Genomic DNA, 115,343 nt, shown 5'->3' with positions numbered 1-115,343 from the left:
GTCCACGCCGACCTCGGCCAGCGTCATTGCACGCGACCAGGCGTCCTCGCCGACACCGACAGCCGCGCCGACCAGCAGTCGACCGTCGCGGTCCTTGGTGGCGTTCGGGTACTGCTCGGTCTTGACGAAGTCCTTGACCGTGATGAGCCCGCGCAGCTTGCCGGAGCCGTCGACGATCGGCAGCTTCTCGATCTTGTGGCGGCGCAGCAGGCCCAGCGCGGCCTCGGCGGTCACGCCCTCCTGGGCGGTGATCAGCGGCGCCGGGGTCATCACCTCGGCGACCTTGCGGTCCTGGTCCACCTCGAACCGCATATCGCGGTTGGTGATGATGCCGACCAGCATGCCGCGCTCGTCCACCACCGGCAGACCGGAGATGCGGAAGCGGGCGCACATGGCGTCGACCTCGGCGAGGCTGTCGTCGGGGCGACAGGTGACCGGGTCGGTCACCATGCCAGCCTCGGACCGCTTCACGGTCTCGGCCTGCGCGGCCTGCGCCTCCACCGACAGATTGCGGTGCAGCACGCCCATACCGCCCGCCCGCGCCATGGCGATGGCCATGCGCGCCTCGGTGACGGTGTCCATGGCCGAACTCACCAGCGGGGTCCGCAGCGAGATGTCGCGGGTCAGCTTGCTGGAAGTGTCGACCGAACTCGGGATCAGATCGGAGGCCGCGGGAAGCAGCAGCACATCGTCGAAGGTGAGGCCGAGCATGGCGATCTTGTTGGGATCGTCGCCGCCCGTATGGGGGCGGCCTGCGTTACGTTCGCCCGTCACGGGACTGCTCATTCGGATCGACCCCTCCTGGACCTCGGCAACACCCACCGGGCCGGGTCCCGGCGGATGCGTAGATGAATGGCAATGCCGGCGATTGCTACCCGGCCTTTGGTCAACCATGGTATCCGTCCACGATGCTGTGCCAGATTTGCCCTCCGCTTCGCTCCAGGCTCTTCGCGGCCCGCGTTACCCCGGCGGGCCGCGAACATGTAGCGGATGTCATTGGCGCTGCGAATTGTCGACTCTGCCATTAACGTGTCGGCTGTCACTACATCACTGTCCGCCGTACCACCAGCGAAGTGGAGGCAAATCCCCTTCAGCGCTGGCGCACAGGGGGTGGTTCTGCGTACCGTGGGACTGTGCGTGACCATCTACCACCTGGCTTGCCGCCGGATCCATTCGCCGGAGACCCCTCCGACCCGTCGGCCGCGCTCGATGCCATCGAGCCGGGGGAACCGCTGGATCCTCACGAGCGCCTAGCGGTCGAAGAGGATCTCGCCGACCTCGCGGTATATGAGGCACTGCTGGCCCACCGCGGCATCCGCGGTCTCGTGGTCAGCTGCGAGGACTGCCGGCAGGATCACTACCACGACTGGGACATGTTGCGCGCCAACCTCCTCCAGCTACTGGTGGACGGCACGGTGCGACCGCACGAACCCGCCTACGACCCGACGCCCGAGGCCTACGTCACCTGGGACTACTGCCGCGGCTACGCGGACGCTTCCATGAACGAGGCACTGCACGGCGACGGATTCGACGGATTCGACGTCTGATTCATCGGAAAGGGCCTGCATCCCCAGGGGATGCAGGCCCTTTCCGTTTTCGACTGATGAAACACCGATGGCCGCAGGGCTATCGGGAACTGCCTAGTGCGTTCCCGGCACCGCGGGGATTCCGGTCGGCACAGCGAGCGACGAGGGTAGCACCGGCGGAATCGTGATCGGCTGTTGCTGGGTGGGCGGCTGCTGCTGGGTGGGCGGCAGCCCGGCGCCCGGGGTCCCGGGCTCCGGGTTGCTGACGGTCGGCACCACGACCGACGTCGGATTGCCCGCGGTCGGCGGCGCCGTCTGCGGCTGGGTCTCCACCGGCGGCACGGTCGGCACCTGGGTCACCGGCGGCACCACGGGCTGCGTGGAGATGCCACCGCCGGTGGCGGGGTTCGGGTTCGGATTGGTGCCGCCTAGGACCGACGAATCGACCGAGGTCGACGGATTGCCATCCGTCTTGGTCGGCGGATTGACCGGCGACACCGGCACATTCGTGGTGCTCGGCACGACCGGGGCCTTGGTCGTGGCCGGGGCCACCGCCGCCAGTGACTCGGCCACCTTGGGCGCCGTCGCCTGCAGCTGGGTGTAGAGCTGCTGCCAGCGATCGGTCAGGCTGTCCTTCTTGCCCGAGTCGTTGACCTGCGAAGCATTGTCCGCGGCCCGCTCCATCAGCGGCTTGGCCTCGTCGGCCTTGCCCTGCGCGATGAGCTCCTTGGCCTGCTCCAGGTCGCTGTCCGCCCGCGAGACCACGGTGGACTGGGCCTGCTCGCTGAACACGACGGTCTTCATCCGCCAGAGCGGATCACCGGGACTCGCATTGTAGGAGAACGCCGTCAGGCCACCGAAGATGAGCGCCAGGGCCGCCGCGGAACCCAGGATCGGCCGGACGAGCCGTAGTCGCCCGCGGTTGCCCGCGCCGATTCTGGCCTGTCGTGCACCGATCTCCTGATTGACCGCGGCGACGATGGCATCCAGGTCCGGTCCGGCCGGCAAAGGCTCGGCCATGATCTCCGCACGCCAGTCGGCCAAGAGGGCCGCCAGCTGGTATTCCTCCGAAGTACCCGTCTGCACGGGACCGTCACCGGAGATGGCGTCGATCAGCGCATCGTCGCGTCGCACCGCGGCGATATCGACCGGCCCGGTATCACCGGACGCCTCGGCGTAGGGACCGCTGTTCTGCGATCCAGGTCGCGCCTTGAAGTCGCCCCGACCGCGCTCGCCATCCCTAGCCATACATTTCACCTGCCCTCGCCACTTGAGACTTGAGTTTCGCGAGTGCCCGGTGCTGGGCGACTCGTATAGCACCCGCCGTACTGCCCACGGCGACTGCGGTTTCTTCAGCCGACAGACCCATGACCAGGCGAAGGATCAGGATTTCTCGATGCTTCTCCGGCAATGTCGCCAACAGTGCGTTCATCTGTCGGCTCGTTTCGGATTCGAGAGCTCGCTGTTCCGGTCCCTGGTCGGTGGATATGACATCCGGTACTTCGGCCATGGCGTCCGCCTTGTTACGGGCGGAATTTCTGTGGGCGTCCGCGACCTTGTGCGAGGCGATGCCGTAGACGAACGCCATGAACGGTCGACCCTGATCCTGATACCGGGGAAGGGCGGTCATGACGGCCAGACAGACCTCCTGCGCGACGTCGTCAGCGGAGAGCTGGCCGCGTTCGGCCGTTCCGATGCGCGCACGGCAATACCGCACCACGAGGGGGCGGATGCTCACCAGTACCTGGGAAAGGGCCGCCCGGTCGCCCTGCGCTGCGGCAGCGACGACAGCGGGATCCAACTCCTCACCCGTGTTGTTCATCGTCAGAGCTGTTCCTGGCGTTTACGAGAGTGGCACGGCGGCGGGAAGGCGAGCCGGTGCTTCCGCGGAGGGGCGGAACGGTCCAACAATAGCGGCTGGCGTACTGGTGCCAATCGTTACGGGGTCGTTCTCGGGGCAGTCTCAGGGAAGTGCCGGAGATCACTCGAGGACGGCTCGTGGATTACTCAGGGACGTCCGAGAAGCTCGCTCGCCGAACGCAATCGCCCGCCGCGAGCGGCCAGCAACCGCGCGCACTCCGCCGCCACGGCCGCGCCGTCACCACCGGGTTCGATGCCGGAGCGGAGCATGGCGCAGGCCCAGCGCAGCGGGAGCAGCTCATGCTCGGCACAGGCCCGATCGACTTCGGCTGCGAGAGCGCGGGATCGATCGAGGTCGCCGGCGGCGGCGCTGGCGGCGGCCAGCAGTAGCCGGGATTTCACTCGATGCCGCAGCGAGGGCGAGTTTTCCGCGAGCGCGACCGCGGCCTCGGCGTGGGCCAGGGCGGGGTCGGCCGGGATCGGTCGATCGCCCGCGGCGGGATCGGCGGCGGGGGCGGAGATCAATCCGGAGCCGGGAGCCGAGAGCGCCGTCTCGGCACTCACCCAGTGCAGCCGCACCCGCGGCCGCCACGCCGCGTCGGCGGTGGCCAGGTGAACGTCGAGATAATTTCGGCAACGATTCAGCAGCCGGGCGGCAAGCGCCGGGCGGAGGGTGCCCAGGGCATCGGCGGCGAGTCCGGTCAACGCGTCGCAAACGGCTTCCGCGGATCGGATGTCCGCGAGTGTCGCCGCGGGTGCGGGAGCGGCGGCGAGCGCGGGCAGCGCCAGCGCGGCGGCGCGCCCGTCCACGACAGCGGCGTGGTTGTGCCAGCCGAGCTGGCGCAGCAACGACGCCTCGGCGCTGTGGGTGAGCGACAGCAGGGCGGGGTCGGTGGTGCGGCGCCGGGCGTGGCGGAGTTCGGCGCGCGCGGCGGCGTAGTACCCGATTCCACTCAGCGAGACCGCGCGCAGCCAGGATCCGGCGGCGTCGGGCGCGGCGGGCAACCCGGCGGCAGCACGCTCGGGCGTGGAGCCGAAAGCGGCGTCGGCGAGTACGGAGTTCACTTCGAGCACAGGCACAGTCGCACTGTAACCAGTGGCCGGACAAGTGAGGGCAGCCGCCATAGCATAGGTCGCCAGCTATCGGCCAGCATTCACCAGAGCCTTTGTGTTTCCGCTCCGTAAATCTGTCCTCGCTATCGACCAGCACGCCCGTAAGGAATTCGTATAGCGTTTCGCGCTATTAACCCGGCGGCCTCGAGGCGGCCATCTCTACCCTACTCAGCGCAGGATGTCCAATGGCTGAGATCACTCTGATCGAGAGCCTTGCATAGCTCGAGGCATCGGGATTCGGGTCCAAAAAGCCTGTGCTACCTGCGGTTTTACCCAGTCGGATGGGCTATCACAACCAGGTCACAACGCTGGGCAACCGATCAGTATCACCACAGGCACCCCATCTTGTAAATAGCGCGGATGTTAATTCTCTAATGTGCAGGTATTCGGCTCGAGTCGAATGAAGCTATTGACTCGAATTCGTTTCGCGACCTAACGTACGTCATCGCCGTCGTTGGCGTCGTGCTGAATTGCGGCGCCGATGAAGTGCGATCGCCGGGCCACGGCGATGCGGCCACCTGTTTGCCACCAGCACCGCTCGACAATGCCGACGAGCTCGCACCAAGAGGAGTTCACCATGCCGATGCCAACCCACCTCCCCGGGCCGAACGCCGATGTATGGGATTGGCAGATGCGCGGATCCTGCCGCGGCCAGGACTCCGCCGTGTTCTTCCACCCGGACGGCGAGCGCGGCCGGGCACGGGCCCAGCGCGAGCTGCGGGCCAAGGAAATCTGCAAGGCCTGCCCGGTGCTGCTGCAGTGCCGTTCGCACGCGCTGAAGGTCAGTGAGCCCTACGGCATCTGGGGTGGCATGTCGGAGACCGAGCGCGAGCTGCACGCCCGCCGCAATCGCCGCCGCATCGTCGCGTAATCCGGGCGCCCGCAGGCACTCTCGGCAAACGCGCGGGACTGGTGTTCACCAGCGGTGTCCCTGATGTGACAGCGGGCCGGGCTCGAGATTCTTCCCATCCTTTCGGGGTGGCGCGCCGAATAGCTAGCAAACACCCGGCACCGCCCGGCGGGGTCGGCAACCTCCGGCGCGTCACGGCGTGTCTTCGATGTCACGATTGCGACGTTTCGGTCATATCGGAAAATCGCTGTGCCACAGTCGCTTTGCCGAATACCCCCACCCGAGAGGAGGTCATAGCGGCACGCTACCCTCGTGGCCGATGACACAGAACGGAGCGTTGTGACAACGCGGCCGCCTGCCGCAGAGGGCGACTCGTTCCAGAGCTCGAGGGACGGACGAGGGGTGGATGCACCCAGCGTGGACTCTGCGGTGACGGCGCGCGCAGCCGAAAGTCTCGAACTCGCCGCACTTCTCGAGCGTTGCGGGCAGTCCGATCAGCAGGCCTTCGCCGAGCTGTACGACCGCACCAGCGCGCGAGTGTTCGGCCTGGTCCTACGCGTGCTCCACGATCCGGGATACGCGGAGGAGACCACTCAGGAGGTCTATCTCCAGATCTGGCGCACGGCCGCCAATTTCGATCCCAACAAGGGATCGGCTGTCACCTGGTTGATGACGCTGGCCCATCGCCGCGCGGTCGACCGAGTCCGTGCCGAACAGGCCCACGCCCAGCGTGAGGTCGCATACGGCACCAGCACCCTCGGCAACGAGTTCGACGAGGTCACCGAAGAGGTCGGCCGGCGGCTGGAACAGCAGGCGGTGCTCGCCGGGCTGGCCACCCTGACCGAGACACAGCGGGAGGCGATCTCTCTCGCGTACTTCGGCGGTCGGACATACGCCGAGGTGGCGGCCTATCTGGGCGTAGGGTTACCTACCGTTAAGTCCCGTATTCGGGACGGACTGACACGACTCAAGAAAAGTTTGGGAGTGACGTGAGATGAACGAAAGCCAGATCGATCTCGCGCACACTGTCGCGCTCGGATCGATCGGCGACGAAGATCAGCGCGCAGTGGCGGACCTTCTGGATACCGACGACCCCGCACTGCGCGCCGCCTTCACCCTGGAAGTGCAGCAGACCCGAGAAGCGCTCGCGCTGGCCGCGTCCGTGCCGGCCACCCCGCCGCCGCCCGCCCTCCGCGACCGCCTTCTCGCCGCGATAGCCACAGACCCGGCCCCGCCGACCCCGATTCACCATTCGCACACCGCTCTCCGCCACGGAAACGGCCGTTCGTCCTTCCCCGTGAGAGATTGACCAGAGCGCGCCCCGGAACACTCTCCGGGGCAATCTCCCAATTCCGCCCCGCCCGAACCCCGTCAACTGGTAGGGGACCCCGGGTAACACCCGAACCAAATGGGACGATTCGGACCCCGTAACTCCGTGCGCGACATGAGAATTCATGCCGCCCCTCGATCTGCCCCACAGCCCGAAAAGCCGAGGCCCCCGGACGGAATCCGTCCGGGGGCCTCGGTTCACCGATCGATCAGTGGGAGTGGCCGGCGTGGGCGTCGGCCGCTTCCTCGACGGGCTTGTCGACGATGGCGGACTCGGTGGTCAGCACCATGCGGGCCACCGAGGTGGCGTTCTCGACGGCGGAGCGGGTGACCTTGACCGGGTCGATGACGCCCTCGGCGACCAGGTCGCCGTAGGTGAGAGTGGCGGCGTTGAAGCCGTTCTCGCCCTCGGTCACCTTGGAGACGACGACCGCGCCGTCGACACCGGCGTTGCTGGCGATCCAGAACAGCGGGGCCAGCAGGGCCTGGCGCACGACCTCGACGCCGACGGCCTCGTCACCGGTCAGGGTGTCGCGCAGGGCGTTCAGGGTCGCCGCGGCCTGGACCAGGGCGGTGCCGCCGCCGGGGACGATGCCCTCGGCGACCGCCGCCTTGGCGGAGGCGACGGCGTCCTCGACGCGGTACTTGCGCTCCTTGAGCTCGGTCTCGGTGGCCGCGCCGACCTTGATGACGGCGACGCCGCCGGCCAGCTTGGCCAGACGCTCTTCCAGCTTCTCGCGGTCCCAGTCGGAGTCGGTGTTCTCGATCTCCTTGCGCAGCTGCGCGACCCGGGCGTCGATGTCGGACTGCGTGCCCGCGCCCTCGACGATGGTGGTCTCGTCCTTGGTGACCACGACGCGGCGGGCCTTGCCCAGCACGTCCAGGCCGGCCTCACGCAGGGTGATGCCCAGGTCCGGGTTGACCACGGTGCCACCGGTGACGATGCCCAGGTCGTCCAGGAACGCCTTGCGGCGGTCACCGAAGAACGGGGCCTTCACCGCGACCACCTTGAGGGTCTTGCGGATCGCGTTCACCACGAGGGTGGACAGCGCCTCGCCGTCGACGTCCTCGGCGATGATGACGACCGGCTTGCCCGACTCGGCGATCTTCTCCAGCAGCGGGAGCAGGTCCGGCAGCGAGCTGATCTTCTCGCGATTCAGCAGGATCCACGCGTCCTCGTAGACCGCCTGCATGGTCTCCGGGTCGGTGACGAAGTACGGGGACAGGTAGCCCTTGTCGAACTGCACGCCCTCGGTGATGGCGACCTCGGTCTGCAGACCCGAGGACTCCTCGATGGTGACGACGCCGTCCTTGCCGACCTTGGTCAGCGCCTCGGCGACGAGCGCGCCGATCTCCTCGTCCCGCGAGGACACGGTGGCGACCTGCGCGATGGCCTTCTCACCGTTCACCGGGGTGGCGGCGGCGTGCAGGGCGGCGGCGACCGCGTCGGCGGCCTTGCTCATGCCCTTGCCCAGGGTCATCGGGTTGGCGCCGGCGGCGATGTTCTTCAGGCCGCCCTTGATGAGCGCCTGCGCCAGCACGGTGGCGGTGGTGGTGCCGTCGCCGGCGACATCGTTGGTCTTGGTGGCGACGCTCTTGACCAGCTGCGCGCCCAGGTTCTCGAAGGGGTCCTCGAGGTCGATGTCGCGGGCGATGGTCACGCCGTCGTTGGTGACGGTCGGGCCACCGAAGGCCTTGGCCAGCACCACGTGCCGGCCGCGCGGGCCGAGCGTGACCTTGACGGCGTCGGCGAGCTTGTCGACGCCGCGCTCCATAGCGCGACGAGCCTTCTCGTCGAACTCGATCTGCTTTGCCATGTACCTACTCCTGTGAAGGTCGGGGGCGAACGCACTCCGCCCCGGGCCGGTTGCTGTATCGACAGCTGCGACTCCGGGGCGGTGTCTCTCGAAAGGGGTTCAGGGGAAGCCCCCTGGGGCCCCGAGAGTTGGTGCGTCGCTTACTTGGTGACGACGGCCAGCAGGTCGCGGGCCGACAGGATCAGGTACTCCGAGCCGTTGTACTTGATCTCGGTGCCGCCGTACTTGCTGTAGATGACGACGTCGCCTTCCTTGACGTCCAGCGGGATGCGCTTCTCGCCGTCCTCGTCCCAGCGGCCGGGGCCGACGGCGATGACGGTGCCCTCCTGGGGCTTCTCCTTCGCCGTGTCGGGGATGACCAGACCGGAGGCGGTGGTGGTTTCGGCCTCGTTGGCCTGGACGAGGATCTTGTCCTCGAGCGGCTTGATGTTCACGCTCGCCACGTTGAGCCCTCCACTTTCAGGGGATTCTTCTCGTCCGGGGCTGTTCCCCGGACGCACGGTTTCGGTCATGTGCGTGACCCTGGGCAATCAGCCCCGTCGTCGCGGGTGCCGGGACCCCTGCTCAGTAGTCATCAGCTGGCACCTGAGCACAAATACCAGTGCCACCTAGCACTCTATACACGGGAGTGCCAGCGCTCAAGGCAAGGGGCTGCCAATGGAGCCTCCGGACACGACTCGCCGACCCGACGGCCCGGGAATCTGAGGTCTTCCAAAGAAATCCGAAAATCTGTAACGTTCGGATAACGGATTGTGACACCATTGACGGCGGCCACGCGGCGAGACCGAATCGGTCGGGTCACGCGCGCCGTCGACAGTTACACATCTGCTTCACCCCGCTTTCCGTGCGGCAACCCCGCGCACGGGCTCGAGAAGAGAGCAAGACCGCAAGTGATCAGTGGCAGGTCCGGATGCCCCATCGGACGCGAGCCCGCCACGGTCCGTAGCTCGCCGGAATCGTCCGCTACCCGTTGGGCGCGTCCGGAGTCCGTTCGAGATGGTCGTCTCCACCAGGACCATCCGCTCGAAGGGAGGTGAACATGCGAACATCCCTCGGCATCTCGGCCGGGAGCGAAGTGGTGTGCTCGGCGACGGTCGCCACCGCGCCCAACGGCGCCCAGAGCTTCGACTACCGGGTCGTGACGGCCGATACCGCGCACTCCGACCTCGGCGATCTGGTGGCCTCCTCGATCGAGTTGATGACCACCCAGATCCCCCGCGACACCGTGCATCCGGTCGGCGCGGGCGCCCGGAACAACGGCCACCACAAGCCCGACTCCACCCCGCCCGGCGATATCGCGGTCGCCTACCGCGACCGCGAGCAGGCCCAGATCATCCGCTCCGCCATCGGGCGGCAGCGTCACGGCGTGCAGCTGATTCCGGAGACCACCGCAGCCCTCGCCTACCTGCGGCACACCGGCCTGCTGGACCGCTGGGACACGGTGGCGGTCATCGACATCGGGGCCAAGGGCACCACGGTCTCGGTCGCCGATCACGCCGACGACACCGTGCTGCGGTCCGAGCGCATCACCACCATCAGCGGCAACGCCATCGACGAACTGATCCTGCAGCACCTGCTGGACTGCCACCTGTCGCGCCGCGGCATCCGCCCGAACCGCGGCATCCTGCTCAATCGCAGCCGCGCCGCCAAGGAGCACCTGTCGGTGGTCCCGGCGGTGACGATCGACCATGTGGCCGGGCAGCCGCTCAAGCTGACCCGGGTGGATTTCGAGGAGATCGTCGCCGACCTGCTGCACGATCTGGCGGTGTTCGCGCGCGGGGTCTTCACGCGGGCCCCGAAGTTCCCGGAGGCGGTCGCGGTGATCGGCGGCGGCGCGAACGTGCCGATCATGGTGGTGGGGCTGGAACGCCAGCTCGACATTCCGGTGGTCACCGTGCCGGAGCCGGAATCCGCGATCGCGAAAGGCGCGGCGCTGGTGGCGGATTCGACCGTGCCGACCGCCTTCCCGGTGATCGGCCTGGGCTCGGACGCACCGATCGGCACCTTCACCAAGCTGGCGGGCACCCTCGCCGGGGCGATCGTGGTGGTCGGCCTGATCGTCGGATACGGGGTCAAGGAGTTCGTGATCGAGGAACCGCAGCCCGCGCACTACTCGCCGACCTCGACGCAGCAGCCGCCGACCACGCCGCCCGTGCCGGCGACCACCGTTCCGGCGCAGGGTTCGGTCAACCCGACCTCGAACCAGAACCACCGCACCACCGTCGCCGTGCCCCCGGCCCAGACCGGTTCCGCGAACAGCACTCCCACGGTCCCCAGCATCACCTCGCAGCCGCCGCTGCGGCCGGACCCGGATCTACCTCAGATCCCGTTCCCCGCGGATCTGCCGCGCCTGCTGGGCCCCTTGCTGGGCACCACGCTGCCGCCGATCGATCCGGAGCCGCACGTCTCGCCGACGCCGCGCGCCAACGCCTATGCCGCCTCCCTGCGATTCCAGCGGCCGGCAATGAGCCGTTGACCGTTGGGCGCCCGTGCCAGCGGTTGAGTGCCCAACGATCCCGGACGCATCCGACGAGTTACCCCAACCGTCACGAAATCAGTTGTCGCGCTGATTCACGCCCGAATCCACGTGTCCGACCACCGCGGTCCGACTCTCACAGATAGCTGGTGGAGACCGGCAGGCCGGGGTCGGTGGCCACGGTCAGTTCGGAAGGCTGTGCGCCGCCCGCGATCACGTGCGCGCCCAGGGTGGCGATCATGACGCCGTTGTCGGTGCACAGGCGCGGCTTGGGGACGCGCAGGGTGATTCCCGCGGCCGTGCACCGCTCTTCGGCCATCGACCGGATGCGGGAGTTGGCGGTGGCGCCGCCGCCCAGCACGAGGGTGTCGACGCCGACGTCCTGCGCCGCGCGCACCGCCTTCATGGTGAGCACGTCCGCGACGGCCTCCTGGAAGGAGGCGGCGATATCGGGGATGGGCAGGTCGCGGCCTTCCCGTTGCGCCGCTTCGACATAGCGGGCGACGGCCGTCTTGAGGCCGGAGAAGGAGAAGTCGTAGCGGGGGTCGCGGGGTCCGGTCATGCCGCGGGGGAAGGCGATGGCCTTCGGATCACCGTCGGTGGCAATGGAATCCAGGACGGGTCCGCCCGGGTAGCCTAGGCCGAGCAGCCGGGCCACCTTGTCGAAGGCTTCGCCCGCGGCGTCGTCGACGGTGCTGCCGAGTTCGGTGATGGGCTGTCCGAGGTCGGTCACCTGCAGCAGGTGGGTGTGCCCACCGGAGACGAGCAGGGCGACCGCCGGCGGCATCGGCCCGTGCTCGAGGGTGTCGACGGCGACGTGCCCGCCCAGATGGTTGAGCGCGTAGAACGGGATATCCCACGCCGCCGCATAGGCTTTCGCCGCCGCCACGCCGACCAGCAGGGCACCGGCGAGGCCGGGGCCGATGGTGACGGCGAGCGCGTCGGGCTTGCTGATCCCGGCAGTGGCCAGAGCCCGGCGCATGGCGGGCACGATGGCCTCGAGGTGTGCGCGCGAGGCGATCTCGGGCACCACGCCGCCGAAGCGGGCGTGCTGGTCGACGCTGGAGGCGACCTCGTCGGCGAGCAGTTCGCAGCTGCCGTCGGGCAGCCGCCGCACGATGCCGACTCCCGTTTCGTCGCAGGAGCTTTCGATACCCATGACGATCATGACGAGACCTCGGCGTCCTTGGTGAATCCGTCCTGCGGGAATCCGGCCATGGCCGGTCGCCGCATGGTGTACGCGTCGGCTCCGCTGGGCTGGTAGTAGTTCTTGCGCAGCCCGATGATGTGGAAGCCGTGCTTCTCGTAGAGCGTGATCGCGGGCGCGTTGTCGGTGCGGACCTCGAGGAAGACGGGTCCGCCGCGGCGTCCGGCCTCCAGCAGCAGCGCCTCGAGCAGCAGTGTGCCGATGCCGCGCCGGTGATGGTCCGGGTCGACGCCGATGGTGTGGACTTCGGCCTCAGGGTGTTCGGCGGTGCCGAGCAACGCGATTCCGGCGTAGCCCACCATGTCCCCGCCGGCGTCGCGGGCGGTGATGTAGCGGTTGTGCGGTCCGGCCAGTTCCGACAGGAACGACACCTCGTGCCAGGGATCGTCCTCGGGGAACAGCACCTGCTCGAGCTGTGCGCAGCGGGTGACGTCGGCGGGCCGCATCGGTTCGATGCGGATGGTCATCGGCCCACCTGCGCGTAACTCTTCTCGACGGCGTCCGGGCGGCGCAGGTACAGCGGCACCAGCGGGTCGGGGACGGCGCCGGACAGGATGTCGGCGGCGGCGCAGCGCACCAGCCCGGCCGGAGACGGCGTCTCGACCGGCAGCACGGGCAGGTCGAAATAGTCGACGTGCGAGGCGGATCCGGCGATCAGGGTGGCGGCGGCCTGGTCCAGATTGCCGGGCTTGCTCACCTCGGGGCCCTCGCAGCGTTCGAGGACGAGGCTGCCGGGGACGGCGCGGTAGCGCGCCCAGTACACCTCGCGACGGCGGGCGTCGGTGACGACCAGCAGTTCGACCGGGTCGGAGCTCTCGCGCAGATAGCTCTCGGTGTCGGCGGCGATGGCGTCGAGGCTGCACACCCCGTACACGGGGATGCCGAGCGCGTCGCCGAAGGCGGCGGCGGTGGCCAAGCCGACCCGCAGTCCGGTGAACGGCCCCGGCCCGATACCCGCCACGACCGCGGCGATATCCGCCCGCGAGCGGCCCGATTCGGCCAGGCAGGTCAGGATCTGGGGGGTGAGCACCTCGTTGTGCGCGCGTGCGTCCACGGTCACCTCGGCGGTGATCGTGGTGATGCGCGGTGCGTTCGACCCGGGTTGCGCCGGTTCCAGTTCCACCAGTCCCGCTGTGACGGCGGGAGTCGCGGTGTCGACAGCCAATATCAGCATGATTGCCTCAACAATACCGGGTGGTACAGCCCACTCGGCGTGGTGTCTGCCTGCGGGAATCTCGCGCCGGATCAGGTGGCGGCGACCCACTCCCATTCCGCGGTGCGGACATCGGACTCGGGTTCGCGGCGCAGCTGGATCCGCAGGTGGCGGTCGGCCAGGTGTTCGGCCACGCCGAGACCCCATTCCACCACCACGACCGCGTGGTCGAGATCGGTGTCGAGGTCGAGGGCGTCGAGTTCGTCGAGGTCGCCGCCGAGCCGGTAGGCGTCCACGTGCACCAGCGCCACCGCGCCCGGGTGCGCGCCGGCGCGGTGCTGGCGGGCGATGATGAAAGTCGGTGAGCTGACCCGTCCTTGGACGCCCAGCCCGGCGGCGATGCCGCGGGTGAGCGCGGTCTTGCCCGCGCCCAGCGGGCCGTCGAGGATGACCAGGTCCCCGGCCTGCAGCTGTTCGGCGAGCTCACGGCCCAGCGCCTCGGTGTCCTCGACGGTGGCGAGCATGCGGTGGTCGTTCACCGGTCACCGCCGATGTGGTCGCGCACGACGCGGCCGCGCGGATTGCACACGATCTCGTAGTTGATGGTGCCGAGCGCGTCGGCCCATTCCTGGGCGCGCGGCTGTCCGGGTTCGCCGCCGAACAGCACCGCGGTGTCGCCCGCCTGGACTCCGGCCTCGTTCTCGCCGAGATTCACCACGATCTGATCCATGCACACCCGCCCGATCTGGGTTCGTCGCGCGCCGCCCAGCCACACCGAGAACTTCCCGCCGAGGGTGCGCGGCACGCCGTCGGCGTATCCGGCGGGCAGCAGCGCGACGGTGGTGTCGTGTTCGGCGATCCAGTCGTGGCCGTAGGAGACGCCTTCCCCGGCGGCGACCCGTTTCACCCGCAGCACGCGGGCGCGGAAGGTCATGGCCGGGCGCAGCCCGAAGTCGGACAGTTCCGGAATCGGTGACAGGCCGTAGACGGCGATGCCGGGACGGACCATGTCGAAGGCGAGGTCCGGGCGGGTCAGTGCGGCAGCGGAATTCGCGATGTGCACGAGTTCGGGTTCGAGGCCGTGCTCCTTGGCGGTGGCGATGAACTCGAGGAAGCGTTCCCGCTGCCGGTCGTTGACCGGGTGCTCGGGCTGATCGGCGAGCGCCAGGTGCGAGAAGATCGCGCGCAGCCGGGCGGTCCGGTCGTCGACCAGCCGGCGCAGCAGCTCCAGGACCTCCGGGTATTCGGCGGCGGGAATCCCGTTGCGGTTGAGCCCGGTATCCACTTTCAGGCTGACGGTCGCGGTGCGGCCCAGCCGGTGGGCGGCCGCGGCCACCGCCTCCAGCTGCGCGAGCGCCGACACCCCGATCTCGATATCGGCGGCGATGGCGCTGCCGTAGTCGGCGTCGGAGGTGTTGAGCCAGCACAGGATCGGCGCGGTGATCCCGGCGGTCCGCAAGGCCACCGCCTCGGCGACCGTGGTGGTGCCCAGTTCCCGCGCCCCCGCCGCCAGCGCCGCCCGCGCCACCTCGACCGCACCGTGGTTGTACCCGTCGGCCTTCACCACGACCATGACCGCGGCGTCACCGGCGTGCTCGGCCAGAATGCGCACGTTGTGGGCGATGGCGTCCAGGTCGACGAGGGTTTCCACCTGTGGGTCGGGCTGCTTCACACCACCGATCCTGCCATCCGGGCAGGGGCGATTCGCGTCACACCCGAGTCGGGGCGGCCGTCGCGGGGCCGAATCAGATCGCCGCGGCGAGTGCCGTGGGCACGGCGGCCAGGGCTCCGGCGAGGGCTTCGGGGCTCGCCGGAAGCAGCGGCAGCCGCACGTCCGGGGTGGGGATGCGGCCCTGGGCGGCCAGAACCGCTTTCACCACAATGGGATTGGGTTCGGCGAACAGGGCGTCGGCCACTGGGGCCAGCCGATTGCCGAGGGCGCGGCCGGTATCGAGCGCGCCGGTGCGCCAGGCCGCGACCAGGTCGGCGTAGGCCGCAGGTGCGACATTGGCGCACGCGAGAATCGCTCCGGTCGCGCCCAGGGCGAGCAGCGGGGCGGCGAACAGATCGTCACCCGCCAGCACCGAGACGTGCTCGGGGACGCGGGCCAGGAAGGCCACCGTGGTCTCGTCGATGCCGCCGGCCGTGTACTTGAAGCCCGCCACGTTCGGCAGTTCGGCCAGTCGGCACAGGGTTTCGGCGCTCAGGGTGCGGGAGGTGCGGTAGGGGATGTGGTAGATCAGCACCGGCACCGGGCTGGCGGCGGCGAGGACCCGGAAGTGTTCCACCACACCGTCTTCCGAGGGCCGGTTGTAGTAGGGGACCACGGCGAGCGCGGCGGTCGCGCGCGGGTCGAGGGCGGACAGGGCGCGCGCCGAGTCGAGGGTGGCGTTCGAGCCCGCGCCGACGATCAGGGTGGCGTCGCGTTCGGCGCAGACGCGGGCGCAGACATCGATGACGCGCCGCTGCTCGTCGCGGGTGAGGGTGGTGGGTTCGCCGGTGGTGCCCAGCGCGACGAGGCCCGCCGCGCCGGCGTCGAGGACCTCGTGGGCGAGCGCCTCCAGGGCGTCCGCGGCCAGTTCGTCGTCGGCGGTGAAGGGCGTGACCAGGGGAACGTAGAGGCCGTTGAATGTCATGGCACCAGCCTGGTCGAGCGGATACGTCAGGTCTATTTCACGTTTCTATCCCCGAGCATAAGATCAACTGATGCTGGATGTCCGTCGTCTGCGTCTGCTCCGCGAACTCGCGCACCGGAAGACCATCGCCGCGGTCGCCGAGGCCCTCACCTACACGCCCTCGGCCGTCTCCCAGCAGCTGACCGCCCTCGAACGCGAAGCCGGGCTCCCGCTCCTGGAACGCACCGGCCGCAGCGTCGTCCTCACCCCCGCCGCGTTGCGGCTGGTCGAGCACACCGAAACCATCCTCGCCGTGCTGGAACAGGCGACCGCCGAACTCGCCTCCGCCCGCACCGAACTCACCGGCACCCTGCGTATCGGCGCCTTCCCCACCGCCGTCCACCACATCCTCTCCCCCGCCCTGATCTCCCTCAGCCGAGACCATCCCCTGCTGGAACTCCTGGTCACCGAACTGGATCCGGCCGCCGCCCCCGCCGCCCTGCGCGCCGAAACCCTGGACATCGCCCTGCTCCAGGAATACGACTACGTCCCCCTCACCCCCGAACCCGGCCTCGACACCGAACCCCTCTTCGAGGAGACCATCCACCTCGCCGCCCTCAGCCCCGGCCCACTCACCGCCCACTCCGATTCCCCCTGGATCGCAGGCACCCCCGGCACCCTCTGCTACGAAATGACCGTCCGCGCCTGCCTGGCCGCGGGCTTCACCCCTCGCATCCGCCACCACGCCGACGACTTCGGCACCGTCCTCAACCTGGTCGCCGCCGCCCAGGGCGTAGCCCTCGTCCCCGACCTCGGCACCCATTCCGCCCCCGCCGCGGTCACTCTCACTCCGCTCCCCACCCGCCGCCGCACCCACCTCGCCTACCGCCGCGGCACCGGCGACCACCCCGTCATCGCCGCCGCCCGCACCGCCCTGCACACCGCCGCCACCACTGGTTGACGTGGTTCTCCCGGCGGCCCGTCAGAGTGCGAGTTCCCGCAACGTGCCGATGGCCTCGCGGACGTGGGAGAGCAAGGGGGAAGCGGAGATCGGGGCGCCCGCAGTGGTGGCGGAGTGGGCGGCGAGATTGGCGGCCAGAGCGTGGGCTCGGGCGGCGGAGGCGGCGGCGACGGCGGGATGCAGGCCGCAGGCCAGGAGGGCGCCGATGATGCCGGACAGGACATCGCCGGAACCGGCGGTGGCGGCCCAACTGCCGCCTGCCTCGCTGACCAGGACCGGGCGGCCGGGGCTGGCCACCAGGGTGGCTCGACCCTTCAAAAGTACTGTGACATGCCAGGATTCGGCGAGCTTGCGCACGGCGGCCACTCGGTCGGGTCCCGGTTCGGAGCCGGTGAGGCGGGCGAATTCACCAGCGTGCGGGGTGAGTACCGTCGGGGCGGTACGGCCGGTGATCAGGTCGGGATCCGCGGCGAGCAGGGTGAGGCCGTCGGCGTCCACCACCACGGGGAGGTCGGTGGCGAGGATCTCGGCCAGACGGTCGCGGGCGGCGGAATCGGTGCCCCCACCCGGGCCGAAGACCCAGGATTGCACGCGTCCGGTGGCGGAAATGGATTCCGCGGCAATCACTTCCGGAAAGTGCGTGAGCACCCGTTCGGCGCCGGTGCCCGCGTAGCGCACCATGCCCGACGTGGCCGCGATCGCCCCGCCGGCGCACAGGACGGCCGCGCCCGGATAGGTGGCGCTGCCCGCGCACACGCCGGTGACGCCCTGGGTGTACTTGTCGTCGGCGGGCCCGGGCACCGGCCAGACCGCTCCAACCGTCCGTGGCTCCAGCGCGATCATGTTCGCGTCCGGCAGCCGTAACCCGATGGGCACCAGCACGATTCGCCCACAGGACGGCGCGGCCAGCGCGTGCACCGGCTTGAGCGCGCCGAAGGCGACGGTGACATCCGCGCGAACCGCCGGACCGTTCACGGAGCCCGTGTCGGGATCCACGCCGCTGGGCAGGTCCGCCGCGATGATCGGACATCGCACGCCCGCCACCAGTCCGGCCGCCACCGGACGCAAGGAGCCGCGTCCGGAAATGCCGACGATGCCGTCGACCACCAGGTCCGGCGTGCCGAGCAGGGCGGCTACGCGGCGGGGCGCGGCGGGAACGCCCGGCCGTAATCCGAGCCGCCGCAGCGTGGTCGCGGCGGCGTCGGCTTCCGGCCCCCGCCGCCGCACCGCCTCGTCGACCGCCCCTTCCCCGACGTCGTCGACCGAGCCTTCCCGCAGCTCCCGGACGGTAGCGGGAGCGGCGGCGATGTCCCCGCCCGCGCCGCGCAACGCCGCCAGCCCCTCCGCGTGGGCGCGCTCGGGGACGAGCAGGATCGCACGGACCGCGACCCCGCGCCGGCGCAGGAACGAGCCCGCCCACAGGGCGTCGCCGCCGTTGTCGCCGGAGCCGACGAGCAGGGTGACGGCACGGCCCGCCACACCGCCGGTGCGTTCACGCAGTTCGCGCGCCACCACCTGGGCGAGGCCGAACGCGGCTCGTCGCATGGGCATTCCGGCGGGTACGCGGGTGAAGAGTTCGGCTTCGGCGGCGCGTACCTCGTCGGCCGTGTAGTAGTCGAGCACCGCCGGTGCGGTCATGGGTCGCCTCCCGGATCCGGACTGCCTGCCGTTGTGGAGACTACGCCGGTCGCGGCCCCATGCGGTGCAGGTCAGGGCGATGCCCGCGAATGGTCCGCTATCGGCGGGTACTAGCCTGGCTGACATGCCGATCCGCCAGTCGTCCTCGCGTGCCCTGCTTCTCGTCGCCGTCGTCGCGCTGGCGGCCGCGGGCTGCTCCTCCTCGGACACCTCGAAGCCCGCCGCCACCTCGACGGCCGCGGCTCCGGCGTCCTCGGCGGCGACCTCGACCGGTCCGGCCGCGCCCGCCGCGGTCACCGTGAACGTCGCGGACATGAAGTTCTCCCCGGCCGACATCACCGTCAAGGCCGGGGACACGGTGACCTGGAAGTTCGACGACAAGGCCCCGCACGCGGTGCAGGGCATCGGGGATGTCGCGCTCGGCATCAACAGCCCGATCATCCGCAAGGGCGAGTGGAGCCACACCTTCACCACGCCCGGCACCTATCGCTACCTGTGCCCGCTGCACCCGGACATGAAGGGCACCGTCACCGTCCAGTGAGGGAACCAACTCTCGGGACTTTCAGGGGCTTCGCCCCTGAACCCCGACTGCGGGCGGTCCCTACTCGACGGTGACCGACTTGGCCAGGTTGCGCGGCTTGTCCACGTCGTAGCCGCGCGCCTGCGCCACCTCGGCGGCGAAGATCTGCAGCGGGACCGTGGACAGCAGCGGCTGGTACAGCGTTGGGGCCGATGGGATTTCGATCAGGAAGTCGGCGAACGGCCGCACCGTGTCGTCGCCCTCCTCGGCGATGACGATGGTGCGCGCGCCGCGAGCCTGGATCTCGCGGATATTGCTGAGCAGCTTGGAGTGCAGCACCGCCCGGCCCTTCGGCGACGGCATGACCACGAACACCGGCAGACCGTCCTCGATGAGCGCGATCGGGCCGTGCTTGAGCTCGCCCGCGGCGAAGCCCTCGGCGTGCATGTACGCCAGTTCCTTGAGCTTGAGCGCGCCTTCGAGGGCGACCGGGTAGCCGACGTGACGGCCCAGGAACAGCACCGTCGGCACGTGCGCGAACTGGCGGGCGATCTCACGCACCTTCTCGGCCGATTCCAGCACCTGCGCAACGAGTTTCGGCATGGACTCCAGTTCGGCGAACTCGCGCGCCACCTCGTCCGGGTACTTGGTGCCGCGCGCCTGCGCCAGCGCCAGACCGACCAGATAGTTGGCGGTGATCTGGGCCAGGAACGCCTTGGTCGACGCCACCCCGATCTCCGGGCCGGTGCGGGTGTACAGGACCGCGTCGGCCTCACGGGGGATCTGCGCGCCGTTGGTGTTGCAGATGGCGAGGACCCGCGCCTTCTGCTCCTTGGCGTGGCGCACCGCCTCCAGCGTGTCGGCGGTCTCGCCGGACTGGGAGATGGCGACCACCAGCGTGGAACGGTCCAGAACCGGGTCGCGGTAACGGAATTCGCTGGCCAGCTCCACCTCGACGGGCAGCCGCGTCCAGTGCTCGATGGCGTACTTGGCGAGCAGGCCCGCGTGATACGAACTGCCGCAGGCGACTACGAACACCTTGTCGACCTCGCGCAGCTCCTGGTCGTGCAGCCGCTGCTCGTCGAGCACGATGCGGCCGTTCGCGAAGTGGCCGATGAGGGTGTCGGCGACGCCCGTCGGCTGCTCCTCGATCTCCTTGAGCATGAAGTAGTCGTGGCCGCCCTTCTCGGCGGCGGCCAGGTCCCAGTCGATGGTGAACGGGCGGGTCCGCGCCTCGTCGGCCGTGCCCGCGAAGTCGGTGACCCGGTAGCTGTCGGCGGTGATGACCACGGCCTGGTCCTGGCCGAGTTCGACTGCCTCCCGGGTGTGTTCGATGAACGCGGTGACGTCGGAGGCGATGAACATCTCGCCCCGCCCCACCCCGACCACCAGCGGGGTGGACCGGCGGGCGGCGACGATGGTGCCCGGGTGGTCGGCATGGGTGAAGACCAGGGTGAACGCGCCCTCCAGGCGGCGCACCACGCTCAGCGCGGAAGCGACGAAGTCACCGGCGGTGTCCCCGGCCGCGTAGGCCTGCGACACCAGGTGCACCGCCACCTCGGTGTCGGTGTCGCTGCCCAGCTCGACGCCCGCCTCCTCGAGTTCGCGGCGCAGCGGGGCGAAGTTCTCGATGATGCCGTTGTGCACCACCGCGACCCGGCCGGTGCGGTCGCGGTGCGGGTGGGCATTGCGGTCGGTGGGCGCGCCGTGCGTGGCCCAGCGGGTATGGCCCATGCCGGTGGACCCGGCGTAGCGCTCGGGCCCGCGATCGACCAGCTCGGCCTCCAGGTTGGCCAACCGCCCGGCCTTGCGTTCGACGGCCAGCCCGCCCGACCCGTCCAGAATCGCGACTCCGGCCGAGTCATAACCCCGATACTCCATGCGGCGCAACGCATCGACCACCACGCCGAGCGCGTCCCGGTACCCCACATACCCCACGATTCCGCACATGGCTCACCAGCCTAGCCGCATCCGTTTTGGGTTCCGTGCGTCTCCGCGTGGGTTCGCTCGAGGCATTCGGCCGCCGGACCGACTAAGTTCATCTCCGTGTCGGTGTCTGTGAAATCGCTCCTGAGCACTCTGACCCTGCGTGGCCCGCACGAGGTGCTGCGCGGGAATCTCGGCATCGCCGGGCTGCCCGGGGTGGTGTACACGCCCGGCAAGGGGCTGAACCTGCCCGCGGTGGCCTTCGGGCACGGCTGGCTGACCGGGGTCGGCAACTACCGCCGCCTGCTGGAACACCTCGCTTCCTGGGGTTATGTCGCGGCCGCGCCCGACACCGAACGCGGGCCCATCCCCTCGCATCTGAACCTGGCCACCGACCTGCTCACCACCCTCGACATCTGCGCCGGGGTGCGGCTGGGCACCGGCAATATCAGCGTCCGCCCCGACCGCCTGGCCCTGGTGGGTCACGGCATGGGCGCGGGCGCGGCCGTCATCGCCGCCTCCCAGCGCGAGGTGGCCGCCGTCGGCGCCCTCTTCCCGTCCCCCACCGCGCCCTCCGCCGAGGCCCTGGCCGCCAAGGTCGACGCCCCCGCCCTCATCCTGGCCGGCGCCGCCGACATCGACTCGGTCAGCTCCGACGCCCTCCCCCTGGCCTCCGCCTGGGGCGAAGGAGCGATCCTCCGCTCCCTCGACAAGGCCACCCACAACGGCATGGTCGAAGGCCGCCGCGCCCTCGCCGCCCTCGGCGCGGGCAAGCACGAGCCCAAGACCGAGCGCCTCACCCGCGCCCTCCTGGTCGGCTACCTCAACTACACCCTCCTCGGCGACAAGAAGTACAAGCCCTTCGCCGACCCCGAAGCCCTCATCCCCCACACCCAGGTCGTCGACCCCGACGCCGTCGAGGACGAGCCGGAGCAGCCCCAGAAGCTCCCTGTCCTCCAACTCATCCAGGCCCTCCGCAAGTAACCCGACTGGGGGGCGATGGTCAAGGGATCTCCACGCCTGCCTCCGGAATCTCCAGCGGCACATCGGGACTTCCGAGCACCACGCCCGGATCGGCGGGTGACACAGGCACCGACGGGTCATCGAGCGACACCCCTCCGTCCCGTGGCGACTCGCCGCCCAGCGGTGCGGTCGGCCCCGGGGTTTCGGGCACCGCCGGACACACGGTGGAGCCACCCAGCTTGACTCCGCCCAGCCCGTCGCACCCGGACAGGCCGCCGCCGTCCGGCGACTTTTCGACGTCCAGCTCAGGAGTTCCGGTGCACGTGGGCGGTTCGTGCCCTCCGGAAGGCGCTGCCGGAGTGGGCGATTCAGCTGATGGCGGCGCCACGCAGGGGACCTGAACGGGAGTGAACCCGGTCGGGACCTCCGCGGCGCACGGTGGACCTGTGGGCGTGGCAGCTTCGATCGGTGGCGAATTACCAGGTGGGCGCGGGTCTGGCGCGGCGGTCGCTGGATCGGGGTCACCGGCCGCGGGGACGGACGGGTGTCCGGCTGCGTTGTCCGGGGCGAGTGCCGGTGTGCCGGAGTCGTCGGTGGTCAGGCTCCAGACCTGCGTTCGGCCGGATTCGTCGGTGGCGGAGATGGACATGTCACCCGTTGGTTCGCGGTCGACTACGAAATGCTTTCCGGCGAGGTCGAATTCGAGGTGGCCGGACGGAAGGTTCGATGTCCCTGGGCCGGGCGGCGGTTCGGCAGGCCTGTCCGCCCCCGTTGGCTTGTCCGAGTCGGCGTGCGCATTCGGGTCGGCCGGCTTGTCAGGGTAGGCAGAGTTCTCCCGCCCGGCAGGCGTCTCTCCGTCGCCCGGGGTATCGGATGCGGGGTCGGACAGGGAGCCGAGTTGTTCGAGGACGGCGGATAAGCCCTGCTGCAAACCGGTTTCGAGCTTGCCGATGAGGCCCGCGAGCGCCTGCGCGAACACTTCCGCCTGGGGCTGGGCCTGTTTCGGCACGGCGACGGATCCCGAATCGGCCGGGGTGGGTGTATTGGAGACCGGAGGCTCCACGCCGGCAGCCGGTCCGACAGAGGCGGGTTCGGTGGCCTCGACCGGACGGGTGGGCACAGCCTTCGCACACGCGTGGTCACATGGTTGCCCGGTCGCGGTGCCGACGACGGGCCGACCGGGTCCCTCCTGCGCAGGTCCGGGCGCGCCCGAATCGCCCGGCCCGCAGCAGTCCCGCGACCGCGCTGCCCCGAGGTCGGCTTGTGGGCACTGGCCGGGGCCTACCGTCGGCGGCGAGGAATCCGGCTCGGACGGCGCGGGAGCCACGCTGGGCTGCGCCCCAGCAGGATTGGTCTGCACCCCGGTCGAGTCCGGCTGCGCCCCGACTCTGCTGCCGAGGAGGGCCGCGGAATTCGTCTCCGGTTGGGGCAGCAGGGTTTGGGACGGTTGTGGATAAGTGTGGTCGATGACCTGCTCGAAGGCCGTGATGATGGTCCGGTAGTGGGACTCGACAGTGTCGGCGGTGGCCGCGCAGGTGGCGGTGAAGGCGGCCAGTTGCCGGTCGACCTCGGGCCGGAACGTGGCTGTGAGCCAGGGGTCCGCTGTCCCGAGGGCGCCGATCGCGTCGGGGGTCCTGCCCTCGATGGTGATGTGGGCTTCGCCATCGGGGGTGGGCTCGAGCAGGCCTCGGGTTCGTTCCGCCTTGGTGAGGATGGCGTCGCGGATCGGGTCGAGGGCGGCGACGATCGCCGTGGAGGCGGTGCGGAGGGTGTCGAGATCGTCGCGGGCTTGGCGCAGTTGGGAATTCAGGAGGGCGAGGGCCTCGGTGCCGGTTGGGCCGGTCCAGGCCGCCGGAAGGGAGTTCGCCACCGAGTGGTGGGAGGTGAAGCGGGATTCGGCGTCGGCGAGCGCCTTGTCCAGTTCGCTTCGGGCGGTGTCGAATTCATCGAGGTTCAGACCGCGTTGTTCGTCATAGCGGGCGTAGAGCTCGGTCAGGTTCACACCGGCTGGTTCACCGAATGCCTTGGCGTACAGGGGCAGGAACTGTTCCCAATAGCACAGGCCGGGCGCTCCGTGGTCGAGGATCTGATCGGCGGTCTTGCCGGTGGGGTCGAAGGTCATCGGCCGACCTGGTGGAGAGCGGTGGCGCGATCGTGGTCCAGGCGGGCGTATTCGGAGGCGGCGCGGTCGAAGACGTCGGCGGTGGCGGCGGCCGCGGCAGCCCAATGCCGGAGGCAGCCGGCCGCGCGCTCGAATCCACGATGGATCGCGGCGCCCTGGGCGGAGTAGTCGCGTCCCGCCGCGTCATTGCCGAGACCGAAGGCGTGGTCGCCGATGGCGTGGGCGTGCTGCCGCAGCGCCTCGGCGTTGTCCCGCAGGGTGGTGGCCGCGGTGTGCAGCGCGGTGACGCGCACGCCGAAGTCGCCGGATTCACCCATCGATCCCCCCTCGAATCCCCACGGGCCATGGCCCGTGGCGTGAAACCCCCGTCAGCCCCGGCTAGGTGCCGCCGAGGTGTCCGCCGTCCGTGCGCACCCACGCGGTGGTGCCATCGGAGTTGTGGTGGAATTCCCAGGCGGCGTAGTCACCGCCGCTGTCCACCACGGTCACATGGTCGGCGTAGCCGTCGTGATCCAGATCCGTCCACACCTGCATGGCGTGTGCGGTGCCGGTGGTCACGGTGTCGGCCAGGCCGTCCGCGTCGAGATCCTGTGTGGGATGCGACAACTCGACCGCACCTAGCCCGCCCAGTTCCGAATGCGCGTCCAGTTCCGGCAGATCCAGTCCGGGCAGATCACCCGATGTGACCATGGTGTGCACTCCTCCGCAGTGGCGTGATCACCATCCTGGCACTCGCGATCACCCCTCGCACCACCTTCGATGCCGATTGTGGACAACTCGCGGCCTGGGGATGACTCAGCGCTTCGGGATGATGATCCACAGCGCGATGTAGAGCAGGAACTGCGGTCCGGGCAGCAGGCAGGAGAGGATGAAGAGGAAGCGGACGAGACCGGGGCTCCAGCCGACGTATTCGGCGAGACCGCCGCACACGCCGGCGATCCACTTGTCGTGCTGGGAGCGGGTCAGTCGCTTCGGGGCCGGGGTCGGAAACTCTGTGGTCATGTCTCCACTCTGCCGAGCCGCGGCCGCGCGCACATCGGTCCCTCGCCCGATAACGACCCTGAACTTTCCGAGGCCCGATGTCAGGGTGCCACCCTGAACACGGCAGAATCGCCCTGGTGAGCACCACTCTGCATGCGCGCGGCCTGGCCGCCGGACACGGCGAGCGTCTGCTGTTCTCCGACCTGGACCTGATCCTCGCCCCCGGCGATGTGATCGGCCTGGTCGGGGTGAACGGGGCGGGCAAGTCGACCCTGCTGCGTATGCTCGCCGACGGCGACGCCCACGAGGGCGAGATCGTGCTGAGCCCGCCGGACGCCACCGTCGGCTATCTGGCCCAGGAGCCGGAGCGCATCGAGGGCGAGACGGTGCTGGAGTTCCTGTATCGCCGCACCGGGGTGGCCGCCGCCCAGCAGACCATGGACGCCGCCGCCGAACGCCTCGCCGACGGCGGTGACGACGAGTACTCCCCCGCCCTGGAGCGCTGGCTCGCCCTGGGCGGCGCGGACCTGGAGCAGCGCGCCGAGGAGGTGGCCGCCGATCTGGGCCTCACCGACAGCCTCCCGCACGGTCTGGCCACCCCGATGACCGTGCTCTCCGGCGGTCAGGCGGCCCGCGCCGGTCTGGCTTCGGTCCTGTTGTCCCGCTTCGACATCCTGCTGCTCGACGAGCCCACCAATGACCTCGATCTGGACGGCCTGGCCCGGCTCGAGCAGTTCGTGACCGGGGTCCGTGAGCCGCTCATGGTGATCAGCCACGACCGGGAGTTCCTGGCGCGCACCGTGAATCGCATCGTCGAGCTGGATCTGGCGCAGCAGCGGGTCGGCGTGTACGACGGCGGCTACGACTCGTATCTGGAGGAGCGGGCGATCGCGCGCCGCCACGCCCGCGAGGCCTACGACGAGTTCGCCGACACCAAGGCCGGCCTGGAGGCGCGGGCCACTATGCAGCGCAACTGGATGGAACACGGTGTCCGCAATGCCCGCCGCAAGTCGAAGGCGGATTCGGACAAGATGGGCCGCAAGGCCCGCGCGGAGTCCACCGAGAAGCAGGCGTCCAAGGTCAAGCAGACGCTCAAGCGCATCGAACGCCTGGACGTGGTGGAGGAGCCGCGCAAGGAGTGGGAGCTGCGCATGTCCATCGCGGCCGCCCCCCGCAGCGGCGCCGTGGTGGCCACGCTGTCCGGTGCGACGGTGTCCCGCGGTGAGTTCACGCTGGGACCGGTGACGGTGCAGGTGGATTGGGGCGATCGCATCGTGCTGACCGGCGCGAACGGCGCGGGCAAGTCCACCCTGCTGTCATTGCTGCTGGGAAAGATGAAGCCGGACAACGGTTCCGCGTCGATCGGTTCGGGCGTCGCGATCGGCGAGGTCGATCAGGCGCGCGGCCTGTTCCGCGGAACCGCCACCCTCGCGGACACTTTCAGCGCGCAGATCCCCGACTGGAACGAGTCGGACGTCCGCACCCTGCTCGCGAAGTTCGGTCTTCGCGGCCCGCATGTGCTGCGCCCCAACGACACTCTCTCCCCGGGTGAGCGCACCCGCGCCGCCCTGGCGCTGCTACAAGCCCGCGGCGTAAACCTACTGGTGCTGGACGAGCCCACCAACCACCTGGACCTCCCCGCCATCGAACAGCTGGAACAGGCCGTCGAATCCTTCGAGGGCACAGTCCTCCTGGTAACCCACGACCGCCGCATGCTCGACACCGTCACCGCGACCCGCCGCTGGCACCTGTCCAACGGACACCTCACCGAATCCCACTGACCGTCGAGTGGCACACCCTGGAGGGAAATTCGGACGAATCCCCTCCAGGGTGTGCCACTCGGCGAAGAGTCAGACCGCCTCGACCAGCTTGGCGAGATGGTCGGCGAGGTGATGCGCCTGGTCCGGGTCGGTGGCCTCGACCATGACGCGGACCAGTTGTTCGGTTCCGCTGGGGCGCAGCAGGATTCGACCGTTGTCACCCAGCAGCTGCTCGGCCTGGGCGACGGCTTCCAGCACCGCGGGGGCGGTGGCGACGGCGGCCTTGTCCGTGACCGGGACGTTCACCAGGATCTGCGGGACGACCTGCACGATGCCGGCCAAGTCGGCCAGGCTGCTGCCGGTCTCGGCCATCCTCGCCATCAGCTTGAGGCCGGTGAGCACGCCGTCGCCGGTGGTGCCGTAGCGCGGGAACACCACGTGCCCGGACTGCTCGCCGCCGAGGGTGTAGCCGCCGTTGCGGAGGTCCTCGAGCACGTAGCGGTCACCGACGGCGGTGGTGCGCACCGTGATTCCGGCCTCGCGCATGGCGATGTGCAGGCCGAGGTTGCTCATGACGGTGGCGACCAGCGTGTTCTCCACCAGGTCGCCGGAGTCGCGCATGCCGACGGCGAGCACGGCCATGATGGCGTCGCCGTCCACGACCGCGCCGGTGGCGTCCACGGCCAGGCAGCGGTCGGCGTCGCCGTCGTGGGCGAGGCCGAGGTCGGCGCCGTGCGCGCGCACGGCGGCCTGGACCTGCTCGAGATGCGTGGAGCCGCAGCCGTCGTTGATATTGAGGCCGTCGGGGTCGGCGTTGATGGCGATGACGGTCGCGCCCGCCTCGCGGTAGGCGGCCGGCCCGACCTCGGAGGCCGCGCCGTGCGCGCAGTCCACCACGACGGTGAGCCCGCGCAGGTCACGGCCGGTGGCCTGGACCAGGTGCTCGACATAGCGTTCGTGGGTGCCCTCGAGGCTGTACCGGTCGTTCACGTCGAAGACGTGCCCGCCCAGGCCGGGGCGTCCGAGGATGCGGCCGATCGCCGCGCCGGTGGGCCGGGTGAAGCCACCCTCCGCGACCAGCGCCTCGATCCGGTCCTCGACGGCGTCGTCCAGCTTGTGCCCGCCCGCGGCGAAGATCTTGATGCCGTTGTCCGGCATGGGGTTGTGCGAGGCGGAGATCATGACACCCAGGCACGCGTCGTACACGCCGGTCAGGTACGCGACGGCGGGCGTCGGCAGCACGCCGACCGACAGCACGTCCACGCCCGCGGAGGTGAGGCCCGCGGTGACGGCGGCCTCCAGCATCTCGCCGCTGGCGCGGGGATCGCGTCCGACGACGGCGACGGCGCGCTTCTTCCCGCGGCTCAGGACCTGCGCCGCGGCGGCCGAAACCTGTAGCGCCAGTTCCGGACTCAGCGACCCGTTGGCGAGCCCGCGCACACCGTCGGTACCGAACAAACGTCCCATTACCTCAACACCCCTGCAGTTCGGTGGATACAGCACGAGAGCAGGCTTCCCGCCCTCTCCGGGACTCTCGCACTCCGCCGCGTTCCGCGGCGGAGTGCGTCCAGGAAAGAGGTGGCAACGGTTGTAAACCGTTGTGGGGAGCCTGCTCTCGCACAGGTTGCCGTGTAGACCGTACCGTGCCCGGTCCCCACGGGGGCCGGGCACGGTAGAGCCTGACGGCGCAATATCAGCGCTTCGAGTACTGAGGCGCCTTACGGGCCTTCTTGAGGCCGTACTTCTTACGCTCGGTGGCACGCGGGTCACGGGTCAGGAAGCCGGCACGCTTGAGGGCGGGACGGTCGTCCGGGGTGACCTCGATGAGGGCACGCGCGATGGCCAGGCGCAGAGCGCCGGCCTGACCCGACGGGCCACCACCGACGAGGCGGGCGTGGATGTCGAAGGTCTCGGTGCGCTCGACGGTGACGAGCGGGGACTTCACCAGCTGCTGGTGCACCTTGTTCGGGAAGTAGTCCTCGATGGTGCGGCCGTTCAGCACGAAGTTGCCGGAGCCCGGCACCAGGCGCACGCGGACCACGGCCTCCTTGCGGCGGCCGACGGTCTGCACCGGACGATCGATGATCACCGGAGCGGAGAAGGTCTCGGTGTACTCGGCTTCGGCCTCGTAACCGTCACCCTCCTCGACGACCTCCACGGCGGTGTCCTCGACGACGTAGTCGTCGTTGAATTCCTCAGGAGCGGTCACTGGGCCACCTGCTTGATCTCGAAGGGGATGGGCTGCTGGGCGGCGTGCGGGTGGTTCGGGCCCGCGTAGACCTTCAGCTTGCCGATGATCTTGTTGCCCAGCTTGTTCTTCGGGATCATGCCCTTGACGGCGCGCTCGACCAGACGGTCGGGGCGGGTGTCCAGGATCTGGCCCACGGTACGGCCCTTCAGACCACCCGGGTGACCCGAGTGGGTGTAGAGGACCTTGTCCTGCCGCTTGTTGCCGGAGATGGCGACCTTGTCGGCGTTGATGATGATGACGAAGTCGCCGCCATCAACGTTCGGGGCGTAGGTCGGCTTGTTCTTGCCACGCAGGATGTTCGCAGCCTGCACGGAAAGACGGCCGAGCACTACGTCAGTGGCGTCGATGACGTACCACTTGCGGGTCACGTCACCGCCCTTGGGGCTGTACGTAGGCACAGTGCATCCCTGTCTGTCGTAGGTTTTGCCAGCCAAGTACGCGATCGAGCTGAATCCCGGCGGCCGGTGGAGACCCGGGGCTCGTGTGACAGCCGGAAACCCGGCCGTACCGCACACCAACGAGCAACCATACCAGCGGGGACCGCGGACCCTCGAATCGGTCCCGGGAGCCGTGACCACCGGTCCGATGCGCCCCGCCACCGGGGGGTGCCCCCGGCCGGCGGTCAGATGTGCAACGGCGGGCCGGGGTCGACCCCGCGCACCGGGCCGGGCAGCGTGTAGCGCAGCGTATCGATGCCGGACCGCACGCAGTCCGTCTTGTGCGGGTCGCCGATGGTGGCGACGCCGGAGCCGGGCAGCCCCGAGACGAACGGGGTCACCGCGCAGCTCTCACCGACCGGGATCAGCTCGATATCGGTGGCCCGGGTCACACCGCCGACGGGCGCCGGGGATCCGGCCGTGGGGTCCTGGCGCTGATCCGAGTGCGCGCCCAGGAGCGACAGGGCTGCCGCGCCGACGATGATGGGCGCGCCGAACGGCTTGCGCATCTTGTTCCACAGCTTGCCCTTGCGCTGCTTGCGATCACCCTCGGAGCCGGATCCGGAGTCCGAATCCGACTGCCCAGCGGTATCTTCCGGCGTTTGCGGAGTAGACCCACGCACCCCCGACGACATCGACCCACCGTACATCGCGCCGGGTTGACCAGGAGCGTTTCCGCCGGATCCAGCAAAACTCCCGCGACCCGAACCGGACGTATCCCCCTCGGCCCCATAGGGACCCGCCGGGTAAGCGCCGCCGCCGTAGCCACCTTGGCCGCCGTAACCGCCCGAGCCGTATCCGCCCTGGCCGTACTGGCCAGCGGCGCCCTGCTGGCCGCCGTACTGCCCGCCCTGACCCGGCTGCGCGCCGCCGGGACCGTAACCGCCCTGCGCCGAACCCTCCGAACCCGCAGCGTTCGCCGAACCGTAGCCGGTGCCGTAACCGCCCGCCGAGCCCGGACCGCCTGTGCCGGGCCCGAATTGACCCGCCGCTCCGCCCTGCTGCGGATAGCCGCCCGTGGTCGGGCCACCCGGTCCGAAACCGCCGCCCTGGCCGTAACCGCCGTGCGCCCCCGGACCGGCCTGTGGGCCCTGCCCGCCGGGGCCGTAGCTTCCCGCCGAACCCTGTTGCGCACCCGTGGAACCCGAGCCCTGGCCGCCCTCGGGGGCAGACCCGTAGCCATGACCCGATCCGGCGCCGCCCTGGTCACCCGGACCGAAGACCGTGGTCATCTGGTCATCGGCGGGTGAGCCCGGCGGCCGCGTGAATCGGCCGCCGACGCCTTCCAGACCGGGCGGCAGCGTCCCTCGTCCCCCGACGACGGGCTGCGAGCCGGTAGCCGGGCCCTCGGACCCGCGCGCAACCCTGTGGCCCGCATCGATACTCGGGCCGGTCCCCGCGGCGGCGGTCCGGTTCTCGCCCGCTCCCGCCTGCGCGGTCAGCCGGGCCAATTCCTCGGGCGTCACCCGCTGGGTGATACCGCCGGGTCCGGTGTTACCGGTGGGGCCGCCCTGAGATGCGGCCTCCTGCCCGGTGATTCGCCGCGTGAGTCCTTCGGCGGCCGGATCGGCCACCGGCTGCGTGCCCGGCCCACCCGCCTGCGGTCCCTGCGCCGCGGCGGCCTCCTCCGCCGTCGGACGACGCGTCCGGGCGTCCGGATCGCCGCCGTCGCGGTCACCGTCGACCGCGGGCTGCGGGCCGGTGCGGGGCGCGGAACCCGGGCGCTGCGGCGCGGATTCGGGCGCCGGCGGTGAATCCATGTGCCGGGGAATCAGTTCCGGCTGCTGGGACAGCGGTTCGGGCTGGCGCTGCAGCGCTTGGTCCGCGTCGCGGCCACCGGTGACGTGGCGCGGCCCCTGCTCGACAGGCCGCGCTTCCGCTCCGCCGGCCTGCTGTCCGACGCCGACCGACTGTTGTCCCGCACCGCCCGGCTGTCCCGCCGTGCCCGGCTGCTGCCCGGAACTGTTCGACTGCTGTCCCGCACCGGGCTGGGGCCGGTCGTAGGCCGGGTCGCCTTCGCTGTCGGCGACCAGCAGATGGGTCGCGCCGAGGACGAGGGCGTGCATCGGGTGGTCGGCGACCTGGAAGCGGTGGCCGAGGTGGTTCTGGAAGGCCAGTCGCAAGGCGTCGTTGAAACAGACATTGCCGGTGAGCAGCACCGTGGAGGTGTCGGCATTGATGGCACGCGCCGCGGCCATCACCTCGATGACCACATTGTCGGCGGCATGCGCCTCGTGCAGCGCCTCGGCGGTGATGGCGACGCTGACCGATTCGGTGGGCTGGTCGTCATTGCCGTGCACCGCGACGACGAGGCATTCGCGGCCATCGGAGTAGACGCCGACGGCTCCGACGCCGGGTCCGCGGCCGGGCGCGCGCACCAGGCCGAGGGCGCGCACGTAGCCCGAGAGCGCCACCGACTCGGGCAGCGGTTCGGCGGGTACACCGAGTTGTTCCACCAGCCGCACGAATTCGTCGACCTGCGGGTCGGGCCATTCGTCGGGGAAGGGCAGCGCCAGCACGTCGGGCGTCGCCCCCAAGTGCTCGATCACCGAGGCCAGCGGGTTGTGCATGCGCGCCCGGAACACCAGTTCGGCGGGCCAGGTCGCCCCGGCCACCACGATCTGCGGGTGCCCGATGATGTCGCGCACATCGGAGATGGCGATGCCGACATCCGGCCGCCGGTCCACGCCGGCGGTGTGCAGCCGGCCCGACGAGTCGGCCAGCAGATATGCGGGCGGCGTGTACGAGCCCTCGACCTGGACCGGGCGTATGGGTGAACCGCCGCCACCGGCGGCCACCGACACCACGTCCCAGCCGAGATGCACTGCCCCAACTCGCGCTGTCACAGTCATCAGTCTGCCTGCTCGCTCCGTTGAGCGCGCGACCGAATCACTCTTCGCACCCCTGCGCGAGTGTGTCCCCGGTCACGCCGCAGACTTCTTCAAACGCAGGCGCGACCAGGTGAACAGGGTCAGCAGCGTCGCGATCACGCACAGCATGGCCACATCCAGCGACCACGCGGCGACCGTGTGCTTCCAGAAGCTGTCCTGCTGCGCCGCGGCCGAGATCGACAGCTCGGGCAGATTGACCGTGGACGCTCCGGCGGCATAGCCCCAGCGCGACGGGAACAGCCAGGACAGCTGATCCAGTACGGCGCGACCGGTCACCGGAATCATGCCGCCCGCCATCACCAGCTGGGCCATGATGACCACCACCAGCAGCGGCATCACCTGCTCGTTGGATTTGGCCAGCGAGGACAGCACCAGCCCCAGGATCACGCAGGCCACCGCGGTCAAGGCGACGTCGAGGTAGAGCTCCACGGTGCCGAGCGAGAGCACCGCGCCCGTGGCCGGGGGCTTCTTCACCGCCAGCACGATGCCGATCATCACGGCCGACTGCACCAGCGCCGCCAGGCTGAACACCACGACCTTCGACATCAGATAGGCGCCGGAGCGCAATCCGACCGCGCGTTCGCGGTAGTAGATGGCCCGCTCGCCGACCAGGTCACGCACGGTGAGCGTGGCGCCCATGAAGCACGCGCCGAGGACCAGCACGACCAGCAGCTGTTGCGCCTCACCGTTGTTGGCGCGCACGAAGCTGCCATCGGGTGCCTGCACGAATCCGACGGACTCGAATCCGCTCTTGCCCTGCACGACCAGTGAAAGACCGCCGAGCACGAACGGCAGGATCCCGAGGAACGCCAGATAGCCGCGGTCGGCGAAAATGAGCCGCAACTGCCGCCGGGCCAGGGTCGAGAACTGTTTGAACGGACTGGATTTGGGCGCCTTCGCCCGTTCCACCGGTTTCACCGGCGCGGGCGGCTCCGCGAACGCCTGGCGGGAGCGGAAATTCGCGAAGGCCCCATCCGGATCGGCGGCGACGCGGCCGAAGATCTCTGCCCAGTCGCTGGTGCCCATGGAGTGCCCGACGCTGCCCGGATGCCCGCAGAAGGCGGTCTTGCCGCCCGGGCCCAGCAGCAGCACCTGGTCGCACATGTCCAGGCAGGCCACCGAGTGGGTGACCACGATGACGGTGCGCCCGGCGTCGGCCAGTTCCCGCAGCATGGTCATGACCTGGCGGTCCAGCGCCGGGTCCAAGCCGGAGGTGGGCTCGTCGAGGATGAGCAGCGAGGGGCCGGTGAGCAGCTCCATGGCCACCGAGGCGCGCTTGCGCTGCCCGCCGGAGAGCCGGTCCACGCGGGTGTCGGCGTGCTGGGTGAGCGAAAGCTCCTTCAGCACATCGGCGATCACCTGCTTGCGGTCGGCCTTGCTGGTGTCCGGGGGCAGTCGCAGCTGAGCGGCGAAGTTGAGCGCCTGCTTGACTGTGAGCTGCCGGTGCAGCACGTCGTCCTGCGGCACCATGCCGATGCGGGAGCGCAGCGCCTCGTATTCGGCGTGCAGGTTGCGGCCCTCGAAGGTGACCACGCCCGCGGACGGAAGCGTGGTTCCCGCAATGAGTTTCGACAGGGTGGACTTGCCCGCGCCGGAGGGTCCGATGAGCGCGGTCAGCGATCCGCGCCCGGCCTGCATGTTCACGTCCACGAGCAGCTGCTTGTTGCCCTCGACGGTGAACGAGACGCCGTGCACGTGCAGGCCCTGTTCGGCGACCGGCCGCTGCCGGTGCACGAGCGTGCCTTCCTGCACGACGAAGTCGACGTTACCGATGGTGACGATGTCGCGTTCGCGCAGCAGCGCGCGCTGTTCGCGGCGGCCGTTGACGAAGGTGCCGTTGGCGGAGTTGAGGTCCTCGATGGCGAGGCCCTCACGGTCGGGCACCAGCCGCGCGTGCTTGCGCGAGGCCATCGGATCGTTGACCACGATCTCGTTGTCACTGGTACGACCGATGTGCAGACCGTTGCGCGGAATCCGGTCGGCCCGCGCGATGGCCGCGGTGGAGGCCCGCGCACGGATCGGCGGCAGCGCCGAGGTGTCCGCCTTGGTGGTCATGTTGATGGGATCGCCGCCCTGCGGCGGCTGGTTGACCGGCGGGCGCACCACATTCGGCGTGGCCGCGTTGCCGACGGGCGGAGTCGGCCGCTGCGGCACCGGATTCGGCTGCTGATGCTGCGGACCCGATACCGGCCGGTTCGGATTCCACTGATTCTGGTTGGGCTGAGCCACGTTCGGCGGCTGCCAGGCCTGCTGTGGTCGCTGCTGCACCGGCGGGCGCTGCGCGAACGGCTGCTGCGCCTGCTGCGGCTGTCCCACCTGGGGCAGCGGCCGGGACGGCGGCCGGTTCTGCTGCGGCGCCGGCCGCTGCTGCGGTTGCGGTTGCGGCGCGCCACCGCCGCCGCGCGCGAGCTGCGGCAGCAGGTGCAGCAGCGGGCCACTGATGGCGTCGCCGAGCCGCACCTGGGTGGGCCGGTTGATCACCAGCGGCGTGGTCAGCCGGCGGGCGTCCACGAAAACGCCGTTGGTGCTGCCGTTGTCGCTGAGCATCCACGATCCGGCCTCGTAGCTCAGGATCGCGTGCACGCGGGAGACCAGTGGGCTGTCGACGAACAGCGTCACCTCCGGCGCCCGGCCCATCGTGATCTGCTGAGTCGCGTCGAAGACCCGTTCGGTTCCATCATGACGCACGGTGATCTGCTGCGCCCCCGGTGAAGACATGGTGGGATGATAATTGAAGCCCCCGGAGTCCGGCGTCGCGCTTCTCGGCCGTCCGTCCGATTCCGGGACACGATCGGTATCGGTTGTCGAGGGAGAACACGTGGGGAGACGCCGGGGGGAGGCGGTGCGCACGCGCCGGTCCACGGGAATTCGCCGTGTATTCGTGACGCTGGGCGTGGTGCTCGTGGCGGTCGCGCTCTTGTCCGGATGTACACGAAATGTTCACGGCCGGGCCGTATCGATCTACGACGACCCGTTCAAGGTGGCCGGTCTGCCTACCACCGGCGGTCCCAGCGGCCCCCGCTCCGGGGTCCCGGATTCGACGCTGACCGCGGAGAACTCCGACGGCGGCAGTATCGACAAACTGGTGCTCAACGCGCTCGACGACATCCAGACCTATTGGCAGGGCGAGTTTCCGCGCGAGTTCGGCGGCGCCTTCAGCCCGGTGGACCATTTCATCTCCTGGAACGCCAAGACGCCGCGCTCGCAGGCCGGGCAGTTCTGCGGCGAGACCAGCTACCGGCTCGTGAACGCCGCCTACTGCCGACTGGACGGTTCGGTGGGCTGGGATCGCGGGGTGCTGCTGCCCGCGGTGGCCGACGAGTTCGGGAAGATGTCGGTGGTCATGGTGCTGGCCCACGAGTACGGGCACGCCATCCAGGAGATGGCCAAACTGGTCGGCCGCCGCACCCCGACGATCGTCAAGGAGCAGCAGGCGGATTGCTTCGCGGGCGCGTTCATCCGGAATGTGGCCGAGGGCAAGGCGCCGCACTTCACGATCAACACCTCCGACGGGTTGAACGCGGTGCTGGCCGCCACGGTCGCCTTCCGCGACGCCGACCCCGATGATCCCCAGAGCGTGCACGGTTCCGCGTTCGAGCGGGTGACGGCCGTGCAGATCGGGTTCACCGACGGCGCCAAGGGCTGTAAGACCATCGACCAGAACGAGATCGACCGCCGCCGCGGCGATCTGCCGCAGACCCTCGGCAACGACGCCAATCACGGCCAGTCCGAGGTGACCCAGTCCAGCCTGCAGGAGCTGGCCAAGTCGATGGCGACCATCATGCCGGTGCGCGACGAGCCCGAGTACGGCTACGACACCGCGAAGCTGAACTGCCGCAATGGCGCCGACACCGTGCCGGTCACCTACTGCCCGGTCACCAATCGGATCGGCACCGATGTGCCCGCGCTGCACGACCGCGGCGTCTCCAATGCCGACGACCAGGACGCGTTGCCCGCCAACGTGACCGGCGATTTCACCGCCTACATCGTCTTCATCTCCCGCTACACCCTCGCCGTGCAGCACGCCGCCGGACTGCCCCTGAAGGGTGCGAAGACCGGTCTGCGCGCGGCCTGCCTGTCCGGGGTGATCTCCGGGAAACTGGCCGACCCGAGCCGCAAGGCGTCCGGCGGCATCTCGCTGTCCGCGGGCGATCTGGACGAGGCGGTCTCCGGTCTGCTCACCGACGGACTGGCCGCCAGCGACACCGACGGCAAGACCGTGCCCAGCGGCTTCTCCCGCGTGGACGCCTTCCGCGCGGGCGTGCTCGGCGCCAATCAGGAGATCTGCTACTCCCGATACACCTAGGGGCGCGGGAGTTCTCGCGTCCTACCCGAAGGGCGGCGGCGCGACCGGCTCCAACCGCAGCACCCGGTTGCCGAGCATGACCTCCGCGCCCGGCACCAGCGTGAACGGCTGATTCGGTTGCAGCCGAACCCAATCGCGATACCCGGGCGGGCGCACCCGGGTGCCGTTGGTGGAGCCGCGGTCGACGATGGTGACATCCCAGTTCACCAAGCGGATCTCGGCGTGCGCCCGGGACATGCCGCCGGAGCTGTCGTCGATGCGCAGTGGCAGCAGGCCCCCGCGGGCCGGTTCGGACAGTTCGGGATCGCGGCCCACCACGGCGTCGGCCGCCAGCATGAAGGTCATGCCGTCGTCGAGCACCAGCATGCCCAGCGGCGGCCGGATCACCTCGGACACGTGCTGGGTCTGATCCACCGGCATGCCGCACACGGTGCAGAAGGCGGCCCGCGGGTCGCTGGGATGCGCCCGCGCGCATTTGAATCCGAGCACCTTCGCGGTGAGCGCGGTCGCCTTGGCGGTGGCCTCGAGCCGTCGTTGCAGGTCCGGGTCGGGTTTGGGTGCCGGGTTGGTGCCGCTCAGCTCGCTCGCGCCGCCCATCTCGGTGGGCGCGTGGTGCAGGTCCGGCGCTGCCGGAATGCCCTCGGTGACCGGATCCACCGGGGCGGGATCCAGGTTCGCGGGAATCCGATTGGAGGTGCGGGTCGGGATCAGGTCCGGGTCCACCGGCGGCGGTTCGGGTTCGGGATCGCGTTCGGCGTCGAAGGCGGCCGTGGGCGGCGGCGGTTCCGCGGCCCGGTGCCGCGCCCCCGCCGGACGCGCCGGGGTGCGTGACACCACCGGTTCGCCCTCGAACCACACCACCGCGCCCGACGCGGGCGCGAGTCCCTCGACGAGCGAGCCGATTCCGCGCTCGGGCAGTTCCGGCGCCCGCTGCCGCGGTTCGTCGATGAACAGGGCCGCGGCCCGCGCGGGCGGCGCGGCGACCCGGTCCACGGTGAAGGCGGCGTCGCTGCCGCGGCAGTACTCGACCGCGGTTCCGGCCAGCACGGCCGTCACCGATCCGTGCAGGAAGATGGCCAGCCCGCCGGTGTCGGCGGTGGACAGGATGCCGAATTCGATGGGCTGCCCGGGCGAGATCCGCTCGGCCTCCTTCATCAGCCAGCGGGTGGCCTGCCGCGCGATCTGCCGCCCCGGCCCGTCCGGGACCAGATCGGTGGCGTCGGCGACCAGGTCCCCGAGCGCCCGCACCGCCGTCACGGCCCGCGATTCGGGCGTGATCGGACCCCGCTCCCGATGCGCGACCAGGATCACCGCTCCCGCCACCCGGCTCAGCGCATGGCCGCCCGCGACGACCTCGACCTGCCGATCCATCACGGGAACCGGCCCCCGGGAAGCACGCGACAGGGATCCTTCAGCACAGCCACCAGGTTACGTGCCCGTCCGGCACCGGCTACAGTCGCGGAGAGCAGCGGGGGGAGCCGCTGCGTCCGGCGAGGATCCAGGAGTTGATGCGATGGCACTGAGTCCTGGCACCATCGTCGGCGGATACCGGATCGTTCGCGTGCTCGGCTCGGGCGGCATGGGGACCGTGTATCTGGGCAAGCATCCCGAGTTGCCGCGCATGGACGCGCTCAAGGTGCTCTCCGCCGAGTTGACCAGCAACGAGGAGTTCCGCGGCCGCTTCGAACGCGAGGCCAATGTGGTTGCGGGCCTGGACCACCCGAACATCGTCGCGGTGCACAATCGCGGCGAGGAGAACGGGCAGCTGTGGATCGCCATGCAGTATGTCGAGGGCACCGACGCCTCGGCCGAGCTCAAGCGCGATCCGGCCGCCATTCCGCCACTGCGGGCGCTGTCCATCGTCACCCAGATCGGCCGCGGCCTGGACTACGCGCACCGGCGCGGCCTGCTGCACCGGGACGTGAAGCCCGCCAACTTCCTGCTCTCCACCGCCGCCGGTGAGGACGAGCGGGCACTGCTGGCCGACTTCGGCGTCGCCAAGTCCACCGAGGACACCACCGAGCTCACCCAGACCGGCAGTTTCGTCGCCACCATCGCCTACGCGCCGCCGGAGCAGCTGTCCGGGTTGCCGCTGGACCACCGCGCCGACATCTACAGCCTGGGCTGCTCGTTCTTCAAGCTGCTGACCGGCCGGAACCCGTATCCCGCAACGCAACCGGCGCTGGTCATGATGGGCCACCTGCACGAGCCGCCGCCGCGCGCCACCGATGTCGATCCGTATCTGCCCGCCGCGCTGGATCAGGTCTTCGCACGGGCGATGGCGAAGAATCCGGCGGAGCGCTTCAATTCCTGCCGCGAGTTCACCGAGGCCGCCACGGCCGCGCTGGTGCCGGGCTACAACCCGTTGTCCACCACTACTTCTCCGACCTATCCGATCCAGATCGCGCCGCCGGGCTTGCTGCCGGCCGGTGAGACCCAGAGCGGCATACCGGTTTCCGCGGCCGAGCCCACCGAGCTGGTGCGGCCGTCGCGCAACCGGACCCGGCTCTATCTGGGTGTCGGTGCGGCGACGGTGGCGGCCGCGGTGGCCGTGGGCATCGGCATCGTCGCCAGCGGTGGCAGCGAGACCGGTTCCGCCGCAACGACGTCCGCCGGTGCGGCCCCGGCCGCGAACACCGCCCCGAACTCGGTGGACCAGGCGCGCAAGGACAATCCCGCGTTCCAAGGCAAGTCCGTCACCGTCGTCGACGTGACCGGCGACGACTACAACACCAAATACAGCATCTACCTGACCGGCAGCGATCAGGCGAAATACCTGGAGAGCCTGGGCTTCGTCTACAACGCCCAGTACCAGCCCGCGGCCGGGGAGACCTCCCCGCGACCCTCCTCCGGCTACGGTTCCTTGAAGGTGACCGACGACTCGTACATCATCGCGGTCCGCAGCGACGCGAAGGCGGGCGGCGGCGGCCTGCTCGGCCTGCCCAGCGAGATCACCAGCTCCCGCGCCATCGTGGTGCCGGTCGACGACGCGTCCGCGGTCGCGGCGATCCGCAATTGGACCCCGGAATCCGGTCAGACCCTGCTCACCAAACTGGTTCCGGTCCTGCACAACCGGATCAAGTAGGGTTTTGCCGGTCAGTCAGCTCTGGGGAGGGGAACCCATGCGCCTGCGCGCAGCCATGTCCGCGGCATTCGCCGTCACGGTGATGATGACCGCCACCTGCGGCTCGGATCCGGGGGCCGCCGCCCCGGCCGAGCCGGTCATCGACCTGGCCAAGCTCGACACCGGCAACCTGATCACCCAGCCCAAGAAGTACGACAAGGCCGAGAGCAAGGAGCTGGGCCGTGCCGTGCAGGCCGAGCGGCTGGCCAACTACCTGCCGCTGCCGGCGGAGATCAATCCGGTGGTCAAATATCCTCCGGCCGCGGTAAACGGCGCGATCCGCCCGTTCATCGATCTGGGCTCCAATGCCGTGAAGATCCGCACCAACGCCAAGGCCGCCGACCTGCGGGCCGCCGCGCCCGGCTTCCTGTCCGGCTACGTCACCACCGGCAACTCCGACAAATCACCGGGGCTGTCCTACGAATTCGCGAACACGGTGCTGATCTTCACCGACGACGCCGCGGCGAAGGCGGCCGCGCAGGCCCTGGGCCAGGCCGACTTCGACGCCGCCCCGAGCGACCGCTTGCACCTCGACAAATATCCGGACGCCTTCGTCTACCTGGACAAGTCCTACGACTTCAACGCCACCGTCCGATCCTGGTACGCCACCGGCCGATTCGTCATCTTCGGCTACGTGTGGGACGACGTGATGGCGGAGACCAAGGTCAGCGATCCGGCCGCCCTGCTGGCGCGCGTCCAGCTCGGCATCGACGTGATCCCGGGCGCGCTGGCGAAGTTCCCGGCCGTCGCGCCGGACAAGCTGACCGAGCAGCCCGTCGACCTGGACGGCGTGCTCGGGCGGACGCTGCGCACCGTCGTCGACGATCAGTCCGAGCGCGGCATCCCCGGCGTCTACGACCGGCACGGCGGACTTCAGATCTTCCCCGGCGACGACAACGCCGCACTGTTCGAGAAGGCGGGCGTGGACCGGGTGGCGTTCAACGGCGGCTACGTCTTCCGCGCCCGCGACGCCGCCGGAGCCGCCGCCATCGTCGCCGAGCGCGCCGGCACCTCGCGCACCTTCCGGCCCGCCGACTCCCCCGTGAACCTGCCGAATGCGCAGTGCCGCAAATACACCGGGCCGCAGCGCTTCTCGATCACCTACTACTGCTACGTCACCCACGGTCGCTTCGCCGGTGAGGTGGCGGCGAGCCAGTTGCTCGATGCGCAGCAACGGATCTCGGCGCAGTACGCCCTGTTCGTCAATGCGGAAAAGTGATCGGGAGGGGACGGGAATGATCTCGCGTTTTCGAATGACCGCTCTGCTCGCGATCATCGCGGCGGCGGTGGCGGGCTGCGGTTCGGCCGTCACCGGCACGGCGACCCCGGGTGAAATCGACATCCGCACACTGGATGTCGGCAAGTACTCGACCCTGCCGCTGGACCTGCGCTACGAGTACATCCCGCGCATGCGGCTGGGGATCGAGCTGGCGACACAACGCCTGGCCGGCCACGTGGTGAACGGCGCCGACATCGACCCGGCCCTCACCTTCGGCACCGGCGTGGTGTCGATGACCAATACCGAGACCGCCACCCGGGTGCTGGCCGACGTCACCGCGCCGGTGCTCGACGCGAACAAGATGATGTTCGGGCTCTCGGTGGGCCACACCGACAAACAGCCCGACAAGTCCGGCAAGACCGTCGAGGGCAGTTCCTTCACCACGGTCACCGTGCTCCAGTTCCGTGACGCGGCGGCCGCCGCCAAGGCCGCCACGGAATTGGACGAGACCGACTTCGCGGTCGCCCCGGACGTCAACGAACGGGTGGCGCTGCCGAAATACCCCGACGCCCACACGCATTGGCGGCCCGGGGTCGCCAGCATCGGATCGACGGTCGCGCACGGCAACTACGTCGTCAACGCCTATGTCGGTGTGAAGGATCCGGAACTGCCGAAGTTGACCGCGCTAGCCACGAAGGTCCTCGACGCGCAATTGCCGCTCCTGGATGCCTTGCCGCCCTTGACCCCGGAGGGCGTGCTGCGCCTGCCGTTCGACGCGGATCACATGCTGCGGCGCACCCTCAATCCCGGGGAGAGTTTCCTCCCCGATTTCCAGACGATGGCCGTGGCCGAACCGCGCGGCTTCCTGCATCGGGTCGCCGATCAGGCGTTTTGGCAGCGGATCGTCACCGACGACGGCATCGATCGATACTCGATCGCGGGCGCGAACTACGACGGTCCGTCCATGCTCTTCCGCACCCGGGACGCGCAAGCCGCGAAACAACTCGCCACCGCCGTTCTCGAACACGGCTATTCAGGCGTCGCGGACGCACCGGCCGGATTCCCGGACGGGAAATGCGGACAATCCACCGACGCTCCGGCATCCAGTCTCACCCGCGCCAAACGCTTCCGGTGCACGGTCAGCTATCGCCAGTACACCGCCGTGGTGGACTCCGATCAGATCGCCGACGCCCATCAACGGGCTGCCGCCCAATACGCGTTGTTCGCGAATAGCACCTGGTAGCGGCGGTTCGAGCTTTCCTCTCGCGCGGAGGTGGAACCGGCGGGGCCCGACCTACGTCCAATCACTACGAGGTCGTCCGCCCGCGAATCGGAAGGAGGCACCGTGGCCGGTGCATTCGAAGCCAGTAATGAGCTCATCCAGGCCAAGGCCAAGGAGTTCCAGAAGACCCACGACATGCTCATGCACTCCATCGCCGATCTGAAGCGCGACGAGGACAGCATGGTCGCGGGCTCGAATTGGCGGGGCGGCGCGGCCGACGCGTTCAACGCGTTCATGCAGCGCTACTACTTCCAGGCCGACAAACTCAACGACAAGCTCATGCACACCGCCGAGACGCTGATCAAGGTCGGCTCGAACTACGAAGAGCACGACAAGGATTACGAATCCAAGGTCAACGCCCAGATCTCGAGCCTCGACCTCCCGGCCGTCTAGCCACTCGGCCACCCCTCGTTCTTTCCCGACAACTGGCAAAGGAATTCACCATGGCAGCAGTTGACGGCCAGATCATCTCCGCCCATTTCGAGGGCGTCGCCGACGGCGCGAATTCGATCATCCGCCGCGCGGAGGCCATCCGCGACCAGCTCGAGGCCTTCCACCGCAATGTCGAGGAGTTCGTGCGGAACAACTGGAAAGGTGACGCCAACGACGCGTTCGCCGACCTCCAGCGCCTGTGGAACCAGCACGTCCTCCAGCTCAACACCACTCTCGATGGCGCGGCCACCCTGGTCCGCACCGGCAACGCCGAACTCCAGGCCAAGGACACCGCTCTCGCGGGCCTGTTCTAGAAACCGAAGGCGCACTGCACTTTCCAGAGCACGGGCCCGGGCACCGCACCCGGGCCCGTGCTCTGTCATCACGGCTCCGCTGATGGCAGCCAGCCGGTTTGGACGAGCTCCTCGCCGGAGCGGGTGCCGTAGGTGCCTCGGCCCGGCGGCATGGGGGCGGGACGGGTGTTGCCGAAGAGGACGCCTTCGTCGCGGCCGCAGCTCATCACCAGCGACGCGGCATTGAGTTCCTTGAGGCGGTTGAGGGTGGCCTCGTACATGGCTCGGCCCGCGCCGCCGGAACGACGGGCCAGGATCAGATGGAAGCCGAGGTCGCGGGAGTGGGCGAGGTGGTCGACCAGGGCGTGCAGGGGGTTGCCGCTGGCATTGGCGACGAGGTCGTAGTCGTCGACGATGACGTACAGTTCCGGGCCCTGCCACCAGGAGCGATCCTTGAGCTGCTGCGGGGTCACGTCGGGCCCGGGCATGCGCTGGGCGAGGTAGGCGGCCAGGTCGGCCATGTTCTGGGTGAATTGCGGTGCGGTGGTGCCGTATCCCGCGAGGTAGCCCTGCGGGACGGCGCCGAGCATGGTGCGCCGGTAGTCGCCCATGATGATGCGTGCCTGATCGGTGGTGTTGGCCGCGCACACGGACTGCACCAGCGTTCGCAGCACGGTGGTCTTGCCGCATTCGGAGTCGCCGATGATCACGAAGTGCTGGCTCGCGGCCAGATCGAGGTACACCGGGGCCAGCTGCGCCTCGTCGATGCCGAGCGGGAAGCGCCGGCACGGCCGCGAGCGGTCCACCGTCGCGGGCCAGTCCGCCGCCGCGTGCAGCAACTCCGCGCGTGGCAGCCGCGCGGGCAGCATCCGCACCGCGGGCGCTGGTCGCCCCGGAGTCAGCTGTGCGATCAACGAAACAGCCTGCGCCACACCGATTCCCAGCGAATTCGGGTCCGGGTCGCCGTCGACCCTCGGGAGCGCGGTCAGCATGTGCAGCCCGTCTGCGGTCATGCCGCGCCCCGGACGGCCCACGGGTACCAGCGCCGCGAACCTGCGCCCGAGATCCGAGTCCATCGGATCACCGAGCCGCAGTTCGATGCGCGTTCCGATCTGGTCCTTGAGCGCGGGCCGCGCCTCGGCCCAGCGGTTGAGCGACAGCACGATGTGCACACCGTACGAAAGCCCCTGTACGGCGAGGTTCATGACGGTCTGGTCGAGCAGTTCGAATTCCTGCCGGAACGCGCCGTACCCGTCGATCACCAGGAACACGTCACCGAACGGATCCTCCCGCACGCCCGCCGCACGGTCGGCGTCGGACCCGGCGGCGCGCAGCCGCCGGAACTCGGCCATGGATTCCACGCCCAGCCGCCGGAAACCGGCCTCGCGGCGGCGCACGATGCCCACCATCTCGGCCACGGTGCGCCGCACCTGATCCGCTTCCATCCGGCTGGCGACCGCGCCCACATGCGGCAGCCCGTCCAAACCGGCCATGGTGCCGCCGCCGAAGTCGAGCAGATAGAACTGGACCTGTTCGGCGGTGTGCGTCAACGACATCGTCATCACCAGCGCCCGCAGCGCCGTCGACTTGCCCGATTGCGGACCGCCGACCACGGCCGCGTTGCCGCGCGATCCGGACAGGTCCACCACCATGGGATCGCGGCGCTGATCGTAGGGCCGGTCGACGATGCCGATCGGGGCCCGCAAGGCCGCCAGCGGATTCCAGTCGCCGGTGAGGACAGACCGCGGCAGCAGCTGATCCAGGGTGGGCGCGTCGCCGAGCGGCGGCAGCCAGATCTCGTGGGCGGGCCGCCCATGCCCGCGCACCCGGGACACCAGCATCGCCAGTTCGGAGATCTGGTCCGTCTCGGCGGGTGTGGCCACCGGATCGGGCCGCTCGGGCAGCGGAATTCGGTCCGTGGCACGAAATTCCACGCGCGCCGCGCTGAACGGACGCGCGGCCACGTCGACCTCGCCGGAGCGGGTCACCGTCCCGTCCTCGCGCCGCGCCGCGCCGCCGGTGTACGGCCCGGAGACATAGGCGGACTGGAACCGCTGAATATCCCCGGCGTCGAACTTCAGGTAGCCGCCGCCGGGATTGCCGGGCAGGTTGTAGGCGTCCGGCACCCCCAGCACCTGCCGGGACTCGTTGGCGGAGAAGGTCTTCAGGCCGATCCGGTAGGACAGGTGGCTCTCCAGCCCCTTGAGCCGCCCTTCCTCGAGCCGCTGCGAGGCCAGCAGCAGGTGCACGTGCAGCGAGCGGCCGAGGCGGCCGATCATGGTGAACAGTTCGGCGAAATCCGGGTGCTGCGAGAGCAGTTCGGAGAATTCGTCGAGCACCACGAACAACGCGGGCATCGGGTCGAGGTCGGCTCCCGCGGCCCGGGCCTTCTCGTACTCCGAGACGTTCGCGAAGTTCCCGGCGGCGCGCAGTAGTTCCTGGCGGCGGTTCATCTCCCCGGCGAGCGCGTCGCGCATGCGGTCGACCAGGTCGGCTTCCTCTTCCAGGTTGGTGATGATGGCCGCGACGTGGGCCACCCCTTCCAGCCCGAGGAAGGTCGCGCCGCCCTTGAAGTCCACCAGCACGAACTCGAGCTGATCGGGCGAGTGCGTGGCGATGAGCGAGAGCACCAGTGTGCGAAGGAATTCCGACTTGCCGGACCCGGTCGCGCCGATGCACAGCCCGTGTGGACCCATGCCGCCCTCGGCCGCCTCCTTGATGTCGAGCACCACCGGCAGCCCGTCGGCCCCGACGCCGAACGGCACCCGCAGTCGTTCGCGGCCGTAGCGCGGCCGCCACGCGGTCTCGGGCGTGAAGGTTCCGAGGTCGCCGAGCCCCAGCAGTCGCGCCCAGCCGGAGATCACCTCGCCCGCTTCGCCGCCGGTTTCGGCGGCGCGCGGAGCGGGGGCCCGGTAGGGCGCGAGCCGCCGTGCCGCCTGTTCGGCCTCGCGCGTGGTGATGCGGTCGATGACGGCGAAGCGTTCCATCACCCCGGACGGACCGCGCCCGGCGCACTCGCCGTTCTCCACCACCATCTGGATGCCGCGGGAGGCAGCCAGCCCGGGCGCGTATCCACACAGGTCGACGACGGTGACACCCTCGAACCCGTGCTCGCGCAGCGGATCTTCCTCGGCCTCGAGCAGTCCGCCGTCGACCACCAGCACGATCTGGGTGAGCCCGGGGTCTGCGGGCTGGTTGCGGGAGTACCGAACCCGATTGTGCAGCAGCGGATTCAGATCGGCGTGGGCCTCCCGCATGGACCCGTACACCAGGCGGCCGCTGCCCACCCCGTCCTGGGATTCGGGATGCTGGCTGTGCGGCAGCCATTTGGTCCATTCCCATTCCCGCACAGACTCCGTGGGCCCGCAGACCACGGCGATCAGCAATTGGTCGGGGCCTTGGAACATGGCCAGTTGCAGCAGCATGGCCCGGGTCATGTCGCGGGCCTGGACGCGGTCGCCGGTGAGCTGGACGGCGGCGAAGCCTTTCACCGCCAGAGCGGTCGGCAGGTCGGGGACGGTGGAGTGGGTGCGCACGAAGCGCCGCAGCGAGACCGCGGCGATGGGTTCGAGCTCTTCGACGGGCCCTGTTTCCGGGGCGACCAGTCTCGTAGCAAGTCTCTGGCTACCAAGCCCGATGCGGGCGTGACAGAAGTCCTTGTCGCCCGGCCGGCGCTCCCACATCCGAGCGGTCCCGGCCAGCATCCAGATCAGTCCGGGCTCGGGATGACTCCATTCGACGGCCGCCCGCTGCTGCCCGGCCGTCACCTCCACGTCCCGCCGCACCTGATCGAGATAGCGGAGATAATCCTTGCGATCCTCGTCGGCCTCGGCCGCCTTCTGCCCGTTGCCGCCCTGCCCCGCATACATCCCGACCATGGAGAACACCATCATCATCGGGAACATGAGGCTCATCGGATTGGACGCGATGCCGCTGCCGGAGGTCAACAGCAGCACCACCATGCCGAGCATGCCGACGCCCATCACCACCGGCATCAGCTTCGCGAAAAGGTTGGCGGGCACCGCTCGCGGGATCTCCGGCGGCGGCTGCAGCGTGACTTCGCCGCCGGGCGAACGCGGCATCTCCCGGCGCGGTCGGCGGTGGAACCGTACGGTGCTCATCGCGGAAATTCCCCCGAGGTTCGGCCGGTCAGTGTACGGACGGCAACCATCATGCCGTACAGTGCGGGCGTGACGCACTCGCGGACGGATCACCTCGAGGACTTCCGCGGCACCGTGCGCGCGCCGGATCTGGCGCGAGTCACCATTCTGGCCAAGCACACCCAGGTCGACATGGCCATCCCCGTCGATGTGCCGGTGGCCCTGATCATCCCGAGCGTGGTCGACATGGTCGATCAGCACAACCGCGCCAACGACTTCGACCTCGACGGCGAACAGATCGAGCCACACGAATGGGCGCTCGCTCGCGTCGGGCAGCCGCCCTTCTCCAATTCCCTGAGCCTGGGCGAACAGGGCGTGCGCGACGGGGAACTGCTCATGCTGGAGAGCGCCGAGAACATCGCGCCCGCACCGCTCTTCGACGACATCATGTACAACGTCGCCATCGCCGACGCCGATCACTTCCGCGGCTGGTCGCCGCGCACCGCCCGGCTGACCGGCTCGGTCCTGGCGGTCGCCATCATGCTGACCGGCTGCTTCGGCCTGCTGGCCGCCCCCGACGCCATCGCGTCCTGGATCACCGCCACCGTGGCCACCGCCGTCACCCTGCTGCTGGTCACCGCGAGCACCGTGCTCGCCCGCATGTACCGCGACCGCGCGAGCGCACTGGTGCTGGGCGGCTCCGCGCTGCCGACCGCGTTCACCGCGGGCCTGCTCTACGTCCCGGACCATTACGGCTGGGCCAACGCGCTTCTCGGTTCGGTGCTGGCCGGGGCCACGGCCCTGCTGACCTGGCGAGCGACGGGAGTCGGGCCGGGATTGTTCATCGGCGCCGCGACGCTGGCCGCCTTCACCATCCCGGCCACCCTGGTCGGCCTGCTCACCGACCTACCGCTGCGCGGCGTCGGCGGTGGCCTCGCCGCGGTCGGACTGGCCGGATTATCGTTGGCCCCAAGGCTTTCCATACTGCTCGCCCGGCTGCCGCTGCCGCCGGTGCCCGCGCCCGGCACCCCCATCGATCCCACCGAGGACGATCCCGACGACCACCGCGCCCTGCCCACGCTGGACGCGCTACACGCGAAATCCGAACGGGCACGTGACTATCTGGCCGGTCTCGTCGCGGCCACCACCCTCGTGGTCGTGGCCGGGGCGGTGGCGAGTGTGGATCCGGCTGCCGCCCGGCCGTTCTGGCCCGGTCTGGCCCTGGCCCTGGTGTGCGCGGCGGTCCTGATGTTCCACAGCCGCACCTACGCGGGTGCGGAACAGGCCGTGGTCCTCCTCGCCGGCGGCGCGGCGATCGTGCTGCTCGTACTGATCGGCACGGCCCTCACCCAGCGGCAACCGCTCACCGTCTTCGGCGTGGCGCTGGCGCTTTTCGCGGCCGCGCTGGTGCTCGGCTTCCTGGTGCCGCGGCAGCAGTCGACCCCGCCCGTACTCCGCGCGATCGAGTTGCTGGAGTACGGCTTCGTGGCCGCGGTCGTCCCGCTGGCCTTCTGGGTGACCGGCTTCTACGCCCTCGTGCGTGGACTCTGACGGCGGTCGGCCGTGCGAGGTAGAGCGCTGCGCGCCACTACTTTCCGATTCGCGGCGGCGACTTCGGCACTCGCGCTGGGGGTGTCGTTCGGAACGGGCTCGGAGCCGGGCGTCGCGCATGCCGACCGGCCGCCGCCCATCGACGCGGGCCTGCTGCCACCGGGCGGCCCGGCCACCCCGCCGACCCAGACCGAGCATCCCGCCAACTCTCCCTGCCTCAGCACCCAGGCGGGCGGCGACGGCCCGACCGTCCCGGCGACCCAGCGCACCCTGGATCTGCCCCAGGCATGGCAATTCTCGCGTGGCGCCGGCCAATTGGTGGCGGTCATCGACACCGGGGTGTCCCCGCACCCCCGCTTGCCCGGACTCGTCCCCGAGGGCGACTACGTGGCCGCGGGCGGCGACGGCACCGAGGACTGCGATGCCCACGGCACCATCGTGGCGGGCCTGATCGCCGCCACCCAGGTGGGTGGGCAAGGCTTCTCCGGGGTCGCCCCGGAAGCCCGCGTCATGACCATCCGGCAGACCAGCGCGCTCTACCAGGCCAAGAGCGCGGGCCGGGACAAGGGACCCGACGACATGCCCGACGGCTACGGCAAGATCTCCGCGCTGGCCTCGGCCGTGCGACGGGCGGCCGACGCGGGCGCACGGGTCATCAATATCTCCCTGGTCGCCTGCCCCACCACCGAACCGGCGAGCGCCGAGATGGGTGCGCTGGGCGCGGCCGTGCAGTACGCGGCGGTCCAGAAGGACGTGGTCATCGTGGCCTCGGCCGGCAATACCGACACCTGCAAGGCGAGCAATCCCGGCCCCGATCCGGTGCACCCGGACCGGGATCCGTGGGATCGCGTCACGTCCTACGTGGTCCCGGCCTGGTGGGACTCCTATGTGCTGTCCGTGGGTTCGGTGGACGCGTTCGGCCGGCCGTCGCGGTTCACCGTCCCGGGTCCGTGGGTGGGTGTGGCCGCGCCGGGCGAGAACATCGTCTCGCTCGATCCCCGCACCACCGGGCTCACCACCGCGAAGGTCACCACTCAGGGTCAGGTGCTGCCCTATAGCGGAACGAGTTTCGCCGCACCGCAGGTCGCGGGTGTCGCCGCGCTGGTGCGGGCGCGGTACCCGGAGATGCGGGCCGACAAGGTCATCGAGCGCATCGAGGCCACGGCGCACGCTCCGGGTGAGGGCTGGAATCCGTATATCGGCTACGGCACGGTCGATCCCGTGGCAGCGCTGACGGCCGAGGTGCACAAGGAACTGCGCCCCAAGCACCCCGCCGACGCACGGGATCAACAGCTTCCATTACCCGAACCCGCTCCGGCGCCGGACAACACGGCACGCGATGTGGCCTTGATCGGCAGCGGAGTGGTGGCGCTGCTGCTGGTTCTGGGCTTCCTCGCGTCGTTCCCGCTGCGCCGCAGGTTCGGCAGCCGCGACAGCTGACGTCAGTTCGCGCCGGGCCCTGGGGTTCTCACCGGTTCCTCGGCCGGATTCGGATCGGGGGCGACGCCGTCGTGGGCGACCATCGCACCCGCCCGGCTCAGGGTCGGCCCGGGCGCGAGCAGTCCGAGGATCGGCCACGGCGCGGGCTCGGGCCGCACCGTCGCCGGATCCATCCCGAGGGCCTTGGCGGCATCCAGATCCCGGATGCCGAAGCGAACCCCGTAGTCGGACACGAAGAACAGGCTGTCGTGACGCTGACTGTCCGGCTCGATCCCGGTGGACCGCACGTACACGCCCGCGCCCGGCTTCATATAGACGCTGTCCACATTCGGCCCGGTGCCGTCGGCCTGCGCCAGCGGCACCAGTCGCGCGTCGTCGGGGATCGGGACGGCATGCCCGGTGAGCACGGACAATTCGGCGTGCTTGCTGCCGTCGGAGGTATCGGCGGAACCGACCGGCCGCCAGGACAGGCAGTCGACCGGCTGGTCCTTGCCGTCCACCAGGGTCGGGACCTGCGCCGGATACTTCGACACCCGCAGCGCCGACGACACTGGCGCTCCGGTGCGATCGGCCTGGGCGATAAAGCTGTCGGCGGCGCTGGACCGGTAGGTATTGCGAATGATGTCGGCGGTCAGCGCCGACACCGGCTGCAACCCGTCGGCCAGCACCACGTAGTACCTGCTGTCGGTCCGCACCTGCACCACGTCGCCGATCCGGTGGTCGCCGAGCGCGTAACCCGGTGCGGCCCCGACATTCTCGATCGGCGGCGCAACCAGCGGCAACACCTCGGGGATGGCGTCGAGCAGCCCCTCACTGATCGGCCGCGCCGACTGCCCGCTCAGTTCCAGCGCGTCGACCACGGCACGATCGTCGAGATCGATCCGGGCCCGCTGACCGTCGTAGATCAGATACGTGTGGTCGCGCCCCTGCACCAGCAACGCCCGACCGGACCCCAGCGCGGAAGCCTTGTCCGCCAATGTCAATGCGCCGACCAGCACCGAACTGGTGAGGGTACGGCTGCCGTCGTTGGACAGCGCGTCGCACACGGTCCAGGTGCGGCCGTCCCCGCCGGTGAACCCGAGCGAAGTCGGCGCGCCCGGAATGCCGATCAGCTGGCCACGCGGCTTCTTCGCCAGTTCGGATTCGTTGACGGTGGCCGGTTTGACCGCATCGCCCGCGGCCAGCCGGGCCGAGGCCAGGTTCAGCGCCGGGTGCACCACATTGTCGAGTACGACGTAGACCGCGCCGGTGTCCTTACCGATGACGATCTTGTTGGACCCGATCTTGTCCTGCGGCCGCAGCAGAGCCAATACTCCGCAACCAGCCAGTGCGACGCACGCGAGAATCAGTCCGGCGAGGAAAGCGCGGGACTGGGATCGCATGGGATCGTGCAGCATTCGCACGTCTCGGCGGACCAGGGCGTGCTCCATGCGGCGGACCAGGAAGCGGTAGCCGCTCACCTGCCATCGGGTCGTGGGTTTCGAAGGCATCCAAATCCCCAGTGAGTCGTGGGTTTTCGCCGAACACAGTACAGTGACCTGGACCTTCATTCGCACTCGGCCAGCGCGCGGGGCCGACATCGGGGAGCCGGGGATCGACGATGACGATCGCATCCGGAGAGTCGGCGGGGCGGCCGTCGCGGACCGGTCGCGGCGGGCGGCCGGGCCGGATCTCGGTCACGAATCCGGTCTGGGCGCAGCTCGCCGGACTGGTCGTTCTGCTTGTCGCCATGGCGTGCGGACTGGCCTGGTGGGGTGCGCTCACCCTCGGCATAGTGGTCGGTCTGGTTCTGCTGCTACCACTCGGCAACCGCACCCTCACAGACTGGATCGCCACCCGCTGCCGCTTCCGCGCCCGCCGTGGCCACCCGCCCGCCGACACCATCGACTTCCGCGCCTCCGACGGCCGCCCACTCGGCCTCTACCGCGACGGCAGCCGCGTGGTCGCCGTCGTGGAGGTACTGCCCCCGAAGGGCGGCCTCACCCGGCTGGGCCGCGCCACCGTGCACGCCACCCACCTGCTGCCGCTGCCCGAACTCGCGAAAAGCCTGACCCAGCACGACATTCCGCTGTCCGGCATCGACATCGTCTCGCACGGCTTCCGCAGCCGCTCCGGCACGCCCGCGGGCGCCATCTACGAATCCCTGCTCGGGCCGCTGCCCGCCACCGCGCACCGCACGGTCTGGCTCGCCATCGCCTTCGACCCCGTCACCTGCCCCGCCGCCGCGGCCCGGCGCGGCGGCGGCCTGCCCGGCGCGTGCCGCACGGTCACCATCGCCACCGAACGCGTGGTGCGGGTGCTCGAGGACGGCGGCTGCGCGGCCCGCCTGCTCACCGCCCCCGAGATCCGGCAGGCCGCGCTGCAGGTCACCGCCGGCGTGGACCCCGGGCAGCTGACCCAGCGCTGGCGCTACGCCGAACTCGGCAACAGCGTGAACATCGGTGCCGCCGTGGATCCCCGGCAGCTGGCCTCCGATCTACTCGCCCAGCTCTGGGTCCCCGCCTCGCGCGGCACCACGGTGGCCGTCAAACTGCGCCCGGGCCGCAGTGCCGACACCGTGCGCATCGGCGCGGCCTGGCGGCTCACCGCCCGGGAACTGCCCGAGTTACCGGTGCGGCACATGATCTCCATGCACGGCCGCCACCGCGAGGGCCTGCTCGCCCACCTGCCGTTCGCGGTGCCCGGCCTGGACGACACGGTGCCCGCTGAGCTCCGCGAGATCGACGAGCTCGGCACGCTGCACCTGCCCTCGGCGGGTTGCGGGCAGTTGCTCGGCTCCGACGACGACGGCAACGGCGTCGCCATTCGCCTGGTGGGCCAGGGCATTTCGAGCGTGTATGTGGCGGGCGAGCTGTATCTCGCGCAACAGTTGATCTTCCGCGCCCTCGCCGTCGGCGAACGCGTCCTGATCCGCACCGACCGCCCCGGGGCCTGGCAGCAGCTGGTCAGCGCCATCGGCAATCCGGAACGCCTCACCCTCGCCGTCGAAACCCACCAGTCCGACGCCGATTTCACGGCCACCCTGGTCGACGGTGTCCTCGCGCCCGCCCCGCACGCGGGCCTGACCACCGTCTATCTGACGAGTGACCCGCTCGGCTGGCCTGGCACCGCCCCCGACCTGTCCGTCCATCAGCCGGGTGCGTCCGGGAACCGAATCATCCTGCGCACCGGCGTCACCGAGGTTCCGCTGACCCTGGTGTCCATCCCCCGTGAGTCCACCTACATCGGCCGGCCCCGCGCGGCCGCCGCCGTCACGCCTCAGCTCCCCGGGTAGGGATTGGTGGCGCGGGCGGTGCGCAGAGTCGCCGCCCACCAGGCGAGTTGACGCAGCATACGATCCGCGGCGTCGAGCGCGGCCCCGTCCCGGGTCTCGCCCTCGGCGTCGAATTTGCGTTTGGCCTCATGGAAACTGACGGTCTCGCGCACCGAGACCATGTGGATCTCGGCGACCACCTGCCGCAGCTGCTCCACCGCGCGCAGACCGCCGGACAGCCCGCCGTAGCTCACGAAACCGATGGGCTTGCCCCGCCATTCGCGTTTCACACTGTCGAAGGCGGTCTTCAACGACGCCGGATAGCCGTGGTTGTACTCGGAGGTGACCGCCACGAACGCGTCCGCGGCCTCGACCCGCCGCTGGAACGCTCGCACCCCGTCGGTCTCGGTGAGATCCACCGGCAGCGGGGTGTCCATCAGATCGATGACCCCCACGTCGAACGCGGCGTCCGCCCGCGCCCGGCGCAGGAACCAGTCCGCGACGACCGGCGCGAACCGCTTGGGCCGCACGCTGGCGACGATGACCTCGAGCCGGAGCGGGGTGTCCATGCCGAGAGCCTATCGGGCTCGCTCAACGCCGCCCCGCGCCGCGCTTGGCGTACTCCGCGAGCCCTGTGGCGGGCGCGGTGGGGGCCGTGAAATTCAGGGCGTGCCGGGCTCTTTCCGGATGCGCGACCACATGCCGGACATCGGTGGTCCGGCACTGCCCGGTCACCACCGGCGGCGGCCCGTCGACCGCCTTGGCCATGGTCGAGGCCACCTCCCACAGGGTCAGCGGCCGTCCCGAGGCGATATTCAAGGGCACGAACCCGGGCATCGGGCGCTCCACCGCGGCCACGGTCGCCAGCGCCGCGTCGCGCACGTGCATGAAATCCCGGACCTGCCCGCCGTCCTCGAACACTCGCGGCGGGCGGCCCGCCGCCAGTTCGGCCCGGAACCGCGCCACCACACCAGTTTCAGCGGACCGCACCCGCCGCCCGTCGGCCACCGCGTCGCCGTAGAGATTGTGGTAGCGCAGCACCGCGGCATTGCCCCCGGTATTGGCCACCCACGCCAAGGCGTAGTGCTCCTGCGCGACTTTGCTTGCCGCGTAAGCGCTCCGGGGCCGCAGCGGGGCGTCCTCCCCCATCGGCTCCCAGGTCAGCACCTCCCCCGAACGCGGTGCACGATGATCGAACAGCCCCCGGTCCACATCCCCCCGCCGCCGCAGGCCCGGATAGAACGGCCCGCTGCGCAATCCTCGATACCGGCCCTCGCCGTACACCGCGACCGAGGACCCGAGCACCAGCCGCGGCACGCCCTCCCGTTCCATGGCGGCCAGCAGCACGGCGGTGCCGACGTCATTGTGCGCGGCGTAGAGCGCGGCCCAACGCATCCCTTCCGTCCCCGGCCGCTCGGTGCCGCCCCGCCCCGAGCCGACCGGGGCACGCACACACGGCCCGGCCCCATGCCCGGAATCGTCGCGCCCACGCTGTCCGTCCCCGGCCACCCGCCGGGAATGCCGAATATCCTGCGGGGCAGCCGGATTGGAGGGATCTCCGCGCACCGGCTCGATCGCGCCGCGCACATGGGGCAGCGGCACCGCCGTCGCGAGATGACAGACCGCGTCCACCTCGGCCAACAGGGTTTCGAGCGCACCCTGATCACGGATGTCGATGCGCGAGACATTCTCCGGAACAACGGGATTCGGACCGTGCACGGTCTCGAGCAGGGCGTCGATGGCGATGACCTCGTGCCCCGCGGCCAGCAGGGCGCGATGGACATGGGAGCCCAGGTAACCGGCCGCCCCGGTCACCAGGACACGCAGGGGGTCACGACCGCCCGCCTTCATGAATCCAGCGTAGGGCATGGCCGAACGTAACCCGAAGGCCTATCGATGGATAGACGGTGTGGGGCAGCTGAACGCCACCCGCGGATGCCGCCCCGAGCAGGTGCAATGACGCACCACGGGGTACAACGAAGTACCCCGGCCGCTCGGGCGGCGATCACGCGTGACCGGCCGCTACGGCCGGGACCGCATCAGGGCAGCTCGAACGGGAGCTGCACGCCGGTGCCGGTCAGCACGCGGCACTTGTCGCAGGTGTCGTCGCCCTCGACGGCGGCGACGGCGCGGCGCACCATGGCCTTGAACGGCACCAGGTTGCGCTCGAACTCGGCGAACACGTCGGCGGCGCTGACGCCCTCGCCGGACTCCAGCCCGGCATCCAGATCGGTGACCAGAGCGATTGCGGAGTAGCACATTTCGAGTTCACGGGCGAGCACGGCCTCCGGGTGCCCGGTCATATTGACCAGCTCCCAGCCCTGCCCGGCAAACCAGCGGCTCTCGGCGCGGGTGGAGAAACGCGGGCCCTCCACCACGACCATGGTGCCGTGGTCGTGCGCGGGCAGGTCGTCGCCGATCGAGGCGATGGCGGCGTTGCGCAGTTCGTCGCAGTACGGGTCGGCGAAGGACACGTGCACGCCGCCGGCGTCGTAGAAGGTCTGGGCGCGGCCGGAGGTGCGGTCCACGAGCTGATCCGGCACGGCGATGGTGCCCGGACCCCAGTCGGCGCGCAGGCTGCCGACCGCACAGGGGCCGAAGATGCGGCGCACGCCCAGGGTGCGCAGCGCCCACATATTGGCGCGGTAGGGCACGGTGTGCGGCGAGAACTCGTGCTTGCGGCCGTGCCGGGGCAGGAACGCCACCGAGCGTCCCTCCACCTGACCGATGGTGATGGGCGCGCTGGGCGCGCCGTAGGGGGTCTCGATCTCGACCGTGGTCGCGTCATCGCCGAAGAAGTCGTAGAAGCCGCTGCCTCCGATGATGGCGAGCGTTGCTCGTGCGTCCGAACTCATGCCCCGATTCTTGCGTACGCGGCCGTGAGTGGTGGTAGCAGGGCGAAGCATGTACCCTAGGGGGGTATTTCCCCCGGGAGTGAGGACAGCGCAGGTGACCAACGACAAGATCGCGACCCAGGACGCCGCCGGGCACGACACCGCCGAGTCCTGCCACGACACCGCCTCGCACGGCTACATCACCGCCAAGGACGACTACCTCAAGCGCCTGCGCCGCATCGAAGGCCAGGCCCGCGGCTTGCAGCGCATGGTCGAGGAGGAAAAGTACTGCATCGACATCCTCACCCAGGTGTCGGCCATGACCAAGGCGCTCCAGGCCGTCGCCATGGGGCTGCTCGAGGATCACATCAGCCATTGCGTGGTCGACGCGGCCGTCGCGGGCGGTCCCGAGGCCGAGGCCAAGATCAAGGAAGCCACCGACGCCATCGCGCGCCTCGTGCGGAGCTAGCACCTCTCAGGGGCTTCCCCTGAAACCCTGTCGCTCCGCCGACCCCGCGGGCCCGCCTGACGGAGACCCTGGCAGCCGCTCGTGTCAGCAGGCCGCGGTGCCGCCGGGGTAGGCGCCCAGGGACGTGGGAAGGGCCCAGCGGTCGGGGCCCGACTGCCAGCCCGCGGCGACGCGGCGGGAGCCGCGGCGCGTGGGGGCGCTGTCCTTGCGGGTGTTGTCCTTGCGATCCCGGGTGGTGCGGATGGAGTCGCAGGGCTGGTTGTCGGCGAGCGTCACGGCGATCTCGAGATCGGCGTAGAGGATGCCCTCCTCGCCCTCCGCCAGGGGGGCCACCACTTCGCCGCCGTCGGCGCCGTAGATGCGGGCACATCCGGTGGGGCCGCCATTGTGGCGCTGCGCGGTGCCCACGCCGCCGAACGCGGCGTCCCCGATCACGGCGGTAGGGGCGATCACGTACGCGCCGACCTCGAGCGCGTACATGCGGCTGAGCGTGGTGCTCGACTCCGGTCCGACCGCGTCGCCGTCGGGGCTGCCGGGCCAGGCGGCCACGTGGATCTGCTCCTCGTCGGCGCGCAGCGCGCGGGTGAGCAGTGGCCGCTGGTTCTCCTGACCGGACAACGCGCCGTACTTGCCGATCGGCGTGTGGTGCACCGCGGGCAGATTCGGAGTTCCGGAGGCAAATATCTTGCGTTCCACGCTGTTCAGACCGGCTTTGCGGCGGACCGACAGCAACTGCCCGGAATCATCGATCACGGCCTGCGACATATAGATTCGCCGCTCCTGGCGTTCACCGAATCCGAGTACGACATGAATGTCGTGCGCGGCGGCGGCAGCGGTGATCGCGCGCATTTCCGCACCGTCCCGCGTCATCGAATTCTCGCGGCATCTGGTCGAGTATTCGACATTCCACTGATTGGTATCGATCCAGCGCCACCACGGATAACCCGGGAGAAACGCCTCCGGGAATGCGACCAGCCGCGCCCCCTGTACCGCTGCCGCCCGGATCAGTTCGACGACCTGATCGACGCCGTCGGAGAGCCGCAGCCAGCTGGGTTCGGCCTGGACGGCGGCAACTCGCACCGTAGTCCTCATCGCTTTTCCCTCATGCAAGAGGAGCCTTGCCAAGTTATAGCGATCGAACAATGGCGACGAGTGCCGAATGACCGACTGATCATGCCAGGGTGCGGAATGCCCCCGGAGTTGTGCCCATTTCCAAACGGAAGCTTCGATAGAAGCTACGCTCCGTGAGGAATCCCGCCGCTTTCGCCACCGCCGAAAGCGGCAACTGTGGTGCATTTCTCAACAGGTCGCAAGCGCGTTCGATGCGCATGCGGCGCAACACCGTTCCCGGTCCGCCCTCGAACTCACCGAACACTCGATACAACGTACGCCGAGACATTCTGCAGCCCTCCGCGATTCGATCCACTCCGAGATCGGGATCGGCGCAGTGGTCGCGCATGTAGTTCAGGACCCGTTGCCGATTGAGCGCGTCCGCCGACTGGTCACGCGGCGCGCGGCCGGACGCGGCTATCGCGGCGGCGGCCAGCAGATCCATTCCGGGCGCGGACAATAGCGCGGCGCTATCGGGATCGGTGTGCTGCAATTCGGCCAGCCCGCGAAAGAAACTGCCCACGATTCCAGGCGCGGTGTTTGCCGAAAATACTGTGGCAGTGGGCAATTCGAGATTGTCGATGCCGTAGCGCTCGCGTAGTCGACTGAGCGGGACCTGCACCACGACTTGTTCGAACCGCTCCGGCGCGTCCCAGCGGTAGGGACGGGTGCTGTCGTAGAACACGATTCCGCCCGGACCGACATCGGCGACGCGATCGTCCTGACACAAGCGCGCGGTGCCGACGGTCGGAATACTGGCGAGGAGATATTCGTCGGCACTGCGGCCGATGAGTCCGCCGGTACGGCGAATGACTTGCGGTGTCGATCCGATTACCGACACATCCATCTCGCCGTAGCTCGCGGATTCGATATAACCTACAAAGCGACCACTCGGTATAGGTTCAACCGCCAGCGGTACGTAGGCGGCACTCACCTGCGCCTCCCAGCGCTCGAATGCCTCCGTCGACGTCTGTTCCTGGCCGGACCGAACCTCGATCCGGTTGACCGGTGGTAACCCTTCCACTCCCCATCCCTCGATGACAATGGCGGCCACGTGTACGGCCGAATACTGGGGAGAGTGTGTCAGATCGGACGAATTCCGGCCAATGGGCCGAACTGGTACGAACCAGTAACCGGTGCGGACCGGTTATCGAATCAGGCGGCGGACTCGAAGCTCAGATCGAGTTCCAGATCGGCGTACAGCAAACCCTGTTCGTGCCCGCCCAGAGGCGACGCCAGTTCCTCACCGCCCGGTGCGAAGATCCGCGCGTGCCCGCCCGGCCCCGGCACCAGCTGCTTGGCCGGCTCCGCGCCGCGGCGGCTCTCACTGCCCGCCACGTCCATCACCGAGCACGCCGCGATCACGTTCAGCTGACCGACCACCGCGTACCAGAGCGTGGCCGCGTTGTTCACCCGCACGCCCCAGTCCACGTCCCGCGCCACGATGAAGCCCGGCCAGGACACCACGTGGATCTGCGCCCCGGTGCGCTCCAACTCCCGCCGCGCGGGCAGATGCAACTGCTCGGAGCCGCCCTGCACCGCGATGCGGCCGATGCCGGTGCGGAAGACCTGCGACTCGCCGGGCTCGCCGGAGCGGAAGATCTGGTGCTCCAAAGGCGTCAGCTCGGGCTTGCGGCGGACTCCGAGCAGTACCCCTCGGTCGTCGATCAGACACTGGGACATGTACAGCGCGCTGCCACAGCGTTCACTGAAGCCGAGCAGCACGTGGATGCGATGCCGGCGCGCGGCGTCGGCGAGGCGCCGGAACTCGGTGCGCCCCACCGTCATCGAATTGGTGCGATAGCGCGCGAAGAAGCCCTCGCCCCAGCTCACCGATTCCAGCCACAGCCACCACGGGTAGCCGGGAAGGAAGGTCTCCGGGAAGGCCACCAGCTGTGCACCACCCGCGGCCGCGTCCTCGATCAGCCCGATGGCCTGCCCGACTCCGGCGGGCAGATCCAGCCATCGCGGCTCGGCTTGGACAGCCGCGACTCGCACCTTCGTGGGCACCTCGGCTCCTTCGACGGATCGGATGATGTGCAATCACCCTTCGCCGAACGCCAGCCGGTCACAGCGACATACCGTGCCGAGCTACCGACAGCGCGTGCCTGCGTCCAATTGCGACCGGAATTGTCCCGGCGTCACGCCGGTTTCCTGCCTGAATGCCCGGTAAAAGTGCCGATCCGTGGCGAAACCGGACGCCGCGGCAATCGCCGAGAGCGGCCGGGTCGGGTCGGCTCGCAACAGCCGGCGGGCGTGCTCGACCCGCATCTGCCGCACCAGCGCGGCCGGGCCGCCGATCTCCTCGCAGACCCGGTAGAGGGTGCGCCGCGAGACCAGGCAGGCGTGCGCCACCTCGTCGACGGTCAGGTCCGGATCGGTGTACCGCTTCCGCAGCACCGCGAGCACCTGCTGGCGGGTGAAGACCGAATCGGCGGGCCCGGGCGAGGAGTGCCCGTTGGCCAGCAGCAACGCCGACGAGAGCATCGAGGTGACCTGCGACTCGAGCACGTCCGCCGCACGGCCGGTCTCCTCCGCGCCGAGCCGGGCCATACCCCGGAAGAAGTCGGCCACCACACCCATGGCCCCGGTGGCGGGCAGCGCCTTCGCGATGGGCAGCTCCTCGCGCACCAGGCCGGCGTGGTCGAGCACCGCGTCCATGGGCGCGCGCACGATGGTGGACACCGCGTTCTCGGTGGTCCGGCTCTCGATCGGGCGGGCACTGTCGTAGAAGGCGATGGTCCCGGCGCCGCCCTCGGTGATCCGGCCGCTCTGCTCGGTCCAGTTCGAGCCATCGACCACGATGTTCACCAGCAGGAAATCCCCGGCGGCCTGCTCGAGCTGACGCTTGGTGCGCACCACCCGCTGGGCGCTCGAGGTCATCAGCGTGAGGCTGGACCGATCGAACTGGGTGTAGCGGAGTTTGCCGTGCCAGGGCCCGGCGCCGATCGGTTCGACGATCGAGGGCAGCACGGCATCGGCGACGAGGGCCTCCCACTGCTCGAAGGCCTGCCGCGCGGAAACCTCTGAGGTCGTACGGACTTCGGCGCTGGCCGTGGAAGCGATACCCACACGTGCATCATTCCACTAGCGGCCGCCGGGAGAATGGGAATGAAGCTGACTGATCCGACAAAACAGACCAATCAGCCCGATTGCTCCGTGAACTCGCCGACCCGGTCACCGGCGGCTCGAGGCGGCGACCGGGCGGCGCGTCCCCAGTATGCCGCGCCGACGCGGCCCTGTGACTGCCCAGCCGTGCCAGTTCACTGCCCATTCAGGTCAGCCGTGAAACGCCCCCTGATCAGGCATGATTTGTCCGGAATTCGCCAGGGGTCATACCGGTTTCGCGTCTGAAGGCCCGATAGAACTGCCGCTCGGACACGAAGCCCGCCGACCGCGCCACCGACAGCAGCGGCCGCGTCGGATCGGTGCGGATCAACGACAGCGCCCGCTCCACCCGCATCCGGCGCAACATGGCCGCCACCCCGTCTCCCCCCTGCTCGAACAGGCGGTACAGGGTGCGCCGCGACACCGAACACGCGCCCGCCACCTGATCGATGGTCAGCTCCGGATCGGCGTAATTCCGCTGAATGAACGCCAGCGCACGCTGTTTGGCCAGCGCGTGCGCGGGCTCGTCGCGCGGCAGGTCGCCCGCGGCCAGCTGCACCACCGAGGCCAGCAGGCCCGTACCGTGTTTGGCCAGCACCGCGGCCTGTTCCGGTGCGGTGTACTGCAATTGCGCGATGCCGCAGAAGAAGCGGCCCACGATCCCGGCCGCGCCCTCGGGCGGGAAGCGCACCGCGGTCGGCATCCGGTCCGCCGGCACCCCCGACGCGCAGACCACCTCGGCCAGCGGCACCTGCACCGCCACCACACCCCAGGACTGCTCGAAATGCGCGCTGAAGGGCCGGGAACTGACGTGCAGGGTCAGTCCGCCGTCGGCCAGCTCCCCCACTCGCCCATCCTGCTCCAGCCAGCCGTGGCCGTGCGTGGTGATGCTGGCGAACAGCACTGGTTCCTCGGGATCGTGGATGAGTTGCGGTATTCGGCTCAGATGCTGCCCGCTGGCGGTCACCATCGACACGTCGATGCCGTCGAATCGCGATTGCACGATGCGCGCCCGGAATTCCCCCGACCGCACCGGTGTCACCACCAGCGGAACGTAGGCGGCCGCGACCACGGCCTCCCATTCCTCGAAAGTCTCCTGCTGCGAAACCTCCGGCGTGGAGCGAACCTCCATCACCGAGGGCTCGACGCCGCCCCTCATTGCCCGATTCTCGCATCCCGCGCCCACCCCGATCCCCGAATTCCCTTAACAACATCCAACTTTCACCCAACCGTCCGAATTGGCGCATTGCCCGCAACTCGCACAGCGAATCTTCATCCCGGACTTGCACTTTCATCGGCGCGCCCGATCCGCAATCGCGCGCGCGGCATCACACCCGCGACCTCGGCGGAGGCGTGGTCGCGGGTGCGGAGGAGCGGGGTGGGGCCGGAGGATTCGAACGACGCGCCGGGCGGGCGGCACGCCGGAAAGGGGGGGTCAGTCCCCGCAGCAGCCCTCAGGGTCGCCGGCACCGCCCGCGGGACCGGGAACGGTGCGAACCTCGCGGGTCTGGATATTGCGGGCCGCCAGATCCGCGTCGGCCGGATAGTCGACGGCGATCAGTGACAGCCCGTGGGCCGGGGCCACGGTCACCGCGCTGGCGCGTTCGCGCTCGTTCAGCAGTCCGGCGATCCAGTCGGGCGTACGGCGGCCCTCACCGACGGCCAGCACGCCGCCGACCAGACTGCGGACCATGGACCAGCAGAACGCGTCCGCGCTGACATACGCGGTCAGCAGGTCGCCCTCCGCGACCCAGTCGAAGCGCTGCAGTTCGCGAATCGTGGTCGCGCCCTCGCGGCGGCGGCAGAAGGCCGCGAAATCGTGCAGGCCCAACAGGTTTCGGGAGGCCTCACGCATGGCCTCGAGATCCGGGCCGGGACGGCAGGGCACCACGCCGCGGGCCTGCAGCGGCTCGGCGCCGTAGGGCGCGGTGGTCAGGCGGTAGGCGTAGTGCCGGCGGATCGCCGAGAAGCGGGCGTCGAAGTCCGGCGGGGCGATCCGGGCCTGCTTGACCCGTACGTCCTTGGGCAGGAAACGGGCCAGCCGGTGCACCAGCTTGGGGCCGTCCACCTCGGTGTGGGTATCGAAGTGCGCGACTTGGCCTTCCGCGTGCACCCCGGCGTCGGTGCGCCCGGCCACGGTGAGCTGGATGGGTTCACGCTGCACCTTGGACAGCGCGTCCTCCAGCACGCCCTGCACGGTGCGCAGGCCGGGCTGACGGGCCCAGCCGGTGAAATCGGTGCCGTCGTAACTGATGTCCAGCCGTACCCGAATCGAAATGGGCTCGGGCGTCGGATCCTCCACGGTCACAGCGATCTCCTGGTTAACATGGAGAAAGCCCGCCGACCCGGAGGGGACGGCGGGCTCACTCATGGGATGTCCACCTTCGGGGTTTCAGGGCAGCCCCGGAAACCCCCGGTTGGTCCGAAGGACCCGGAGTATTACTCCGCGGCCTTGTCCTCGGCAGCCTCGGCGGCCGGAGCCTCAGCCTCGGCGGCCTCGTCGGCCTTGGCCTCGGCCGGAGCCTCGGTGGCCTTCTGCGAAGCGGCGACACGACGGGCACGATCGGCCTCGTTGGTCACGGTCTTCTCGCGGACCAGCTCGATGATCGCCATCGGAGCATTGTCACCCTTGCGGGGGATGGTCTTGATGATGCGGGTGTAGCCACCGTCGCGGCCCTCGAACGAGGGACCGATCTCGGCGAAGAGGGCGTGGACGATGTCCTTGCTACGGATCACCTTCATGACCTCGCGACGGTCGGCCAGGGTGCCGCCCTTCGCCTTGGTCACGAGCTTCTCGGCGTAGGGGCGCAGCGCCTTGGCCTTGGCCTCGGTGGTCGTGATACGACCGTGTTCGAAGAGCGCCGTCGCCAGGTTGGCGAAGATCGCCTTCTGGTGCGACGCCGACCCGCCGAAGCGGGCACCCTTCTTGGGCTTGGGCATGGTTGGAATCTCCTGTGTCTAAGGCAGATCCGGGGCGCTGGCCCCGAGCCGCCTAAAGCTGTTCGGTCTCGGCGTAGTCCTGCTCGCCGCTGTCGGTGTCGCTGAACGAGCCGCTGTCGCTCCAGGTGCCGCTCGCCGCGTCGTAGCCGACGACGGAGGACGGATCGAAGGAAGCCGGGGAGTCCTTGAGGGACAGGCCGAGCGAGTGCAGCTTGACCTTGACCTCGTCGATGGACTTCTGACCGAAGTTGCGGATGTCCAGCAGGTCCGACTCGGTGCGGGCGACCAGCTCGCCGACGGTGTGCACGCCCTCACGCTTGAGGCAGTTGTACGACCGAACGGTGAGATCCAGGTCCTCGATCGGCAGGCCGAACGAGGCGATGTGGTCCGCCTCGGCCGGGCTCGGGCCGATCTCGATGCCCTCGGCCTCGATGTTCAGCTCGCGCGCGAGACCGAACAGCTCGACCAGGGTCTTGCCCGCCGACGCCAGCGCATCCCGCGCGGAGATCGAGTTCTTGGTCTCGACATCCAGGATGAGCCGGTCGAAGTCGGTGCGCTGCTCGACACGGGTGGCCTCGACCTTGTACGTCACCTTGAGAACCGGCGAGTAGATCGAGTCCACCGGAATCCGGCCGATTTCCGCACCCGACGCCTTGTTCTGCACGGCCGGGACGTAGCCGCGACCGCGCTCGACCACGAGCTCGATCTCCAGCTTGCCCTTGTCGTTCAGGGTGGCGATGTGCATGTCCGGGTTGTGCACGGTCACGCCCGCCGGGGGGACGATGTCACCGGCGGTGACGGTGCCCGGGCCCTGCTTGCGCACGTACATGGTGACCGGCTCGTCCTCTTCGGACGACACGACCAGGCCCTTGAGGTTCAGGATGATGTCGGTGACATCTTCCTTCACACCGGGGACGGTGGTGAACTCGTGCAGCACGCCGTCGATGCGGATGCTGGTGACCGCGGCACCCGGGATGCTCGAGAGCAGGGTGCGGCGCAGCGAGTTGCCGAGGGTGTAACCGAAACCCGGCTCCAGCGGTTCGATGGTGAACCGCGACCGGTTCTCGGACACGACCTCTTCGGTCAGCGTCGGTCGCTGTGAAATCAGCATTTCTTCCTCCTTCGGACGCCCACTATTTGACGCCCACTCTGTGGGAGCTGTTGCGGCCCTGAGGGACTCAGGGCCACAACCAGCGGCACGCTTACGCGCACCTATTACTTCGAGTAGAACTCGACGATCAGCTGTTCCTGCAGCGGAACATCGATCTGCGCACGCTCGGGGAGCTGGTGCACCAGAATCCGCAGACGGCCGGGAACGACCTGCAGCCAGCCCGGGATCGGGCGATCGCCGACGGTCTCACGCGCCACCTGGAAGGGGTACATGGCCAGCGACTTCGCCTTGACATCGATGATGTCGTACTGCGAGACCTGGAAGCTCGGCACGTCGACCTTCACACCGTTGACGGTGAAGTGGCCGTGCGAGACCAGCTGGCGAGCGCCACGACGGGTACGGGCCAGACCGGCGCGGTACACGACGTTGTCCAGACGGGACTCGAGCAGACGCAGCAGGTTGTCGCCGGTCTTGCCCTTCTGGCGGTTCGCCTCTTCGTAGTACTTGCGGAACTGCTTCTCCATGACGCCGTACGAGAAGCGAGCCTTCTGCTTCTCCTGCAGCTGCATGAGGTACTCGGATTCCTTGATCCGCGCGCGGCCGTGCTGGCCGGGCGGGTAAGGACGACGCTCGAACGCCTGGTCGCCTCCGACGAGGTCGACACGCAGACGACGCGACTTGCGGGTGATAGGGCCGGTATAACGAGCCATTTTTCTACTCTTCCTTTCCCGCTAGACGCGACGCCGCTTGGGCGGACGGCAGCCGTTGTGCGGCTGCGGAGTGACATCGGAGATCGTGCCGACCTCCAGGCCGGCGGCCTGGAGGGAACGGATCGCGGTCTCGCGGCCCGAACCCGGGCCCTTCACGAAGACGTCGACCTTCTTGACACCGTTCTCCTGCGCCTTGCGGGCAGCGTTCTCGGCGGCGAGCTGAGCGGCGAACGGGGTCGACTTACGCGAGCCCTTGAAACCGACGTGGCCGGAGGACGCCCAGGAGATGACGTTGCCCTCGGGGTCGGTGATGGACACGATCGTGTTGTTGAACGTGCTCTTGATGTGAGCGTGGCCGTGCGGGATGTTCTTCTTATCCCGGCGACGCGCTTTCTGAGTCTTCTTCGGGCCCGAGGCCCGGCTCTTCGGAGGCATGCGCTATCCCTACTTCTTCTTGCCGGCGACGGTCTTCTTCGGACCCTTGCGCGTGCGGGCGTTGGTCTTGGTCCGCTGGCCACGCACGGGCAGGCCACGGCGGTGGCGGATGCCCTGGTAGCAGCCGATCTCGATCTTGCGACGGATGTCGGCCTGCACCTCGCGGCGCAGGTCACCCTCGACCTTGAAGTCCTGCGCTTCGATGAAGTCGCGGAGCTTGGTCAGGTCGTCGTCGCTGAGGTCCTTCGACCGCAGGTCCGGGCTGACGCCCGTCTCCGCGAGGATCTCCTTGGCGCGGGTACGGCCGATGCCGAAGATGTAGGTCAGCGCGATCTCCATGCGCTTTTCGCGCGGGAGGTCGACGCCCATCAGACGTGCCATGGTTGGCGTTTCCTTACTTTTGCGGAGGTCTGCTCCCTGGCCGTCCCCTCGTAAGTGGGGCCCCGGCCTCCGTACCGGGGGTAGGCCGCCATCCGTCCCCTGACGGGACTCGGCGACGGCGACTGGCGCTGGGAGTGCTTCTTATTGCCAATCCGAACTGCGTTCGGTGCTTGGCGGAGATCAGCCCTGACGCTGCTTGTGGCGCAGGTTCTCGCAGATCACCATGACCCGACCGTGACGGCGGATCACCTTGCACTTCTCGCAGATCGGCTTGACGGACGGCTGAACCTTCACGTCAGATCCAATCTGGGTTGGTGTTCACTGGCCGTGAACACAGTTTTTCCCCGGTCAGTTCGACCGGGGAAACCCGGGACATATCGTCCCGGAAGTCTTGATGCGCTCCCGCGAGGAGCGACTCACTTGTAGCGGTAGACGATGCGGCCGCGGGTCAAGTCGTAGGGCGAGAGCTCCACGACGACGCGGTCCTCGGGCAGGATGCGGATGTAGTGCTGCCGCATCTTGCCGCTGATGTGGGCCAGAACCTTGTGCCCGTTCTCCAGCTCGATCCGGAACATCGCATTGGGCAACGGCTCGATAACCCGGCCCTCGACCTCGATGGCCCCTTCCTTCTTCGCCATATCCTCCGCGATCCCGGTTAGGCTGAACCTGGTTGGTTCAAGCTCATTACGGCAGGTCGACCATGAGTTTCGCAGGCGCACCGATGGATTGCTGGTGCACTGTGGCCAACCCGGTGACATACTCACTGGAGGCGGCACGAAGACATGCCACAGCCACTATGTAAGTCACCAGCGACCTACTTTACCCGTCGCCCCAGATCCGGCCAAATACGGGTGCCGTGACGTGCCCCTCCCCGGTCACGCGGGCCATGCCCCGGCCGCGGGCGGCCGGTACACGCCGGGCACGCAGTCGCCGGGAATCGCTAAACTACGCCGTGTCCTGCACGATAGATCGAGGCACCCGGGGGTAGATGTGAGTCGCGAGAACGACGGACTCCCGATGCTCCCGCCCTGGCTCTCCGAGAGCGACGTCACCGACACCGGATACGAAGCCCCCGTCGAGAACCTCCCCCAGGACGACCTCATCCCCGAGGAGAAGGGCGGCCGCCGCCTCTTCGGTCGGCGCAAGCCCCGCAAGGATTCGGCCCCCGAACCCGCCGCGCCGCTCCCCCGAACCCCCGGACCCGCGGCCGCTCCCCCGGCCGGTCCCGCCGAGCCGCGCACCCAGCAGCCGACTCCGCCCGCCCCGATGCCGACCCGCGACCCCGGCACCCACTTCAGCCTCCCCCAGAACGGCGCGCAGCCCAACGGCGCCCAGCCGACCCCGCCGACCTCCCCCTCCGGCCGCCACCCCATCGGCCAGCACCCGGCCGCGCAGCACCCCAACGGTCACGCTCCTCAGCACCCCAACGGCCAGGCTCCTTCTAATCAGCCTCCCAACGGCCACTCATCCGGACCGAACGGCCAGGCGCCTTTCACGCCCCCACCCGCCGCTCAGACCCCGCCCCAGCCCAACAACCAGGCACCATTCACACAGCCTCCCGCCGCTCAGTCGCCGCAGTCGTCTCAACCCAACGGCCGGCCGCCCATCGGCCAAGCACCGCAGGCTCCCCAGACCACGGGCCAATCGCCCTTCACACAGCCGCCCGCCGGCGCCGGCCAGACGCCCCAGTCGCCGCAGCCCAATGGCCCGACACCCGTCGGCCAGACGCCCCAGTCGCCGCAGCCCAATGGCCCGACACCCGTCGGCCAGGCACCGCAGACTCCCCAGCCCATGGGCCAGTCGCCCTTCACGCAGCCGCCTGCCGAACGAACGCAGGCCGCGAACTCCACCGGCCAGTCGCCATTTACGCAGCCGTCGGTCGGCCAGACCCCGCTCGCCGAGCCGCCCAACGGGCAGGGCGCAGCCCAGGGGGCAGGCCAGGGCGCCGAGCGACCCGCGAATATCCAAGGCGCGGAATCGGTTTCACCGAACGGCCAGCCCATCGCACCCGGCCTCCCGGATGGTCAGGGCTTCGACGGTTCCCCGGCTCCCGGCCAGCCGCCGAGACTCACCGGCGACCCCACTCAACTGCCCGTCGCGCCCGAACCCGCTCAGCCCGGTCCTTCTTCGGGTCCGCTGACGCCCCCGCAGTTCTCCGCGCCTCCGTCGCCTCCCGCGGCGGCCGCCCCGGCAACGCCGATCGGTGCGCAGCCCGCAGGCGCGTCCCTCGCGGGCACGCCGACTGCGGGAAACCCGGACGCGGCCTCTCCCACCCGTCCTCCGGCGGACCCGACCACGCGGATGCCACTGCCGCCGTCTCCGAGCGAAATGGCCTCAGCAGCAAGTGATCCCGCGGTTCGTGCCGCGCGACCGCCGCTGCCCCCGGCTCCCGGTGAGCTGTCCGACGGCGGCCCGGAGGCAGATCCGCTCGCGGCCGATCCGGCCGAGGTCACCACGAAGATGTCGCAGCCGCCGCTGCCGCCGGCTCCGGGCGATCTGGACGCGACCGGTTCCGGCATCATCGCGCCCGCCGATCCGACGACTCGCCGGCCGCTCCCGCCTGCCCCTGAATCGAGTACCACCGCAAGCGAACCGGAGCCCGTCCCGGCTCCGGGCACGCCGAAGCCGACCTCGGCCGATCGCCCGGGCATCGGCAATGGCGTTCCTCCCGTGCCGAATACGACGGCCGCTGCGCACGACCTGCTCGACGCGAAATTGGCAGAGCTAGGCGCCGGCGAGACCTCGGACCCGGACGCGGACTTCGATCAGGCGATGACGCCGGGCCGCCACCGCGCGGTGGAGGGCACGCCGCCTGCCGATGCGCGCCTCGACATTCCGCCCGCGCCGCCTGGTCTTTCCGCACCGGCGTCGGGCCCGCTGCCGCAGGTCCCGGGTGGCTCGCAGCAGTCCGCCGACGCCGGTCAACAGCTGCCACCGCCCCCGGGACCGTTCCCTGGCGCGCAGCACCTGCCGCCCGCGCCTGGCCCCTTCCCCGACGCTCAGGGCCTGCCGCCCGCCCCGACCTCCGGCGTTCCTCCGATGCCGCCGAACCAGGGCTTCCCGCCCGGACCCGTTCCGCCGCAGTTGAATCCGTGGGCGAACGGCCCGCAGACCGAGGCCGGGCCGCATTCGACCGACCCCACCGCACACGATTCCGATATTTCGGGCATCTCTCCGGGGTTCCCTGCCGGGCAGAACGTCGTGCCACCGGCAGCCTGGGCACCGGACGGCCACCCCTCGATGCCCGGGCAACGCCCCTCGGCGGACGGTCCGGAAACGGCGGAGGCCGAGGACCCGGACGTGAATCCTTGGGCGAACGCACCACTGTCCGAGGCCGCGGCGGCTGGGCTGAGTGGTCGGCATCCGGTCAGCGCGGCGCAGCCCGATTCCGGGATGCCGACTCCGCCGCGGGGTTTCCCGGCGGGGCCGTTCGCGTCCCAGTCGGCTCCGCAGGGTCCCGATGGCGTTGGGGTTGATGCGAACCCGTGGTCGAATGCCGCGATGCCCGAGGCTGCGGCCGCCGGATTCGACGGCCCGCGGACTGACGGGATGATTCCGCCCGGCACGGGTATGCCGGGCGACGGCGCTCCCGCGCAGCCGCAGTGGGGTCCGGGAGCCGATGGCCCGCAGGGTGGGCAGATGCCTTGGGCCGCACCCGGGCCGGAGCAGGGCTACCCGGGTGGGCCCGGCCCGGCCGCAGCGCCTGGCGTTCCGGGGCAGCCCGGTCCCGGTTTCCCGGGGCAGCCCGGTCCGGACGCGCCCGTCTGGGGTGACATGAACGCGCAGCCGGGTGGCCACCTGCCCGGGCAGTACGGGATGAGTTCTGTGCAGCCCGGATTCGGCGCGCCCGGTCAGTACGGCGCTCCGGCCCAAGCCGGTCCCCCGCAGGGCACTCGGGGCCCGGCCGGGTTTGCCGGTGGTCCCGCCCCGTCGCTGGATGATGTTCCGTTGCGCCGGGCGAAGAAGGCTCCGGGTTCGGGGTGGCGGCGGGCTGTGCACCATATGTCCGGTGGCGCGATCAATCCCGGCATGTCGGCGGAGGAGCGCCGCCTGCAGGAGTTGGTGGCGCGGATCCGGCAGCCGGTGCGCGGGGACTATCGGATCGCGGTGCTGTCGTTGAAGGGCGGCGTCGGGAAGACGACGACCACGATGGGTCTGGGTTCGATCTTCTCGTCGATTCGCGGGGACCGGGTGATCGCGGTGGACGCGAATCCGGACTTCGGGACGCTGTCGCAGCGGGTGCCGTTGCAGACCCGGTCGACGGTGCGGGATCTGTTGCTGGACGAGCACATTCAGCGGTATTCGGATGTGCGCCGGCATACCTCGCAGGGCAGCAGCCGCTTGGAGGTGCTGGCCAGTGAGCGGGATCCGGCGGCGTCGGAGGCGTTCAGCGAGGAGGAGTACCGCGCGGTGGCGCGGATCCTGCAGCGCTTCTACAACATCATTCTGACCGACTGCGGTACCGGCCTGATGCACTCGGCGATGGCGGGCGTCCTGGATCTGGCGCATTCGCTGGTGCTGATCTCGTCGTCGGCGATCGACGGCGCGCGCAGTGCGGCGGCGACGCTGGATTGGCTGTCGCTGCACGGTCACGACCATCTGGTCCGCAATGCGGTGGTGGTGATCAACCTGCCCCGCCCGGGCGCCCCGAATGTCGGGATCAATCAGTTGCGCGACTACTTCCTGTCGCGTTGCCGCGCGGTCCACATCATCCCGTACGACGCTCACCTGGGTGAGGGCGCCGAGATCGATCTGCATCGCCTGAGCAAGCCCGTCAAGCGCGCTTATGTGGAGCTGGCGGCCACGGTCGCCGATGATTTCGGCGCCGACCACCGGCACTATCGGGGCTGAGCAGGGACCGCTTCCGAAGCGCTTCGGCGGCAGGGCGTTCGACCCCGCGGTGACGGGGCCGCGGGCGGGTGGCTGCGCATGACACGGCTTCGAACGGGTGCTAGTTTGTGGCTCGATCGCGCTGCCGCCCTGTCCGGCGAATTCCTCGCGGCCGACCCCGAGAACTCGGAGTACACCTGGATGCGTAATGTCCGCGGCCTGTCCGCCGCACCCTGCCCGCTCGCGCCGAACCCGGCGGATCTCCGATGAAGGCGTTGTTGCCCGACGATCCGCGCTGGATCGGCCCGCACCACATGATCGCGGTGGTCGGCACGGGTGAGCTGGGCCGGGTGCTCCTGGGTCGGACGCCGACCGGAAAGCTCGTGGCGGTCAAGCGGATTCACCGCGCGCAGACGGTGGACATGGAGTTCCGGGCCCGCCTGCAGCGGGAGCTGGAGACCGGCAAGCAGCTCACCGGTTCCTGGTTCACGCCGGTGGTGGACAGTGACGCCGATGCCGAACGCCCGTGGCTGGCCACCGAGTATCTGCCCGCGCCGGATCTGGCGACGGTGATCGCGGGCTGTGGCCCGCTGCCGGTGCCGGGACTGCGCATGCTGGCGACGGGGCTGGCGTCCGCGCTGCTGGAGGTGCACCGCGCGGTTCTGGTGCACCGGAATCTGAAGCCCGGCAATGTGCTGCTGACCATCGAGGGCCCGCGCCTGGTGGATTTCGGCATCACGCGCGCCCGCGAGGACGGTTCGGCCACCGCCGACGCTCCCGCGTATCTGGCGCCCGAGCAGGCCGAGGGCCAGCCGGTGACCTCGGCGGTGGACATCTACGCCGTGGGCATGCTGCTGGTGCTGGCCGCGACCGGATCCATGTCGGCGACACCGGATCTGCAGGCGGTCCCACACGCCCTGCGCAAGCTGGTCGAGTCCTGCCTGTCGGCCGATCCGGCGCATCGCCCGTCGGCGCGGCAGCTGCTGGAGCAGGCGGAGCGCATTCCCGGGGAGTCGGCCTGGCCGCAGCCGGTGCTGGATTTCCTGGAGGCGCACCGCACCGACGCCGAATGGTGGGCGTCGAGTGGTGAGCAGGAGACCCGTTACCGGGATCAGCTGGCGCGCTTGGCGGATCGCCGCCGCCGCACCATCGGCTGGGCGGCCGCGGCCGTGACCGGCGCCGTGGTGGTGGGCGGCACGGTGATCGGCTTGGTCCGCGCCTCCGATACCCAGGGTCACGCGCAGGCGCGCACGGATTCGTCACTGGACCTGACGGCCGCCGAACTGCGACTGCTGGACACCTGCGCGGTCCTGGACAAGGCGCTGCCCGGCAAGCTGGGCACCCGCACCGGCGATCCGGAGGCCCAGCCCGGCGGCTGCGCCACCACGGTGCTCGACGCGTCGCAGCGAAAGGTCCACTACACCCTCGACATTCCCGATGCCGCGATCGGCGTGGACCAGTTGAAGCCGACCACGCACACCGCGAGCTGGGGCACGATCCTCAGCGCGGGCGCGGCCGACAACACGTGCGACACGGTCCTGGTCGCCAAGTCGGCCGGTGATGTCCCGTTGCGCATGTCGGCCGCGCAGCTGGATCCCGCGGCCCAGCCGGGTTCCGCCTGCACCGCCGCCGAGCAGGCGCTGGCGGCCGTGGCCGAGCAGCTGACCGAGGTGGTCCCCCAGCGTAAGGCCGCCGCGACGTCGGTCCTGCGCGTGGACCCGTGTTCCCTGCTGCAGGACAGCACGATTCACGACATCACCGGTGAGGTCACCGACCGCCAGCATTCGCCGCACGCGTGCGCGGTGGTCGGCCCCAATGGCTGGGTGCGCGTCGACCTGGTCGACCAGTCCCGCCCCGATCAGGGCGACTGGGCCTACGAGGCCGTGCAGACCGGCGACTACACCACCTATGTGATCGGCGCCCGCACCCCGAACGACTGCAATATCGCCTACCTGGTGCGCCCGACGGACAAGGGCAATGCCGAGCAGCTGAAGTTGCAGGTGTCGGATCAGTCGGCCACTCCGGACGCGTGCGGCAAGGCGGCGAAACTCCTCGCCGACGCGGTCTCGAAGCTGCCGAAGTAGCCGCGCGCTACAGGTATTGCGCCTTGGCGAGCAGCGCGTACTGCGCGGCCGCGCGTTGCTGGGCGTCCGTGAGCTGGGCCCCGGCGACGCGCGCGACGTAGCGGTCGTAGTGCAGGGTGCAGACGTAGCGGTCGGTGGCGTTCCAGGCCTGGGAGAAGCTGGTGCGGTTGGGGCTGGGGTTCTCGGCGCAGGTCGCCCCGGGCACGCCGGGCGGCGCGTCGGTCGCGCCCTGGATGAGCCCGTTGATGCCCGTCCACAGGCTCGCCGCGGCTTTCGCGTCGCGGGCGCGGAACAGCAACGCGCCCTTGACGGTCGTGGCGGTCAGGTCGACGCCGTTGTCGTCGAGCAGGGGCTTCCACGGCCCCTGGTTGTCGACGGTGTGCAGGTAGCCACGCGCCGTGCGCACGGCTTCGTCCTGTCCGGGGCGCGGATAGTCGGCGGGGTGCAGGGTCCGCCGCAGCATGCCCTCGGGGTCGTAGTCGAGGTAGAGGATCTCGCGCGCGGTCAGCGGGGGCGTCTTGTCGAGCAGCGGCAGCTGGGCGTCGATGATCTTCGTGGCCAGTGCTTTCAGCCCGTCGATCTCCGCTGTGGGGGTCCGGACGGAGACATTGATCGCGTACCGGCCGCGGGACAACGTAGTCGACATGGTCGGAATCCCGGGTCTCCAGTGGCCTTTCGCGGCCGGATACCTGTCGAGGCTGACCGGGACGTTCTCGGCGGCCGCGACGGCGAAGTCGGCGGAATCGATGCCCTCGGCGGCCGCCCGCGCCTGCTGTTCGTCGGGGAACTGCATCACCGTCACGTTGAAAGTCGTCGCGGTGGGGTCGTTCTCCCAACCTTCGAAGGGACTCGAATTGCCCGAACTGTGGTCGATGTAGAGGATTTCGAGGCGGGAGTGGTCGCTGACCGTGGTCGAATAGGCCAGCATCAGGTGATTGTCGTCGAGCACCGGCCTGGCGGCCTTCGCGATCACGAACCCGGTCTCGGGCCGGGACAGCGCCGTGTAGCTGAAGCTCGGGTCGACGTCCGCGCCGCTCACCACGGCGTCGCCGAGCCGTGCGACAGCGATGGCGCTGCCGTCACGGGACGAGTGATCGTAGGAAGCGCGGAAGTCCAGGGGCGTGGTCGGGTAGTTGCCGATGGCCAGGTTTCGGATGTCGATCTCGCCTGCCGCGGGAGACCCGGAGACCGTGCCCCCGCACCCGGCGAGGACGAGGCTGAAACTGACAGCGGTAGCGGCGAATACGGCCCTACGCCGATTGATCTTGTTCACGACTACCCCTATTTGTCGTTGGCGAGAATGGCGTACTGCGCCGAGATCCGCTGATACACGTCCTGCGGCTGCTGCGACCACGCCTCGGCCGCGTACCGCCCGTAGGCGACCATGCAGCGGTACGGGAACTGGAACGCGATCGGTCCCTGGTACTTGACGCAGCGGGCGTTGGGCAGCCCCTGCGGGGAGTCGATCCGATGCCAGACGCGGCCAACGGATTCCACGCCGACGAACCCCTCGGCCGCGGCGGCGTCACGGGTGCGGACCAGCCGCCCGGCGCCGAATCCCATGTAGTCCACGCCGAACTTGTCGAACAGCGCGCGTCCCTCGTTCGGGTCGTCCTCCCGGTGCAACGCCGCGTCCCGGCTCAGGGTGCCTTGGAGCGCGAAGGCCGTCTGATCGCCGTCGGGACGGATCAGCGTCAACGCGAGGATGCCCTGCGGATCGAGCGGCAGGTTGGCGAGCTGGTCCACCGGAGTCGGCCGGAAATCCTTCAGCCGTTCCACGGTCACGCCGATCGCCTTGTCCGCCAGAGCGAGCATCACGTTCGGATCGGAGATCTTCAGCTCGACGTTCTCGTGGTGGTTGACCACATCCCCGATCACGTACCGGCCGGTCGCGTACCACGACGAGAGCGCCTGGAACTGCGGGATCCACACCACGCGCGCGCTCGGATACACCGTCGACTGCAACGGATCCGGATTGGTGATGGTGTCGAAGCGCATTCCCGACAGCGCGGTGGCCGCGGCGGTCGCGGCGGCGTCGCTCTCGAAGATCATCACGGAGTGCCGCAGCGTGTACCCGAGGTTCTTGGTGTCGGCGTTGGAGGCCGCCGCGGTTCCGAATCCGGCGATCAGTCCCGGGGTGCTCGCGGTGAAGGCGTCGTTGTCGAACGACGCGAAAGGCGAACTGCTGCCGAAGGCCTTCACGTCGATGAAGGCGTGCACCCCACCCAGATTGTGGGTCAGCGCCGGATCGATCTGCTGCGGCAACGGCACAGCGTCCGCGAGGCGCATGGCTTCCATATTGCGGCTCATGCGGGCCGGGTCCTTGGGGACCAGTTGCTGGGGTTTGGTGGCATAACTGCCGGTGTCGAGCTTGGCCAGGTCGACGGTCGCGGCGGCGGGCGCCGGGTCGGACCCGCATCCCCCGGTGGCCAGTGCCGTAATCGCCACCAGCGCAGCGGCTATCGCACGAACTTGTAGCTTGTCCACAACTCCCCTTGTGGTCGAACTCAATGATCGTGCCAACCGTATAACGGAAACGCAAAGATGGCGGTCCGGGCCACCCTCGGGCCCGGACCGCGCATCGGTCCAGCTGTTACCAGGCCGGCAGCCGGCGACGCCCGGCGAGAACATCTCGCACGAGATCGTCGTAGGCGTCCGACAATTCGGCTAAATGGTGCCAAGCGCCGTGCAGCATTTCATCATTGGCGTCAAGGGTCATCAACGCGTGATGCGCTCTCACTGATGCGTCCGCGAGCCGGTCGATGACCGATCCGACTGTTTCGGTGTGCAGGGTCGCACCCAGGCGATGCTGGGGCACCGAGCGCACGATCCAATCGTCTATGGCCATGACCAATTCGATTCGGCGACGCTTGTTTTCGATGATCGAGGTCGGATCGGTTTCCGGACCGACTCCACCGCGCCCGACCACTCGCCGCTCGTGCAGTACCGCGAGATCGTGGGCGAACCACAGCAGGGGTCCGCCGATGACCCGGTGACCGCGACAAGCGCGCAAGAGTAGGTCGGAGGTCGGCAATAGGCCGGAAGCCAGTGGCTGCGCCTCCAAGTCCACATAGGAACAGGACACGTCGGGCAATGCCACAACGACCGTGTTTGATGTCTCCGAACCTGCCACGTTGCCTCGCGTTCGACGTATAACAACACCGCATTCAGGACGTTCATTACAATAAACCTCAGAATGCTCCTGTCAAGCCTTACACGGCAGTAGAACTACCGGAGTAGACTTCCAACCCTTGAAGCAACAACCGAGGAGCGAGATGGCAGACGGTCCGAGATACCAACGGATCGCAGACCTCCTCCGCGAGGAGATCCGCGCCGGCAAGTGGGAACCGGGCGATCGACTACCGAGTCACAATGAGTTGGCCGATCAGATGCAGGTCTCGATTACGACGGCTCGCAATGCGATTCAACTCCTGGTTGCCGAGAATTTGGTCTATACCGCGACTTCCCGGGGCACCATCGTGCGCAGCCAGGAGGTCCTGGAATCCGTTGTGACCAACCACATTCGGCCTGATCGGCCGCGTGCGGCGCACGACATCTTCTCGGAGATCGCGCGCGCCGCCGGTCGTGAGCCGTCCAAACAGTTCAGCGCGAGAATGGAACCGGCCAGTCAGGAGGTCGCGCACTGGCTGGGCGTGGCGCGCGACGAATGGGTGGTTTCGCGAACTATCATGCAGTATCTGGACAACGAACCGTGGTCATGGGAGGTCAGCTTCTATCCGCGAGATCTGGCCGAGGCCACCGGAATCGACGCGCCGCACGATATCCCCGAGGGGACGACGCGACGCCTCGCCGACCGCGGTTACGCCGAGACGGCGCACCGCGACACGGTCGTTTCCCGCCCCGCCACGGCCGAGGAAGCGGCTTTATTGGGCATCGGTCCAGGCACCATTCTTCTCGATCATTTACGCATCGGGGCCAATCATGATCGCGTCACTCGAGTGACCCGTCATCGTTCCACTGCGGCCCGCAACCGATTGGCATACGAATTGGGCGATGACGAAGGAACGGACATTATTCGTAAAACTCTGGGTGCGCCCTTTCCGACCGGTAATTCCCATTCCTTCGGTAATTCCCTGCTACCCGGTTCGCCATGAAACCGCACCTGCGTCGGGCTCGCGTCGCGGATCTGGGGACCATCACCAGGTTCCGGTTGCAGCGCACCAGTTGGCTGGCGGCGCGCGGCAGTGACCAGTGGACGCGGGCCGGACGCGGTCTCCCCATCGAGACCTTCGTCCGGTCCGTGGCCCACGCGGTCCGGCGCGGTGAAACCTGGATAGCGGAGGTGGACGGCGAACCCGCCGGGACCATCACCGTCAACGACCGCGCCGACGAGAACCTCTGGTCCCCCGGCGAATTGGCCGACGCCGTGATCATCCACTACATGATCGTCGATCTCCGCTTCGCCGGAATCCGCGTCGGCGAGGCGCTGCTGGCGCACGCCGCGCTCCTGGCCCGCCGCCAGCACCGCGGCTGGGTCCGCCTGGACGCCTGGACCACCAATCAGGGTCTGCACGCCTACTACCGGCGCGCGGGCTTCCGCCTCGCGCGCATCGCGGGCCCCGAGGCGACCGGCCCGTCCCGGGCCTTGTTCGAACGCCCGACCTCGGCCTGGTCTCACGACCTGGTCCGCCCGACCCTCACCCTGGCCGCCGGCGAAACCACCCGCTTCACCATCGATCCCGTCTCGGCCCCCACCTGGACCCTCACCCAGCACCCCTTCGTCCGCCCGCACCCGGGCGTGACCGCCGAGCCGGGCTCGGCGGCCACCACCTGAGCTACAGCGCGGGCAGGTCGGCGATCTGGATCATCTCGTCGCCGCGGGAGCGGGACCAGAGGATGCCGCGCCCGGGCGGCAGGCGCATGGGGCGGATATCGCCGATGAGCTTGCCCTCGTCCCGGGAGCCGCTCATGAGCAGCGCGGGGACGGACAGGTTCTTCATCGACCCGAGCACCTGGTCGTAGAGGGCGCGGGAGATGCCGCCCATATTGCGGGAGATGACCACGTGCAGGCCGATGTCGCGGGCCTGCGGGAGCAGTTCGATCAACGCGCCCAGCGGATTTCCGCCCGCCACCACCATGTCGTAGTCGTCGACCACCACGTAGATCTCGGGTCCGGTCCACCAGTCCCGGTCACGCAGCTGCTGCGGGGTGATGTCGGAGCCCGGGATGCGCTTGGACAGGTAGTTGACGACTTCCTTGATCATGCCGCCGCAGGTCTGCGAGGACGTGGAGTACCCGGCGAGCTGGTCGCCCTCCAGGACCCCGAGCAGGGTGCGGCGGTAGTCGATGAGAATGACGCGCGCGGTGTCGGCATCGGAGCTCTCGGCGATGCCGCGAATGATGTTGCGCAGCACCGTGGTCTTGCCGGACTCGACCTCGGAGAACACCATGAAGTGCGGGTCGGCGGCGAAGTCCAGCACGATCGGCTGCAGCTCGGATTCGCCGATGCCGATGACCACCTTGGTCGGGCCCTGCTGAATCCCGTGGCGGCGAGCCAGTTCCAGGATCTGCTCGCGGGGCACGCTGCCGGGCAGGGTGCGCACCTCGGGCGCGCGGCGCTCGCCCCAGATGGCCTGCATCTCGGTGCGCGCGGCGGCCACGCCCTCGGCCAGGTTCTGGGCATTGGTGTCGGAATCCAGGCGCGGCATGGCGATGAGCATGTGCAGCTGGTCGGCGGTGAGACCGCGGCCGGGCCGGTTGAGCGGCACGTTGACCGCGACCCGGCGGCCCATCTCGGAGTCCGAGGGGTCACCCAGGCGCAGTTCGATGCGGGTACCGATCATGTCCTTGACCGAGGCCCGGATCTCGCCCCACCGGTTGGCGCCCAGGATCACGTGAATGCCGTACGAAAGGCCCTGTGCCGCAAGCTGTCCGACCAGCGGCTCCAGGCTGTCGAATTCCTCGCGGACGACCTGCCAGTTGTCGATGACCAGGAACACGTCGCCGAAGCGGTCGGTCAGCACCGGGTCGTCGGACTGCGGCGCGTTCTGCGCGGCGTGCTTGCGCCGCCGGAACTCGGCCATGGATTCGATGCCCAGCCCGGCGAAGCGCTCCTCGCGTTCGCGCAGCAGGGTGGTGAGCTCGGCGATGGTGCGCCGGACCCGGTCGGAGTCGAGCTTGCCCGCGACCGAACCGACGTGCGGCAACCCGACCAGGCCGGCCATGGAGCCACCACCGAAGTCGAGGCAGTAGAACTGCACCTGTTCGGGCGTGTGGGTGGCCGCCGCGGACATGATGATGGTGCGCAGCGTGGTCGACTTGCCGGACTGCGGACCGCCGACGACGGCCACATTGCCCTGCGCGCCCGCGAGATTGATGGTGAGCACGTCGCGGCGCTGCTCGTAGGGCTTGTCGATGATGCCGATCGGCATCCACAGCTGCCCGTGCCGGTTGACCGGCGAACGCCAGTCCGGATCCGGCAGCAGCATGTCCACGGTCGGCGAATCCTCGAGCGGCGGCAGCCACACCTCGTGGGCGGGACGGCCGTGGCCGGTCAAGCGTTTCACCACGGTCTGCAGCAGGCTGTCGGGCAGGCCCTCGTCGCCGGAGGGCGGCGGGGGCGGCAGCAGGTCGAGCGGATCGAACGGGTTCTCCGGTTCGGGCTGCTCGAGGATCTCGACCATGGCGGCGGTGAATTCGCGCGGCGGCGCCTCGACGACGGTGGTGCCGTCGGCGGCCTGGCGGGCCGAGCGGGGCGCGACGTAAGGCCCGGACACGTAGGTCGCGTTGAACCGCAACGGATCCGAGGCGTCGCTCTTGAGGTAACCGGAACCCGGGATACCGGGCAGATGGTAGGCGTCGGTGATGCCCAGCACCGCGCGGGACTCGTTGGCCGAGAAGGTCCGCAGACCGATGCGGTACGACAGATGCGAGTCCAGACCCCGCATCTTGTTCTCCTCGAGCCGCTGCGAGGCGAGCAGCAGGTGCACGTGCAGCGACCGGCCCAGTCGGCCGATCATGACGAACAGGTCCGCGAAATCCGGCTTCTGCGAGAGCAATTCGGAGAACTCGTCGATGACCACGAACAGCGCGGGCAGCGGATCGAGCGGCACCCCGGCCGCGCGCGCCTTCTCGTACTCCACGACATTGGCGAAGTTGCCCGCCGAGCGCAGCAGTTCCTGACGCCGGTTCATCTCACCGGCGAGCGCGTCGCGCATACGGTCGACGAGCTCGAGCTCCTCCTCGAGGTTGGTGATGACCGCCGCCACGTGCGGCAGCGGGTCCATGCCGAGGAAGGTCGCGCCACCCTTGAAGTCGACCAGGATCAGGTTGAGCTGGTCGGGCGAGTGCGTGGTGACCATCGAAAGGATCAGTGTGCGAAGGAATTCCGACTTGCCGGAGCCGGTCGCGCCGATGCACAGGCCGTGCGGGCCCATGCCGTTCTCGGCGGATTCCTTGATGTCGATCTCGACCGGCGTCCCGTCGGGGGTGATGCCGATCGGCACGCGTAGTCGCTCACGCCCGGCGCGCGGCCGCCACACCTTGGCGGGGTCGATCTGCGCGGCGTCGGGGATCTTGAGCAGGTTCATCAGGCCCGGGTCGCTGGCGGTGGTGTTGTCGCCGAGGCTGACGATCTGCGCCGCGGTGGCGATCCGGAAGCGGGCCAGACTCCGCGCGAAGGACTCGACCTCGGCCAATGTCACGGTGTCGGCGTTGGCGAACTTCTCGGTGCCCGCCGCGCTCTTGGCGAACACCTCGCCGCCGGTGGCGACGAGCTGGAGTCCGCGTCGCGCGGCGAGGCTGTTCTCGGCGGAGCTCAGGTCGATGACGGTGACCGCGTCCAGACCGGATTCGCTGATCAAACGTTCACTGCCGCTGACGTATCCGTCGTCGATGATGACGACCAGGTGCAGCCGCCCCTGGGTGGGCTGCGGGTTGCGCATGAACCGGCCGCGCTCGAGCAGGTCGTCGGCGAGCGCGGTCTCCAGCTCGCCGAGCGAGCCGTAGATCATGCGCGACGCGCCCATGCCGTCGCGTTCGCTCGAATGCTGAACGTGCGGCAGCCATTTCGCCCACGCCCAGGCCTCGCAGTCGGGTTCGGCGGTGACGATGGCGACGGCGACGTGGTCGGGTCCGTGGAACGCGGTGAGCTCCATGAGCATCGACCACACCAGCCCGCGCGCGTCCTCGGCCGGGCCCTCCACATTGATGGCGGGGAAGGCGCGCAGCGACACCGCGGTCGGCAGGTGGTGCACCACGGAATGCGTTCGCACGAAACGACGCAACGCCACGGTGGACACCGGCTCCAGGTCCTCGAGCGGTCCGGTCTCCGGCCGCGCCAGTTTGGCGGCGAGCCGGTGGGTGCCGATGCCGACCCGCACGTGCCCGAAGTCGGGGTCGGCGGGCCGACGCTCCCACATGCGGCGCGAGCCCACGATCGAGGGCAGGTCGGCCGGTTCGGGGTGGCTCCAGATCAGCATCTCGAGCTGCTTCTGCCCGGTGCGCCGGACTTCGCGGCGGGTCTGGTCGAGGTAGCGGAAGTAATCCTTGCGTTCCTCGTTCAGTTCGCCGGAGCTCTTGTTGCTGCCGCGCTGGCCCATGAGCATGCCGCCCATGGACATGACCATCATCATCGGCATCATCATCATGTACGGGTTGGTCAGCACGGACCGTCCCATCATGGCGAACATGGCCAGCATGCCGATCATGGCGACGATCATCACGACCGGCATCAGCTTGCTCATCAGTGGCGCGGGCACCGGACGCGGAATCTCCGGCGGGGCCGTCAGCGCCATTTCGCCGCCCGGCGCGCGCGGTGGCGCGATGCGGGGGCGGCGCACGAAACCTTCGGTAGCCATGGGGTAGTTCTCCGGTCGTCGTTAGTCGAGGTCGGGCAGCTCGTCGTCGGTGCGCCGGCGCCGGAACGGAATCGACACGGCGAGACCGATTCCCAGCGCGGACAGGCAGACGATGGTGCCGACGGTGGCCACCAGCCGCGGCAGGCGCGGCGGGCCGGCGGGTTGCACAGGCTTGGGGAAGGCGTGGGACTTGTCGGCGTCGGCGTGGATCGGCAGCTCGGGCGTCTCGGCGGTGAGCACGTCCGCCGGGAACACGGTGGTGAGCGCGGCGACGGGGTCGATGAGACCCGCGCCGATGCGATCGTCGCGGCCGGTGCCGGGCTGGTGCGCGGTCAGCATGATCTGGTTCATGACCTGCCGCGCGGTCCAGTCCGGGTTCTTGGCCCGCACCAACGCCGCCAGGCCCGCCACATAGGGTGCGGCGAAACTGGTTCCGTTGAGCGCCTTCTGGCCGGAGTCGAGGCCGGTGGCGTTGACCAGTCCGGTCCCGCCCGGCTTGTTGTCGAGCGAGACGATATTGGTGCCGATGGCCGCGACCCCCACCCACGGGCCGTAGAGCGAGAAGCTCGACGGGCTGCCGTTGGGGTCGATCGAGGCGACCGGGAGCACGTACTTGTCGAACCAGGCCGGGCTGGCGATGGTCTTGACCTTGCTCCAGCTGGTCCGGCTGTCGGTGTAGGTGTCGTTCTGGGTTCCGCAGCCGCTGTTCTGGTCCACGTTGCCCGCGGCCACCACCACGACCACGTTCTGCTCGAAGGCGAAGCGCACCGCGTCGCCGAGCACCGCGTCGGCGGTGTCGCCGCCCGCGGCGGTGCAGGCGTCCTCGGAGATATTGATGACGGTGGCGCCCATGTTCACCGCGCGCACCACGGCCGCAGCCAGCGTCTGCATATTGCCGTAGCCGGACTTGCTCATGCTGCCGGGCGTGTCCCCGCCCGCCGAGTCCTTGGCCTTGTAGGCGTCGCTGAGCTGGCGGATGGACAGGATCTCCGCGTCCGGCGCGACGCCGACGAAGGCGTCGTCCGGGCCGGGCTGCGCGCCGATGATGCCCGCCACCAAGGTGCCGTGGCCGTCGCAGTCCTCACTGGTGCCGTCTCCGTCGGCGACGTAATCGCCGCCGCCCTGGAGGTTCGCCAGCCGGGGGTGCCGGTTGACGCCGGTGTCGATGACCGCGACCTTCTGCCCCGCGCCCTTGCGGTTCGGGCCGGGATTGGCCCGCCACACCGCGGGCAGGTCGAGCACCTTCTGCGCGACGGGTTCGTCGCGCGGCGCGTCGCCCTTGAGCGACTGTTCCACGCAGACGGCGTTCTTCTGCGTCGGCACCGGCGGCGCGGGCTTACCCGCCAGCCCCTGCGCCTCCCCCAGATGGGACAGGTCGGGATTGGGCCGGCTGACAGCCGCATTCGCGACCGGGGCCTGCGGCCCCAGCAGCGCACCGCCGAGAATCGCTGCCGCACACAGTGTTCGCGCCCAGTTTCCGGGACGCGCGATCATATGTTCCGGGCCGTCGAGTAGACGTCCATGATCCACAGCACCAACGGGACGATCGAGCAGATCAAGCCGTACTCGAAGATCTCGTTGAAGCGCCGGGTGACTGGGGTGACCTCGACGTGCGGGCCGATCACGCCGAATCCGATGGCGCCCACCGCGAAGGCCAGCAGCAGTCCGGCCGAGAGCAGCGGCATGCCGTCGTCGGCGACCGCGAGCAGCACCGCCAGCCCGATGAAGGTGACGCAGCCGCTGACGATCAGGGTGGCGGCCTGGGTGAGATCGGCGAACGAGCGTCCGCGCAGGCAGAGGATGATCGAGACGACCACGGCGAGCGCGATGCCCTGCCAGCGGCCGGAATTCAATGGATCGGCCGTGCCCAGCGCACCGGCGACGGCGCCGATGGCGCTGCCGACCACGATGCCGGTCTGGAACTGATTGGCCGTGCGGGCGCGCTGCCCGAGTCCGTGTGCGGACGGCAGCACGGTGGCGCCGATCGCGCCGATGCCCTCGATGGTGGGGCGGGGTTCGTGGTCGGCCGGGTCGATGGCCGCGCCGGCGGTGGGCACCGGCGGCACGGGTAGTCGGGCCAGCATGGCGGCCAGTCGCGGCACCATCGACAGGACGACGATCGACGCGACCAGTACGCCCGCAGCCACTTTCGGCACTCCGGCGTCCCAGATCATGCGCACGGCGGCGCCGAGTCCGGACAGCAGCACCACGGTCACGACCGCGGACACCACCGCGGCGCCGGCCCCGATGATGCGGTAGCCGACCACGGCGAGCAGCAGGGTCGCGGCCGCGCCGAGCATCAGGTGCGGACTGCCCAGCGAACCGGGCACGGCCAGCGCCGCGCCACCGAAGGTGAGCAGCAGCATGCACAGCGTGAGCACGGTGGCGGTCAGCTCGTCGGCGTACTTGCGCATGGCGATCGCCCCGGCGACGAGGGCCCCGATCGCGCCGAGCAGCAGCAGCGGCGGTGCGACGAACTTGTCGCCGTCCGACCGCGACAGCAGCGCCAGCAGCACCGCGAACAGCACCGCCGACACTCCGGCCACCAGACCGGTCCAGCGGGCCGCGCTCGGCGACCAGCTGCGGAACTCCTCGGCGGTGAGTCTCGACACAGCGTCGATCACGTCGTCGAACAGCGCGGGCGCTTCCTTGGCGGAAACCGCGCGCAGCACCAGCAATTCGCCGTCGTAGATCTCGGCGTCATTGAGGGTCTGACTGGGCGCGATCATGTCGCGGCCCAATTTGGCCAGTGTCCAATGCTGCGATTGGAGTGGCGTGCCACCCTCATCGCCGCCGATCGGATCGGGATTGCGGGATTCGATGAGACGCACCAGATCACCGATGAACGCGGCGATCGGCACGTTGGCCGGCAGACCGACGTCGAGCTGGGTATTCCCCCCGATGACGGACACTCGGCACAATTCGGGTTCAGCCGCCCGCGGGCCGCTGATCGACTGTGCTGTCACTTGCTGAACTGCTCCCCTATAGCTCTCAACAGTTGCCCGCCCAGGGCGGTTAACCATAATGTATCCGACTGTCCGCAGCCGTGCGATTCGCGCGGTGTGGGTGGGGAAAGTGAACGAAAGACCAACCAGGTTCGACGAATTCGGGGTTCGACTAGGATGATCGACACTCGCCAGGCCCAACGCGCCTTCGATGCGGGAGTGCTGTCCTTGGGGTTGAGCATCGAGGGCCAGGAATCGAACCGGGACCTCGACTACGCGAAACTGGCGTTCCAGCGCGCCACCGAGTGGGACCCCACCATGGCCGACGCCTGGCTGGGCCGGGCCGCCGCCGGTGAGGTCACCACGGATGTTCTGAGCAACCTGTACAAGTGCAGCACCGTCTCGCTGGGACGGGAACAGCGCCGGTTGGGCCTGCCGCCGCGGACGCTTGCTGGACGTTTTCTGCCGGGCCTCTACATCGACTATCCGCTGGCCAGTTTCACCGAGACCCACCTGGCGTGGGCGGCGCACCTGATCTCGGAGAAGCAGTACGACGAGGCCGAGCAGGTCCTCGACGAACTCGAGAAGCACCGCCGGGCACGGGCTTCGGAACCGGACTTCGAGATCGACGGCCGGATCGCCAAATACGTGCGCGGCATCCTGCACTACAACACCCAGCGCTGGCCGGACGTGATGACCGTCCTCAACGGCTCCGACAGCTGGGAGGACCCGTATCTGGCCGCGGGCGCGCATGTGATGGTCGGCACGGCCTGCGCGCAGCTGGGCCTGTTCGGTGAGGCGATCCGCCGCATGGAGGCCGCCGAGGCGGGCCCGATTCCGGCGGCCCGCACCGCGGCCATGTTCTGCCGCGGCCTGTGCCTGCGCGAGAACGGCGCGGCCGAGGAGGCGCAGGCGCTGTTCGAGAAGGTGTATTCGCAGGCACCGGATTTCGACGCCAACACCGCGGCCATGCGCGACCGCACCTACCGCATCACCCTCACCACCCGTGAGGTGATCGAGGCCCGCACCGACCGCTGGGATCCGGCATCGGCGCCCTCGCTGGAGGAGAAGCAGGCCGCCGAGCATGAGGATCGGGCCAAGGAGATCCTGGCCCAGGCGCGCGCCGAGCTGGACAAGCAGATCGGCCTGGCGGCGGTGAAAACCCAGGTGGCCAAGCTGCAGTCGAGTGCGCAGCTGGCGAAGATCCGGGCGGAGAAGGGGCTTTCGAGCTCTGCGCGCGGCCAGCACCTGGCTTTCACCGGTCCGCCCGGTACCGGTAAGACCACCATCGCGCGCGTGGTCGCCAAGATCTATTGCGGCCTGGGCATTCTCAAGACCGACAAGGTGGTCGAGACCAAGCGCTCCGACTTCGTCGGCCAGCACCTGGGTTCCACCGCCATCAAGACCGACGCCCTGATCGACACCGCCATGGACGGCGTGCTGTTCATCGACGAGGCGTACACCCTGATCCAGACCGGGCTCTCGGGCGGTGACGCGTTCGGGCGCGAGGCCGTCGACACCCTGCTGGCCCGCATGGAGAACGACCGCGACCGCCTGGTGGTGATCATCGCCGGATACGACGGCGAGATCGACCGCTTCCTGGCCGCCAACGATGGTCTGGCGTCCCGCTTCGCCAAGCGGCTCCAGTTCCCGTCCTACACCGCCGAGGAACTCGGTGCGATCGGCGAAGTCGTTGCGTCCAAACGAGATTCGGACCTGTCCGAGGACGCGCTGGCGGCGCTGATCACCACCTGTCAGAAGCTCTACACGATGGAGAGCACCGATCAGAGCGGGCAACCGCGCCGCGGAGTCGACGTGGCCGGCAACGGCCGCTTCATCCGCAACCTGATCGAGGCGGCCGAGGAGGAACGTGAGTTCCGGCTGGCCAACGACGAATCCATCGATCTGAGCGCCGTGGACGAATCGGTGCTCATGCGCATCGAGGGTCCCGACATGAAGGCCGCGTTGAGCACCCTGCTCACCTCGCTGAATCTGGCGTCGGCCGCCGACTGAGGGGCAACTGAACTGTGAACGACTTTCCGCGGGGAGCGGGCGGCTATCAGCCGGGCGGAAATGGTGGGAGCGAGCGGCAGGGCCGTCCGCCCCAGGGGTATGGCGATCCGGGGCAGCCGTACGGTCCCGGCCAGGCATACGGTGATCCCGGCCAGGGGCACGGTAGTCCTGGCCCGGCGCACGGTCATCCCGGCCAGACGCACGGTCATCCCGGACAAGCGCAGGGTGCTCCCGGCCACTCATCCAGTGCGGGAAGCGGTTTCGGGCGCGAGTTCGACGACTTCCTGAACCGCACGTCGAATGTCGCGGCGCCACCGCGGCCGGTGCCGCCACCGGCTCCACAGCCGCAGGCCCCGCAGGCTGCACCGGCTGCACCGCAATCGTCGGGAGCGCAGCCGGACCGCTCGGCCACCGCGGAGCCCGAGGCCCGGTCTCGCAGGCGTCGCGCGCCGCAGCCCGACGCGACGGCTGCCGCGAATACCGTTGCCTCCGAGCTACGTTCGGACGACGTGTGGCTGCTGCGGAACCTGCCGCTGCGCCTGGTGATTCCGGCCGCCCTGTTGGGCGTCGCGCTCTCCCTGATCGCGGTGGCGTTGAAGGCCCCGTGGTGGGGTGCGCTCCCGGCCGGTCTGATTCCCGCTCTGATCCTGTTGATCCCGGTCGGCGGCGTCCCGATCGGCCTGCGGCTGGGCCGTTGGGCGACCTACCGCTGGCAGCAGGCCCGCCGCGCGAATCTCGACGAGAACGCCGCGGTCGACGTCCCGCTCCCCGACGGCGGCAGCTGCGGCCTGCGCTGGGACGGCACCCTGCTGACCACCATGCTCCGCATCGACCCGCCGCCGGACACCCTGACCCTGCTGCGGCGCGGCTCGCTCAGCACCGATCAGCTGCTGCCGCTCAACGAGATCGCAGCCTGCCTGCGCCAATACGATGTCGAGCTGCATTCGGTCGATGTCATCAGCACCGGCACCCGCACCGCCAGCCCCGAGGCGGTGATCTCCGGCTACGCGGCCAGCATCGCCCCGCTGGGCCGGCTCTACGACGAGATCCTGGGCCCGCTGCCCGCGATCGCGCACCGCACCATGTGGCTGGTGTTGCGCCTGAACCCGCTCGACAACGCCAAGGCGGTCGACAATCGCGGCGGCGGCCCCGAGGGCGCGCTCCGTTCGGCCCTGGTCGCCACCCGCCGGGTCGCGAACCGCCTCGCCGGGCACGGCATCACGGCTTCGGTCCTGACCACCTCCGAAATGTCCACCGCCCTGCGCGAACTCACCCGCGGCATCCCCGTCGCCGAGTTCACCGAGCACCCGGACAACTTGGAGCACAACGGGATTCACCTGACCAGCTACCAGATCGACCCGCAGCTGTTCAATTCCGACGGCCTGGCCAAGATCTGGGCGGTCCGCAGCCTCGCCACCACCGTCACCGTCCGCCTGCAGCCGGTCCCCGAGCCCGGCGCCAAGCCCGGCCAGCCCGCCGCCATCGTCGAGGTGGACGCCCGAGTCCGCTACGACACCCCCTACGAGCACGGCGAACCCCCCGTGGCGGGCCTGAAGGAACTCCCCCGCCGCCAACTCTGGGCCCTCATGGACATCCTGTCCTACGGCACTCAGGAGATCCGCCCCTCCGGCTACCGCGGCCCGGTCGACGTCCTCACCGACATCACCATGCCCACCGCCGGCTGCGGCCAGCTCATCGGCGCCGACGCCACCGGCAGCGGCATCGCTGTCCCCCTCATCGGCGACGGCTCCCGCCGCATCGACATCATCGCCAGCCTCCAACTGGCCCAGCAGGTCATCATCCGAGCCATCGCCCTGGGCGCCGGCGCGGTAGTCCACACCGCCCGCCCCTGGGCCTGGCAGGGCATGGTCACCAATATCGCCGCCCCCCACGCCCTCTCCCTGGCCTCCTCGGTAACCCACAGCTCCCGAGGCACCACGGTCTCCGGCCGCCTCCCCACCCCCGCCGCCACCGTCATCGTCTTCGACGGCGTCCCCGCCACCGCACCCCCCGGCTCCGCCACGGTAGTCACCGTCCACGACGCCATCTCCCCCGACTACCACCCCGACGCCGACGTCACGATCGTCCAACACCCGGACGCCCCCCACACCATCTCCGTCCATACCCCCGCCACCATGACCACCGCCATGATGGTCACCACCCCGGCCGAACAGCACTACCTGACAGGAGCCACCGCCCGCCGCTGACCTCCGAAGCGCGCCTGTGAGATGTCCCCCAGCGGATTCCCATGGCGCGCCTCACATCTAGACCAGCCAGTACACTTCTGCACACCAGAAGCTGGGCACAACAGGCAATTCGGTATCGGGGGGGATGTTTCGACATGCGTCATGGCCATGGCCGACTACGGTCGGCCCGTCTCGGGATGCGCGCGGCAGCAGCGGCAGCGCTGGCGGTTTCGGTGTTGGTGAGCGCGGGGTGCGGGTCGGAATCACATGCGGCCGAGGATAAACCGGCTGAACTCAGCAAGCTCGATACGGGCAGTTACCCGACGAAACCGCAGGACCCGACTGTGCCGGACCCCGCCAAGCAGGCTCGCATCCTCGAAGGAGCCCGACTCGGCAATATTCTGCCGCTAGGTTCGGAGATCGACCCAGCCCTTGGCCGTAATGGGTCCGACATACACATCTTCACCGAACCGAACACATATGACGGAATTCTGAACGTCGATCACTTCGCCGAAGACGCGGCCGGATTCGTCGTCGGATTCGCGACGAGTGCACGTCCCGCCGACGATGTCTTCCTGGGCTATACGCTGACCAATGCGGTCATGATCTTCGATAGCGACGCCGCCGCGGCCAACGCCGCAAATGCACTGGTCCGTCGTGGCTTCTGGCTGTCGCAGGACGGCGCGGCGGTCGATCCGATCCAATCGGCACAACATCCTGCTGCCCAGATCATCTGGGCTCCAACGGAACAGCGGCTCGCATCCTGGTATCCCACCGGGAAGTTCGTCATCTTCACCATGTTCGATCTGATCGAGAATCGATCCGTCGAGCACAGTTTCGGAGTGGCTCCCGAGCCCGCGCCTCTCGCATTGGCCGACAAAGCAATCGATGTGACCACCGCGCGGTTGAAGACGTTCCAGCCGACACCGCCGGACAAACTCGCCAGTCTTCCGCTGGACCCAGATGGCATGCTCCGGCTCACCCTGCCACGTCCGGCCGGAGACCAGACCTCGGCGGCCTTCACCGGGACCCTCGACCGACACGGCATGTTGCACGTCGTCGAGAATCCGGCCAAGTACCGGGATCTCTTCGACAAGACCGGCGTGGATTCCATCAGTGACGGTGCGGGATTTCTGGTTCGGGCCAAGGATTCCGATTCAGCTCAGGCATTCCTCGACAGCGCGTCGGCCTCGAGATATCAACAGCGGATCGACCCCCCGGCCGGGCTTCCGAACGCACATTGCGTGAAGTACCACGGACCCGACGAACACGCGGCCCCTTTCCATTGCTACGTCGCGTACGGACGGTACGCAGCGACGGTGTGGTCACAGCAACAGCAGGATGTGTATCAGCGGATCTCCGCGCAGTACGCCATCCTGGCCAATAACAAGTAGGGGGACTTGTGAAGAAGCTCGGTTCTCACCGTTCGTCCGGCGGATCGATCATCGGTGCCCTCGCGGTTCTTCTGGCCGCCACTTCGGTCGCGGGGTGCGCCAGCACGGTAAAAGGGGCTGCGGCCGCGGGCGAGATCAGCCTGGAGCAACTCACCGTCGGCAACTACCCGACCGAACCGCTCGACGTGCGGTTCTCCTATCAGCACACAGCACTCGACGCCCGGGCTCTAGCTTTGGGGCGACTGGCCGACAATGTCGTGGTCGGCGCCGACGTCGACCCGAAATTCGGTCACAACGTGCTAGCGCTGTCCATGGACAACTTGGCCACTGCGAAGGCTACTCAGGTCTTGGCGGGAGCTGTCCGTCCCGTGCTGGAAAGCAACGGAATGATGTTCGGCTTCTCGACAACCGCAAGCACTCGCGAACTACCCAAATCACGTCAACGCGATCGATCCGGTAACTTCAACCCATTCGACGGCGCCCTGGGCGATCCGGAAGCCACCGCGTTCAATGTGACCGTCTTGCAGTTCCCCGACCGAGAACGTGCTCGAGCGGCCGCCGACCAGATGGAGGCCGCGGACTTCGGGGTCTCGGCCGATCAGAACGTCCACATCACCCTGGACAAACAGCCGGACGCGAAGGCCCACTGGCGCCCAGGCATTCCGTCGATGGCCGCAACGATGGCGTATGGCCAGTACGCCGTGAATGTCTATGTCGCACAGCCCAAACCCGATCTCGATGGGCTGCGGACACTGGCTCAGCAAGTCTTCGCAGCGCAATTGCCGCTGCTCGACAAGGCACCGGCCCTGTCGCCGCACGAGATTCTCCGTCTCGACTACGACCCTGACGAGATGCAGCGCAGAACTCTCCACCCCAAGGAGTACCTCCGTCCTCATCCGGTCAGCGAGGCTACCCACACCCCCCGAGGCCATCTCCACTATGTCGACGACCAGGCCACATGGAAACGACTGCTCGACGACAACGGCGTCGACCGTGTCTCCAACGCCACTATGGGTGGCCAGGTGTTCCGTACGCGGGATGCCCAAGCAGCCGCCACGCTGTGGTCCGGAATCAAGCAAACGGCGAGCGGCTCGGCCGAGGCGTCGGCCAACGTCCCTGATATCTCGTGCAGCGCCGAGCCCAAGGACAAGTTCGAGGAGGCTTGGTACGCCTTCGACCTCCCGGCATCCAGCACCGTCTACGTCTGCGCTCTGCACTACGGCCGGTACGTCGCCCGAGTAGCCAGTCCCCAATTGGTCGACGTACAGCAGCGCGCCGCAGCACAGTACGCCTTGCTGGCCAAAAGCCAGTTCATGTGAGGAATCCGGATGAATATCGGAGCGGGCACCATTATCCGCGGCTACCGCATCGAGCGTCAGCTCGGATCGGGGGGCATGGGCACGGTTTACCTGGCTCGGCATCCCGAGTTGCCGCGATGGGATGCGCTCAAGGTATTGAGCCCGCAATACAGCCAGGATGCGGAGTACCGGGCCCGGTTCGAGCGTGAAGCGAATCTCGCTGCGGCTCTGGATCATCCGAATATCGTCGCAATCTACAACCGCGGCGAGGACAACGGTCAGCTCTGGATCGCGATGCAGTACGTCAATGGCATCGACGCGGCCGCTGCCGCGGAACGAGACCCTCGGTCGATAACCCCGTGGCGAGCACTGCACATCGTGACCGAGGTCGGCCGGGGCCTCGACCATGCACACCGTCGAGGCCTGCTGCATCGGGATGTGAAGCCCGCCAATTTCCTGCTGTCGATGGGCGACGGCGGCGAAGAACGTGTGCTACTGACCGATTTCGGCGTCGCGAAGTCGACCGAGGATGCCAGCGAGCTCACTCAAGCGGGTGGCTTCGTAGCCACGATCGCCTATGCCTCGCCGGAGCAATTGAGTGGAGATCGGCTCGATCACCGTGCCGATATCTACAGTCTCGCTTGCTCCTTCTTTCGTCTGGTCACAGGGCAGAATCCGTATCCGGGCACCCAACCGGCCGTGGTGATGATGGGGCACCTCAGCGAACCACCACCGCGTATCACCGCCGTCGACCCCACGCTGCCGGCTGCGGTGGACGATGTGATCGCCGTGGCCATGGCGAAGAATCCTGCAGATCGCTTCGAGTCCTGCCACGAGTTCACGGCCGCGCTGAAGTCGGCGCTCGAGTATGGGGTTTCCGGTCTCTCGATGCAGACCGTGCCACACGCCCGGAACACTGTTCCGGCGACAGCGTCACGGACAGAATCCGCTGCCTCGACGTCTGTGAAGCAGGATGCCCGTAAACGTCTGTGGCTTGCCGGAGGCGTTGCCGCGACGATCGTCGCGCTGGCCGCAGGCTCAGGAATCTGGGCGATGAGCGACTCGACGTCCAGCGGTGACCGAAGCGCGTTGGCCGAGGCCCGTAGCGACAATCCCGCCTTCAACGGGAAAAGCATTGTTGTAATGGACATCTCGGGCAAGAGCGGCTACTCGGCGGAGATGGATGTTCAGCTGAAGCCCAGCGCTCAGTCGAAGTTCCTCGAAGACCTCGGGTTCAGCTACAACCCGAATTTCCTGAGCAAGGGAGATGAACCGAATCCCCGGCCCATCAAATCGGGATCGGACTCTCAGTACGCCGCGCTGTCGCAGGTGACGTCGGGATACCTGCTCGCCGTCAGGAGTGATACCGACGCGGGCGGTGGCGGATTGGTCAATCTCCCGGCCTCGGTAGCGGGGACCACGGCGTCGGTCATCGTCGTCGACGATCCGACTACGGTTGCCGCCATTCGGCAGTGGTCGGCCAATTCGGAGCAGGTGCTACTCGACAAACTTCTGCCGATCTTACGCAAGCGAGTCAAGTAGCACCGGTCCGGTGATCAACCCACCGGACCTGCTCCTTACTGAGTCGGCAGCGTGTCCCAGTTCTTCAGAGCGTCCTTGTTGGACAGCGTCGGGCCGGGGACAAGCTGGCCGATGATCTCCCACGGGGCCAGGTGCGGTGCACTTCCCAGTCCGAGTGTCTGAGCCGTTGCGAGATCAGGAATGCCGTATCGAATCCCGTTGTCGGCGATGTAGAACAGGCTCTCCCGGCGCTGACTGCCCGGCTCGATGCCGGTGGTTCGCACGAATTCACCAGTGGTCGGCGGCACGTAGACGGCGTCCACCCGGTCACCGGAAGAACCGTCCTTGGTAGCGAGATCGACCGGCTTCCGTGAATCAGGCAATGGCAGACGCGTGCCGACGAGTAGTTGAACCGTGGCCCGGTCCGAGGGCCCCTCGGTCGCATCCGGCTGTTCCTTGCCGAGACCACTCTTCTTGGCCCAGGTGATGCAGGTGACCGGGTTGTCTTCCGCGGTAATGATCTTCGGAGTGGACTCGGGGAAGTCGTCGACGGGCAAGGAATGGACGACCGGGATGCCGTTGAGCACGTCCGGGGTCATCGCCTTGAAGCCGTTCATGCCCTGGGAGTTGTCGGAGCCAATCACCTGTGCGGTGAACGCGGAGATCCGTTGCACGCCGTCCGCCAGCACAATGTACAGATCGGTTCGATCCGATCCATCCAGCGCAGCGACCTTGATGATGCCGCCGACCGGCACGCCGTTCAGCTTGCCGAGGCCGTTCTCGCCGACATGCGGAACCGTGGGAGGAACCAGAGGCGGAACCCTGACCGCCGCACCGATGAGATCGGTCGTCGCCGGGCGCGGCCGCTTGCCACTCACCCCGAGCGCTTGCGCGATCGAATCCTTGGCCCGATCGAACTCCGCGATCTTGCCGTCGTAGATCAGGTAGTCCTTGCCACCCTTGTTCGCCCAGACCGCCGAGCCCTTGTCGGCTACCTTCACCCGGTCGCTGAGCTCCAGACTCCCAGAGATAACAGTCGTTTCCGCCCCCGAGGACGAAGCCGCGCCACCGGAAGCCGACAGCGGCACCTTGTCGCACAGAGTCCATTGGGAGCGCTCACCCTGTCCCGTACCGGGAAGGGCGGCCGGAACACCGGGAATTCCGAGGATCGGTCCACGCGGAACCGAATTCAGCTTGCTGTCCTTGACCGATTTCGGTGACTCGCTGGTACCCGAGATCAACCGCGCCGACGCGAGATTCAGCGTCGGGTACAGGGTCATCTTGGTCTTGTCGTCCTTGTCCCGGACAACGACATACAGTGCGCCACTGTCCTTGCCCATCACGATGTTGGCGTCGCCGATGGAGCCTTGCGGACGAATGAATGCCATGATTGCCGCGCCCGCGACCACGAGCACGGCCAGGACCGTGCCGACCATCAGCGATCGGAACTGCGACCGCATGGGGTCGTGCAGCATGCGGACATCTCGGCGGATCAGTGCGTGGTCGAGGCGGCGCAGTAGAAATCGGTACCCATTGACCTGGGCACGGGTGGTCAATTGGGCTGGCACTAACCAAATCCTTCGTCGAACCCGGAGTTACGGACACGTAGAGTACTGGGCGCCGACCGACGAAAGCGCACCCTCCTTCGCGAAGGGTGCGCTTTCGCAAGTGGCACCGGCGTCTCGCTACATGAAGGAGTTGCCGACCTTGGCGTCCGCGGCGAGCGCATTCGAAAGGGCGCTTTCGACCGCGTGCGCGACGGCGTCCAGGGTCGACAGGCACTTGTCCGCGTAGGCGTTGTCCCAGTCGCTCTTCGCGGCAACCACGGCTTCCAGCGCACCGTTCTCGGCACCGCTGTTCGGGTCCGACCAAGCCTTCTTCAGCCGCTCGACGGCCTGCCCGAGGTCGCTGGAGGTGTCGATCTTGGAGGTGCCGTCACCCGCAATCGCGACCAGGTCGCTGTGGAACTGACGGAGATCCGCCACGAGGGTGGTCATCCCAGCCTTGTCGTAAAGCATTTCTTTTCCTTTGCAAGAGTTGGAGAAGTCGGAGAATTCGTTCAGGCCCTGTGGCCGTCACCCGAGGTTCGTGAGAGCCTTCGCGAAGTCGTCCTTGTTGGTGATGTCGACGTTCTGGAAGACGTCGGTACCGGAGCCGACCTTCTCCTGGAACTCGTCCATCGCCTTGTTCAGCTTCTGAGCCTCGTCGTCCCACGCCACCGCAGCAGAGTTGAACGCGTCGGCCGCCTCACCCGCGAAGTGACCCTTGGACGAGTCGACCCGGTCGGTGATCTTCTTCAGCACGTCCTTGATCGACGCGACCACGTCGGCCATGTGGGACTGCGCGGCCTTCGCGAGTTCCGCTTCGTTTGCAACCATCGTCTGTACCTTGCCTTTTCTTCAGAAATGGATAGGCGATGCGCTGCGGCATCACCGGTTCGGGGCGTCAGCTGCGAAGTCACGGGTGACTCACGACAGCCACCTCCCCCCGGGCAGCGAGTCGATCAGAGCCGAGATCGACTGCGCGATACGGTGATCACTGCCCGGTGTCAGCGTGGACCAGAGTTGCTGGTCCGGGGCGACGCCCGGTGCGGCCACGATGCGGCCTCGTGCGGTGTCGTAGACCGCGACGGCTCCGGGCGATCGGTCGGTGACGCCGTCGGCGTAGGCGTAGGCCACGATTTCGGCGTAGGAGTGGGTGGCGGAGAGGGCGAGGCCGTAGGCGGTGGCGTCGGTGTCGGGGACGCCGAGGGTATAGACGGTGCTCGCGTAGTCTTCGGAAGTTGTTGCGGTGTCGAGGCGTTCGGCCAGGTCGGCGGATTCGGCGCTGAAGGCGGCGAGATCGGCGGGCGGGCAGGGGCCGAGGGCGTCGAGGAGGGGACGGGCGAGGGAGTCGCCGGAGCCGTCGGACCATAGGGGATGTAGGTCGAGGGTGTCGCCGCGGCGGATGGCGACGGCGTGACTGTCGGCGCGGCGGGCGACGCAGACGCGTAGTTGGCCGTCGGCGGTGTGGACCCGCATGGCTAGCTCGCGGTCGGGTTGAGCGAGGGTGAACAGTGTTGTGGCGGTGTCGGTGTCGACGTCACCGTGGGCGTCGACGATGCGGCGGGCGCGTAGGTCGGCGCGGGCCTGTTCCTGGGCGTCCTGCCAGTCCTGGTAGGTCTCCTGGCGCGGCCCGACGGATAGGACGAGCGGCAGGGTCTGCACACCTAGGTGGCCGGCTAGCGCGATGAGGCCGTCGTTGGTGAGGGTGGTCATGTGGCCGACCCCTGACTACCGGCGGATTCTGCTGCGCTGGACGCCTTTTCGGATCCACTGCCCGCATTGAACGCGATGTCGGCGGGCGCGCGCTGGGCGGCCGGGTCGAGGCCGCCGAGGACGGCGGGCGCGACCTGCATGCCGGAGGTGAGGCCCAGTTCGTTGTCGCTGGTGGGCGCGCCGACGAGCCCGGCCCGCGGCGTGTGCTCCTCATCGCTGGACTGACCCGTGTTCCCCATCGGGGTAGGGGCCATGGTGGTCCCGCTCTGCTGCACCGCAACCGGTTGCGTCACAACGCGTTGCGTGGTGGTTTCCTTGGCTTCGACGGTGGTGGCGCGCACCTGCGTCAGCGGCATGGGCGGCAGGTTGAGCGAGCTGAGGTTGAGGTTCGGCATCGACGGCGCCGGAACCGCGGGCGTTTCCGCCTCGACCGGCGCGACCGGTTGTTCGGCAGGCGTCAGTCCGGCGGTGACCTGCGGCGGAGCCTGGTGCTCCCACGGCTTGGCCAGCGATTCGGTGGCCGCCTCGTAGGTCCGCATGACCCGCGCCGCCTGCGCCTTGGCGGCGTCGGCGTCCATGTCGGTCTTGGCGAGCCCGCCCAGTAGAGGCATCCCGCCCGCGAGACCGAGCTGCTGCATCAGCTGTTGCAGATCCTTGAGCTTCTCGACCTCGTCGACGTCGGGCATGGTCAGTTTCGCGAGTTCGTATGCGGCCGCGTGTGTTTCGGCCTGCACCGCATTACCGGCAGCCGCGGAGGCGGAGGCCCCCATCCAGTCACGCAGGGCTTTGATGCGTTCGATGAAGGGCCCGCTGTGCTTGGATTCCCAAGCACTGTCGAGGATTACGAGAATTCTCTCGTACTCCACGGCGGCGGCGGCGAAACCCGCGCTCAGTCGAGTCCACGCGAGTCCGGCTTCGGCGGCGGGGATCGCCCCGGCGCCCGTCACCAGTTCGCGCGCCAGCTCTTCGGGCGGCTTGGACTCCCAAACCGTCTCGGTGAAGCCGGGTTTCGTCGGTTCCAGCATCGAGGAGGGTCTCCGCTCAGCCGGCGAAGCCGAGAACGGACTGTTCCTCGACCTTGCCGAAGGCGTCGAACTGGCTGCGCAGCGTCGAGGCGAGGTTACGCAGTTCGGTGACGCCGTCGCCGCCGGAGGCCACGAAGGACGCGGCGACCGTGTTGAGGGTCTGCGCGGCGCGCTGCGACACCTCGTCGGAGCCGGCGGGCGCGAAGTCGAGCTTCGCCTGCTCCACACCGAGCCCGTTGGCGATGCGGTCGGCGAGCGCGTCCAGCTGGGCCGCGGCGTCGCGGGCGGTCGAGGCGTCGAAGCGCAGACCGTCGAATGCGTTGATGCTCATGCCAATCCTCCTGTGTCCCCTGGCAATTCGAAAATCAGAGTGTGAGGGCCTTGTCCGGTGGCTCCTCGATGGCCTCGATGGCGCCGACGACCGGCAGCACCACGCCTTCGATGACGCCGACCACTTCGTCGCCGTGCGCGCCGGTGACCAAACCCGAGCGGTCCGAGGTGGATTCCTCGTCGGCGGCGCCCGCGCGTCCGGCGGCGCCGGCGCCCGTCATGCCCGGCGAGTTGGTCGCGGTGGTGCGGCCGTTGGCTTCGGTGGTGGTCTTCGGTATTCCGGCGCCGGTGTTGCTGACCTCGCCGGTGGGAATCCGGTTGGCGCCCACCGTGTTGGAGGGCGTCGTGGTGGTGGGCACGCCGCCGCCGAAGATGGTGCTGAGCGGGCTGCCGCCGCCACCGTCGGTCTTGGTGCCGTCCGGGTTCTCGGTCTTCTTGGCCTCGTCGGTCTTGGTGGTGGTCGTCGAGGGCGTCGTGGTGGTGGTCTTGTTGGTGTTGTTGTTCGTATTGGTGTTGTTGTTGCTGGTCAGCGCGGAGCTGAGATCGCTGACGCCGCTGGACAGCACCGTCGCGCCCTTCTCGACCACCTTCTCGGCGACCGTCGGCGCGACACTGGAGATGGGCTGCAACGCGGTGCCGACCATGTTCACCAGGTTCGAGATGTTGGACGCGACGGGCGCGCCCGCGATCATGATCTTCGTCCCGGCCTCGAGGATCTCCGCGGTGCTGCCCGCGAGCTGCACCTTGGTCTTGGCCGCGATGGCCAGACCCGCGTTGATGGTCTCGGTCGCGGTGGCGATCAGCCACGGGATCCCGGCGGGAGTGGCGATCAGCGCGGTCGCCGCGGTCACCTGGGCGATGAATTGCCCGATGAGCGCGGACATTTCGGCGTAACCCTCGGCGACTATGGCTTCGGCGGAGAGCAGGATGGCGTGCTGCTGCGCGCCCTGGGCGGCCACGGTGCCGCTCTGCGCTTCGACCTGGTTGCTGGTCGCCTGCGCCTTGGTCGCGGCCTCACTGTTCCAGGTGTTCATCACCGTGCTGGTCGCCGACTTGCTCGCCGACATGGCCGAAGTCAGCGCACTGACCAGCGAGGTGAGGATGGTCGCCGGGTTGAAGCTGCTGTTGCCGAGGCTCCCCGTCCCGAACGATTGCAGCAGGCTGGTGACCGGCTGGATCAGCGCGGTCGGATCGATGGTCGGCAGCGTAGGCAGCTGCAGCCCCGACAGATCCGGCAGGCTGATTTGCGGGATCTGCGGCAGTTGAGGCAAACCCAGCTGACTCACTACGTCCGTGACCGGCGTGTCGAGGTAAGGACCGATCGGACTGCTGCGGAGCCCGTCCAGCACAGTCGGATTCGACGGGTTGGTCACAGCATCGTCGATAGGAAGCTGGCCGCCGAGGTCACCTCATTGGTTCCGTAGGTGCCGACGGCCGCGTACGCCGCGGTCGCGGTGTTCGCGTGCACGGCGGCGATCTCCGCCGAGGACATCAGGAAGTTGCCCTGCGCGACCGCGAATGCCGCGAGAAACTCCTGACCGATCAACCCGAAGACCGGAACCGCCTGCGCCATAGCGGTACCCACGTCCGCGGCCGCCGCCCCCGCGACCTGCGCCGCGATACCGGCCTTCTCGGTGCCGTACGCCAAGATGGGCGTGAATTCCGCCGCCACGTGATCAGCCATCAGTGTCCCTCCCACTACCTATGATCTTGCTCAGACTACAAGCACGAAATTTCTTGTGCCAGACCGCAAGATGCAAACTCTGGCGCAAAGTTCTGTTAACAGACCGGCCTACTCGGCCATCTCCTCGTTGAACCGGTCGACGATCTCGGCTCGCCGTTCGAACGCCCGCCGCGCCGCCTGCGCGGCCGTCGTCACCACGGCCTGCTCGAACTCCGCGGGCGTCATTCGCGACACCGCACTACTGAACTGCAGGTCCTTGAGCGCCCCGTTCCCGTCGACCTCCGCGGTCACGGCGCCGTCCTCGGACGTCTCCCGTCCTCTGACGGCCGCCATCTGATCCGCCAAGTCCTGAAACCGATACAGCTGCCGCCGCACCTGCTCCTGCAACTCATCCATCGACGAAACCACGAGCCCCCCTCTCACACCGTCCTGAGCCAACTCTGCGGCTCAGTATCGTAGTCCTGCTCCTCGACAATCTCCTGCCGAGCCACATCCGCCTCGGTGGGAAGCCCCGCCCGAGCCAGCCCCGCCGCATCAACCCCGGCCTCCTCCAACTGCTTTCGCAGCGCGAGCCCAGCCCGATTGGCAGCCTTCTGACAAAGCCGCAACACTTCCCCCGCCAACTGCCCCGGATCCCGATGCAACTCAGCCGATTCAACCTTCACGGCCAGCGGCAGACCTTGATTGGTAGTCCGCACCCGAATCGACCCGGTCGTATTGGCGACAACCAGCGAGGCCCAATCCCCCTCACCCGCGCCAGAACCGACCGCCCCCACCTCAGTCACGGCGAACTCCCTCCCAGTTAGCTTGGCGTATGACTACCATAGGCCACTCCGGTGTGACAAGAACATTTCGGTTTCGACGATCGATCAGCCGCGCTCGTCCTTGATCACCTGGATCACAGCCGCGACGTAGCTATTGATGACCGAGATGAATCTGGCCTTGTCCACAGCGAGTGCCCGCTCCGGATTGTCGACGATGGCATAGCGGCCGTCGTCCACAAGATCCCGGAACTGCACCTGGTGGCGGGTGATCCCGCGCGGCCCGAATACCGAACTCCCCTGGACGATGTGGATTTCACCGGCGTTCGAGGCTGTGGCCTCGAGGAATTCACGGGCTCTGGATACCGCGGTGTCCGGCGCCGCAGCAATGGCCGACCGGCCGAAGTCGTGATCGATGTACTGCTCGTCGGTGACCAGCCCGATGTCTCCCCGCCCGCCCCGGTCGCCGGTGGGCATTGCCTCGACAACAGCATCGGCAAGTCGCAGCGGATCACATTCGGCCACCGTATAGCCGCCCCGACGCCAATATGTTGCTCCCGGTAGTTGGCTGATCACATAGCCTTTCGGGCCCTTGCGGGCCGCATGGACGCGCACCATCGAGTCGGTTCCCCACCGATCCTGGTCGTCCCACCCGTATCCGGTCAGGAAGAGATCCGGATTCGTCAGTGCGTCGAATACCGTCGAGAAGTCACCACCGAGCTTGTGGCTCAGACTTTCTCGCGCCTCCCGCATTTCCAGGTCGAACTCGTCCGCAGTCCTCGTCGCCGACGTGAACATGAAGGGCTCGGGCGGCTCGACACCTACCCGATCCATCCAGAGCACATAGAACTCGGCCTCGGTGAACCGCCACCGCACCGTCATTTCTCGGCCACCGGGGTGACCGCTGCGGGCGCCTCACCCAGGACTGCCTCGAGATTCTCCAGGTTGGTGAGGAACTGCGGACGCTTGTGTTCCTTACCCTGCCCCTGCGCACCTGCCGCCCCCATCGGCGAACCACCCATCCCGCCAGACGACCCGGTGGACGAGGACGAAGTCGTCGCGGCGAGTCCCGCGCGCGATGTCGTGGCCACTTCCTTATCCGTCTCGGTCGTAGATGTCGGATTGGCGGAACGCGGAGCCAGCTGGGCCTTAGGCGTCTGGGGCGAGCCTGTGCCTGTAGGCGTGCCCGACGGGCTGCCTCCTGTCGGAGATCCGGACGGAGTGTTGGTGTTCGGAAGCAAGCCCAGATTCTGTAACTGCTGAGTGAGCTGATCGGTCGGCGAGGTTGTCTTGGTCGTTGTCTGCGTTTGTGTCAGAGCCGTCGTAACTGCCGACGCGATCTTCTCGGCGCCCTGTTCGGCGGCGGTGATGCCTGCCTGAATAACCGTACTGGCCTGCGTGATCAGCGTCTGCAGCGTCGTATCGGTAGTCGGATTCTTGTCTGTGGGCGTGGTGGGCGTAGTCGGCGTGGTGGGCGTGGTCGGCTGGGTGGGGTTGTTGTCGAGGTTCGGCGTCTCGATGTTCGGTGTGCCGCTGGGGTTCCCGGTCGGATTTCCACTGGGGTTTCCAGCCGGGTTCGGGTTCGGACCGGGCTGCACCTGCTGGGGCTGCACCGCGATCGCGTCCTTCGGGCTTTTGAGCATGGGAACAGCGCCGCTGGAATCCTTGACACCTTCGACATACCAATTGTCCCAGGCGTGCCTCATCTTATCCATCGCATCATCGATGCTGTACTGGGACATATGGTTGATGGCCTGCTCCACCGCGATGGATTTGTACGGCAAGAAGTTCTGCAGCTTCTTCAACCACCCCTGTGCGAAGGCCAGGTTCAGGGCCATCAGATCCATGCCGTCAGTCAGGGTCTTCACGCTCTTGAGATAGTTGGCAATCCCTGTCTGCGCCAGCTTCGCACCGTCGGAGGCCCAGACCTTGTCCATGGTCGAAGTATCTCCCTGGTAGCCAGTCAGATACTTCTCGTTGGCAGCCTGAAAGGTCGCCGCCTGAGCTTTCAAGTACGCACTCGCCGTATTCCATGCCTGTGCGTGGCTCTCGAGTTTCCCGAGAATCTTCGAATCGTTGACGAACTGCCAATGATTGTGGAAGTCGTCCCATTGGTATTGGTGACCGACTTCCGGTGCGATCGCCTTCGGATCCAACTCCACCCCACTGGCATTCGCGGAGAGGGTCTTCTGCTTATCGGTCCCCAACAACAGATCGTCGTAGTCATCCTCCATGGTTCCCGACCACTTGGTTGGAGACGTGAACCAACCAGTGCTGGATTGCCCCCACCCCGGCATACTGACCGAGTCGATGTGCACCGACGAGACAGCTAGCCCGGGCTGCCCCGGCTTCGGCACCATTCCCTCGAACTTCACGCGGGCGTCATCGCCGGAAAAGGCCGTGGCCGAGGCTTGATCAGTGTCCACGTACAGTCGGGCAGCGCCCACGAAGGACTCACCGATCCTCGTGAGCACCTCCTGATGTTCCTTCAGGGTCGTCTCGACCAGCTTCTTCGCGGCGTCGTTGAACTTCACGGCGAGCGCATGCCCCGAGTCCCGCTGATTCAGCGCGCCCAGGTCAGCCTGTGGAGCGACGCCGATGGCGGCATTCACCATCGCGAGCATCGCCGCGGCCTGATCCGCCATCGTCTGCGCGGCTTCACGGTTGAACAGGACGCCCTTCTTGCTCTCGCCATTGAGTCCGGTGAAGTCGTCGTCGGCCATCGCTCTCCCCTCCCAGGTGGACGTGATCGCAGCCTAACCGGTTGCGTGGAGCCCGATCCAGCCGAGCCGTTCACCAGCGACGTGGGTAGGCTGCCTGCGCAGGTTCGGATTCGACCGCGGGGGCAACGGTGAGCCGCGGTAGTACTGAGGGGGATTCATGGTCATCGCCATTGTCATCGGAGTGATCGTTGTCGTAGCGCTGGTAGCGCTCAATATTTCCGGCAACGCCCGAAACCGTGAGCGGCAAGCGGTAATGGCGGCTGCGATGGGCGGCGCGGTCGGCTGGCCCTCGGAGCAGTGGCGTCAGCAGCACGCGGCAATCGGGCTGTGCCCGTATCCGTCGAAGGCCAAGTACAAGGATCCCATCCACGGCCAGGCGGCCGGCGCTCCCTACACCACCTTCTTGGTGGAGCACGAGACCATTTTCCAGAACATGATCACGACCTGGCGGCACACCGCCGTCGTCATCGAGGGCGTCGACCGATCCGTGGACAGGCTGGACCTGCTCTCGACCCAAGGCGAATGGCTCCTCGAGTTCAACAAGAAGTCGGTCGAACACCGCCGATTCCCCAGCGGCAATGAGGAATTCGACCGCTGGTACCTCGGCCTCACCCCCAACCACCCCGACCAGGCCCGCCCACTCCTGACCCGCCCGGTCATGGCTGCGGCCTACTCCATAATCCAGATCGCCCCCACCGCCCGCATCCGGGTCAACGAGGGCGCAGTCATCTGCTGGATCCGAGGCGTCCACGACCGAGACTCCGCCGGCTATCTCGAAGTCATGCGCCTCACGATTGAGCTCGCCACCGCCATCAATCAGGCTGCGGCACAGTTCAATACGGGAAATCAGCGCCACGGCTGACGCTCTCCAGCTTGGCCTGCAACCACGGGGGCGTGTGTTCCTCGCTCCGAGGAAAGTATTCGAAGTCGAGGGCGTACGCATCGGGTGTGAGTGGTGGAACGAAGTCCGGCTCACTGTCGTAGTCGAACGCCGCCTGGCAATCTCCGTCGCGATCGATCACTACTCGCGCAGTGAACCAGGTGCCGACCTCGGGCACGAACATCGCCGACCTGAGGTCCGAAAGTTGCTCCATAACGGCGAACGGTGCAGAGATTCGGGCGACCAGCCCCTCTGACGAAACGGATTCCAGGCGATCACCATCAATCTGGATCGTGGCGCGATACTCGTACCGGAGTTGAGTCCAGCCGTGTGGCGCCGAATCCATCAGTGTGCTGCCGATGGCCTGAATCGCCGCCCAGTCGAGCGGATCACGCCGGCTCACTCCGCATCAGCCACTCTGGGACTACCCTCCTCGTCGCCCTCCCGAAGTTTGGCTTGCAACCACATCGGGATATGCGCCACATCGCGAGGGAAATACTGAAGGTCCAGCGCATATGCACCGGCGGTCAACTTCAGATTGAAATCCGGCTCGCTATCGTAGTCGAAGTTGACGTCATACCCGCCGGACCGGTCGATCATCAGCCTTGCAGTGAACCACATCCCTGTTCGAGGTTGATACATCGCCCGGCGGAGCCTGTCGAACTCCCCCATCGCAATCCCCGGCACCGAATTCCGAGATGATGCTTCCGCAGTCGAGAATTCCCTCGGCTCATTCTGCGGCGAAGTCGAAGTAATGCAGCCAAGAAGGATTGGTACTGCGCCCGCGCTTTCGATTGAACTCAAGGCGAAATTTGTAATCCTTGATATTTGGCTGACCAAATTTGAACCAGTCGGAGACGGATGGCCAATGCATCACCGCAGACTGATTCTCTACGACGAGCCAAACCGGCGGATTCGGAAGTCCAATATCCCCGCCATCTATCACGTGGAATTCATATCCCTGATGCTCGACAAGCACGAGAATTCCAGCTTCATCAACCAGAGTTGGCTTCATATTCCCAAGCGTGGCCAAGGCATGCCTTTTGGCCTCAGCGCTAATCGCATCGACGCCAAAGGAGCTGCCCGCGAACCAAAGCCCCGAGTTCGACCCGATCAACTCGAGTACCTCACGGACCGCGGTAGGGACGGTATGTACATCCTGATCGGCCGCCCACGCGTCGACCTGCTCACCCGTAGCCCCAGCCATCAATTCCGGTCGGAGACCATCACTCACAGCTCGCTCGAATATCCCACGCACTTCTTCAGCAGCGGACCGCTCTTCAATGCTCATTCAAGTAGGCTCTCTTGCGCTAGGTTGCGGATTTCGATTCTAACTCCAGGGAATGCAGCTTCATAGGCCATGATAACATCCTGACAAGATTGACATATCTGCGTATCAGTGGGGTGCTCGCGACCTGTTGGCAGATCGACAACCATTCGCACATCGCCGGTGATATCTTCGACTGTAAACGGCCGGTAAGACTCGCCGACCAATGCAGCCTTCTTCTCGGCGAGATCATTCAACGAACGAATAGTCTCGAGCACGCGATGACGGGTGCGCATCACCTCTCCCTCAACGCCCTCGGGGTAGCGAGCATGGTCTTTCACGTCACTGTAGATTTCATCCGTAATACGCTGCCGCTGGCGAAGCAGATCACCCTCAGGACCGGAGGGTATGTCCGGAAATCCGCGCTTCTGCCAGCCCGCCACCTTCCGGACTGCGTTCTTGATCGCGTTGTCGACCTGTTCTCTGTCCAACCCGCTCGCATCCTCCAACTGACGGCGCGCAACCTCTTCCAGCAGCTTCACCTCGGAGTCGTATAGACGAGGTGTGCGATTCGAACCCCTACCCTGCGTGCCCGGGTCGTATGGAGCCGCGTCCTTGGTTTCGAACAGCGGACGATCGTCTGAGGGACGGGCGGGTGTGCCACTCGCCGGGTTCCAATCATGCTCGAGGCCACTGAACCCGAAGACGTCACTGGCGGCACCGGAGTCCATTCGGTATCGAGCGGTGGCCAAAGTGCGTTCATGCGGACGACGCACGGCATCCTCGGCAGGGTCTCCACCACCGTTCAATCGGCGGACATCGTCCATCCCCTCGTCTCGGAGCTCTCGATTCCGTTGAACGAGTTCGTCGAAATCTGCCAGTCGAGTCTGCTGATACTCAGGAGACGACAGATCGACCGGCGGGGAATCGTCATCGGCGCTCGGCTTTTCCTTGGCCTCGTCCGATGTAGGGGATGGATCGGGATGCTCGTGGTTCGGATTGCGATCCGGTCGACCGATGCGTGCTTCGGGTCGAGAGTCGTGGCCAGGTTTGGACGACTCTGACGGATGGCCGGTGGTCGCGGGACCATGAGGTACTGCGACTTCAGATACCCGCGGCAGCAAGGTTTCATGGTGCTGCTCGAAGTAGCGGGCGAGCGCGGGATCGTATTCCTTGAGGAGGCGCCAGGGCGTCACGCTCTCGCGTGGGTCCATGAGGCCCACACGATCCAAGATCTCCACGAACTTCTCACGGAGCGCGGGCAGTTCGGCCGCGCGCGCCGGCTCGTAGTGAGCCTTCGCGATCTCGGTGGCGGCGGCTCGCATTTCCTCGAAACGCGAAGCCAGGTGCGGTGTCAGCGTCGATGGCCGCTCCAGCGTCGGGTCGAGATGAGTACTGGGCGAGCGTTGTTCGGGGTCGGCGGCGCGGGTGGGTGCGGCGGAATCCTCGCCGGTTAGGTGTTCTCGCCCTGTTCCCGGTTGATCCGGGCGATCTCCGACTCGCCCCACGCCTGCCAGATCTTGATCTGGTCCTCGGTGGCCGGGCGGCGTCCCTTCGCGTCCTTCTCCCGCAGGATCGCCAGGTCGCGGTCGCGCTTCGCTTGGAGTTCCGGGTCCTCGATCTCGTCCCGCATCGTGGGGCCCAGCACCTTCCGCGCTATGCGTTCCATTTCCTCCGGGCTGATGGGCATCGGGGGTCCTTCCTATATCGGTGAGACGGACTACGTACTTTCCGTCGATGAAGTCACGGCTTTCGACCCGGAATCGGGTGCCTGGCGGGAAGACAACCTCTTCTTGAGAGAGACTTGCCCAGGAGATGTCCTTCCCGGTGTGGGAATCGATGATCAGCTCGATATTGCCTCCTGGCATCGAGCTGTCCTTGTCCGCCGAGGCGAAACCTGGGTCGACCGGCGGCTCTTTGCCCGGAGAGTAGGCCTCCAGAAACTTCTCCATGGCGACCGGATCATCGAAGCGGAGCGAGCGATAGACGGTCCCCTCATGATCCGGCAGCTTGTTGTACGCCGAGACCAGGGTGCGGATTTCGACGTCGTGGCCGGCCAGAGCGGTTGGATTGCCGTTGCGGGTACCGTCGTTGACCGGCTCGTTGAGGTTGAACCCCTGGTTGCGCCGGATGGCGTCCAGCTCGGCATCGGTGAGCCTGGAGATCTCGGGATGATTCGCGGTCTCGTAATCGCGGATGGTTTGGACCTCGCCGTGGCTGATCCTGTTCTTCGCGGCGTACTCGTGTGAGGCGGTGGGGTCTTCGTAACGCGGGTTCGCGTAGTACGGCTTGTCCTCGACAGGCAGTTTCGGGCGTGTGGGCTCGGTGCCGTCCGGAACATGGGCCGGGTTCGGGCGGTCGGGCCCCTCGGGATGCGAATCCGGTTGACCGATACGGGCTTCCGGCCGTTGGCCGACCGAATTATCACGCGGTGCGGATTCGATAGGCCGCACCGGATTCCCTTGCGAGTCATAGACAATCGCGTGGGTGGATTTGACGTTGGTGTGGTCCGGCGGGAACGAGTGCGGCCCGCCGCGGACGGCGTTGTCGTGGACTACGAGCCGGCCGCCGTCATTGGTGATGGTGTAGGCGTGGGCGCCGACGCCATTGACGTCTGTAGGGCCGTGGAATTCGTCTACGACCAGGGCTGTTGCGCCGTCGCCGAGGCGGTGGAGTTGGTCGGCGATCGAGCCCAGGGTTTCGTGGCGGTCGAGATGGGCGCCTGCCGCGTGCTCGAGTTCGGTGGCGGTCATGCCGCGGTCGGCGATCGTCGGGTCGTCGGGGATGTGGATATTGGGGTTGCCGGTCAGTTCTTGGACCTGGCGGAGCGCTTGGGGGCCGCAGTCGTTGGTTTGTGTGTGGGTGCGTTCGGGGGCGGTGGGGGTCGGGTCCAGGGTGCGGTTGGAGTGGACCAGATCGTCGTAGCCGTATGGGTGTTCGCCCTGGTGGCTTTCGGTTTCGGGGGCGCGGAAGCGGGCTGGGTCGTGGGGGCTGGAACCCAGGGTGCGTTGCCGGGCATTGAGGTCTTCGTGGCCGGGGCGGGAGTACTCCGGTAGGAGGTGCGGGGTTTGGCCGGATGCGATCCGTGAGAAGTTGTGCAGGGATTCGCTCGGGACCGCGCGTCCCTCGTCCATGTGGTTGTAGTAGCCGGTGTGCGTCGAGATGTCGCTCAACGTGTGGGCGCCGCCCGGGAATTGGGCGGCGACGCGGCGGGCGCCGAAGGCTTCGATGGCGGGGTCCATGCCGAGACCCATGCCGAGTTTCGGTGCGAGACGGCCAATTTCACCGATAGTGTTCGCGCCGATCCAGGTCACGGGGTCGCGGGAGGAGCTGGCGACGAAGACATTGTGCGCGCCGATGCCGAAGTCCGCGGCGTGGCCGACAGGACCGGCCCCGGGTGAGCCGAGCAGCGTGATCGTGGAGATGTCGCCGTGCAGGCGGCCGCCCGCGCCGGCGAAGCTGGTGGTCGTGGAACCGTAACTGTGGCCGAACAGATGGACGTCCGGGGTGGGGTGACCACCGGGCAGTTCCGCGCCCAGTCGTCGAGTTTGACTGAAGGAGGCCACATCTCGGGCCAGCAGCTCCCCGCCACGTTGCGCCAGGCGGGCATCGGTCATCTCGCGGACAATCTTCGGGAATCCGCTCGGAGCGTCGTAGCCGATCCACGCGATGGAGGCGACCATGTCGGGTTCCTGGGTGCGCTGCGTCGTCTCCCACATGTGGTTGAAGGCGTTGTGCAGATTGCCTTCCAGACTGCGGACCGTGGTCGTGATGCCTGGAACGTGGAAGGACACCGACGATGCCTTCGACGTGTCACCGAAGGCCACGACTGCCCGGCCCTCGCCGTTGAATTCCTTCGAGTCGTAGGACAGCACGTGCACCGGCGGTTCTTCGCCACCGAACTTGTCGGCGAACTTCGCTGCGAGATCGCGTGCTTCTTCCAGCGCCTTGACCGTGGATTCGAGGTTCTTCCACTGCCGGAAGTTCTCCGGATCGGTGAATCGGCTCGTCCACTTCTCGATACGCGGATTCTGCTCGTGCAGCGCGTTCAGATCCCTCGTGATGGCGAGACGGTTGGCCTCGTCCTTCACATGGGGCGGCAGACCGTCGGCATTGCCGATCTCGTGCGGATGCGCCTTGATCATCGCGTGCTGCTGCTCAGGTGTGAGGCCGTGCCACCACTCGTGGTTCTCGGTCGCCCGGTTGTGCGCGCCCGCGATATCGGTTTCCGGCGGATGCAGCAGATGTTCGGGTGAGGCGTCGGGGTGCAGTTGCTGGAGGGCTTCGCGCGCATGCGCCTGCTCGGCCTCGGAAATCGGCGAATCCTCCGGCAGCACAGGCCGTTCCACCGTGGGATCACCGACATGACGAGCGCTCTGGTCGCTGACGGGATGATCGCCGGGCCTCGGCGAATCGGGGTCGCTGGTGCGCCGCGGGCCAGGTTGTTCCGGCGAGCTCGCAGGGTGCTCGGGTCGCGCACCGATACGGGATTCGGGCCCGGTACCCGCACCGACGAGGTCGCGGTTCTCCGGGCGCGCGGTGGACTCGACCGTGCGTCCGGGATCCGCGAGATCCACACGCTCGCCCACACGACCGGCAGGTACTTCGAGGCCGGTGGCGCGGGCCGCCATCGGCGTCGGCTGGCTCCCCGCGTCACGGATCGTCGCGGGCGTCGCTCGCGGTTCGGCGGACGGAGTGTGAGCGCCCGGCCCATCAGCGCGGCCGGGGGCCGGCGTGTCCGCGCGTGGCGCCACCGAAGCCTCCGGCCGGGAAAGCACCGGCGTCTCCGCCCGCGGAGCCGCCGCGGGAACCGGCTTCGGTTCACCCGACGCCGGTGTATGCGCGGGATTCGACGGCGATGTGTGCGCGGGATTGGAGTGCTGTGGGCTCCCGACCGGATGCGCGTCGACAACCTGCGCGTTGTGGACCGGAACCTGCGCGACCAGATCCGCCTTGGGCACATTGGCGAGGGACTCCTTGGGCACCCCGGGATCGGTGGGCCGGGGCTGCGGATCCGCCGGCCTGCCTTGCGGATGTTCGCCCGGAGTCGTTCCGCCCGTGTTCTTCTCATGAGACGGAGCCGCGTCATGCGGCGAATTCTCGGTGTGCGCAACGTCGTTGATCGCCGAAGGGTGAACTTGCTTGTCCGTGACCGCCAACGGCGATCCATCGACCTTCGGGCTGGTGACTCCGAGCTTGTCCGGGCTCCCCTTCCAGGGCGACTTGCCCTCATGAGCCATCCCGGGCAGGGTGCCGCCAGCGATGCCCGCGGTGACGACGCGGGGATCGAAATGCCAGTTGTGCGTGACACCGCCGCTCACCGCCCAGCCCGCGAGCCCGGCCACCCCGCCGGCGACTCCACCGCCTAGGAAATTGGCGGCCTTCTCCGCGGTGATCTGCTTGATAGGTGCCTTCGCGATCGGGTTGACCAGCGCCTTCGGTAGCCACTTACCGATGGGAGCCGCGACCAGTCCACCGGCCGCCCCTCCACCGGCCGAGAGCAGCAGCTGCTGCGTATTGATCTCGCTCCGGCGGCCGAACTCGTGCTGGTAAGCCTGAATGCCGCCGTCCTGCAACGCCCCCAGCGCAGCGCCGATGATCGTCTGCCGTAATGCGAACCGCATGAGCGAGATCTCGGTGGCCTTGAGCCCCTCTTTGCCGAGGAAATTGATGGCCCGCCTCGTCAGGATGCGCACCGCGATCCGCCCGATGCCGATCGCCGCACCCTCCGCCATCGGCGCGGTCGGTGGGAACAGCCAGGCCGCCGCGATATCGGCGGCCAGGGTGATCAGCGTCGTATAGAACATGAGCTTCGTGTATTCGAGCTCGGTTCCGGTGTTCTCCGCGGTGCCCGCGATGGTCTCGAACCATTCGGCTAGCTTGTCGATCGACTGGTCGCCGACGCGCATGCTCCGCAACTGCTCGATGATCTTGTCGCCACCATCGCCGATCGGATACGCCTTGCGCACCGCCGCGATGGCCGCATCGATATCGGCGTCGATCGAGCGCAGATCCTTGGCGCTGGACTTCCAGTCATCGGCGATTCCCCACATGGAATCCTCGTTGCCGTCCGGCCATTTCATGCCGACCAGCCACCCGAGGGTCCCCGCGAGCGGCGGCTCCCAGATCATCGCCGACCGCCTGCGACGAGAATCACTCGCCCGGTCGTGGTTTCAACCCGACACCCCCGTGACGCCACGACCGCCCCCGAATACGCGCTGACCTGCTCTGCTGATGCGCTGTCCGGCAGCGCCTTTCACGCCGTGACAGCTCACGATCTCGCGCCACGCTGCCACAGAACGCGCCGAGGATCAACTGGGGCGGCGCCCCGCCGCTATTGATCGGCTATGGTCGGCGGCAAGATTCCGAGGCCGGACCGACGCGGAAGGGATGTCGCCGTGCGAACAGTGTGGTTCATTCCTCAGGGTGTGCGCCGCATCGGTCCCGAGGAGTACACCGGGTATCGGGGCGGAGTCGCCTCGACGCTCACCCCGATCAGCAAACGCCAGGCCGCGGCGGTGATCGCTCAGGGTGAGCATCGAGCCCGGGAGCTGGTCTCGCTGCTCGAGGGCCTGGGGTTCGAGCCCGAACTCGACGGGTCGGAAACTTGGGACAAGGCCAGTCTCGTCGGGGAGGGATTCAACCGCGTCGACAAGGGCTTCAACGGGCGGATCCACCAGATCAGCGCCCGATTCTCCGGCCCGCCGACCGAATTCGACGACCTGGTACGGCGATTCGCGGCGATGCCGTCGACCGTGGTGACACGGACCCGAGCGGATTCGTCGGCCAAGACCCGCGACTTGGAGGTTCTGCTCGGCGATCGGTACGGGCACAGCGCCCGCATCGACGTACAGCAGCGCAAGGACTCGGGCTTGATCTCAGCACTGTCGCAGGTGACCAGTCGCGCCTTCTTCTACCGCTGGGACAAGCGCGACGCGGTGTGGAGCATCCTCGCGCGCGGGCGCGGCGAGAACCTGGAGGAATTGCAGGCCCGGGAGATCGAACGCCTCGGTTTCCGGCGGCGTCGTCCCTGGACGGTCCATGACGCTCCCCCCGGCGGCCTGCTGGAATCGGAGGCCGCCGAACGGATCCGACTGTACCTCGTCGGCGCGGGCGTCGACACCGACGCCATGTCTTTCGCGCCGCAGCGCACCGAGGGCGGCTGGGATGTCGCCATCACCGGCGGGCCGACCGCGGCGTTGGACGCGCTGCACATCACCGACGACGGCCATATCGGCCCCCGCGAACACTGAGCTACCCTCGGCCGGGGCCGACACGAGCACCTCGAATGTGTAAGGTCGCACAGGTATCCGACCGGGTGGAACGTGCGGCGGTCGAGGAGGGGAGCTCGAGACGTGGACAGGCCTCAGGCGGGGAATCCGGACGACGAATTCATGCGGTCGTTCATGGCCGGATTCGCGCAGGCGAATCAGGAATCCGACATCGGGTTCAGCGTCGTATCGCACCCGGGACCGGAATCGGTTCCCGACGAGGGCCAGATCGTCGAGCAAGCACGGGAATTGACCCACCGCATCGCACGTGAACTCGCGGCGGCGGCTCCCGAGGGCTGGGAGCGCGTCGACGCCACCTTCGCGTGGACCGTCACCGTCAAGACCTGGAGCGTGGTGTACTCCGCCGGGGACCAGGCATTTCGAGCCGAGCCGTCGGAGGCCGTCCTGCTGCTCGTGCAGGAACAGCGCGAGATCGCGGCCCAGATGAGCGAAGGCCCGTGGTGGCGGATGCGAATCAGCCTCAACACAGCGGGGCAGGTGCAGACCGACTACGACTACGGCGACGAGCCGTTTCCGGACGATCAACTGTTTCCGGCCGAGGCGTATCTGGCGGATCTGCGGGAGTATCCCCGCAAACGACTACCCGTCTGGCTGGCCGCGTATGTGAGCCACGGCGATCGGCTGCTGCGCTCGCCACGGGTCGCGGCCCAGCAGGCTCGATCCGACCGGGCCAAGGAGATCCGCGGGCAGGCGACGACCGAGGTCTTCCCGCCGCTGCCGCTGATGTGGTCCAACTGGACCGCCCTCGCGGCGGTGTTCGTCGCTCTCGACGCCCCGCACGGTCCGCGCATACTGCCCGCACTGGCCTGGTTCGAAGGCCCGAACCGCAGCGGGAGCACGCTGTACACGCTGCCCGGAGATCGGGCCGTCGTCTCGGGCGGGGTGCTCAACGCGCCGGAGCTCGATGCCGTCTACAACGACGGCGCTCCCCTGCCGAATCTGTATGCGGGCGCACCGGATTGGGTCACCGACGCGGTGCTGAATCCGCGGGCGGCCACCGGGCAGTTGACTTTCTGCTACTGGTGGGAGGACGGGCAGTGGTTCCGCGGCGAATCACCCCTCGGCCCGGGGGTGGCTGCCGCGGTGCCCGGGATATGGACGACCGGCTCGACCGTCGACACGATCCTGCAGGTGATGGGGTCGGCCGGTAAGACGATCACCGAAGCGACGAAATCCGCTGTCGCGAACCTGGTTTCGGCGGCCCAAGCCGGTGTGGTGACTTACGAGACGGTGGCCGCGGTCTTCGATCCCGCCGAGCACGACGTGGATTCGGCGCTGAACCAGTTCACGCTGGCGGGGTTGCGGACCTTCGTCACCGCGCCGCCGCTGAGCCGGATCGACGCCATCGAACAGGTCCGCCGATTCATCCTCGCGCGTGGGACCGACACCAGCGGATACCCCCTCGACCAGCTGACCGCCGAGCGAATCGACAACGGCTGGATGGTTTTCGTGCCCACGCGGCCCGGCGAGATCATGATCGGCCGCGCCATCTACTACATGGCCGACGACGGGGTGATCGAGGCATCGTCGTCCTCGGTGCCGCCGACCGTGTACATCGCGGGCTTCGCGCAGCGTTTCCAGGAGCGGATGCGGCAACGCGGCTGAATATCGCGTTGGCATCGATGACGGCGCCCAATTACTGTCGGCGTCAGTGTTGTACGGGGAGGAGTAGAACCAGATGACGGACAAAGTCGAGGTCGATCCGGAGCTATTGCGGCAGGCGGCCGTCAAGACCGACCACGTCAACGCTCGACTACGCACGGTGGTGGACAGTCTCATGGCCACCCTCGGCAGTAAGGGCGAACCGTGGGGCAACGACACCTATGGTGAGCAATTCGCGGGCGCCGAGGACGGCTCCGGCTACAAAGCGGCTCGCAAGACCCTGAAGAACCTGTCCGAGACCCTGGCCAAGAACGCCGGAGACAACTCCGACGGCCAGGCCAAGTCCGGCAAGCAGCTCGACGGCACCGACCAGAACAGCGCCGGCGCGTTCAAGTAACCATGGCGAACGAGAGCGCGAAAGCCGAACTGGCGTCGATGATCGACGAGTTCCAGCAGCAAATGCGGGTCCTCGGCGATATGCAGCAGAAGCGTGCCCAACTCATGGCCACCGGCTACGCCCTGCAAAAGCGGGTCACCGTCGTCGTGAACGCCGACGGCACGGTCATCGAAACCCGCCTGGACCCCGAGCTCGAAGACCTCCCGCTCCTCGAGCTCGGAAAAGCCATCACCGAAGCCGCCCAAGCCGCGGCCACCGAATTGGCCCGCAAGAGCTCCGAACTCCTGAACCCGATCCAGGAGCGCCGCGGCCGCATGCCGAAGATGTCCGACCTCATCGAAGGCATGCCCGACCTCACCGAACGCATCCCCGAACCCATCCCCGCCTCCACCGCTCCCCCGAATTCGCCTGAGCGGCAAGAGAACAACCAGCCGCTGATGACGTTCACCGACGTCGAGGAACTGGATGACATCACACCCGGACGGATTCGCGCGGACGACTGGTGAACCCCTACCTGACTCCGAGTCGATCCGGATCATCT

Annotated in this window: 98 protein-coding genes (1 of these 98 only partly in view); 34 read left to right on the top strand and 64 right to left on the bottom strand. The window is 68.4% G+C overall.

The genetic code is table 11. The features are described 5' to 3' along the window. Positions 1-786, bottom strand: the 5' portion of a protein-coding gene (gene guaB, locus ACFRAQ_RS29295) for an IMP dehydrogenase (protein ID WP_379105316.1). 759 nt of this gene lie to the left of the window's left edge; the window shows 786 of its 1,545 coding nt (coding positions 1-786); the start codon lies at positions 784-786; its stop codon lies off the left edge, out of view. A 347-nt stretch (positions 787-1,133) separates the two neighbouring features. On the opposite strand from guaB, the gene ACFRAQ_RS29290 reads away from it, so the two are divergent. Beyond that, entirely contained in the window at positions 1,134-1,547 is a 414-nt protein-coding gene (locus tag ACFRAQ_RS29290; RefSeq protein ID WP_029923780.1) for a DUF5319 domain-containing protein, read from the top strand. 93 nt (positions 1,548-1,640) lie between these two features. On the opposite strand, the gene ACFRAQ_RS29285 is transcribed toward ACFRAQ_RS29290, so the two are convergent. The 3 genes from ACFRAQ_RS29285 to ACFRAQ_RS29275 form a co-directional block, all read right to left on the bottom strand. Beyond that, positions 1,641-2,774, bottom strand: coding sequence for an anti-sigma-D factor RsdA (locus ACFRAQ_RS29285; RefSeq protein ID WP_379105314.1), 1,134 nt, complete (start codon positions 2,772-2,774; stop codon positions 1,641-1,643). Then, positions 2,767-3,348, bottom strand: coding sequence for a sigma-70 family RNA polymerase sigma factor (locus ACFRAQ_RS29280; protein ID WP_154786124.1), 582 nt, complete (start codon positions 3,346-3,348; stop codon positions 2,767-2,769). Before ACFRAQ_RS29280 ends, ACFRAQ_RS29285 begins: the two co-directional genes overlap by 8 nt. Positions 3,349-3,533: 185 nt before the next feature. Continuing rightward, on the bottom strand, positions 3,534-4,466 hold the full coding sequence (locus tag ACFRAQ_RS29275; protein ID WP_379105311.1) for a hypothetical protein: 933 nt from the start codon (positions 4,464-4,466) through the stop codon (positions 3,534-3,536). A gap of 610 nt (positions 4,467-5,076) precedes the next feature. On the opposite strand from ACFRAQ_RS29275, the gene ACFRAQ_RS29270 reads away from it, so the two are divergent. The 3 genes from ACFRAQ_RS29270 to ACFRAQ_RS29260 all read left to right on the top strand — a co-directional run bounded on the left by ACFRAQ_RS29270 (position 5,077) and on the right by ACFRAQ_RS29260 (position 6,658). Next, positions 5,077-5,370: a WhiB family transcriptional regulator gene (locus ACFRAQ_RS29270; protein ID WP_357088823.1), complete on the top strand. Its 294-nt coding sequence runs from the start codon at positions 5,077-5,079 to the stop codon at positions 5,368-5,370. Between the two features lie 396 nt (positions 5,371-5,766). Beyond that, on the top strand, positions 5,767-6,342 hold the full coding sequence (locus tag ACFRAQ_RS29265; RefSeq protein WP_357089901.1) for a sigma-70 family RNA polymerase sigma factor: 576 nt from the start codon (positions 5,767-5,769) through the stop codon (positions 6,340-6,342). Position 6,343: 1 nt separating this feature from the next. Beyond that, positions 6,344-6,658, top strand: a complete 315-nt coding sequence (locus ACFRAQ_RS29260; protein WP_379105308.1) for a hypothetical protein — start codon at positions 6,344-6,346, stop codon at positions 6,656-6,658. 229 nt (positions 6,659-6,887) lie between these two features. Here ACFRAQ_RS29260 and groL read toward each other — a convergent pair whose 3' ends face one another. Both groL and groES read right to left on the bottom strand, forming a co-directional pair. Beyond that, positions 6,888-8,495, bottom strand: a complete 1,608-nt coding sequence (gene groL / locus ACFRAQ_RS29255; protein ID WP_379105306.1) for a chaperonin GroEL — start codon at positions 8,493-8,495, stop codon at positions 6,888-6,890. Positions 8,496-8,635: 140 nt separating this feature from the next. Continuing rightward, positions 8,636-8,938: a co-chaperone GroES gene (gene groES / locus ACFRAQ_RS29250; protein ID WP_033086015.1), complete on the bottom strand. Its 303-nt coding sequence runs from the start codon at positions 8,936-8,938 to the stop codon at positions 8,636-8,638. Positions 8,939-9,534: 596 nt separating this feature from the next. On the opposite strand from groES, the gene ACFRAQ_RS29245 reads away from it, so the two are divergent. Continuing rightward, the gene (locus tag ACFRAQ_RS29245; RefSeq protein ID WP_379105304.1) at positions 9,535-10,971 is read left to right on the top strand and encodes an Hsp70 family protein; all 1,437 of its coding nucleotides are present in this window, start codon (positions 9,535-9,537) and stop codon (positions 10,969-10,971) included. Positions 10,972-11,107: 136 nt separating this feature from the next. Here ACFRAQ_RS29245 and tsaD read toward each other — a convergent pair whose 3' ends face one another. From tsaD to dapA, 6 genes are all read right to left on the bottom strand, one after another. Continuing rightward, positions 11,108-12,139, bottom strand: a complete 1,032-nt coding sequence (gene tsaD, locus ACFRAQ_RS29240; RefSeq protein WP_357282259.1) for a tRNA (adenosine(37)-N6)-threonylcarbamoyltransferase complex transferase subunit TsaD — start codon at positions 12,137-12,139, stop codon at positions 11,108-11,110. Further along, positions 12,136-12,645 carry a ribosomal protein S18-alanine N-acetyltransferase gene (gene rimI, locus ACFRAQ_RS29235; RefSeq protein ID WP_357282260.1) on the bottom strand — a complete coding sequence of 170 codons (510 nt, stop codon included), beginning with the start codon at positions 12,643-12,645 and terminating at the stop codon, positions 12,136-12,138. The genes tsaD and rimI overlap by 4 nt, the downstream gene beginning before the upstream one ends. After that, positions 12,642-13,352: a tRNA (adenosine(37)-N6)-threonylcarbamoyltransferase complex dimerization subunit type 1 TsaB gene (tsaB, locus tag ACFRAQ_RS29230; RefSeq protein ID WP_379105301.1), complete on the bottom strand. Its 711-nt coding sequence runs from the start codon at positions 13,350-13,352 to the stop codon at positions 12,642-12,644. The genes rimI and tsaB overlap by 4 nt, the downstream gene beginning before the upstream one ends. 71 nt (positions 13,353-13,423) lie before the next feature. Then, positions 13,424-13,855, bottom strand: coding sequence for a tRNA (adenosine(37)-N6)-threonylcarbamoyltransferase complex ATPase subunit type 1 TsaE (tsaE, locus tag ACFRAQ_RS29225; RefSeq protein ID WP_379105692.1), 432 nt, complete (start codon positions 13,853-13,855; stop codon positions 13,424-13,426). Between the two features lie 11 nt (positions 13,856-13,866). Next, positions 13,867-15,003, bottom strand: coding sequence for an alanine racemase (gene alr / locus ACFRAQ_RS29220; RefSeq protein WP_379105298.1), 1,137 nt, complete (start codon positions 15,001-15,003; stop codon positions 13,867-13,869). Positions 15,004-15,076: 73 nt separating this feature from the next. After that, positions 15,077-15,967 (bottom strand): 4-hydroxy-tetrahydrodipicolinate synthase, encoded by an 891-nt coding sequence (gene dapA / locus ACFRAQ_RS29215; protein ID WP_379105296.1) that lies wholly within the window; start codon positions 15,965-15,967, stop codon positions 15,077-15,079. 70 nt (positions 15,968-16,037) lie between these two features. Between dapA and ACFRAQ_RS29210 the strand changes: the two genes are divergently transcribed. Then, complete coding sequence (locus ACFRAQ_RS29210) at positions 16,038-16,907, top strand: LysR substrate-binding domain-containing protein (RefSeq protein WP_379105294.1); 870 nt, start codon at positions 16,038-16,040, stop codon at positions 16,905-16,907. Positions 16,908-16,928: 21 nt separating this feature from the next. Here the strand turns inward: ACFRAQ_RS29210 and ACFRAQ_RS29205 are convergent, their stop codons facing one another. Next, positions 16,929-18,545, bottom strand: a complete 1,617-nt coding sequence (locus tag ACFRAQ_RS29205; RefSeq protein WP_379105292.1) for an NAD(P)H-hydrate dehydratase — start codon at positions 18,543-18,545, stop codon at positions 16,929-16,931. Between the two features lie 124 nt (positions 18,546-18,669). On the opposite strand from ACFRAQ_RS29205, the gene ACFRAQ_RS29200 reads away from it, so the two are divergent. Further along, positions 18,670-19,086, top strand: a complete 417-nt coding sequence (locus ACFRAQ_RS29200) for a cupredoxin family copper-binding protein (RefSeq protein WP_379105290.1) — start codon at positions 18,670-18,672, stop codon at positions 19,084-19,086. Between the two features lie 60 nt (positions 19,087-19,146). Here ACFRAQ_RS29200 and glmS read toward each other — a convergent pair whose 3' ends face one another. Continuing rightward, positions 19,147-21,015: a glutamine--fructose-6-phosphate transaminase (isomerizing) gene (glmS, locus tag ACFRAQ_RS29195; RefSeq protein WP_379105288.1), complete on the bottom strand. Its 1,869-nt coding sequence runs from the start codon at positions 21,013-21,015 to the stop codon at positions 19,147-19,149. A 96-nt stretch (positions 21,016-21,111) separates the two neighbouring features. Here glmS and ACFRAQ_RS29190 point away from each other — a divergent pair, with 96 nt between their 5' ends. After that, positions 21,112-21,975 (top strand): dienelactone hydrolase family protein, encoded by an 864-nt coding sequence (locus ACFRAQ_RS29190; RefSeq protein ID WP_379105286.1) that lies wholly within the window; start codon positions 21,112-21,114, stop codon positions 21,973-21,975. A 19-nt stretch (positions 21,976-21,994) separates the two neighbouring features. On the opposite strand, the gene ACFRAQ_RS29185 is transcribed toward ACFRAQ_RS29190, so the two are convergent. The 4 genes from ACFRAQ_RS29185 to ACFRAQ_RS29170 all read right to left on the bottom strand — a co-directional run bounded on the left by ACFRAQ_RS29185 (position 21,995) and on the right by ACFRAQ_RS29170 (position 25,078). Continuing rightward, on the bottom strand, positions 21,995-24,076 hold the full coding sequence (locus ACFRAQ_RS29185) for a hypothetical protein (RefSeq protein WP_379105284.1): 2,082 nt from the start codon (positions 24,074-24,076) through the stop codon (positions 21,995-21,997). Further along, on the bottom strand, positions 24,073-24,393 hold the full coding sequence (locus ACFRAQ_RS29180) for a hypothetical protein (protein ID WP_379105282.1): 321 nt from the start codon (positions 24,391-24,393) through the stop codon (positions 24,073-24,075). Before ACFRAQ_RS29180 ends, ACFRAQ_RS29185 begins: the two co-directional genes overlap by 4 nt. 61 nt (positions 24,394-24,454) lie before the next feature. Further along, entirely contained in the window at positions 24,455-24,766 is a 312-nt protein-coding gene (locus ACFRAQ_RS29175; RefSeq protein WP_379105280.1) for a DUF6802 family protein, read from the bottom strand. 105 nt (positions 24,767-24,871) lie between these two features. Continuing rightward, positions 24,872-25,078 (bottom strand): PspC domain-containing protein, encoded by a 207-nt coding sequence (locus ACFRAQ_RS29170; RefSeq protein WP_357088867.1) that lies wholly within the window; start codon positions 25,076-25,078, stop codon positions 24,872-24,874. A gap of 116 nt (positions 25,079-25,194) precedes the next feature. Between ACFRAQ_RS29170 and ACFRAQ_RS29165 the strand changes: the two genes are divergently transcribed. Further along, positions 25,195-26,838, top strand: coding sequence for an ABC-F family ATP-binding cassette domain-containing protein (locus tag ACFRAQ_RS29165; RefSeq protein ID WP_379105278.1), 1,644 nt, complete (start codon positions 25,195-25,197; stop codon positions 26,836-26,838). 69 nt (positions 26,839-26,907) lie between these two features. Here ACFRAQ_RS29165 and glmM read toward each other — a convergent pair whose 3' ends face one another. The 5 genes from glmM to ACFRAQ_RS29140 form a co-directional block, all read right to left on the bottom strand. Next, positions 26,908-28,284, bottom strand: a complete 1,377-nt coding sequence (gene glmM, locus ACFRAQ_RS29160; protein WP_379105276.1) for a phosphoglucosamine mutase — start codon at positions 28,282-28,284, stop codon at positions 26,908-26,910. 226 nt (positions 28,285-28,510) lie between these two features. Next, positions 28,511-29,026, bottom strand: a complete 516-nt coding sequence (gene rpsI, locus ACFRAQ_RS29155; protein WP_357282280.1) for a 30S ribosomal protein S9 — start codon at positions 29,024-29,026, stop codon at positions 28,511-28,513. Further along, a complete protein-coding gene (rplM, locus tag ACFRAQ_RS29150) occupies positions 29,023-29,466 on the bottom strand; it encodes a 50S ribosomal protein L13 (protein ID WP_357088878.1) in 444 nt (147 codons plus the stop codon). The genes rpsI and rplM overlap by 4 nt, the downstream gene beginning before the upstream one ends. 224 nt (positions 29,467-29,690) lie before the next feature. After that, complete coding sequence (locus ACFRAQ_RS29145; protein ID WP_379105273.1) at positions 29,691-32,351, bottom strand: hypothetical protein; 2,661 nt, start codon at positions 32,349-32,351, stop codon at positions 29,691-29,693. Between the two features lie 78 nt (positions 32,352-32,429). Further along, positions 32,430-35,114: an ATP-binding cassette domain-containing protein gene (locus ACFRAQ_RS29140; protein ID WP_379105271.1), complete on the bottom strand. Its 2,685-nt coding sequence runs from the start codon at positions 35,112-35,114 to the stop codon at positions 32,430-32,432. 169 nt (positions 35,115-35,283) lie between these two features. Between ACFRAQ_RS29140 and ACFRAQ_RS29135 the strand changes: the two genes are divergently transcribed. Continuing rightward, complete coding sequence (locus tag ACFRAQ_RS29135) at positions 35,284-36,702, top strand: metallopeptidase (RefSeq protein ID WP_379105690.1); 1,419 nt, start codon at positions 35,284-35,286, stop codon at positions 36,700-36,702. Positions 36,703-36,723: 21 nt separating this feature from the next. Here ACFRAQ_RS29135 and ACFRAQ_RS29130 read toward each other — a convergent pair whose 3' ends face one another. Further along, entirely contained in the window at positions 36,724-38,073 is a 1,350-nt protein-coding gene (locus tag ACFRAQ_RS29130) for an FHA domain-containing protein (protein ID WP_379105269.1), read from the bottom strand. A 142-nt stretch (positions 38,074-38,215) separates the two neighbouring features. Between ACFRAQ_RS29130 and ACFRAQ_RS29125 the strand changes: the two genes are divergently transcribed. From ACFRAQ_RS29125 to ACFRAQ_RS29105, 5 genes are all read left to right on the top strand, one after another. Next, positions 38,216-39,787 carry a serine/threonine-protein kinase gene (locus ACFRAQ_RS29125; RefSeq protein ID WP_379105267.1) on the top strand — a complete coding sequence of 524 codons (1,572 nt, stop codon included), beginning with the start codon at positions 38,216-38,218 and terminating at the stop codon, positions 39,785-39,787. 37 nt (positions 39,788-39,824) lie between these two features. After that, a complete protein-coding gene (locus ACFRAQ_RS29120; RefSeq protein ID WP_379105265.1) occupies positions 39,825-41,045 on the top strand; it encodes a hypothetical protein in 1,221 nt (406 codons plus the stop codon). Positions 41,046-41,079: 34 nt separating this feature from the next. Then, positions 41,080-42,288 carry a hypothetical protein gene (locus tag ACFRAQ_RS29115; RefSeq protein ID WP_379105263.1) on the top strand — a complete coding sequence of 403 codons (1,209 nt, stop codon included), beginning with the start codon at positions 41,080-41,082 and terminating at the stop codon, positions 42,286-42,288. A 102-nt stretch (positions 42,289-42,390) separates the two neighbouring features. Next, positions 42,391-42,720: a WXG100 family type VII secretion target gene (locus ACFRAQ_RS29110; RefSeq protein WP_379105261.1), complete on the top strand. Its 330-nt coding sequence runs from the start codon at positions 42,391-42,393 to the stop codon at positions 42,718-42,720. Between the two features lie 50 nt (positions 42,721-42,770). Then, a complete protein-coding gene (locus ACFRAQ_RS29105; RefSeq protein WP_379105258.1) occupies positions 42,771-43,073 on the top strand; it encodes a WXG100 family type VII secretion target in 303 nt (100 codons plus the stop codon). Between the two features lie 68 nt (positions 43,074-43,141). Here ACFRAQ_RS29105 and eccCa (ACFRAQ_RS29100) read toward each other — a convergent pair whose 3' ends face one another. Next, positions 43,142-47,173, bottom strand: coding sequence for a type VII secretion protein EccCa (gene eccCa, locus ACFRAQ_RS29100; RefSeq protein ID WP_379105256.1), 4,032 nt, complete (start codon positions 47,171-47,173; stop codon positions 43,142-43,144). 69 nt (positions 47,174-47,242) lie between these two features. Here eccCa (ACFRAQ_RS29100) and eccD (ACFRAQ_RS29095) point away from each other — a divergent pair, with 69 nt between their 5' ends. Both eccD (ACFRAQ_RS29095) and mycP (ACFRAQ_RS29090) read left to right on the top strand, forming a co-directional pair. After that, a complete protein-coding gene (eccD, locus tag ACFRAQ_RS29095) occupies positions 47,243-48,703 on the top strand; it encodes a type VII secretion integral membrane protein EccD (RefSeq protein ID WP_379105254.1) in 1,461 nt (486 codons plus the stop codon). 12 nt (positions 48,704-48,715) lie between these two features. After that, positions 48,716-50,143, top strand: a complete 1,428-nt coding sequence (gene mycP, locus ACFRAQ_RS29090; protein WP_379105252.1) for a type VII secretion-associated serine protease mycosin — start codon at positions 48,716-48,718, stop codon at positions 50,141-50,143. Between the two features lie 2 nt (positions 50,144-50,145). Here the strand turns inward: mycP (ACFRAQ_RS29090) and eccB (ACFRAQ_RS29085) are convergent, their stop codons facing one another. Continuing rightward, positions 50,146-51,633: a type VII secretion protein EccB gene (gene eccB, locus ACFRAQ_RS29085; protein ID WP_379105250.1), complete on the bottom strand. Its 1,488-nt coding sequence runs from the start codon at positions 51,631-51,633 to the stop codon at positions 50,146-50,148. 110 nt (positions 51,634-51,743) lie between these two features. Between eccB (ACFRAQ_RS29085) and eccE (ACFRAQ_RS29080) the strand changes: the two genes are divergently transcribed. Next, a complete protein-coding gene (eccE, locus tag ACFRAQ_RS29080) occupies positions 51,744-53,417 on the top strand; it encodes a type VII secretion protein EccE (protein WP_379105248.1) in 1,674 nt (557 codons plus the stop codon). Here eccE (ACFRAQ_RS29080) and ACFRAQ_RS29075 read toward each other — a convergent pair. The 3 genes from ACFRAQ_RS29075 to ACFRAQ_RS29065 all read right to left on the bottom strand — a co-directional run bounded on the left by ACFRAQ_RS29075 (position 53,402) and on the right by ACFRAQ_RS29065 (position 56,251). Next, positions 53,402-53,965, bottom strand: coding sequence for an NADPH-dependent FMN reductase (locus ACFRAQ_RS29075; protein WP_379105246.1), 564 nt, complete (start codon positions 53,963-53,965; stop codon positions 53,402-53,404). The genes eccE (ACFRAQ_RS29080) and ACFRAQ_RS29075 overlap by 16 nt on opposite strands. A gap of 22 nt (positions 53,966-53,987) precedes the next feature. Beyond that, positions 53,988-55,247: an NAD-dependent epimerase/dehydratase family protein gene (locus ACFRAQ_RS29070; RefSeq protein WP_379105244.1), complete on the bottom strand. Its 1,260-nt coding sequence runs from the start codon at positions 55,245-55,247 to the stop codon at positions 53,988-53,990. A 188-nt stretch (positions 55,248-55,435) separates the two neighbouring features. Then, a complete protein-coding gene (locus ACFRAQ_RS29065; protein ID WP_379105242.1) occupies positions 55,436-56,251 on the bottom strand; it encodes an S-methyl-5'-thioadenosine phosphorylase in 816 nt (271 codons plus the stop codon). A gap of 94 nt (positions 56,252-56,345) precedes the next feature. Between ACFRAQ_RS29065 and ACFRAQ_RS29060 the strand changes: the two genes are divergently transcribed. After that, positions 56,346-56,699 (top strand): metal-sensitive transcriptional regulator, encoded by a 354-nt coding sequence (locus ACFRAQ_RS29060; RefSeq protein ID WP_379105240.1) that lies wholly within the window; start codon positions 56,346-56,348, stop codon positions 56,697-56,699. An 84-nt stretch (positions 56,700-56,783) separates the two neighbouring features. Here ACFRAQ_RS29060 and ACFRAQ_RS29055 read toward each other — a convergent pair whose 3' ends face one another. The 13 genes from ACFRAQ_RS29055 to infA all read right to left on the bottom strand — a co-directional run bounded on the left by ACFRAQ_RS29055 (position 56,784) and on the right by infA (position 67,132). Continuing rightward, a complete protein-coding gene (locus ACFRAQ_RS29055; RefSeq protein ID WP_379105238.1) occupies positions 56,784-57,791 on the bottom strand; it encodes a nitrilase-related carbon-nitrogen hydrolase in 1,008 nt (335 codons plus the stop codon). A gap of 79 nt (positions 57,792-57,870) precedes the next feature. Continuing rightward, positions 57,871-58,863 (bottom strand): AraC family transcriptional regulator, encoded by a 993-nt coding sequence (locus ACFRAQ_RS29050; protein WP_379105236.1) that lies wholly within the window; start codon positions 58,861-58,863, stop codon positions 57,871-57,873. A gap of 101 nt (positions 58,864-58,964) precedes the next feature. Continuing rightward, positions 58,965-59,819: a nitrilase-related carbon-nitrogen hydrolase gene (locus tag ACFRAQ_RS29045; RefSeq protein WP_379105234.1), complete on the bottom strand. Its 855-nt coding sequence runs from the start codon at positions 59,817-59,819 to the stop codon at positions 58,965-58,967. Between the two features lie 81 nt (positions 59,820-59,900). Continuing rightward, positions 59,901-60,881, bottom strand: a complete 981-nt coding sequence (locus ACFRAQ_RS29040) for an AraC family transcriptional regulator (RefSeq protein ID WP_379105232.1) — start codon at positions 60,879-60,881, stop codon at positions 59,901-59,903. 229 nt (positions 60,882-61,110) lie between these two features. Beyond that, positions 61,111-62,076: a helix-turn-helix domain-containing protein gene (locus ACFRAQ_RS29035; RefSeq protein WP_379105230.1), complete on the bottom strand. Its 966-nt coding sequence runs from the start codon at positions 62,074-62,076 to the stop codon at positions 61,111-61,113. Between the two features lie 276 nt (positions 62,077-62,352). Further along, on the bottom strand, positions 62,353-63,288 hold the full coding sequence (gene truA / locus ACFRAQ_RS29030) for a tRNA pseudouridine(38-40) synthase TruA (RefSeq protein WP_379105228.1): 936 nt from the start codon (positions 63,286-63,288) through the stop codon (positions 62,353-62,355). Between the two features lie 68 nt (positions 63,289-63,356). Further along, the gene (rplQ, locus tag ACFRAQ_RS29025; protein WP_379105226.1) at positions 63,357-63,857 is read right to left on the bottom strand and encodes a 50S ribosomal protein L17; all 501 of its coding nucleotides are present in this window, start codon (positions 63,855-63,857) and stop codon (positions 63,357-63,359) included. Positions 63,858-63,909: 52 nt separating this feature from the next. Further along, positions 63,910-64,968 (bottom strand): DNA-directed RNA polymerase subunit alpha, encoded by a 1,059-nt coding sequence (locus ACFRAQ_RS29020; protein ID WP_033085978.1) that lies wholly within the window; start codon positions 64,966-64,968, stop codon positions 63,910-63,912. 104 nt (positions 64,969-65,072) lie between these two features. Further along, the gene (rpsD, locus tag ACFRAQ_RS29015; protein ID WP_357088930.1) at positions 65,073-65,678 is read right to left on the bottom strand and encodes a 30S ribosomal protein S4; all 606 of its coding nucleotides are present in this window, start codon (positions 65,676-65,678) and stop codon (positions 65,073-65,075) included. A 21-nt stretch (positions 65,679-65,699) separates the two neighbouring features. Further along, positions 65,700-66,113, bottom strand: coding sequence for a 30S ribosomal protein S11 (gene rpsK, locus ACFRAQ_RS29010; protein WP_213557959.1), 414 nt, complete (start codon positions 66,111-66,113; stop codon positions 65,700-65,702). A gap of 9 nt (positions 66,114-66,122) precedes the next feature. Beyond that, positions 66,123-66,494, bottom strand: a complete 372-nt coding sequence (gene rpsM, locus ACFRAQ_RS29005; protein WP_326309472.1) for a 30S ribosomal protein S13 — start codon at positions 66,492-66,494, stop codon at positions 66,123-66,125. Between the two features lie 180 nt (positions 66,495-66,674). Continuing rightward, positions 66,675-66,788: a 50S ribosomal protein L36 gene (gene rpmJ / locus ACFRAQ_RS29000; RefSeq protein ID WP_033085975.1), complete on the bottom strand. Its 114-nt coding sequence runs from the start codon at positions 66,786-66,788 to the stop codon at positions 66,675-66,677. A gap of 122 nt (positions 66,789-66,910) precedes the next feature. Beyond that, a complete protein-coding gene (gene infA, locus ACFRAQ_RS28995) occupies positions 66,911-67,132 on the bottom strand; it encodes a translation initiation factor IF-1 (RefSeq protein ID WP_040804562.1) in 222 nt (73 codons plus the stop codon). A 352-nt stretch (positions 67,133-67,484) separates the two neighbouring features. Here infA and ACFRAQ_RS28990 point away from each other — a divergent pair, with 352 nt between their 5' ends. The 3 genes from ACFRAQ_RS28990 (at position 67,485) to ACFRAQ_RS28980 (ending at position 73,408) form a co-directional block, all read left to right on the top strand. Further along, complete coding sequence (locus ACFRAQ_RS28990; protein ID WP_379105223.1) at positions 67,485-71,345, top strand: AAA family ATPase; 3,861 nt, start codon at positions 67,485-67,487, stop codon at positions 71,343-71,345. Between the two features lie 105 nt (positions 71,346-71,450). Further along, entirely contained in the window at positions 71,451-71,594 is a 144-nt protein-coding gene (locus ACFRAQ_RS28985; RefSeq protein WP_379105221.1) for a hypothetical protein, read from the top strand. Then, positions 71,591-73,408 (top strand): serine/threonine-protein kinase, encoded by a 1,818-nt coding sequence (locus ACFRAQ_RS28980; RefSeq protein WP_379105219.1) that lies wholly within the window; start codon positions 71,591-71,593, stop codon positions 73,406-73,408. Before ACFRAQ_RS28985 ends, ACFRAQ_RS28980 begins: the two co-directional genes overlap by 4 nt. Before the next feature lie 7 nt (positions 73,409-73,415). On the opposite strand, the gene ACFRAQ_RS28975 is transcribed toward ACFRAQ_RS28980, so the two are convergent. The 3 genes from ACFRAQ_RS28975 to ACFRAQ_RS28965 form a co-directional block, all read right to left on the bottom strand. Next, positions 73,416-74,681, bottom strand: coding sequence for a hypothetical protein (locus ACFRAQ_RS28975; protein ID WP_379105217.1), 1,266 nt, complete (start codon positions 74,679-74,681; stop codon positions 73,416-73,418). A gap of 8 nt (positions 74,682-74,689) precedes the next feature. After that, positions 74,690-75,856 (bottom strand): hypothetical protein, encoded by a 1,167-nt coding sequence (locus tag ACFRAQ_RS28970; protein WP_379105216.1) that lies wholly within the window; start codon positions 75,854-75,856, stop codon positions 74,690-74,692. A gap of 145 nt (positions 75,857-76,001) precedes the next feature. Continuing rightward, on the bottom strand, positions 76,002-76,508 hold the full coding sequence (locus ACFRAQ_RS28965; RefSeq protein ID WP_357282322.1) for a DUF4254 domain-containing protein: 507 nt from the start codon (positions 76,506-76,508) through the stop codon (positions 76,002-76,004). A gap of 175 nt (positions 76,509-76,683) precedes the next feature. Between ACFRAQ_RS28965 and ACFRAQ_RS28960 the strand changes: the two genes are divergently transcribed. Both ACFRAQ_RS28960 and ACFRAQ_RS28955 read left to right on the top strand, forming a co-directional pair. Next, positions 76,684-77,523 (top strand): GntR family transcriptional regulator, encoded by an 840-nt coding sequence (locus ACFRAQ_RS28960; RefSeq protein WP_379105214.1) that lies wholly within the window; start codon positions 76,684-76,686, stop codon positions 77,521-77,523. After that, positions 77,520-78,203, top strand: coding sequence for a GNAT family N-acetyltransferase (locus tag ACFRAQ_RS28955; RefSeq protein WP_379105212.1), 684 nt, complete (start codon positions 77,520-77,522; stop codon positions 78,201-78,203). The genes ACFRAQ_RS28960 and ACFRAQ_RS28955 overlap by 4 nt, the downstream gene beginning before the upstream one ends. Position 78,204: 1 nt before the next feature. Here ACFRAQ_RS28955 and eccCa (ACFRAQ_RS28950) read toward each other — a convergent pair whose 3' ends face one another. From eccCa (ACFRAQ_RS28950) to eccD (ACFRAQ_RS28940), 3 genes are read right to left on the bottom strand one after another with little or no spacing between them, the layout of a single operon-like run. Continuing rightward, positions 78,205-82,227 carry a type VII secretion protein EccCa gene (eccCa, locus tag ACFRAQ_RS28950; protein WP_379105210.1) on the bottom strand — a complete coding sequence of 1,341 codons (4,023 nt, stop codon included), beginning with the start codon at positions 82,225-82,227 and terminating at the stop codon, positions 78,205-78,207. Positions 82,228-82,248: 21 nt separating this feature from the next. Beyond that, on the bottom strand, positions 82,249-83,757 hold the full coding sequence (gene mycP / locus ACFRAQ_RS28945) for a type VII secretion-associated serine protease mycosin (protein WP_379105208.1): 1,509 nt from the start codon (positions 83,755-83,757) through the stop codon (positions 82,249-82,251). Further along, positions 83,718-85,139, bottom strand: a complete 1,422-nt coding sequence (gene eccD / locus ACFRAQ_RS28940) for a type VII secretion integral membrane protein EccD (RefSeq protein ID WP_379105206.1) — start codon at positions 85,137-85,139, stop codon at positions 83,718-83,720. Before eccD (ACFRAQ_RS28940) ends, mycP (ACFRAQ_RS28945) begins: the two co-directional genes overlap by 40 nt. A 210-nt stretch (positions 85,140-85,349) precedes the next feature. Here eccD (ACFRAQ_RS28940) and eccA point away from each other — a divergent pair, with 210 nt between their 5' ends. From eccA to ACFRAQ_RS28915, 5 genes are all read left to right on the top strand, one after another. Beyond that, positions 85,350-87,185, top strand: coding sequence for a type VII secretion AAA-ATPase EccA (gene eccA / locus ACFRAQ_RS28935; RefSeq protein ID WP_379105204.1), 1,836 nt, complete (start codon positions 85,350-85,352; stop codon positions 87,183-87,185). A 509-nt stretch (positions 87,186-87,694) separates the two neighbouring features. Continuing rightward, complete coding sequence (gene eccE / locus ACFRAQ_RS28930) at positions 87,695-89,392, top strand: type VII secretion protein EccE (RefSeq protein WP_379105202.1); 1,698 nt, start codon at positions 87,695-87,697, stop codon at positions 89,390-89,392. 176 nt (positions 89,393-89,568) lie between these two features. After that, positions 89,569-90,765 carry a hypothetical protein gene (locus tag ACFRAQ_RS28925; RefSeq protein ID WP_379105200.1) on the top strand — a complete coding sequence of 399 codons (1,197 nt, stop codon included), beginning with the start codon at positions 89,569-89,571 and terminating at the stop codon, positions 90,763-90,765. Positions 90,766-90,773: 8 nt separating this feature from the next. Next, positions 90,774-92,084 (top strand): hypothetical protein, encoded by a 1,311-nt coding sequence (locus ACFRAQ_RS28920; protein ID WP_379105198.1) that lies wholly within the window; start codon positions 90,774-90,776, stop codon positions 92,082-92,084. Positions 92,085-92,093: 9 nt separating this feature from the next. After that, positions 92,094-93,605 carry a serine/threonine-protein kinase gene (locus ACFRAQ_RS28915; protein WP_379105196.1) on the top strand — a complete coding sequence of 504 codons (1,512 nt, stop codon included), beginning with the start codon at positions 92,094-92,096 and terminating at the stop codon, positions 93,603-93,605. A 35-nt stretch (positions 93,606-93,640) separates the two neighbouring features. Here the strand turns inward: ACFRAQ_RS28915 and eccB (ACFRAQ_RS28910) are convergent, their stop codons facing one another. The 12 genes from eccB (ACFRAQ_RS28910) to ACFRAQ_RS28855 form a co-directional block, all read right to left on the bottom strand. Continuing rightward, complete coding sequence (gene eccB, locus ACFRAQ_RS28910) at positions 93,641-95,152, bottom strand: type VII secretion protein EccB (RefSeq protein WP_379105194.1); 1,512 nt, start codon at positions 95,150-95,152, stop codon at positions 93,641-93,643. A gap of 117 nt (positions 95,153-95,269) precedes the next feature. After that, entirely contained in the window at positions 95,270-95,602 is a 333-nt protein-coding gene (locus ACFRAQ_RS28905; RefSeq protein ID WP_379105192.1) for a hypothetical protein, read from the bottom strand. 57 nt (positions 95,603-95,659) lie between these two features. Further along, positions 95,660-95,962, bottom strand: coding sequence for a WXG100 family type VII secretion target (locus ACFRAQ_RS28900; protein WP_357282343.1), 303 nt, complete (start codon positions 95,960-95,962; stop codon positions 95,660-95,662). Between the two features lie 90 nt (positions 95,963-96,052). Then, complete coding sequence (locus ACFRAQ_RS28895; RefSeq protein WP_379105189.1) at positions 96,053-96,841, bottom strand: ESX secretion-associated protein EspG; 789 nt, start codon at positions 96,839-96,841, stop codon at positions 96,053-96,055. Next, the gene (locus ACFRAQ_RS28890; RefSeq protein ID WP_379105186.1) at positions 96,838-97,866 is read right to left on the bottom strand and encodes a PPE domain-containing protein; all 1,029 of its coding nucleotides are present in this window, start codon (positions 97,864-97,866) and stop codon (positions 96,838-96,840) included. The genes ACFRAQ_RS28895 and ACFRAQ_RS28890 overlap by 4 nt, the downstream gene beginning before the upstream one ends. Positions 97,867-97,882: 16 nt before the next feature. Next, positions 97,883-98,197, bottom strand: a complete 315-nt coding sequence (locus ACFRAQ_RS28885) for a PE family protein (protein ID WP_357088993.1) — start codon at positions 98,195-98,197, stop codon at positions 97,883-97,885. Between the two features lie 34 nt (positions 98,198-98,231). Then, the gene (locus tag ACFRAQ_RS28880; RefSeq protein WP_379105184.1) at positions 98,232-99,569 is read right to left on the bottom strand and encodes a hypothetical protein; all 1,338 of its coding nucleotides are present in this window, start codon (positions 99,567-99,569) and stop codon (positions 98,232-98,234) included. Beyond that, the gene (locus tag ACFRAQ_RS28875; protein ID WP_379105182.1) at positions 99,566-99,880 is read right to left on the bottom strand and encodes a hypothetical protein; all 315 of its coding nucleotides are present in this window, start codon (positions 99,878-99,880) and stop codon (positions 99,566-99,568) included. The genes ACFRAQ_RS28880 and ACFRAQ_RS28875 overlap by 4 nt, the downstream gene beginning before the upstream one ends. A gap of 108 nt (positions 99,881-99,988) precedes the next feature. Continuing rightward, positions 99,989-100,276: a YbaB/EbfC family nucleoid-associated protein gene (locus ACFRAQ_RS28870; RefSeq protein WP_379105180.1), complete on the bottom strand. Its 288-nt coding sequence runs from the start codon at positions 100,274-100,276 to the stop codon at positions 99,989-99,991. 23 nt (positions 100,277-100,299) lie between these two features. Next, a complete protein-coding gene (locus ACFRAQ_RS28865) occupies positions 100,300-100,665 on the bottom strand; it encodes a hypothetical protein (RefSeq protein ID WP_379105178.1) in 366 nt (121 codons plus the stop codon). An 84-nt stretch (positions 100,666-100,749) separates the two neighbouring features. Beyond that, complete coding sequence (locus ACFRAQ_RS28860; protein ID WP_379105176.1) at positions 100,750-101,517, bottom strand: ESX secretion-associated protein EspG; 768 nt, start codon at positions 101,515-101,517, stop codon at positions 100,750-100,752. A gap of 2 nt (positions 101,518-101,519) precedes the next feature. Further along, entirely contained in the window at positions 101,520-103,364 is a 1,845-nt protein-coding gene (locus tag ACFRAQ_RS28855; protein WP_379105174.1) for a hypothetical protein, read from the bottom strand. Positions 103,365-103,521: 157 nt separating this feature from the next. On the opposite strand from ACFRAQ_RS28855, the gene ACFRAQ_RS28850 reads away from it, so the two are divergent. Then, positions 103,522-104,226, top strand: a complete 705-nt coding sequence (locus ACFRAQ_RS28850) for a hypothetical protein (RefSeq protein WP_379105172.1) — start codon at positions 103,522-103,524, stop codon at positions 104,224-104,226. Here ACFRAQ_RS28850 and ACFRAQ_RS28845 read toward each other — a convergent pair. Genes ACFRAQ_RS28845 through ACFRAQ_RS28830 form a run of 4 tightly spaced genes read right to left on the bottom strand, consistent with a single transcriptional unit; the run spans position 104,198 to position 111,642 of the window. Beyond that, a complete protein-coding gene (locus ACFRAQ_RS28845; protein WP_379105170.1) occupies positions 104,198-104,647 on the bottom strand; it encodes a hypothetical protein in 450 nt (149 codons plus the stop codon). The genes ACFRAQ_RS28850 and ACFRAQ_RS28845 overlap by 29 nt on opposite strands. Further along, positions 104,644-104,916 carry a hypothetical protein gene (locus tag ACFRAQ_RS28840; RefSeq protein WP_379105168.1) on the bottom strand — a complete coding sequence of 91 codons (273 nt, stop codon included), beginning with the start codon at positions 104,914-104,916 and terminating at the stop codon, positions 104,644-104,646. Before ACFRAQ_RS28840 ends, ACFRAQ_RS28845 begins: the two co-directional genes overlap by 4 nt. 58 nt (positions 104,917-104,974) lie before the next feature. Next, the gene (locus ACFRAQ_RS28835; RefSeq protein ID WP_379105166.1) at positions 104,975-105,535 is read right to left on the bottom strand and encodes a hypothetical protein; all 561 of its coding nucleotides are present in this window, start codon (positions 105,533-105,535) and stop codon (positions 104,975-104,977) included. After that, on the bottom strand, positions 105,532-111,642 hold the full coding sequence (locus ACFRAQ_RS28830; RefSeq protein WP_379105164.1) for an alpha/beta hydrolase: 6,111 nt from the start codon (positions 111,640-111,642) through the stop codon (positions 105,532-105,534). The genes ACFRAQ_RS28835 and ACFRAQ_RS28830 overlap by 4 nt, the downstream gene beginning before the upstream one ends. Positions 111,643-111,909: 267 nt before the next feature. On the opposite strand from ACFRAQ_RS28830, the gene ACFRAQ_RS28825 reads away from it, so the two are divergent. From ACFRAQ_RS28825 to ACFRAQ_RS28810, 4 genes are all read left to right on the top strand, one after another. Then, positions 111,910-112,764 carry a hypothetical protein gene (locus ACFRAQ_RS28825; protein ID WP_379105162.1) on the top strand — a complete coding sequence of 285 codons (855 nt, stop codon included), beginning with the start codon at positions 111,910-111,912 and terminating at the stop codon, positions 112,762-112,764. 102 nt (positions 112,765-112,866) lie between these two features. Then, complete coding sequence (locus ACFRAQ_RS28820; protein ID WP_379105160.1) at positions 112,867-114,408, top strand: hypothetical protein; 1,542 nt, start codon at positions 112,867-112,869, stop codon at positions 114,406-114,408. Positions 114,409-114,481: 73 nt separating this feature from the next. After that, entirely contained in the window at positions 114,482-114,802 is a 321-nt protein-coding gene (locus ACFRAQ_RS28815) for a hypothetical protein (protein ID WP_379105158.1), read from the top strand. Between the two features lie 2 nt (positions 114,803-114,804). Continuing rightward, positions 114,805-115,308, top strand: a complete 504-nt coding sequence (locus tag ACFRAQ_RS28810; RefSeq protein WP_379105156.1) for a YbaB/EbfC family nucleoid-associated protein — start codon at positions 114,805-114,807, stop codon at positions 115,306-115,308. Positions 115,309-115,343 lie beyond the last annotated feature (35 nt).

Origin of the sequence: Nocardia sp. NPDC056611 (assembly GCF_042792755.1) — a bacterium.
Taxonomy (GTDB): domain Bacteria; phylum Actinomycetota; class Actinomycetes; order Mycobacteriales; family Mycobacteriaceae; genus Nocardia.
Note: the sequence above shows the minus strand (reverse complement) of the source record. Positions and strands in the feature narration are given on the sequence as shown.

Coding starts and splice junctions, on each gene's coding strand:
- ACFRAQ_RS28980 (WP_379105219.1), top strand. CDS start 71,591: ATGAAGGCGTTGTTGCCCGACGATCCGCGCTGGATCGGCCCGCACCAC.
- ACFRAQ_RS28915 (WP_379105196.1), top strand. CDS start 92,094: ATGAATATCGGAGCGGGCACCATTATCCGCGGCTACCGCATCGAGCGT.
- ACFRAQ_RS28840 (WP_379105168.1), bottom strand. CDS start 104,916: ATGGGGGAGTTCGACAGGCTCCGCCGGGCGATGTATCAACCTCGAACA.
- tsaE (WP_379105692.1), bottom strand. CDS start 13,855: ATGCTCGCCACCGTCGAGGACACCGAGGCGCTGGGCCGTGAGCTCGCC.
- ACFRAQ_RS29175 (WP_379105280.1), bottom strand. CDS start 24,766: ATGGTCACATCGGGTGATCTGCCCGGACTGGATCTGCCGGAACTGGAC.
- ACFRAQ_RS29170 (WP_357088867.1), bottom strand. CDS start 25,078: ATGACCACAGAGTTTCCGACCCCGGCCCCGAAGCGACTGACCCGCTCC.
- ACFRAQ_RS29140 (WP_379105271.1), bottom strand. CDS start 35,114: ATGTCTTCACCGGGGGCGCAGCAGATCACCGTGCGTCATGATGGAACC.
- ACFRAQ_RS29200 (WP_379105290.1), top strand. CDS start 18,670: ATGCCGATCCGCCAGTCGTCCTCGCGTGCCCTGCTTCTCGTCGCCGTC.
- ACFRAQ_RS28810 (WP_379105156.1), top strand. CDS start 114,805: ATGGCGAACGAGAGCGCGAAAGCCGAACTGGCGTCGATGATCGACGAG.
- ACFRAQ_RS28960 (WP_379105214.1), top strand. CDS start 76,684: ATGGCAGACGGTCCGAGATACCAACGGATCGCAGACCTCCTCCGCGAG.
- ACFRAQ_RS28815 (WP_379105158.1), top strand. CDS start 114,482: ATGACGGACAAAGTCGAGGTCGATCCGGAGCTATTGCGGCAGGCGGCC.
- ACFRAQ_RS28830 (WP_379105164.1), bottom strand. CDS start 111,642: ATGATCTGGGAGCCGCCGCTCGCGGGGACCCTCGGGTGGCTGGTCGGC.
- ACFRAQ_RS29115 (WP_379105263.1), top strand. CDS start 41,080: ATGACCGCTCTGCTCGCGATCATCGCGGCGGCGGTGGCGGGCTGCGGT.
- eccE (WP_379105248.1), top strand. CDS start 51,744: ATGACGATCGCATCCGGAGAGTCGGCGGGGCGGCCGTCGCGGACCGGT.
- eccB (WP_379105250.1), bottom strand. CDS start 51,633: ATGCCTTCGAAACCCACGACCCGATGGCAGGTGAGCGGCTACCGCTTC.
- ACFRAQ_RS28835 (WP_379105166.1), bottom strand. CDS start 105,535: ATGAGCATTGAAGAGCGGTCCGCTGCTGAAGAAGTGCGTGGGATATTC.
- ACFRAQ_RS29260 (WP_379105308.1), top strand. CDS start 6,344: ATGAACGAAAGCCAGATCGATCTCGCGCACACTGTCGCGCTCGGATCG.
- tsaD (WP_357282259.1), bottom strand. CDS start 12,139: ATGATCGTCATGGGTATCGAAAGCTCCTGCGACGAAACGGGAGTCGGC.
- ACFRAQ_RS29245 (WP_379105304.1), top strand. CDS start 9,535: ATGCGAACATCCCTCGGCATCTCGGCCGGGAGCGAAGTGGTGTGCTCG.
- ACFRAQ_RS28870 (WP_379105180.1), bottom strand. CDS start 100,276: ATGGATGAGTTGCAGGAGCAGGTGCGGCGGCAGCTGTATCGGTTTCAG.
- rimI (WP_357282260.1), bottom strand. CDS start 12,645: ATGACCATCCGCATCGAACCGATGCGGCCCGCCGACGTCACCCGCTGC.
- dapA (WP_379105296.1), bottom strand. CDS start 15,967: ATGACATTCAACGGCCTCTACGTTCCCCTGGTCACGCCCTTCACCGCC.
- rpsD (WP_357088930.1), bottom strand. CDS start 65,678: ATGGCTCGTTATACCGGCCCTATCACCCGCAAGTCGCGTCGTCTGCGT.
- ACFRAQ_RS29075 (WP_379105246.1), bottom strand. CDS start 53,965: ATGGACACCCCGCTCCGGCTCGAGGTCATCGTCGCCAGCGTGCGGCCC.
- ACFRAQ_RS29285 (WP_379105314.1), bottom strand. CDS start 2,774: ATGGCTAGGGATGGCGAGCGCGGTCGGGGCGACTTCAAGGCGCGACCT.
- rpsM (WP_326309472.1), bottom strand. CDS start 66,494: ATGGCACGTCTGATGGGCGTCGACCTCCCGCGCGAAAAGCGCATGGAG.
- ACFRAQ_RS29185 (WP_379105284.1), bottom strand. CDS start 24,076: ATGACCTTCGACCCCACCGGCAAGACCGCCGATCAGATCCTCGACCAC.
- ACFRAQ_RS29280 (WP_154786124.1), bottom strand. CDS start 3,348: ATGAACAACACGGGTGAGGAGTTGGATCCCGCTGTCGTCGCTGCCGCA.
- tsaB (WP_379105301.1), bottom strand. CDS start 13,352: ATGCTGATATTGGCTGTCGACACCGCGACTCCCGCCGTCACAGCGGGA.
- ACFRAQ_RS28890 (WP_379105186.1), bottom strand. CDS start 97,866: ATGCTGGAACCGACGAAACCCGGCTTCACCGAGACGGTTTGGGAGTCC.
- ACFRAQ_RS29035 (WP_379105230.1), bottom strand. CDS start 62,076: ATGAGGGGCGGCGTCGAGCCCTCGGTGATGGAGGTTCGCTCCACGCCG.
- ACFRAQ_RS29120 (WP_379105265.1), top strand. CDS start 39,825: ATGCGCCTGCGCGCAGCCATGTCCGCGGCATTCGCCGTCACGGTGATG.
- ACFRAQ_RS29205 (WP_379105292.1), bottom strand. CDS start 18,545: ATGACCGCACCGGCGGTGCTCGACTACTACACGGCCGACGAGGTACGC.
- glmM (WP_379105276.1), bottom strand. CDS start 28,284: ATGGGACGTTTGTTCGGTACCGACGGTGTGCGCGGGCTCGCCAACGGG.
- eccCa (WP_379105210.1), bottom strand. CDS start 82,227: ATGGCTACCGAAGGTTTCGTGCGCCGCCCCCGCATCGCGCCACCGCGC.
- ACFRAQ_RS28900 (WP_357282343.1), bottom strand. CDS start 95,962: ATGGTTGCAAACGAAGCGGAACTCGCGAAGGCCGCGCAGTCCCACATG.
- ACFRAQ_RS29125 (WP_379105267.1), top strand. CDS start 38,216: ATGGCACTGAGTCCTGGCACCATCGTCGGCGGATACCGGATCGTTCGC.
- infA (WP_040804562.1), bottom strand. CDS start 67,132: ATGGCGAAGAAGGAAGGGGCCATCGAGGTCGAGGGCCGGGTTATCGAG.
- ACFRAQ_RS29180 (WP_379105282.1), bottom strand. CDS start 24,393: ATGGGTGAATCCGGCGACTTCGGCGTGCGCGTCACCGCGCTGCACACC.
- ACFRAQ_RS28955 (WP_379105212.1), top strand. CDS start 77,520: ATGAAACCGCACCTGCGTCGGGCTCGCGTCGCGGATCTGGGGACCATC.
- ACFRAQ_RS28905 (WP_379105192.1), bottom strand. CDS start 95,602: ATGCTTTACGACAAGGCTGGGATGACCACCCTCGTGGCGGATCTCCGT.
- ACFRAQ_RS29270 (WP_357088823.1), top strand. CDS start 5,077: ATGCCGATGCCAACCCACCTCCCCGGGCCGAACGCCGATGTATGGGAT.
- ACFRAQ_RS28875 (WP_379105182.1), bottom strand. CDS start 99,880: ATGGCTGATCACGTGGCGGCGGAATTCACGCCCATCTTGGCGTACGGC.
- eccCa (WP_379105256.1), bottom strand. CDS start 47,173: ATGAGCACCGTACGGTTCCACCGCCGACCGCGCCGGGAGATGCCGCGT.
- rpsK (WP_213557959.1), bottom strand. CDS start 66,113: ATGCCTCCGAAGAGCCGGGCCTCGGGCCCGAAGAAGACTCAGAAAGCG.
- ACFRAQ_RS28855 (WP_379105174.1), bottom strand. CDS start 103,364: ATGGCCGACGACGACTTCACCGGACTCAATGGCGAGAGCAAGAAGGGC.
- glmS (WP_379105288.1), bottom strand. CDS start 21,015: ATGTGCGGAATCGTGGGGTATGTGGGGTACCGGGACGCGCTCGGCGTG.
- ACFRAQ_RS28895 (WP_379105189.1), bottom strand. CDS start 96,841: ATGACCACCCTCACCAACGACGGCCTCATCGCGCTAGCCGGCCACCTA.
- eccA (WP_379105204.1), top strand. CDS start 85,350: ATGATCGACACTCGCCAGGCCCAACGCGCCTTCGATGCGGGAGTGCTG.
- ACFRAQ_RS28850 (WP_379105172.1), top strand. CDS start 103,522: ATGGTCATCGCCATTGTCATCGGAGTGATCGTTGTCGTAGCGCTGGTA.
- ACFRAQ_RS29020 (WP_033085978.1), bottom strand. CDS start 64,968: ATGCTGATTTCACAGCGACCGACGCTGACCGAAGAGGTCGTGTCCGAG.
- ACFRAQ_RS29130 (WP_379105269.1), bottom strand. CDS start 38,073: ATGGATCGGCAGGTCGAGGTCGTCGCGGGCGGCCATGCGCTGAGCCGG.
- ACFRAQ_RS29105 (WP_379105258.1), top strand. CDS start 42,771: ATGGCAGCAGTTGACGGCCAGATCATCTCCGCCCATTTCGAGGGCGTC.
- ACFRAQ_RS29210 (WP_379105294.1), top strand. CDS start 16,038: ATGCTGGATGTCCGTCGTCTGCGTCTGCTCCGCGAACTCGCGCACCGG.
- groL (WP_379105306.1), bottom strand. CDS start 8,495: ATGGCAAAGCAGATCGAGTTCGACGAGAAGGCTCGTCGCGCTATGGAG.
- rplQ (WP_379105226.1), bottom strand. CDS start 63,857: ATGCCCAAGCCCAAGAAGGGTGCCCGCTTCGGCGGGTCGGCGTCGCAC.
- ACFRAQ_RS28925 (WP_379105200.1), top strand. CDS start 89,569: ATGCGCGCGGCAGCAGCGGCAGCGCTGGCGGTTTCGGTGTTGGTGAGC.
- ACFRAQ_RS28885 (WP_357088993.1), bottom strand. CDS start 98,197: ATGAGCATCAACGCATTCGACGGTCTGCGCTTCGACGCCTCGACCGCC.
- ACFRAQ_RS29065 (WP_379105242.1), bottom strand. CDS start 56,251: ATGAGTTCGGACGCACGAGCAACGCTCGCCATCATCGGAGGCAGCGGC.
- ACFRAQ_RS29070 (WP_379105244.1), bottom strand. CDS start 55,247: ATGAAGGCGGGCGGTCGTGACCCCCTGCGTGTCCTGGTGACCGGGGCG.
- ACFRAQ_RS29055 (WP_379105238.1), bottom strand. CDS start 57,791: ATGAGGACTACGGTGCGAGTTGCCGCCGTCCAGGCCGAACCCAGCTGG.
- truA (WP_379105228.1), bottom strand. CDS start 63,288: ATGAGTGAGCCCGCCGTCCCCTCCGGGTCGGCGGGCTTTCTCCATGTT.